Consider the following 110,666-nt stretch of genomic DNA (forward strand, 5'->3'; position numbering starts at 1 on the left):
TGTTTCCTCGACCCCGAGGCCGAGCGGCAGGCCGAGGAGGCGTTCGCGAAGCGTCACGGAACGCTCATCGTGATCGCGCACCGCATCAGTTCCGCCCTGCGCGCCCGTCGCATCCTGGTCCTGGACGGCAACCAGGCCGCGCTCGGGACCCACGCCGCCCTGATGCGCACGTCCCGCATGTACCGCGACCTGCACGGCAGCTGGACACCCGCACCCCGGACAGCCGCTCAGATCCAGCCGGCGTCCTGAGCCTTCCGGATCGCCTCGATCCGGCTCCGGGATCCGGTCTTGGCGAGGATCCGGGACAGGTAGTTCCGCACGGTGCCCGCGCTGAGGCTGAGCGTGCGGGCGACCTCCTGCGCGGTCGCGCCGGTGGTGACGTGCCGCAGCACCTCGCATTCGCGATCGGTCAGCGGGTTGTCACCGGCCTTCAACGCCGCCACAGCCAGTCGTACGTCGACCACGGGCAGCCCCTTCGCAACATCGCGCACCGCCTGCACGAGGAGGTCGGTGGTCGCGTCGGTCGCGATCAACCCGATCCGCGGCGCCTGCTTCACCAGCGCCAGGCTGGTCGCCGCGATCGCCTCGTGGTCGATCAGCACCAGCACGCCGCGCCCGGCGAGTTTGCTGCAGAGCTCCTCGATCCGGATCCGGCCGGGCAGCTGCGGGTCGAGCAGGAACACGTCCGGACGCCGCCCGGCCACCTGGAGGACGTCCTCCGAGCGGTCCAGCTCGGCCACCACGTCCAGGTCGTTCTCTCTTGCCAGCACCGCGGCCAGTGCACCACGCACCAACGTGCCGCGATGGCCGAGAGCCACTCGGATCACCGCTTCCGCCCCCATCACATCCGTCGCCTCATCCACCGGCCGCCACGCCCCGATCGCCGGACCGCGGCACCCGTGTCTCGATAACGAGCGAACCGTCCGGACGACACGGGACAACGCCGCCGAACGGCCCCGGACATCGGTTTCCAGGCGGTGGTAAACCGATCGGTTCCGCCCATCGCCGATCGGCGCGCCGGGGTCGGAAACCGTTCTGTTGTTGGGGTTTCGGAATGTCAGGCCCTGGAAAAAGTTCGGGGCAGATCGGAATCTGGGGTTGCGTTTCCGCGCAGCGTCCCACAGGATGACTCAAGTCACGCCGTTACCGGGGCGTGACCGTTCGGACGCCGTCCTGTGACCTGTCCGAGTGCCCCTCTCCCCTGCACGGGGGGCATGGTGCGTTCCACCATGCCCAACCTCACAAGGAGCGCTTTTCAGATGTCCAAGGCCCGACATGCCCGCACCCGGCGAAGTACCCGCCGGGTGGCTCGCACCCTCTCCATCGCCGGTCTGGGAGCCGGCATCACCGCAGCCGGCGCCGGTGCGGCGTTCGCGACCGACTACCAGGTCAAGTCCGGCGACACCCTGTCCGAGATCGCCCAGGCCAACGGCACCGACTGGCACGAACTGGCCCGGATCAACCACCTGAAGGACCCCAACCTCATCCTGATCGGTCAGACCCTGACGCTGGACGGCGTGAAGAAGGCCGCCGCCGCGCCGAAGACGGTCACCAAGAAGGCCGAGAAGACCTCGAAGTCCGAGAAGTCCGAGCGCAAGGCCCGGCCCAACCGTTCCGAGGACCGCCCGGCGACGAGGAGCGGCAAGGCCGACCTGAGCGGCGCCTGGGCCAAGGTCGCGAACTGCGAGTCCAGCGGCAACCCGCGCGCTGTGAACCCGGCCGGCTACTACGGGCTGTTCCAGTTCGACCTGCGGACCTGGCGCAGCGTCGGCGGTTCCGGCAACCCGGCGAAGGCCTCCGCGGCCGAGCAGCTGATGCGCGCGAAGAAGCTCTACGCGCAGCGCGGCGCCTCGCCCTGGCCCGTCTGCGGCAAGTACCTCCGCTGACCCGGCAGCCGGGCGGGCCGGTGGCAGACCGCTCCCACCACCTGCCCGGCTTGCCAATGGATCAGGTGCGAGTGATGACCAGCATCTGGTCGGCGCCTACCTGGAACTCGTAGGGCACCTTGCGGATCTCGCAGGTCACGCCCTCGAGCGAGTCCAGCAGGTCCGGCAGCCACGGGATCGACTCGCCGGCCCCTTGCAGCACCAGCGGGAAGATCCGCACCTCGGCATTACTGACCCGGATCAGCTCACGCAGCGCGGCCGCGTGCCAGTCCCGGTCGTACTTGTCGGCCCACGTGAACAGCAGGTGCGAGCACAGCACCAACTCGAACCGCCGATCGCCGAACGGCAGATCCGGCAGTCCCGCGGCGACGTACCGCTCCGGCGCGGCCGCGACATCCTGCAGGAACCGGTCGGCCGCCTCGATCCGTAACTGGTCCTTCCGCTCCGGCGATCCGTACCAGTTCCACACGAAACTCCCCTCGTGCTCGCCGATGATCCCCGACGTCGCCGGCAGGCTGCGCCGGACGCTGTCGACGAGTTCGGGATGGTCCAGCTCGTACGCCGGATCGGCGGCGATCGCGTCCACGCCACGGGCCGCGGCCTCGGCGGTGAAGCCGGCGCCACCCGCGCAGCAGTCGAGGACGGAGTCGGGGAGTTCCTTCAGGTCGAACATCGCTTCGTACTCGGCGTACGAGCGCGAGGTCACCAGCACGGGTCTACCTTTCGACGGTGGTCTTCCGGCGCAACCTGCCGTCGAGGGTGGTCGCCCCCGCCGCCAGAGCCAGGAACAGTACCGCCACCAGCAGACAGTTCAGTAGCACCTTTCCGTACCCGTGCTCGTCGACGTTCACGAACGGGTACGGGTAGAAACCGACGAACGCGCCGCGGACCAGCGTGAACACCAGCCACAGCACCGGGTACACGATCGACCAGCCGACGATCCCCCAGTCGGTGAGACCACGCGGCCCGAACAGCAGCCAGCCGAGTACGCCGAGAACTGGGGCCACGGTGTGCAAAAGGAAGTTCGTCACCCACGCCCACCCGCTCAGGTCGTCCAGCCCGGCCAAGACCGCGTGGTAGACGATCCCTGTCACCGCGATACACAGCACGCCGTTCAGGCGCAGCGTATTGAACACCGGACCGTGCGGGCGATCGGGCCACAGCGCGAGCACGAGCGCGGTACCGCCCAGCAGCAGGTTCGACTGGATCGTGAAGTACGCGAACACGTTGAAGAAGCGTTCAGGCGCGGTCGAGAAGAATCCCTCCTCGTTCTGCGCCGACAGCGGCGACTGGATCGCGATCCCCGCCAGGACCACCGCAACCGTCAGCCAGGTCCAGATACGCCCCGTCATCGTCATGAACGCAATGTACGACGCCACGTCGCCTCATACCCGGATCACACCGTCGACTTTGTGCACGACGTCCGTACGACGGGACGCCGCAGGCGCGGATCCCATGCACAAAGTCGATCAGACTGGCCTCTCGGCGCGCTCGAACGAGTAGCTGAACGAGACGACGGCGTCGATCGCCAGCACGAGCGTCCAGGTGCCGGCCGGGGCGAGCACCGCGTCGTACCCGCGACCGGAGAGCAGGCCGAGGCCGATCATGATGCCAACGCCGACGACGTACGCGAGCAGGTGCCGGAACCAGCCGGCGCGTTCGCGGCGGGCACGCTCCGGGCCCTTCTTCGGCGGCTTGACCGGACGCGGCGCGCCGCCCAGGAAGTGCGCAGCCCACTGGTCCGCCCACTTCAGCGTCTGGTGCCCGAACCCGACGCTGACGCCGATGAAGATCGCGGCCAGCGAGTGCTTGAACGCGGGCTCCGATCCCCGGTGGATGTCCAGGACGCTCGCGACCAGCAGCACGACGTCGACTAGCGGTACGCCGGCCAGCAGGACGAGGCCCGCCTTCGGCCGCCGCAGCAGGTAGCGCGTCACCAGGCCGGCGGCGAGCAGGACCCAGAATCCGATCTCGCACGCGGCGATCACAGCGATCAGCACAGCGTTCCCCTTCCGAGAAAGTTTTCAGTACGACTGTGTTGTAAAACGAGACTAACACAGTTGTGCTAAAAAGGACGCCATGCCGAAGATCGTCGACCACGCCGTCCGTCGCGAGGAGATCGCCGAGGCGCTGTGGCGGGTGGTCCGCCGGGACGGGATCCGCGCGGCGTCGGTGCGCACGATCGCCGCCGAGGCGGGCTGGTCCGCGGGCGCGGTGCGCTACTACTTCCCGGACCAGGACGGGCTGCTCAGTTTCGCGATGGACCTGGTGTCGCGCCGGGTGACGGAGCGGGTCAGCGCGATCGAGCCGAAGGGCAGCGCGATCGCGATCGCGTTGCGGTACCTCGAGGAGGCGCTGCCGCTGGACGCCGAGCGGCGTGCGGAGTTCGACGTCTGGATGGCGTTCATGGCCCAGGCCCAGGCCGAGACCGGCGCCGGCAGCCTGCACGAACACGTCGACACCGTGCACGACGGACTGCGCCGGTTGTGCGAGTCGCTGCTGAACTCGCTCGCCGACGACGGCGCTCTCGAGGACGGTCTCGATCTACGCCGCGAGGCCGAACGCCTGCATGCCCTGATCGACGGCCTCGCCCTGCACGCCGCGATCCAGCCCGAACGCAGCACGGCAACCCGGATCCGGCAGATCCTGCGGCATCATCTCGAGACGCTGATCGCCTAGGGGGTGTCTGATGGTTCCACGCCGTCGCGAGGAGGTGCTCGGTGCGGCGCAGTAGGCGTGGAACCATCAGACACCCCCTCAGTAACCCCTTACAAACCTGGGTTTTGGGAGAAGAATCGCCGAGACCGGACTAAAACGTCGCGGCACATGGCACGATCACCGCATGGAGTCCGAGGGGGTGATCGTCGTCAGTGGAATCATGGCGGCGGGGAAGTCGTCGGTGTCCCAAATGCTCGCCGAGAGATTCCAGTACGGCGTGCATCTTCGGGGGGACGTTTTCCGGCGGATGATCGTCAGCGGTCAGGCCTCGATGGCCGACGACGTGCTCGAGGCACAACGCCAATTGCAGCTGCGCTACCGGCTGGCCTGCAAGTCCGCCGACGAGTACGCGAACGCCGGCTTCACAGTGGTTCTGCAGGACGTGGTGATCGGCGAACTGCTGCGCGAATTCCTGGACGGCATCCAGACCCGGCCGCGGTACCTCGTCGTACTGACGCCGCGCCCGGAGATCATCTCGACCCGGCTCGGCGGCGGCGCGCATCATCTGGTCGACGAGCTCGACTACGAGCTGCACGCGTTCAGTCCGCGACGCGGGTTGTGGCTGGACAACTCCGACCTGTCGGTCGGCGAGACCGTCGACGCGATCCTCGGACGTCTCGACGAGGCACGCTTCGACTGACGCCGTCACCAACGTGCCGCGCGGCGACCGGGTGACCCGTCGGCTACCCGAGGGTAGTTTGAGTGGATGACCACCGTACGGCGGACGTCCTGCAATCTCTGTGAAGCGATCTGCGGTGTCCTGGTGACCGTCGAGGACGCCCACGTCGTCGACATCCGCGGCGACGAGTCCGACCCGCTGTCGCGCGGTCACATCTGCCCGAAGGCAGTCGCACTGCGCGATCTCCAGGAGGACCCCGACCGACTGACCACGCCGGTACGACGTACTCCTGACGGCTGGCAGGAGATCGGATGGGAGGCGGCGTACGAGCTCGTCGTCGACAAGCTCACCGGGATCCAGCGCGAGCACGGGCGGAACGCGGTCGGGGTGTACCTGGGAAACCCGAACGTGCACAGTCTCGGCGCGCTCACCCACCTGCCGACGATGGTCCGGCAGTTGCGGACCCGGAACCGGTTCAGCGCGACGTCGATCGATCAGTTGCCGCACATGCTGGCGTCGTACCTGCTGTACGGGCACCAGTTGATGGTCGCGGTGCCGGACATCGACCGGACGTCGTACCTGCTGATGCTCGGGGCGAATCCGTTGGCGTCGAACGGCAGCATGATGACCGCGCCCGGGTTCGGAAAACGTTTGAAGGAGTTGCGGAAACGCGGCGGAAAGCTGGTCGTCATCGATCCCCGCCGGACCGAGACTGCAGCGGTTTCCGACGAGCACCATTTCGTCCGTCCGGGGACGGATGCGGCGTTTCTGCTCGCGCTGATCCACGAGGTGGTCACGCAGGGCTCCGCGCGGCCGGCGGCGTACGTCGACGGCTTCGAGGCCGTGGAGGCAGCGGTCGAGCCGTGGACTCCGGAGCGGGCGGCGGGAATCACCGGGATTCCGGCGGACGTGATCCGGCGGATCGCGCGGGAGTTCGCGGCGGCCGACCGGGCAGCCTGTTACGGGCGGGTCGGGGTGTCGACGCAGGAGTTCGGCGCGATCTGCCAGTGGGCGATCCAGGTGCTGAACATCATCACCGGGAACCTCGACCGGGCCGGTGGAACGATGTTTCCCCGGCCGGCGGTGAACACGTTGCTCGGGCTCGGACGCGGGCACATCGGCGTCTGGAAGAGCCGGGTGCGCGGGTTGCCGGAGTTCGGTGGTGAGCTGCCGGTGTCGACGATGGCGGAGGAGATCCTCACGCCGGGCGAGGGCCAGATCCGCGCGATGGTGACCGTCGCCGGGAACCCGGTGCTGTCGACACCGGACGGGCGGCGGCTGGACGAGGCGCTCGGGTCCCTGGACTTCATGGTCGCGGTGGATCCGTACATCAACGAGACGACGCGGCACGCCGACGTGATCCTGCCGCCGGCGCCGCCCCTGGAGCGGGACCACTACGACCTCGTGTTCCACCAACTCGCCGTACGGAACACCGCGCGGTGGAACGACGCCGTACTCCCGAAGCCCGCCGAGGCGCGGCACGACTGGGAGATCTTCCGGGATCTCGGGCTTGCCTTGGTACGGCGTACTCCCTGGAGCCGGCGCCGGGTCGAGACGACGGCACGACTGCGACTGTCGCCGCGGTGGATCGTGGACGCGGGGTTGCGGATCGGGCCCTATCGGTTGTCCGTCGGGAAGTTGCGGCGCTCGCCGGGCGGGGTCGACCTGGGTCCGTTGCAGCCGTCGCTTCCCGGGGCTCTGCACAAGAAGTCGAAGCGGATCGATCTCGCGCAGCGGATGATCCTGGACGACCTGCCGCGGCTGGACGCGTTGACCACCGTTGCGGTCGACGAGCTGCTGCTGATCGGCCGCCGGCACCTGCGCAACAACAACTCCTGGATGCACAACTCCGCACGGCTGGTGAAGGGGAAGCCGCGCCACCAGCTCCTGATGCATCCGCACGACCTGGCAGACCGCGACCTCGCCGACGGCCAGGTGGTGACCGTGACCTCCGCCGCCGGGTCCATCTCGGTTGAAGTTGCCTCAAGCAACGACATCATGCCGGGCGTCGTCAGCCTGCCCCACGGCTTCGGCCACAACCGTCCCGGCACCCACCTCACGATCGCCAATCAGCTCGCGGGGCCGAGCGCCAACGACATCACCGATCGCAGCCGCGTCGACCCCACGTCCGGCACCGCGGCCGTCAACGGAGTCCCCGTGACCGTCACCGCGGGGCAGAACTCTCCCGAATGAGCAGCAGCGGCGTCGAGTACAGGTGGGACTGAGGTTGCGCCCCTGCCAGGACGTCCAGCAGCCGGTGCGTCACCTCGGCGCCGTAGCCGACCACGTTGTGGCTCAGGGCCGTGAGGGTCGGATGCGTGATCCGGCAGAGGGCCGAATCGTCCCAGGCGACCAACGTGATGTCGTCCGGGATACGGAGGCCGAGCGTCTGGATGACGGCCAGACCGGCCACCGCCATCAGGTCGTTGTCGTAGATGATCGCCGTGGGCCGTGGGACGGCGGCCAGTACGTCGCGGGTCGCATCTGCGCCCTGCGTCGCCGAGTAGTCGGTGTGATGGACCGAAGTCGTCAGCCCGAGCCGGCGGGCGGCCACGTCGTACGCCTGGTCACGGATCCAGACGTCGCCGAACTCGGGCGGACCGGCGATCCGCGCGATCACCCGGTGCCCGAGCGACTCCACATGATCGAGCGCCGCGGTCATCGCCGCGGTGCCGTCGGTCCAGACACACGGCATCCCGTCCGCGAGCGCGGGATCGCCGACCAGGACGGCCGGCAGACCGAGCTTGCGCAGTACCGGGATGCGGGGATCGGCGACCCGGAGGTCGACGACGATCACGCCGTCGACGCGGCGCTCGGCGGTCCACTTCCTGTACGTCGCGATCTCCTCGTCCAGGTCGGCCACGACCTGCAGGGCCAACGCGTACGACTTCTCCGACAGGACCGACTCGACGCCGCCGACGAAGCCCATGAAGTACGGCTCCTCGATCAGCGTCTGGGCGGACCTGGCGAGCACCAGCCCGAACGTCTCACTGCGCGCGGCGGACAGTTGCCGCGCGGCCCGGTTCGGCACCCACTCCAGCTCGGCGGCGACCTTCAGCACGCGCGCCCGGGTCGCCTCCGACACCCCGGGCTGGTTGTTGAGCGCGTACGACACCGCTCCTTGGGAGACCCCACAACGCCGGGCGATCTCCTTGATGGTCACACGAGACACGACGACACCCTCCTCACGGGCGGCCGGATCGCTGACGGTCGATCCAGCACTCTTCAGTGTGATCCCGTTTCAACCCTCTGTCATCACCTAGGCACACAAAGTGACTGTTTGATCAAACCCTCTCCGTACCTCATTCGCGGGGGAGACGGGTTGGGGGAACATCAAGGTGACCGCCCAGTCGTTGGGCGGAGGGTGGTGTGGACGGGTCGGGGTGGGATACGGTTTCCTTCGTTACTTAACCGGTTCGGCTTATCAATCGGCGTCGACCCCAGGGCAGCGGGTAGAAGCGCCGCCGACAAGGAGAAACCATGGTCGCAAAGGACCACCTGTCCCTCCAGCTCTACACGGTCCGGGGCAAGCTCGAAGAGGACTTCGACGGCACCCTGGCCCGGATCGCGGAGATCGGCTACACCAAGGTCGAGCCCTTCGGTGTGACCGCCTACGCGGATCGTCTGGCCGAGGCGCTGCCCAAGCACGGACTCTCGGCTCCCACCACGCACGCCGGCCTGCTCCGCGAGGACAGCGCCCCGATCTACGCGGCCGCGAAGCGGCTCGGCATCACCACGGTGATCGACCCGCACACCGACCCGGCGCGCTGGCAGTCGGCCGACGAGATCAAGGTCATCGCGGACGGGCTGAACAAGGCTGCCGTCGAGGCTGCCGACCACGGCATCACGGTCGGCTACCACAACCACCAGTTCGAGCTCGAGTCGAAGATCGGTGGCGCGCACGGGCTGGAGATCCTGGTGGACAACCTGTCCGACGACGTGATCCTCGAGGTGGACACGTACTGGGCCGCGGTCGGCGGCGCCGACGTACCGGCGCTGCTGAAGAAGTTCGGCGACCGGGTCACCGCGATCCACGTCAAGGACGGCGACGGCACCCTGGACAACAAGGCGCAGGTCGCGGTCGGCGACGGAGTCATCGCGGTCCGGGACATCCTGGCCGCCGCTCCGCAGGCGCTCCGGGTGGTCGAGCTGGACGACTTCTCCGGCGAGATCCTCGACGCGGTTGAGGGCAGCTACGCCTTCCTGACCGGAGAGGGTGCGCCTGAATGAGTGCAGTCGGTGTTGGTGTTGTCGGCGCTGGAGTGATCTCGGACGCCTACATCAAGAGCATGCAGAGCTTCCCGGACTTGAAGGTTGTCGCGATCGGTGATCTGCGGCCGGAGGCTGCCAAGGACAAGGCCGAGCAGTACGGTATCGAGACCCACGGGGGTCCCGAGGCGGTGCTGAGCAACCCGGATGTCGAGATCGTGGTCAACTTGACCATCCCGGTCGCGCACGTCGAGGTGGCGCTCGCCGCGGTGGCGGCCGGTAAGCATGTGTGGAGTGAGAAGCCGTTCTCGCTCGACCAGGACAGCGGCCTGAAACTGCTGGCGGCGGCACAGGACGCGGGCGTGCGGCTGGGCTGTGCTCCGGACACGATCTTGGGTCCGGGTCTGCAGGAGTCGCGGCGGATCATCGAGCGTGGTGACATCGGTACGCCGTTGACCGCGCTCACCTTGATGCAGTCTCCCGGCCCGGAGTCCTGGCATCCGAACCCGGCGTTCTTGTTCCAGGAAGGCGCGGGTCCGTTGTGGGACATCGGCCCGTACTACCTGACCACGCTGGTGCAGCTGTTCGGTCCGGTGGCTGCGGTCGCGGGGCTGGGCTCGAAGTCGCGGGACAAGCGCACGATCGGCTCCGGTCCGCTGGCGGGGACCGACTTCGACGTGACCGTGCCGACGCATGTCAGCGCGATCGCGAGGTTCGAGTCGGGTCAGTCGTCGCAGAGCATCTTCAGCTTCGACTCACCGCTGCCGCGGGCCGGGTTCGTCGAGATCACCGGGACCGAGGCGACGCTGGCCGTGCCGGACCCGAACGGGTTCGACGGGGAGATCAAGATCCGCCGGCGCGGCGCCGACGACTGGGAGACGATCGCCGAGACCAAGGCGGTCGCGCAGCGCGGTACCGGGGTCCTCGAGATGGCGCGCGCCATCCGGGCCGACCGGCCGCACCGGGCGACCGGGGCGCTGGCGTTCCACATCGTCGACGTGATGGCCTCCATCACCGACTCGATCGACACGGCTGCGTTCGTGGACGTGAACAGCACCGTCGAGGTCGCTCCGATCCTGCCCGACGACTGGGACGTCACCGCAGCAACGCTATGACGAACATCCTTCTCGATCCCCGGCGGACCGTCGTGTTCGCCGGGGACTCGGTGACCGACTGCGGCCGCCGTACCGACCCCGACGGGCTCGGCGACGGCTATGTCCGCAATCTGTACGACGACCTGTCCGGCGAACTCCGCGATCGTCGGCCGGCGATCGTCAACGCCGGCATCAGCGGCAACCGGGCGGTCGATCTGGCCGCCCGGTGGGCCGACGACGTACTGGCGCACGACCCGTCGCTGGTGTCGATCCTGATCGGGATCAACGACACCTGGCGGCGGTACGACGAGGACGACCCGACGACACCTGAGGACTTCGAGGCGTCGTACCGGTCACTGCTCGACCCGCTGTCGTGTCCCGTGGTGCTGATGGAGCCGTTCCTGCTGCCGGTGAAGGACGGGCAGGAGGAATGGCGCGAGGACCTGGACCCGAAGCTCGACGTGGTCCGGAAACTGGCCGTCGAGTACGGCGCGATCCTGGTGCCGACCGACGTCGAGCTGACCAAGCAAGCAGTATCCGTCGGGCCGGCGGCGCTCGCCGGCGACGGCGTACACCCGTCCGCCGCCGGACATCGTGCCCTCGCCGATCTGTGGCGACGGTACGTCCTGGACGCCTGACGTTCACCGCTCCCCGGGATCTCGCGAGGGAGCGGTGCTGTTCTACTAAACCGGTTCATCCCTGGAGTCCGACTGTGACATCACTCAAGACCTTCGACCTGACCACCGACGGCGGTGCTGCCTGGACCGTGCAAGCGGTCGAAGGTCCGGCCCCTGACGGCCTGATCGGCCGTGCCGTGGCCGCGACCGTGCCGGGCGAGGTGCACACCGACCTGCTCGCTGCCGGCGAGATCCCGGACCCGTTCGACGGTGACAACGAGTCCGCGCTGCACTGGATCGGCCGCACCCGCTGGAGTTTCCGGACCACCTTCAGCTGGGTTGCCGACGGCAACGAGCGGCAGGAGCTGGTGGCCGAGGGCCTGGACACGGTCGCGACAGTCACGCTGAACGGCCAGGAGATCGGGCGGACGGCGAACCAGCACCGCTCGTACCGGTTCGACGTCACCGGCGTACTGGTTGCCGGCGACAACGAGCTGGTGATCGAGTTCGAGGGTCCGGTGGCGGCGGCCGAGGCGGAGCGGGCGAAGGTCGGCAGCTGGCCGCACACCAACCTGCACCCGTACAACGAGTTGCGGAAGATGGCCTCGAACTTCGGCTGGGACTGGGGACCGGACGTCGCGACCGCGGGCATCTGGCGACCGATCCGGATCGAGTCCTGGTCCGGCGTACGCATCGACTCGGTCCGCCCGCTGGCGGGCGCCGACGGTGTTCTGAACACGTTTGTCTCGCTGGTCTGGACCGACACCGCCGCCGAGTACGCCACCGTCACCGTGGAGGTCGGCGGTACGACGCAGTCCACGAGCGTCAAGCCCGGCACCGACACCGCCGTCGTCACCAACCGGGTCCCCGCGGTGGATCTCTGGTGGCCGCGCGGGTACGGCGAACAACCGTTGTACGACGTGACGGTGACGCTGGCCGACGACACGTGGACAGGCCGCGTCGGTTTCCGGGAAATCAGCCTGAACGTTGCCCCAGACAACGACGGTACGCCGTTCGTGCTGTCCGTGAACGGCAAGCCGATCTACGTCCGCGGAGCGAACTGGATCCCCGACGACGCGTTCGTCACCCGCCTCAACGCCGCCACGTACCGGACGAGCATCGAGGACGCGGTCGACGCCGGCATGAACCTGCTGCGGGTCTGGGGCGGCGGGATCTACGAGAGCGAGGACTTCTACGACGTCTGCGACGAGCTGGGAATCCTGGTCTGGCAGGACTTCCTGTTCGCGTGTGCGGCGTACTCCGAGGAGGAGCCGCTCTGGAGCGAGGTCGAGGCCGAGGCCCGCGAGGCCGTCACCCGGCTGAGCCGGCACGCCAGCCTCGCGGTGTGGAACGGCAACAACGAGAACATCTGGGGGTACGTCGAGTGGGGCTGGCGGGTCCCGCTCGCCGGGCGGCCGTGGGGCGCCGGGTACTACCTCGACCTGCTGCCGAAGATCGTCGCGGAGCTCGACCCGCGGACGCCGTACTCGGCGGGTAGCCCGTACTCGTTCGACCAGTTCATCCACCCGAACGACGACCGGCACGGGACGATGCACATCTGGGACGTCTGGAACCAGGTGGACTACACGACGTACCGCAAGTACAAGCCGCGGTTCGTGTCGGAGTTCGGGTTCCAGGGGCCGCCGGCGTGGTCGACGCTGACCTCGGTCGTGCACGACTCGCCGCTGGACCCGTACGGCGAGCAGATGCTGGTGCACCAGAAGGCGTTCGAGGGCAACCTCAAGCTGGAGCGAGGGCTCGGCGAGCACCTGCCGATCTGGAAGAACATCGACGACTGGCACTGGACGACGCAGCTGAACCAGGCCCGGGCGATCGCCTACGGCATCGAGCACTTCCGCAGCCTGTTCCCGTTGAACACCGGCGCGGTCGTCTGGCAGCTGAACGACAACTGGCCCGTGGTCTCGTGGGCCGCCGTCGACGGGCACGGGATCCGGAAACCGTTGTGGTACGCGTTGAAGCGCGTGTACGCCGACCGCCTGCTGACCGTGCAACCGCGGGACGGCGAACTGGTCGTTGCCGCACACAACGACACCGATGCGACCTGGTCGACCGAGGTGACCGTCACGCGGCGTTCGACGACAGGCGATGAGGTGCTGGCCCGGGAGACGTTCGCGATCGAGATCGCGGCGCGCTCGGCGATCGTCAGCGAGCTTCCGGACTCGGTTGCGGTTGCGTCGAACCCACGCGCCGAGTACCTGGAGGTGCGTGGCGCCGACGGCGTCACGGCGTACTGGTACTTCGTCGAAGACACCGAGCTGCAGCTCGCGGGCGACGCCTACACCTCCAAGGTCACGCCGACCGAGGGCGGGTACGACGTGACCGTCATCGCGACCGCGCTGGCGAAGGACCTGGCGCTGTTCCCGGACCGGTTGGACGCGGCAGCACGGGTGGACTCGTGCCTCATCACCCTGTCAGCAGGCGAGAGCCACACGTTCCACGTCATCGGAGCATCCGCTCCGGAGCAGGTCGCCGTACCCGTCCTGCGGTCGGTCAACGACCTGCTGGCCTAGAGTGAGTGGGTGAGCTGGGGGAAGCGGGTTGCGGTCGGTCTGTTACTGCTGACCGTTGTTGGGTGCAGTGACACGAAGCCGACGGCCGGAGTGGTGACTGAGACGCCTCAGACACGCGCTCCGGCCACGCCGATCCCGCCGTGGCGTACGGTCCGGCCGACCCTTGCGACGGTGCAGGCCAGGCCGGGTGCGTCCAGCAACGCCAAGGTGATGCCGGTGGTCGACCACGGGCCGCGGGACAAGAAGCAGGTCGCGTTGACGTTCGACGCTGACCTGACTGAGCTCATGCGTCGCCGGCTGCTGAGCGGGAAGGTGCAGTCCTACTACAACAAGGCTCTGGTCGACGAGCTCCAAACGATGCGCGTGCCGGCGACCATGTTCCTGACGGGCATGTGGATGGAGCAGTACCCGCAGGTCGTCCGGGAGCTCGCCAACGACCCGCTGTTCGAGCTGGGGACGCACACCTACGACCACCGCGGTTTCACCAAGCACTGTTACACCCTCGGGACAGTGCCGCGCGGCGAGATGCTCGCCGACGTACGGCGGGCCATCGTGCAGCTGGACCAGCTGGATCCGCACGCCACCAGGTGGTTCCGCTTCCCCGGCGGGTGCTACGACGCCACCGCACTGCACGAGCTGGCACCGGCCGGTGTCACCGCAGTCGGGCTGGACGTGCCGGGCGCGGACGGGTTCGCCAAGTCGGCACAGCCGATCGTCAAGCAGGTCCTCGACCACGTGCAGAACGGGTCGATCGTCGTACTCCACATGCACGGCGGCGACAACGCGCCGTACACAGCACAGGCAATCGGCCCGATCGTGCGAGAGCTACGCGCCCGCGGCTACGAACTGGTCACCGTGACCCGGTTGCTCAGTCGACGTTGACCGCGACGTACTTGACTTCCAGGTACTCCTCGATGCCGACAGTGCCGCCCTCGCGGCCGAGGCCGGACTGTTTCACGCCGCCGAACGGTGCGGCGGGGTTGGAGACGATGCCCTGGTTGAGGCCGATCATCCCGGCCTCCAGCCGTTCGGACACCCGGAGCGCGCGGCTCAGATCCTTGGTGAACAGGTAGGACACGAGGCCGAACTCGGTGTCGTTGGCCATCCGCACGGCCTCGTCCTCGGTGTCGAACGCCGTCAGCGGCGCGACCGGTCCGAAGATCTCCTCCTTCTGCAGCCGGGCACTCTGCGGTACGTCGGCCAGCACGGTCGGCTGGAAGAAGTACCCATTGCCCTCAGCAACCGCCCCGCCGGTCAGCGCGCGGGCGCCCTGCGCCATCGCGTCAGCGACCAGGTCGGCGACCTTGTCCCGCTGCTTCGCGTCGATCAGCGGGCCGACGTCGACGCCGTCCTCGGTGCCGCGGCCGACCTTCAGCCCGGCCATCCGCTCGGTCAGCCGGGTCGCGAACTCGGCCATCACCGACGACTGCACGTAGATCCGGTTGGCCGCCGTACAGGCCTCGCCGCCGTTGCGCATCTTGGCCAGCATCGTGCCTTCGACGGCCTTGTCCAGGTCAGCGTCCTCGAACACCAGCAGCGGCGCGTTCCCGCCGAGCTCCATGCTGGTCCGCAGTACCTGCTCCGACGCCTGCTCGAGCAGCTTGCGGCCGACCGGGGTCGAGCCGGTGAAGGAGAGTTTGCGGGCGCGGCCGTCACGGATCAGCGGCTCCATCACGCCGCCCGAGTCGCTCGTGGTGACCACGTTGAGCACCCCGGCCGGAAGTCCGGCCTCGGTCATCAGCTCGGCCAGCTTGAGCATCGACAGCGGCGTCTGCGAGGCCGGCTTGATCACCATCGTGCAGCCGGCCGCGACTGCCGGGCCGATCTTGCGGGCGCCCATCGCCGCGGGGAAGTTCCACGGTGTGATCAGCAGGCAGGGGCCGACCGGCTGGCGCATCACCAGGAAGCGGCTCGCACCGTTCGGCGCGATCTGGTAGCCGCCCTCGATCCGGACCGCTTCCTCGGCGAACCAGCGGAAGAACTCGGCCGCGTAGGCGATCTCGCCCTTCGACTCGGCAACCGGCTTGCCCATCTCGAGCGTCATCAGCAGCGCGAGGTCGTCGGCCCGCTCGGTCATCAACTCATAGGTACGGCGGAGGATCTCGCCACGTTCCCGCGGTGCGGTAGCGGCCCACTCGGCCTGTGCGGCGACCGCGGCGTCCAGCGCGGCCAGGCCGTCCGCCGGGCCGGCATCGGCCACCTCGCAGAGCGTCGTCCCGGTGGCCGGATCCTCGACGGCGAGGGTCTTGCCGCCGCCGGCCGCAACCCACTTGCCGCCGATGAACAACTCGGTCGGACACGCCTCGACGACTTCGCGCTCTCGTGACATGAGTTCTGCCTCTCGACTAGTCGGCAGTACCCAGGTTAGGCCGTGGCTATGAGCGGGGGTGCGGACCTCGGGACTGTGCGGACGATCCGGGTCAGCGCGGCCGCGACGTTGCGCAGGATGGACGACCGGATCAGCCCGTCGAAAGCCAGTGGGACGATCATGATCTCGTCGGCGGTGGTCTCGGCGACCAGTCGGCCCAGCGCGGCCGCCACCGTCGTACGGGAGCCGACGATGTGTCCGGGATAGTCGAGCAGCCGTTCGGCCCGGCCGCGCTCGCGTCCGGTCAGCGGGGGCTCCAGCAACGCCATCAGCTCCCCAGGCGTCACGCGCGGTCCCGCAGCGGCCAGGCGTGTCTGCACCCGGACGTACTCGGCGAACCGGACCAGCGCCTCCTCGTCCGAATCCGCTGCCACCACTCCGACCGTGGCTGCGATGTACGGCCGCGTCTGGGGCCCGGTCGGCTCGAAGTGCTCGCGGTACGCCGCCATCGCAGCAGGGGTCGTTTCCGCCGCGCAGTGGTGCGTGAGAAAGACGGGCAGCCCACGTGCGGCGGCCGTCATCGCAGCAGCCGGGCGATCGGCCAGCACGAACACAGGTGGCGGCTGCCCGGCCAGCGACAGCCGTACGTCGCCGATCGGCGCCCGTCCCGGCGTTCCGTCGCGCAGGAAGCCGCACAGCTCGTCCAGCCGCTGCGGAAACGTGTCGCGCGCACCGCCGGCGAGTGCAGCCGCAGTACTGGACGCAACGCTGCTTTGCTCGGCCACACCGAGGTCGATCCGACCCGGGTACGCCGCAGCGAGCGCGGCGAACTGCTCAGCGACCACCAGCGGCTGGTGGTTGGTCAGAAGGAGCCCGCCGGCTCCCAACCGGATGCGGTCAGTTCGTGCGGCCAGGACGGCTGCCAGCACCGCCGGCGCTGCACCGCCGACGCCTCGGACACCATGCTGCTCCCCTATCCAGAACCGGCGGTACCCGAGGTCATCAGCGGCCAGTGCCACCTCCGCCGTCTCCCGGAGCGCGGCCGCAGCCGACTGACCGGGCAGCTGCGGTACGACGTCCAGCACAGAGTGAGCCGAGACAGTCAAACCGGGAACGGGTGGAGTGAGCACGAGCCCACGGTCCCAGCGCCGGGACCGATCCACATGGGGGTTCGGCCCCCAACTTCCGCACCGCCTGCCCCCATCCGCACGGCGGGTTTCCGCGGGGTGAATTTGGGTGTTCGGGGCTCTTGTTCCGGCAGGTACCGCGCAGGCATCGTTCCGGTCTACCCGCCTGCTGCCACCACAGGCCGTCGAGGTGCTGATTACAGCGAAAATATGGGGGCCGACTACCCATGCCCGGGCCCAGGGGGCGGTGGCAGCCTGAGCGCGTGCTCAACTCCGCGATCCGCACCGGCCAGCCAGAGACCTGGTGGTCCGCGGGCCTGCGGCCGCACGAGTTGACCCACGCGCGCACCCGGTCCGCACCGGCCTGGGCGGCGTACGTGGAACGCAGTACCTCTCTCCCACCGAGCGCGCCTGCCGCCGGTCGAGACCCTGCAGGGACCGGTGTTCCCGGCGGCCACACTTCAGGTGGGGCGGCCGCGACAGCGGATGGGTCCGGCACGGACTGGCGGCAGGCGCTCATGCATTGTCTGGCACCCCTGCTGGACTCGGCCCGCCAGGACCTGGCCGCGGCCGGCCACACCGGAGCCGTCGCCGAGGAGTTCCTGCACCGGCTCGGTCTCCGGCTGGTGAAGCTGGCCGCGCGGACGCTGGTCCTGGAGCTCGCCCGGGCCCGGGACCGCGGCGAGCTGGCCGGTGACACCCCGGCCGAACGCTTCCTGGACTTCACCCGCCGGCTCGTCGGAGGGAGCGAGCTGGCGGAGTTCCTGGCTGCCTACCCGGTGCTGGCCCGGGTCCTGAGCGAGTCGTGCCGACAGGGCGTCGAGGGACACCTCGAGCTGGTGGCACGACTCGCTGAGGACCGCGAATCACTGGTCACCGGGCTGCTGGGCGGCCGGGACCCCGGTGCCGTGACAGCGATCGAGCCCAGTGGCGACCCGCACCGCGGCGGACGCTGCACCGCGATCCTCACCTTCGCGGACGGTCAGCGGGTGGTCTACAAGCCGCGATCGCTCGAGCTGCACGGGCACTTCAACACGTTCGTGGACTGGCTGAACACGCACACCACGCTAGGCATCCGCACGGTCCGGCTCCTTCCGCGCGACGGCTACGGCTGGCAGGAGTACGTCGTCCACGAGCCGTGTACCGATCCGGCCGGCGTACGGCGGTTCTACCAGCGGCAGGGAGCCTTGCTCGCGTTGCTGTACGTGCTCGACGGCACGGACATGCACTTCGAGAACCTGATCGCCGCGGGCGACCAGCCGGTGCTGGTGGACATCGAAACGCTGTTCCACCCCAGCCCGGAGCCGGTGTCCGCGTTGACCCTCGATCCGGCGCACCGTTCGCTCGTCGGATCGGTGTTCCGCACGGCGCTGCTGCCGCTGCTCGTGCCGGGTGAGCACGGTGTCTCGGACCTGTCCGGGCTCGGCGGGCACGCGGGCTCCGTGACACCGGCCAGTGTGGTCGACTGGGCCGACGCCGGTCTGGACTCGATGCACCTGGTACGGCGACCTGGGCAGCGACGGAGCGCCGCCAACCGTCCGATGCTCGACGGACAGCTGATGGACCCGCGGGATCACGAAACCGCCCTGATCACCGGGTTCCAGGCCGCATATGAGGCGATCGCCTGGCACCGTGACGAGTTCCTGGGGCCGGACGGCTTGCTGGCAACCTGTGCTGCTGACCAGATGCGCTTCGTGCCCCGCAGTACCAGCCTGTACACAAGCCTGCTGGACGAGTCGACGCATCCGGACGCGCTGCGGGACGCGGCCGGCCGCAGTCAGCTGCTCGATCTGCTGTGGGACGCGGACGAGTCGCTGCAGGCGATCGTCCCCTTCGAGCTGGCCGACCTGTGGGCGGGCGACGTACCGCTGTTCACGGCTCGCCCGGACAGCCGGGACGTGTGGGCCTCCGACGGCACGCGGGTTGCCGATGTCCTCGCCGGCGAGGGCCTGGCCGCGGTCCAGGCGAAGGTCGCGAGCCTCGGCGACATCGACGAGCACCGCCAGACGTGGCTGATCTCCGCGTCGCTCGCCACCCGCCCGGAGCCGATCACGCACGCGGCCACGGGCATCCGGGCACACGTGGGTGCGACCGTACCGGACCCCGACCAGCTACTGGCCGCGGCCGTGGACATCGCCGACGAGGTCATGGCGCAGGTGATCAGCGACCCGGGCGGTGCGGCCAACTGGCTCGGCCTCGAACTGATCGACGACCATCACTGGGCCGTCCGTCAGATGGGCGCCGGCCTGCCCAACGGCTACACGGGTACGGCGCTCTTCCTCGCACAGGTCGGCGTACTGACCGGAGCGGACAAGTACTGCGAGTTGGCCCGGGACGCGATCCGTCCGCTCCCCCAACTGCTCGAGGCCCTGGCCTGCGACCCGGAGTCCGCAGCTCTCGTCGGCCCGGGCTTCCACGGCCTCGGGGGCATCAGCTACGGGCTCAGCCGACTGTCCGAGCTCCTGGGCGACCCCGACCTCGCCAACTGGCTGGCCGCGTCGCTGGAGCTCAGTGAACGGCTCGAAACCGACCCCACCGAGTTCCCGTCGTACGCCGAAGGCGCGGCGGGTGGGCTGGCCGCGATGCAAGCAGTGCAAGGCTTTCCGGCCGCCGGCCGACTGGCCGAGCGCTACGCGAATCACCTGGTGACAACCGTCGAGGACGGACTCCGTGGCCGAGTAGCAGCGGACCACGGCTTCGCTCGCGGCTTCCAGGGAATCGCGTGGTCGCTCGGCCAGTACGGCGAACCCGGCGACCGGTACCTGGACGCAGCTCGCACAGCGGCCGACCTGGATCGCCGCGGCGGTCCGGGTGGACCTGGCTGGTGCTCCGGTGACGCGGGAACCGCTCTGGCGCGGGCCGCGACCGGAGTACCCGCGGACCTCGACGCCTATCTGAGGGCCGCAACCCAACGACCGGTGCTCGCCGACCTGAGTCTGTGCCACGGCGAGCTCGGCGCGGTGGAGTCACTCGTGTGGCTCGCCGCACGTGAGTACCCAACTGCAGAGGCGGCACGGCGACGTCGTGCCGGGTTGGTGCTCGCGGCAGTACAGCAGTACGGACCGCAATGCGGGACACCCCGTGCCATACCGTCTCCAGGCCTGCTGACCGGTCTGGCAGGAGTCGGCTACGGACTGCTCCGACTTGCGTTCCCCGAAAGGGTTCCGTCCGTGCTGCTGCTCGAACCAACCGCCGGGCCGCGGTGCGGCACAGCACCAGAGCCCACAGTGTGACAAGGGGAACAGCATGACCGCCCAGCACCACGATGTCCAGCACCACCATCCGGCCGACGAGCCGTCCGCGGCGCCGGACCGCACCGACCCGCTCGGCCCGATCCAGTTGCCGATGCGGCACAAGGTCGGCGCCCGGGCGATGGCCCTGGTCGGAATCGTCGGCCTGAGCGCGGCGGCGGCGGCCGTCGTGGTCCCCGACGGCCTCCCGTTCGGGACGACCTAGGCCGGGCGACCTGCTGGACGTCACCAGCGAGCGTTCGACGCAGTGGCCGGCCGCCCCCGTCCGGGAGTGGCCGGCCACCGGTCGAACTGCCTGCGGTGACAACCATCAGTCGTTACAGTTGGCAATCATGCAGACCCGTTCGCCTACGGTGGTCGGCAGAGACCGGGAGATCGATACCCTTCACCGCCTGCTGGCCGGAGCCCGCGACGGTCACGGCGGTGCGGTCTTCCTGGTCGGCGAGCCCGGCATCGGAAAGAGCCGCCTGGCCGCGACCGCCACCACGCAGGCCCTCGACGCCGGTATGACGATGCTGCGCGGACGCGTCGGCGCGATCGGCACGATGGTTGCGTTCCGCCCGTTCACCGAGGCTCTGCTGTCGTTGATCCGGCGCGGCGAAATGCCCACGACGGAGAGCCTCGGCCCGTACCGCCAGGTTCTTGGCCGGCTGGTGCCGGACTGGGACGACGGCACCGCGCACGACACCGCTGCGTCACCGGTCGTGCTCGGAGAGGCAGTGCTGCGACTACTCACCCTGGTGGGCCGGGAGCGAGGCTGTCTGCTGGTGCTCGAGGACCTTCACGGCTCGGACCCGGAGACGCTCGCCGTGATCGAGTATCTGCTCGACAACCTGGACGAGCAACCGATCGCGCTGGTCGCGACGATGCGGTCCGAGACCTGCGCGGCGTACGAACTGGCACAGTTGTCGGCACAGCGCGGTGCCGCCGAGTTGATCGAACTCCACCCACTGGACCGCGCCGAAGTGGCGGAGCTCGCCGCGGGCTGTCTGGAGGTTGCGGTCAGCGGCGTGCCCGAACAACTGGCGGAGCAGTTGTGGAGCGACAGCGCCGGAATCCCTTTCATCGTTGAGGAACTGCTGCAGGAGGCGAACCGCAGCGGGCAGCTGGTGTCCGGGCCGGACGGCAGCGTGCAGGTGGTCGACAACCTGCAGACGAGCGTCCCGCCCGCGGTGGTGCGCAGCATCAGCAGCCGTACGGCGCAGCTCGGGTCGCAGTCACGGGACATCCTCGTGCTGGCGGCGGTGATCGGGCACCGGTTCCCGCTGAGCGTCGTCCGCGAGGCGACGGGAACGGACGAACGTTTGCTGCTGGCAACGCTGCGGGCCGGCCTCGCCGCGCAGCTGGTCGGTCCGGACGAGCCGGCCCCGGACTGGTACGCGTTCCGGCATCCGCTGACCGCCGAATCGCTGCTGGCCGGCCTGACGCCGACCGAGCGATCGGCCTTGGCCAGTCGCTGCGCGGACGCCGTCGAGGAGCTGCACCCCGGTCTGCCGGGCGAGTGGTGCCCGATGGTCGCCGAGCTCGCCGAAACCGGTGGCGACAGCATTCGCGCCGGGCGGCTGTTCGCACTGGCCGGGCGCCGGTCGTTCGACGACGGCTCGACCGGGTCGGCCGCCAACCTGCTCGAGCGCGCGAACACCCTGCTCAGCGCCGATCCCGACATCGGGCACCGGGCCGACGTGCTCGGTTCGCTGTTGCTCGCACTGAGCGCGACCGGCCGCTTCGAGCACATCGCCGCGCATGCCGCAACCGTCGACGAGCTGGCCGACCGCAACCTCGACAGCCGCAAGGTGGCAGCGCTGCACGTCCAGCTCGCGAACGCCGAGATGATGGCCGGCCGCTGGTCGGCCGCGCTGGCCCATGTCGCGACCGCCCGGTCCCTGCTCGGCACCGATGCCAGCGACGCCGACCTCGCCCCGGTCGACGCGATCGCGGCGAACCTCGAGCTGGCCCGCACGAGTCCCGGCCGGCTCAAGGCCGCGACCGAGCTGGCCACCCGCGCGGCCGCCGCGGCCGAACGCGCGGACCTGCCCGAGGTGGCCTGCGAAGCCCTGCAACTGCTGGGGATCCTGGCCCGCGAGCACGACCTCGACCTGTCGATCGACTACTTCCACCGGGCCCGGCAGCTGGCCGAGGACCACGGGATGACCTACCAGCGGGTCGGCTCGCACTTCTTCCAGGCAGGCACGATCGTGCTCGCGAACGGCAGCATCGTCGAGCTCGAGCGGGCCCGGCAGCAGGCGCTGCGGATCGGCGCCATCCCGTTGATGTACGAGGTGGACGGCATCCTCGGCCAGCAGGCGATCCTGCGGTCCGAGTACGAGCGGGCCGCCGAGATCATCGCCGAGTGTCTCGAGGTCACCCGGCGGCTGCGGATGGGCCGGGCCGCGACGTACTTCCTGGTGATCAAGGCGATCCTGGAGGCGCACCAGGGCCGCCGGGCCGCGATGGAGGCGACCCTGACCGAGGTCGCCAACTGGGGCGGCGAGCGGGCGTCGTACGAGCTGCCGTACTCCTACGGGCTGGCCAGGACGTTCTGCGCGCTCCTGGAGGAGAACCGCGAGCTGGCCGACTCCGAGCTCGCGCAGGCGCTCGCGTACGACGCTCAGAACCCGACCACGCTGCACCTGACCGGTAAGAACGGTCTGGGGCTGCTGCTCGGCGTACTGTCCGGACGGAACGGGTGGGCGCATTTCGAGGCGGTCACCGCGACGGCCGCGAGCGGCATGCGCTGGAACCACCAGTTCGTCCAGCTGGCGCACGCCGTACTGCTCGGACGGGACGGTCAGGTGGAAGCGGCCAACGCCAAGGTGGTGGAGGCGATGGATACCGCGTCGCTGTACCCGCTGGCGCGCAACCTCGGGCTACGGCTCGTCGCTGAACCCGCTCACGCGGACGGGTGGGGTGAACCGGTCGCCTGGCTGCGGCAGGCCGAGGACTACTTCCACAATGCCGACATTCCAGCAGTCGCGAGTGCGTGTCGCAGCCTGATGCGGCAACTCGGTGCGACAGTCTCACAGCGGCGGATCGGCTCGGAGCAGGTTCCGGCGTACCTGAGACAGCTCGGCATCACGACCCGTGAGTACGAGGTGTGCCAGCTGCTGGTGGACCGGATCGGAAACAAGTCGATCGCATCCCGGTTGCACATCTCGCCGCGCACCGTCGAGAAGCATGTCGCCAGCCTGATGTCCAAGACCCAACAACCGGATCGGGAGGCACTGAGCAGTTTCGCCCGGACCGTGCTTCAGGACTAGGTTGTCGACTCACGCACCGATATCCGCCAGTTCGGTCGATTGATGGACAGTATTTACGAACGCTCGCTATCTATACTGTGCGAGTGGCAGGCAAGGGGTCGGACATGAGCAAGGGAACGGTCGGCGGCGGCGGTACGACGATGCTGCGGCGGATCAACGTGGCCGCGGTCCTGGACGCGGTACGCCGCTCCGCGCCCGCACCGTTGCGCGTCGCCGAACTGGTCGAGCGCACCGGCCTCGCCAGGCCGACGGTCGCCCAGGCCGTCGACGAGCTGCTCGACGCCGGCTGGCTGCAGCAACACGGCCCCGACTCCGCGGACCGCTCGCTCGGTCGCCCGGCCATCCGCGTCTCGCTGCGTGGCCGTGCCGCACCGGTGCTCGGACTCGACGTCGGCCCGCACCGGGTCACCGTCGGCGTCTCGGACCTGGCCGGCCGCAAGCTGTCGCTGGTACGGCGCTCCGGACCCGGATGGACCGCGCAGGAGCTGCTCGGCGTCATCGGTGAGGTCATCAACGAGGCGCTGGCCGAGGCCGAGGTGCCTGCCGAGGACATCGCGGCCGTGGTCGCCGCGAGCCCGGGCATCGTCGACGAGCACACCGGCCGGGTCCAGCTGGTCCCGAGTGTGCCGGGCTGGTCGGCGATCGACCTGATCAAGCACGTCCGCGGTCTGCTCGACTGCCCGGTCATGCTGGACAACGACGCCAACCTGGCCGCGCTGGCGATCGCCGCGGCGCGCGGCGGGACCGGCACGTTGCTGGCGGTGCAGTGGGGTGAGCGGCTCGGTGCGGGCATCGTCATCGACGGCCGGTTGCACCGTGGCACCGGGGCGGCCGGTGAGATCGGCTTCATCGCCACCGACACGGACGACGTGATCAACCCGGAGGACAGCCGCGGCCCCCTGGAGCGTGCGGTCGGCTCGGAGGCGATCGCGGCACTCGGTCGTCAGGCCGCGCTGGACAACCCGCAGTCGCGGCTGGCGGAGCTGGGTGGAGAGCAGCTGGACACCGCGGACGTGTTCGCCGCTGCGGCTGAGCGTGACCCGGTCGCGCAGGCCGTCGTACAGCAGGTCGCCCGGACGTTCGCACGCGCGTTGGCGCCGTCTGTGCTGGTGCTGGACCCGACTGCGGTGGTGATCGGCGGCGGTGTCGCCCGCGCCGGCGCCGTACTGCTGGACGCCATCTCGGACCAGCTGCGCTTGCTGACGCTCAACCACCCGAGGCTGGAGCTCTCCGCCTTGGCCGAGGACGCCGTAGTCACCGGGGCCATGCGCATGGCCCTCGACGAGGTCTGGCAACGCAAGCTGCCGACCCCGGCGATGACCAGCACTACCTAGCCACCGCAGGTCCCTTCACGACCTTCGCACCGGGCGCACCACACCAGCAGGTGTAGGTGAGTTCGTAGAGCACCTGTCCCGCCAGATCGACGCGGCGGTCCAGGCCCGTCACCATGCTCATCGGCAGCAGCATGCGCCGATCGCAGGCCGAGCAGGTGATGACGATCATCGCCGGCCCCAGCTGTAGGCGCGGCTGACGTAGAGACGGTGGATCCGACGCCAGTGCGCCCAGGCGTCGTCGAGGCGCCACTGCCAGCGGAGACTTGCCGGTATGCGATCACTCATTGTGCACATCCACTACAGAAGATAACTGCCACGACTGTTTCAGTAGAATGAGCGTAAAGCACTCCGGCCGCTGAGTGGAAGGGGTCTATCGGCGGACTGCGGCGGCGATGGCGTCGGGGCGGTCGAGATGGACCAGGTGTGCGGAGTCGGGCAGGACCTCGACTGTTCCGCCCAAGGCGTCCGCCAGGCGTTGCTGGCCGGCCAGCCAGCCCCTGGCGGTGAAGCGCGACGTACCGCCGGTCGCGACCAGGAGAGACGTCGGAGCGATCGCACCGACCGGACCGGCGACCAGCTTGGCCACCTCTGCGGCCAGCTCCCAGCTGCTCGCAAGCTCGTCCCAGAACAGCAGCCACGACGTGTCCCCGCCGTACCGGGCCTTGGCCGTTGCTTTCGACAACAGGTCGTGGTTCGACCTGCTGCCGAGCCGCACGATCAACCGTCGTACTGAAGGACCCAACAGCTGCGGTACGCCGACCCGCCCGAGGAACCGCGTGATCGCGCGAACCACTCGGTCGCCACGCTTCCCGGGATAGAACGCACGCAGCCCCGTCTCGGACGTGAGGCTGGTGTCGACCAGCACCAACCGGGTCACCTCGTCCGGCCGCGTCAGCGCCCAGCGCAGTGCGGCCAGTCCACCGATCGAGTGCCCGATCAGTCCGAGCTCCGCATCGGGCCGTACGCCGACCGCCGCCCGCAACGCGTCCACGTCCGACGTGATCGGCGTACGCCACGGATCGATGACGCGAACGTCCTCGTCCGGGAGCAACTCGACAAGCCGGCCGAACTCCTCCGGAGTCTCAGCCAGCCCGGGCACCACGATCCACGTCACGGCCATCGAGATAAAGCGTGCCTCAGACCTGGTAACAAAGTCGCCAGAAATAGGCAGACCAGGATCGTCGAGACCCGCTGCAGGATGCCCGGTGCGGCCACCTCGCCACCGCCCAGAGTCTCGAATGCCAGCACCGATCCGAGCCAGACCTGTGTGATCACGACCGCGGCGGCCAGCGCGGCCACGCCCTTGCCCAACCACCCACCCCAGCCGAACCGCCGCAGTACGAGGAGCGCGAAGACACCCATCGCTATGGTTCCGGCACCGGCGATCGTCGATGTCGCCTCGTGCAAGGTGTACGCCAGTCCGGCGTGCCCACTGCTCTCCGCGGCCCGGCAGGCCGCGCTCGCGGACGGCGCGCACTCCATCGGCGAGAACGAATCGGACATCGTGCCGGCAGCGAAGACCGCCGTACTGATCAGCAACCCGGCCAGCTGCCGGTTCCTGCGCCCCGCCTGCCGGGCGAGCACGACCGCGATCAGCACCAATGCGCTGCTGGAGAAGTCCATCGCTCGCGCGTACGGACTCGTCGACTGGTCGCGGGCTCCCAGTTCGCTGAGGAACGATGCGTGAACGTCCAGCGGGAAGCCGGCGGCCACCTCGAGCAGCAGGCTGCAGTAGAGGATGCCGGCGGCGAGCATCAGGTTGCGGATCAGGCGATACGGAACAGCGGGCATGCTTACTACCGTGGCACGTCAACCTAAGTATTGACTGTGGCGTCAGCTGTACTGTCAGGGTAGTGCTAGGTCGACCGAAGTCGCAGCGAACTAGTGGGATGATCGGCTGGTGCCGTCGGAACAAGCAGCAATGATCCCGGCGTGGCAGCACCGGGCCGCGGTCTGGGTGGGCCGCGTCGTCGTGCTCGCGTCGGTGTGGTCGTTCATCGCCATCCCGTTGCACGTGGGCGCGCCGAAGCTGGTCAAGCACGTCGACTTCGCGTTCGACTTCGTCGGCATCCCGGCCGGGCACACGATCTTCTCCGCCGTCTACCTCGCGGTGGTCGGCAGCGCGTTGCTGCGCGGTAAGCGAGCGGCACTGCTCTGGGTGCTGTGGGTCTTCGAGGCGCTCTGGCTGCTCGCGCAGGTCGCCGGGATCGCGTTCACCAGCGTCCGGCTGGCGAACCCGACGGACGCGGACCTGCTCCGCGACTTCGGTCCGGCCAGCGTGCAGGACCTCGAGTGGGGCATCGTCCAGGCCGTCGTGGTCGCCGCGATCGTCGCGCTGTTGTGGACGATCCGCGGCGCCTTCCCGGCCCGGCTCGCACCCGGTAGCCGACGGCTCGCGATCGCCGCGCTGGTGTTCGGCATGCTGATCTCGATCGCGGTCAGCATCACGCTGACCCAGATCTTCCCGCGCACGCTGAGCGGCCAGCGGCAGAAGATCGGCTGGGCCGTGATCGCCGCGCTCGGCCAGTCGCGCAGCAAGCTGGGCGGTCACGAGGGCCACGGCTGGATCGGCCTGACCGTCGGCGCGATCTCGGCGGCCTCGCTGGTGCTGGCGTTCTGGATCTTTCTCCGCTCGGTGCAGCGCGTCCGTTACCTCACCCAGCCCGAGGAGCTCGAGGTACGGCGGCTGCTTCTGCTGCACGGCGAGCGGGACTCGCTGGGCTACTTCGCCACCCGCCGGGACAAGGCGGTCGTGTTCGCACCGGACAACGACGCCGCGATCGCGTACCGGGTGGTGAACGGCGTCAGCCTGGCCAGTGGCGATCCGCTCGGCGACCCGGTCGCCTGGCCCGCCGCGATCCAGCGCTGGCTCGCCGAAGCCCGCCGGTACGGCTGGTCGCCGGCGGTCCTGTCGGCGAGCGAGGAGGCGGCGCGGGCGTACGTCGACGCCGGCCTGCGTGCCCTGTCGATGGGCGACGAGGCGATCATCGACGTCGCGGACTTCACCCTCGAAGGCCGCACGATGCGACCGGTGCGCCAGGCCGTGACGCGGGTCCAGCGGGCCGGGTACCACGCCGAGGTCGTGCGGCACGGAGACCTCTCACCGGAGACGTTGGCGCAGTACGTCCACCTTGCCGAGAAGTGGCGTGGGGCGCGGACCGAGCGCGGCTTCTCGATGGCACTCGGGCGGCTCGGCGATCCGGCCGACGCGCGCTGCGTGATGGTGATCGCGCGGGACGCCGACGGCGTCGTCCGCGGGCTGCTGTCGTTCGCCCCGTGGGGTGTCCGCGGGGTGTCGCTGGACTTGATGCGGCGCGATCCCGAGTCCGTGAACGGGTTGATGGAGTTCATGGTGACCTCCCTGGTCGACGCCTCCCGCGATCTCGGCGTACACCGGATCTCGCTGAACTTCGCGATGTTCCGGGAGATCTTCAGCGACGCCGAGCGGGTCGGCGCGGGACCGGTACTGCGGCTCACGAACGCGTTGCTGACCGCGGGATCCCGGTTCTGGCAGCTGGAGAGTTTGTACCAGTCGAACGAGAAGTACTTGCCGCGCTGGTCGCCGCGGTTGATGTGCTACTCGCGGGGCGCGTCGCTCGCGCAGGTGGTGCTGGCGGCCGGTACCGCGGAAGGCTTCCTGCCGGCCCCACGGCCGTGGACCCGCGTCGACAGCGTCGAGGCGGCGGAGCGGCACGCGATCATGGCCGCGGACGGTCGCGCGTTCGCAACCGCCGTACACGAGCAGGAAGTGGAGTTGCTGCGGCCGGCGTTGCCGACGCGGAAGCTCACCGAGCAGGAGCAGATCCGGCGTACCAAGCTCGCCGAACTCGTTGCTGCAGGCATCGATCCGTACCCGGTCGAGGTGCCGCGGACGGAGACGCTGGAACGCGTCCGGGAGCTGTACCCGAACCTGCCGCCGGACCATCACACCGGGCACACGGCGTCCGTGACCGGCCGGGTGCTGCGGATGCGGAGCCACGGCGGGCTCGCGTTCGCGCAGTTGCAGGACGGACTCACGCAGCTGCAGGTGATGCTGACGGCCGAGTCCTGCGGCGACGTACCGCTGGACCAGTGGCAGCGGCTGGTCGACATCGGTGACCATGTGAGCGTCACCGGCGAGGTCGTCACCAGCCGCCGGGGTGAGCTGTCGATCGCCGCGACGTCGTGGGTGATGGCGGCGAAGTGCCTGCACCCGCTGCCCGACAAGCGGAAGGGTTTCACCGACCCCGAGGCGCGCGTCCGGCAGCGCCACCTGGACCTCGTGATGAACCCGGAGTCGCTGCGGATGATGCAGCAGCGCAGTGCCGCGGTACGGGCCCTGCGCAACGGTTTCGAGACCCGTGGGTTCATCGAGGTCGAGACGCCGATGTTGCAGGCGGTGCACGGCGGCGCGAACGCGCGGCCGTTCGTCACCCACATCAACGCCTACGACACCGAGCTGTTCCTGCGGATCGCACCGGAGCTGTTCCTGAAGCGGCTGAGCGTCGGCGGGATGGGCAAGGTCTTCGAGCTGAACCGGAACTTCCGCAACGAGGGCGCCGACGCGACCCACAACCCGGAGTTCACCTCGGTCGAGGCCTACCAGCCGTACGCCGACTACCACGTGATGCGCGAACTCACCCGGGAGCTGCTGATCGAGGCCGCGACCGCGGTGTACGGCAAGCCCGTCGTACGCCGCGACGGCGAGGAGCTCGACATCTCCGGCGACTGGCCGGTTGTCACCGTCCACGACGCGGTCGGCCAGGCTGCCGGTACGGCGATCGACTCGGAGACGCCGGCGGATCAGCTCCGGGCGTTGTGCGCGGAGCACGGCATCCACACGACGTTCGAGATGTCCGCCGGCGAACTCGTCCTCGAGCTGTACGACGAGCTCGTCGAGCCGAGGACCACGCTGCCGACGTTCTACACCGACTTCCCGCTCGAGACGTCCCCGCTGACCCGCAACCACCGCACGAATCCTCGGCTCGCCGAGCGCTGGGACCTGGTCGCGTTCGGGGCCGAGATCGGTACGGCGTACTCCGAGCTCGTCGACCCGATCGAGCAGCGCCGCCGGCTCACCGAACAGTCCCTGAAGGCCGCCGCCGGCGACCCCGAGGCGATGTCGCTGGACGAGGACTTCCTGTCGGCGCTCGAGTACGCGATGCCGCCGACCGGCGGCCTGGGCATCGGCGTCGACCGGGTCATGATGATGCTCACCGGCCAGAACATTCGCAGCACGCTGGCGTTCCCGTTCGTCCGTCCCGCGCCACGGGACTGATGCTCTACCCTTACAGCTCACGGGTTGGGGAGCCTGAGGCGTGGGGGTGGGGATGAGGCGCTGGGTTGCGCTCTGCGCTGCGGTCGATCTGGTTGCGGGTTGCCGTGGGGCGCCTGCGCCGAGTCCTGTCGCGACTTCTTCGAGTAGTGCCGTGCCGGCTCCCGCGTCATCGGTGCGGGCTGCGGGGCCGTTGAGTACGGCGGGCTATCAGGCCGAGCTGACCCGGATCGACCAGGTGCTCGCCGGGCCGGGACGGGCGCTGACCCGGGTCCGGACGGCCGAGGGGCTGAGCGAGGCGGTGAGCACGCTCGCGGAGTCGCTCAACACGATCGCGATCCGGCTGTCCGCGCTGACGGTGACGTCCCGGTTGACCGGCGTACACGCGCTGTTGCAGGAGCGCATCGGCGTGGCGGCGACGCGGCTGACGAGCTCGGCGGAGAAGACCGAGGAGGACGCGCGCTGCGGTGGTACGGCGTACACGTCGCAGAAGGTGCAGCGGCAGTTGCGTGCCGACCTCAGCACCGCGCTCGTGCAGCTGGAGCGGATCAAGCTGACGTTCGGCCGGACGCTGCCCGATCCCGGGCCTGCGCCGGAGCAGGTGCGACCCGACAACGGCGAGGTCCTGGTACGGCGTGATCCCGAGGGGATGGGGCGGCTCAGGATCACCAACGGTACGACGAAGGACGTCGCGATCTCGATCGTCAGCGACGGCAAGCCACCGGGTACTCCACAGGTGATGGTGTATCTCCGAGCGACGCAGTCCGCGACCGTGAACCGGATCGGCGGCGCCTACCGCCTCTACTTCAAGAGCGGCGCGGACTGGGACGCCGACCACCGCAAGTTCCGGTCGGACTGCTCGTTCAAGAAGTTCGACCAGACCTTCGGCAAGGACCAGGCCTGGCAGGTCAACCTCCAACCCCGCCCAGGCGGCAACGCCGCCACCACCGAAGTCGAGGCCTACTAGCCCCTCACAGATCGTCAGGGAACAATCGGAACGCCTTGTGCGGTGTCAGCGGGTGCAGAGCGCGGAAGTCCCGCTGATCGAGCGTCAGAATCGCGTCAGTCCGGTAGTCGGCGGCCAGGGCGACGCTGACAGCATCGGCAAGGTCTAGATCCAGATCCGCGTATCGGCGCATCACCGCCAGAGCAGTTGCCAGGGTTTCGGCGCCGATGTCGGGCACCTGGAAGCGCATCCGCTGCACCTGCGCGGACAACAACTCCAGGATCGTCGTGCGCGCCGCGGCACCGAGCCGGGCTCTGGCCAGATGATCGACTTCCGCCAGCACAAGTGGCGACAAGATGACTGTTCCGGCGTCCTGGAGGAGCTTCTTGCAGGACGGCCCCTCCGGTGCGTTGCGATCGAAAGCCGCGATGATGCCGGAGGTGTCGGCTACCAGGATCACCGGTCGGTACGACGCGCGACCTCGTCGCGAATCTCGTCCCCGGTCACCGGCTCACCAGTGCCCTCGAAGGTCGGCCAGTCGAGCGGCTCGTCCCAAAAGCGGTTCGCCATCGCGGCCAGGTGGATGCCCTCGCGAATGATCTCGGCCTCCGGAATCCCGCGCCGGCGAGAAGCATCCTTGATCAACGCCAGATCCTCGGGATCGGCGTAGACATTCGTGCGCTTCATCGACATGTACCAACCCTAACACACGTACATGCGATTTAGAGGCCGAGCTTGTCGAGTAGGTGGCCGAGGATGCCGCCCAGGCCTCCGTGGTGGTCCGGGTCGTTGGGGGTTGTCGGCGGGGTGCTCGGGGTGGGGGTGGGCGTTGGGGTGGTTGTGGCGGTGGGGCGGCTTGTTGGTGCGGTGGTCGGGTTGGTGGGGGGCACGGTCGGGGGTCGCCTGGTCGCGGGCGGGAGCGTGGGCTCGGTGGTCTCGACGATCTGAGGCGTCGGCGTCCCGGGAAGGAGCGTCGGGTACGGCGTACTGGTGGTACCGACCGGGAGCTGAGGCTCACCAGGCTTGCTTGCTGTCGGCAACGGTGTTGCGAACGGGCTGGTTGTGGCGCTGGGGATCTGCGGCGTCGGGGTGGCGCTGGGCGGCAGTACGGCGACGTTCTGTGTCGGCTCGCCGGGCTGCGGGCCGGCGATCGGGACGGCAGGCTTCGGCCCGCCGCCGGGCAGTGGCAGGAACCCGGCGCCGATCCGCGGGCCGCCGAGCAGTGCGACGACGACCAGCACGAGGTAGCCGAACAACAGGATGCCGGCACCGGCGGCAGCCTGGCGGCGACGCCGCGGGTTCTGCCAGGGCGGGCGGCGGGAAGCCGTGGCAGACATCGGATTCACAAGTCCCGCAGAGTATCGGTAGCTGAGTCGTTTCAAACACCCCTTGGAACAAATTCCACGCCAAACAGAAATCTTCCGGGAATTCTGTACCACTTACGCGACCGTAGGAATGCGGTGCGTTAGCTGATCAGTCAGGCCAAGGCCTGCAGGCCGATCACCGACAGCAGGCGGAGCTTCTCGGCGGCTTCGGTGTTCGGGGCGGCGGTGTAGACGACCATGCGCAGGTCGCTGCTCGGGACCGCGAGGATGTCGCAGTCGATGTCGAAGGTGCCGACCTCCGGGTGCCGGATCGTCTTCCGCTCGGACTGGTGGAAGCCGACGACCGGCTGGTCCCACAGTTGCGCGAACTCGTCGTACCCGGTGCGAAGCTCCTCGATCAGTGCCCTGAGGTCCGCGTCGTGCGGGTGCCGGGCGAGCGACGCGCGCAGGTCGGTGACCATCGCGTTCCGGAAGTTCTGTTGCTGCTCCGCCGTCATGACGACGCGGTCGCCCGGCTCGACGAAATGCCGGTAGACGATGTTCCGCTGCCGCCCCTGCAACGGCGAGGGGTCGCCGATCAGCGCGGCGAACATCGGGTTCCAGGCGATCATCGTCCAGGCGGCGTCGGTGACGCACAGCGGTGCGCCCTCCAACTGGTCGACGATCCGCTGCACGCCCGGCGGGATGTACGCCGACAGTCGCCCCGACGACGGCACGACCTCGCCGGCGAGTGCGAACAGATGATTGCGCTCGGCATCGGACAACCGGAGCGCCCGGGCCAGTGCGGTCAGTACCTGGACCGACGGCGAGTCCGACCGGCCCTGCTCCAGCCGGACGATGTAGTCGACCGACAGCCCGGCGAGGTGGGCCAGCTCCTCGCGCCGCAGCCCGGGCGCCCGCCGCTTCCCGCCGGCGGGAAGCCCCACCTCCGCAGGCGTCACCCGATCACGCCACGCGTGCAACGTCCGCCCGAGCTCACCCATGCTCCCCAGTATCCCGGGCGGCACGCATTTCAGCCTGGTACTGCTGTTACCAGACAGGACCTAGCATTCGATGACGTTGACGGCGAGGCCGCCGCGGGACGTCTCCTTGTACTTGACCTTCATGTCGGCGCCGGTTTCGCGCATGGTTTTGATGACCTTGTCGAGGGTGACCACGTGGACGCCGTCGCCGTGCATCGCCATCCGGGTCGCGTTGATCGCCTTCACCGACGCCATCGCGTTCCGTTCGATGCACGGGATCTGCACCAGGCCGCCGACCGGGTCGCAGGTCAGGCCGAGGTTGTGCTCCATCGCGATCTCGGCGGCATTCTCCACCTGTTCCGGCGTACCGCCGGAGACCTCGCACAGCCCGGCGGCGGCCATCGAGCAGGCGGACCCGACCTCGCCCTGGCAGCCGACCTCGGCGCCGGAGATCGACGCGTTCTCCTTGTAGAGCACGCCGATCGCCCCGGCGGCCAGCAGGAACCGGACCACGCCGTCCTCGGTCGCCCCGGGCACGAAGCGCCGGTAGTAGTGCAGTACGGCGGGAATGATGCCGGCGGCACCGTTCGTCGGGGCGGTGACGATCCGGCCGCCGGACGCGTTCTGCTCGTTGACCGCGAGCGCGAACAGGTTCACCCAGTCCATCACCTTGAGCGGATCGACCGACCACGGGTCCTGGCTGAGCTTCTTGTGCAGGGCGTGGGCCCGCCGCGGCACCTTCAGGCCGCCGGGCAGGATGCCCTCGGTCTCGCAGCCCTCGCGGACGCAGTCCTGCATCACCTGCCAGATGTGCAGCAGCCCGTTACGGACCTCGTCCTCGGTCCGCCAGGCGAGCTCGTTCGCGAGCATCACCTCGCTGATCGACAGCTGCGACTCGCGGCACCGGTCGAGCAGCTCCGCGCCGGTCGTGAACGGGTACTTCAGCGGGGTCGTGTCCGGCACGATCCGATCACCCGCGGCGGCTGTCTCGTCGACGACGAATCCACCGCCGACCGAGTAGTAGGTGCGCTCGCGCAGTACTGCGTTGTCCGCGTCGCGGGCGACGAAGATCATCCCGTTCGGGTGGTACGGGAGCGCCTTGCGGCGGTGCATGAGCAGGTCGGTGTTCTCGTCGAACGCGATCTCGCGGGTGCCGGCCAGCAGGATCCGGCCGCGTTCGCGGATCGTCTCGACACGGGCGTCGACCGAGTGCGTGACGACGGTCTCCGGGTCGGCGCCCTCGAGGCCGAGCAGAACGGCCTTGTTACTGCCGTGCCCGTGCCCGGTGGCGCCGAGCGAGCCGAAGAGCTGGGCCTGGACGGTCGTCGTCGCGGCCAGCAGGCCGTCGTCGGCGAGACCGCGTGCGAAAGTGCGGGCCGCGCGCATCGGTCCCACGGTGTGGGAGCTCGACGGGCCGATCCCGATACTGAACAGGTCGAAGACGCTGATCGCCATCGTGTGGAGGTTCCTTCCGGTCGCCGTTGACCGATTGGTGTCCTCCCCGCTCTGTCAGGCGGATGCCTTCCAGAGGTGCCTCGCCCGCGCGGTGAAGGTGCCTGAGAGATTCTTGGGGAGAGTTGCTCCTACGGCGCCCGGCCTGCGGAACCGAGTTCCGGGCCGGGTCTCTCCCGCACGGGTTCATGCGGCTGTTGAATTGACTTCTGCTGTGGACGGTACGGGGGTCTCGTGCGCGGCGTCAATCCGGCCCGTGCGGACTGCCCAGATCTCGAAGAACCAGGTGAACAACGGCGGAATGCTGGCCGCCAGTGCGACCGACGTCACCGGCCAGGACCACCGCAGCGGGCCGCGCACGGCCAGCACGGTGACCACGTAGGCGATGAAGATGCCGCCGTGGATCGGGCCGAAGATCTTCACCCCGATCTCGTTGTCGGACAGCACGTACTTGAACAGCATCCCGACCAGCAGTCCGGTCCACGAGATCGCCTCGGCGATCGCCACCGTCCGGAACCACGCCGCATGTTTGGTACTCATCAACGCCCGACCCTAACAAGTCCCCCAAACCGGTTCCGGGTCACGCGAGGGCGACTCCCTGATGCCGGTAGCAAGCGATTGCCGAAGGATCGGCGCATGACGTTCACCCAGCGCGCCGTGACCGGCGCGGTACTGCTCGGCGTCGCGGCCGCCGGGCTGACAACACTTCCCACAGCAGCGACTACGACCGGGGTGCAGTGGGCCGACTGCAAGCCCGAAGGCAAGGACGACCCGGCGGAGGTTCGCGGCTCGCAGTGCGCGACGCTCAGGTTGCCGGTCGACTGGCGCGATCCCGGCGGCGCCACGTTCGAGCTCGCGATCGCCCGCCGTACGGCGAAGGTGCCGAGCGAACGCGTCGGCGTCCTGGTGTTCGGCCCAGGGGGTCCCGGCGACTCGGGAGTCGACCGGATCAAGACGGGGATCGACCGGTTCAGCACGGAGCTGCAGGACCGCTTCGACATCGTGAGCTTCGACCCGCGCGGAGTGGCGCGCAGCAACCCGGTGCGCTGCTCGGCGGGGCTGCTCAACAAGCAGCCGTCGCCGATCATCAAGAGCGCGGCCGAATTCACCTCCACGATCAGCTACAACCGACAGCTCGCCACGGACTGCCGCGAGCACACCGGCCCGCTGTACGACCACATCGACACCTGGCAGACGGTGCGCGACGTCGACGCCGTACGGCGAGCGCTCGGCGAGTCCACGATCTCTTTCCACGGCAGCTCGTACGGAACGCTGCTCGGAGCGCAGTACGCCGAGACGTACCCGCACCGGGTCCGCGCGATGGTACTGGAGAGCGTGAGCGACCACAGCTCGTCCACGACACGTGGCTTCCTCGACGACCAGGCAGCCGCGGGTCAGGACTCGTTCGACGAGTTCGTGAAGTGGTGCGACGCCACAACGACCTGTGCGCTGCACGGTCGCGACATTCACGCTATCTGGGCGGATCTGCTCGCGAAGTCGCCTGACCCGTTCACACTGAGCTTCTCCGTGTTCCGGACGCTCTACGAACCGAAGTGGTCTGCACTGGCCGAGATGCTGAAGGCAGGCGCCACTCCCCCGAAGCCGGTGCAGACGGGAGTCGCGCCGTACCCGCTGGCGGTCTTCTGTCAGGACTGGAACCTGCCGGTCCGCAGCTACCGCGAGTACGCCGGACATCTCCAGCGGCTCGCACGGAACAACCAGGACCTGCGCTACCCCGGTCAGCTGATGGCTGTGTCCATCTGTCTCGGCTCACCGCCCGCGAACAACCCGCAGCACCTGCTGCAGGTCCGTGGGCTCAAGACGCCAGTACTGCTCGCCAACGCGATCCACGACCCAGCCACTGGCTACGCCTGGGCGCAGAGCGTGGAACGGCAGCTCGGACGGTACGGCGTACTGCTGACGTACGACGGCTGGGGACACGGGAGCTACTCGAAGAGCCCGTGCATGCAGAGCACGATCGACGACTACCTGATCGCGCGGGACGTACCGAAGCGCGGCAGCAGCTGCGCCGCCGTACAGCCCGCAGGCTGACGGGTCAGACCGGTACGCCGGTCACTTCGAGAACCCGGTCGAGGTGATCACCTCGAACCAGCCGGCCCGCCATCAGCCGGAGCTCGGCGCAGGCGCTCTCCAGCGCCTGCGTCTGGGTCCGGCAGTTGTCGACGAACCAGAACGGGTCGTCCGGTTGCGGATCGTCGGCGTCGTCGATGTCGGCGTACCAGTGCCGGCTGCCGTAGTTCATGACTCGCACTCGTAGATTCATGCTGACTACTCCCCCGTACCCGGGGATGCCGGGTCCCCCCTGGACCCAGTTTCTAGGCCGACTCGGCCGGGCGCGTGATCCGCGGCCCCCCACTGCCACGCGCCGGGCCGAGTCGACCCTCCCCCGCCCTGTACATCGTCGGGCAGTGACGAACGTTACTGTTCGTGACGAGTAATTTTGATTACCGGGCGCCGAGGTGGGACCGGGTCCACTGCTCGAGGCCGTCGGTCGTGATCGGGAGGTCCTCGGTGAGGATCTCCAGCCGGTCCTGGTGGACGACCACGTTGTCCTCGATCCGGATGCCGATACCGCGCAGCTCCGGCGGGACAGTCTCGTCGTTCGGGTGGAAGTAGAGCCCAGGCTCGACCGCGAGCGCCATACCGGCCTCGATGGTGCCGGCGAAGTACGCCTCCGGCCGGGACGCGTCGCAGTCGTGCACGTCGAGGCCGATGTAGTGGCCGGTCCCGCAGACGATGTACCGGCGGTGCTGCTGCCCGTCCGGGCCGAGCAGCTCGTCGAGCGAGACGTCGAGCACGCCCCAGTCCCGCAGCCCTTCGGCCAGCACCCGCAGCGCTTCGTACTGGAAGGCGCGGTACGGCGCTCCCACCTTGACCGCGTCCAGCGAGGCGAGCTGCGCCTTGTGCACCAGGTCGTGCACCTGCCGCTGCGCCGCGGTGTACTCGCCGCTGGCCGGGAAGGTGCGGGTCACGTCGGCGGTGTACAGCGTGCGGGTCTCGACGCCGGCGTCCAGCAGGATCACGTCGCCTTCGTTCACGGCGCCGTCGTTGCGGACCCAGTGCAGGACCGGCGCATGGTTGCCAGCTGCAACGATCGACGCGTACCCGACGCCGTTGCCCGCGGTCCGCGCGCGCCGGTCGAAGGTGCCCTGCAGCCAGCGCTCACCGCCGCCGCGGATCGCCTCCGGCAGCTCCCGCGCCACGTCGCCGAATGCGAGCACACTCGCCGCGACCGCCTCGCGCAGCTGGTCGAGCTCCCAGTCGTCCTTGATGCGGCGCAGCTCGGCCAGGGTCTGGCGCAGCGCGTTGCCGTCGGTGGGCGACGTCCGTACCAAGGCGTCCAGCATCGGCTCGACACCCGGCACCGACAGCATGAACGGAACCGCGCCACGGACCGCGGCCGGCAGCTCCTCGATCGGGCGGCAGGCGACCTGCAGCGCGTCCGACCAGTCCTTCAGCCCGGGCACCGGACCGATCCACAGCTCACCGTCGCGCGCGTTCGAGAAGAAGTCCGCCTCGTCCGGGCCGGCCGTCTCGCGCAGGTAGAGCGTCGCGTCGCCGTCGGCCGAGATCACCAGTACGGACCCCTCGGCCTGGCAACCGGTGAGCCAGACGAAATCGCTGTCGGCGCGGAACTGGTAGTCGGTGTCGTTCGACCGGACCGGCGCACGACCGGCCGCGAGCGCGATCCGGCGCCCCGGCAGCGCGGCGGCGAGCTTGCGCCGATGCTCCGCGGCCGCCTCCGCGAGCCCCTCCGGAACCGACACCGACCGGTCGACAGGCCCCCAGCCACGCGAGATGAAGTCCCGGAATCCCTTGGCGTCGATCGGGCGGTAGGACTTCGGCGTCTCGTCGGTCCGGTCGTCATCGGTCATGAGCTGAGCTCCCCTTTGCAGCTGTCGTTGTCAAGGGCGTGTCTGATGGTGCAGCGCCGTAGCGAGGAGGTGCTCGGTGCGGTGCATCGGCGTGCGGGGGCGAAGGTCTCGATGCGGAGCATCGTGGCCTTTGCACCCGTGCGGCGAGGTGCCGTGCCGAGTGCCCCGCAGTAGGCGGGGCACCATCAGACACGCCCTCACATCAACTCAGGTCGCGACCGGGCCGCGCAAGCCCTTATCCCGGAACGCGGCGAGGATGCCCTGTTCGGAGTCGAGCAGGTACTGGTGCAGGTCGGCCGCGGCCTGCTCGTACTTGCGGGCCTCGAGCAGTTCGAACAGTCCGCGGTTGCGCGCGATGTACGGCTCGTGCAGCTCGCGCGGGGTCGCGATCACGTGGAAAAGGAGCCGCAGCTCCGCGAGCAGGCGGCCGGTCATCGCGTCCATCCGCGCGCTGTCGGCGAGCCCGATGAGGTGCTCGTGGAAGCGCATGTTCGCCGTACCGACAGCCGGCCAGCGGTCCGCGCTCGCGGCCGCCTCGGCAGCTTCGACATCGTCGTGCAGCGGCTCGAGCCGGCTGGCTGGGAGCTCCGGATCACGGTCAGCCAGACCGCGTACGACGTCCACTTCGAGGACACGCCGGAGCCGGTACAGGTCGATCACGTCGTGCTCGTCCAGCTCCGGCACGAAGACACCACGGTGCAGCTTGTAGACGAGCAGGCCCTCGTGGGTCAGCAGCCGGAAGGCCTCGCGCAGCGTGTTCCGGCTGACCTCCAGGACCTCGGTGAGCTCGACCTCGGAGAGCTGGGCGCCGGGCGGCAACGCGCCTTCGGTGATACTGCGGCGCAGGATGTCCGCGGCGCGCTCGGCCGAACTGCTCCGGTCCAGCCGCGCGACGTCGGCGGCGACGGTCCGCAACCACGCCTGCCGACCAGTGCCCGCTGCCGTCTCTTCGGCCCCACCCGTACTCATGCCCGCATCATCCCAGGTGGCACGGAAAAGTGGAACAAGCCTCTTGCAGGATTGTTCAACAATCCCTACGCTCGGGCCAGGAGGTGGCAGATGGACCTCAACGCGGACATGGGTGAAGGATTCGGCTCCTGGTCGATGGGCGACGACTCGGCGCTGCTCGACGTCGTGACGAGTGCGAACGTGGCCTGCGGTTTCCACGCCGGCGACCCGTCGATCATGCGCCGGGTGACGGCGGAGGCGGTCGAGCGCGGCGTCGCGATCGGCGCGCATGTCGGGTACGCCGACAAGGCCGGCTTCGGGCGCCGGTTCGTGGACATCGAGCCGGCCGCGCTACGCGACGAGGTCGTGTACCAGCTCGGTGCGCTGGATGCGTTCGCCCGGATCGCGGGCGATCGGGTCAGGTACGTGAAGCCGCATGGGGCGCTGTACAACACGATCGGCCACCACACGGACCAGGCCGCCGCGGTCGTCGCGGCTGTTGCGGAGTACGACAAGACCCTTCCGGTGCTTGGCCTCCCTGGCTCAGAGTGGCTCCGGCTCGCTGCCGAGGCCGGTCTGACCGCAGTACATGAGGCCTTCGCGGACCGCGCGTACACGCCGGCCGGCACCTTGGTGTCCCGGCGCTCGGCTGGTGCGGTTCTCCACGACGCGGACGAGATCGCCTTACGGTGTACGGCGATGGCGACCGGGCAACCGATCCGTGACATCGAGGGTGGCTCGCTGGTGGTCGACGCGGCGTCGATCTGCGTGCACGGCGACACTCCGGGAGCTGTGGAGATCGCCCGCCGGGTGCGTGCCGCGGTGGAGGGAGCGGGCGTGACGCTGCGCCCGTTCACCGGCTGATGCGTCTGCTTCCGTCAGGCGATCGGGCGTTGCTGGTCGAGCTCGACGATCTCGACGAGGTGCTCGGGTACTACACCGCACTGACCGCGGATCCGCCGGCGGATGTCGTCGACGTCGTACCGGCCGCGCGCACTGTGCTGGTCACGACGTCCGGCAATCTCGACGTACTGTCACGAGCTCTGCGCGCGGTCACCCCGATCGCCGGGGCGCGGACGGCGGGCGATCTGATCGAGATCCCGGTCGTCTACGACGGCGAGGACCTGCCGGACGTGGCGGAGTTGCTCGGGTGCTCGACGGCCGAGGTTGTCGAGCGTCACACCGGGGACGAGTGGACGGTGGCATTCTGCGGGTTCGCGCCGGGGTTCGGTTACCTGACGTCGGCCGGCTCGTGGGACATCCCGCGGCGGGAGTCGCCGCGGACGAAGGTGCCGACGGGCGCCGTCGCGCTTGCGGGAGAATTCAGCGGTGTGTATCCCCGTGAGTCGCCGGGCGGGTGGCAGTTGATCGGCCGGACGTCGGTGCGGATCTTCGACTCCTCGCGCGAACCCGCCGCGCTGTTCCACCCCGGACGCCGGGTCCGGTTCGTCGACGCGGGTCGTGGATGAGCAGCCTGACCGTTCTCGAACCGGGGCCCTTGGCAACGATCCAGGACCGGGGGCGATCCGGCCAGGCGGCGCTCGGCGTACCGGCGTCGGGCGCCTGCGACCGGGCCTCTTACTCGCTGGCCAACCGGCTGGTCGGCAACCCGGGCGGTGCGGCCGCTGTCGAGGTGACGTACGGCGGTCTGGTGCTGCATGCCGACGGGGACCTTGTCGTCGCGATCACCGGTGCGCCATGCACCGGCGTACCGCTCAACGCTCCGACCACGCTGCGCGCGGGTCAGGTACTGCGTCTTGGAGCACCGACGAGCGGACTACGCACGTACGTCGCCGTCCGCGGCGGGATCGACGTACCCGCGGTGCTCGGCTCCCGCTCCACCGACTTGTTGTCCGGTCTCGGGCCGGCGCCGCTCGTCGCGAATCAGACGCTGCCGGTCGGGTCTTCCGTCGAGCCAATGCCCGGCGTCGACCTCGCTCCTGTCGCGCATCCGGCCGCGGGGACGGTCGTACTGCGGGTAACGCCGGGACCGCGCCGCGACTGGTTCACCGACGCTGGGTGGGCGTCGCTCGTGTCGCAGGTTTATGCGGTGAGCAGCAACAGCAACCGCGTCGGCGTACGGCTCGACGGGGAACCACTCGAACGCGCCCGCACCGGCGAACTCGCCAGCGAAGGCATGGCCCGCGGCGCCATCCAGATCCCTCCCTCCGGCACGCCGGTCATCTTCCTCGCGGACCATCCCGTCACCGGCGGGTACCCGGTCATCGCGTACGTCACCTCGGCGGACCTCGACGCGTGCGCCCAGGTCCGCCCCGGCCAGCCGGTGCGACTGCTCAGTTCTTGATGCGCCTGCGCATCTCCTCGGCGAAGGTGTCCTGGGCGTGGCGCATCTTGGCGGCCTCTTCGGGGTCCGCGAACAGGGCCGGGATCGTGCTCGGGTCGACGTCTTCGACGTGGGTCTGCAGCCACCAGATGTTGCCCAGCGGATCCCTCACCCGGCCGCCGCGGTCGCCGGTGATCCCGGAGTACATCAGCTCGGTCACGACGGTCGCGCCGGCGTCGATCGCCCGTTGGAAGGTCCGCTCCACGTCGTCGACGTACACGCTCAGGAAGCTCGGGGTGTCCGGCCAGTCCGGGGCTGCGTCGAACGTCATCAGGACCGATGTGCCGACGGTGATCTCGGCATGGCCGATCGTGCCGTCCTGGTTCGGGAACCGTCCACTCGTGCGGACCTCGAACGTCTGCTCCACGAAGTCCAGGAACTTGTCCGCGCCCTTCACCGCGACGTACGGCGTGATGGTCGACTTACCGCCGGGGATCTGCTGTGTTGTCATGCATCCAGTCTGGACGGGATAGCGGACAGGTTCTGTCCTATACGTTCTTGAACCGGCGGAGGTACTCCGTTGGCGTCGCGCCGAGGTGGCGGGCGAACGCGCGGCGCAGGGTCTCGTCGCTGCCGAGCCCGCTGAGACGGGCGGCCGTGGTGATGCTGTGCCCGTCGAGCAGGAGCTGCTGTGCGCGGTCCAGCCGGACACGTTCGACCCAGCGGCCGGGCGTGGTGCGGAACTCGTTCTGGAACAGGCGGGTCAGGTGACGCGGGCTGACTGCGGCCGTGGCAGCAAGCTTCGGCAGAGTGTGCTCGCCGGCCGGGTCTGCAACGACTGTGTCGGCGATCGTGCGCATCAGCTCCGTCCGCGCCGGCGGGGTCGCCATCGCGGTCGAGAACTGTGACTGGCTGCCCGGGCGTTGCATGAACACGACGAGCTCGCGCGCGACTGCCCTGGCTGTGTCGGCGCCGTGGTCCGCTTCGACGAGGGCGAGGGTGAGGTCGACACCGGCACTGATCCCGGCCGAGGTCACATACCGCCCGTCGGTGATGTGCAGAGCGTCGGGCACGACCTCCACCTTCGGGTACTGCCGAGCCATCGCCGCCGCGTGCCGCCAGTGCGTCGTCGCTCGCCGCCCGTCCAGCAGACCGAGCGCCGCCAGGACGAACGCCCCGCTACAGACCGACGCCACCCGCCCGGCCTTCGCCGCCAGCGCCGCCGTCACGTCCAGCACCTCGCTCGGCACCCCATCGACCAAGTGATCGGCCCCCGCCACGACCACCGTGTCAACCATCCCTGCTTTCTCTGGAGTGATCGTCCCCGCCAGCACCAGCCCGGACGCCGTGGTCACCTGTCCGCCTACCGCAGACACAAGCACCGTCTCGTACTGCCCGCTCCCCACCTGGTTTGCCTGGTGGAGCACCTCCACAGGCCCGGTGACGTCGAGCAGGGTCACACCGTCGTACACGACGAACGCGATTCGGCGGCGTGTCCGAATCTGTGGTTCATGTGGCGATAAGGACATGGCGTCAGCATAGCGATCCCGGCGAACCTGGAACCACTGATCCCACCGTTGCCGCTGTGAAAGGACCACCATGACCGAGGAGATCGCCGGCGTCCGGATCCCGGACAGCACACTCGCCCGCGAGGCGACCGAGCTCGTCCGCGAGGCCGCGTCACAATTGGTCTTCGACCACTCCCGGCGCGTCTTCTTGTTCGGATCCCTCCGCGGCCAAGGACTCGCGTACGACCCTGAGCTGCTGTACGTCGGCGCGATGTTCCACGACCTCGGTCTGACCGAGCGCTACCGCCGTACCGACCAGCGCTTCGAGCTCGACGGCGCCGACGAGGCCCGCCGGTTCCTGCAGCGGCACGGCATCACCGGCGACGCTGCCGACCGCGTGTGGACGGCCATCGCGCTGCACACGACCCCGGAGATCCCGCTGCACCTGCCCGCCGAGATCGCCCTCGTCACGCGCGGCGTCGAACTCGACGTACTCGGCATCGGGTACGACGCCATCACCGAAGCGCAACGCACCGCGGTGACGGCCGCCCACCCGCGTCCCGACTTCAAGAACCGCATCCTGGAGGCGTTCACCGAGGGCATTCAGGACCGCCCGGCGACGACCTTCGGCAACGTCAAGGCGGACGTGCTGGAGCATTTCGTCCCCGGCTTCCACCGCACCGATTTCGTGGACGTCATCAAGAACTCCTCCTGGCCCGAGTAGTCGGGGGGTTCCTTGTCCAAGGGCCAGGGGACGGGACAGGATGGGCGGTATGACGGAGAGTTCTGGAACGCCAGGCATCGACAGCACAGTTCCCCCGAGCGGCACCGGATGCGTTGAGTGCCTGCAGGCCGGCGGCTGGTGGTTCCACCTCCGCCGGTGCGCGCAGTGCGGTCACATCGGCTGCTGCGACTCGTCCCCCGCCCAGCACGCCTCCGCCCATGCGAGCGAGACGGGCCACCAGATCGTTCGCAGCTTCGAGCCCGGCGAGGACTGGTTCTGGCACTACGGCGAGTCTCAGTACTACGACGGCCCCACCCTCGCCGCACCACTGTCCCGCCCCGAATCCCAGCCCGTCCCCGGCGGCAACGTCCCCACCAACTGGCAATCCCAACTCCACCGCTGACCCACTGAGCCGCCGGACTGCGACCCGGCACTAGTTGGGGGCTTGAACAGGAACTGGGTGGTGGGGACAGCACATTTCCTGTTCAACGCCACGGCTAGGGGTGCACCGCCCCGCCACGCACCGGCCGGGGATTACAGGACGAAGCCGGTGGGGAAGGGGTCGTCGGGGTCGAGGAGGTAGTTGGCGGTGCCGGTGATCCAGGCTCGGCCGGTGACTGTGGGGACCACGGCCGGGTGGGGGCCGACTGTGGTTTCTTCGATCAGGCGGCCGGTGAAGCGGGTGCCGATGAAGGACTCGTTGACGAAGTCGGTGTCGAGGGCGAGCTCGCCGCGGGCGTGGAGCTGCGCCATCCGTGCCGACGTACCGGTGCCGCACGGCGACCGGTCGAACCAGCCGGGGTGGATCGCCATCGCATTCCGGGAATCGGCACCGTCGAGACCGGGTGCGGTGAACTGCACGTGCTTGCAGCCGTTGATGCCCGGATCGAGCGGATGCACCGGACGGTCGGCGGCGTTGATCGCGTCCATGATGTCCAGCCCGGCCTTCAGGATGCGATCCTTCTCGGCCCGATCGAACGGGATCCCGAGCTGCTCCAGCGGCAGGATCGCGTAGAAGTTCCCGCCGTACGCCATGTCATAGGTGACGCGACCGAGCCCGGGCACCTCGACCGAGGCGTCCAGAGCATGCGAGTACGCCGGAACGTTGCGCAACGTCACGTGCTCGGCACGACCGTTGCTCACGGCAACGTCCACGACGACGAGGCCGGCCGGCGTGTCCAGCCGGACCTCGGTCACCGGCTCCGTCACCTCGACCATGCCGGACTCGACCAGCACGGTCGCGACCCCGATCGTGCCGTGCCCGCACATCGGCAGCAGTCCGGAGACCTCGATGTACAGCACGCCCCAGTCCGCGTCGGCCCGCGTCGACGGCTGCAGGATCGCGCCGCTCATCGCGGCGTGACCGCGCGGCTCGTTCATCAGGAACAACCGCAGGTCGTCCAGGTGCTTGATGAAGTACTCGCGCCGCTCGGCCATCGTCGTACCGGGGACCACGCCGACCCCGCCGGTGACGACGCGGGTCGGCATACCCTCGGTGTGCGAATCGATGGCACTGATCGTCCGGACGGACCTCATACCAGTGACTCCACTGCTTTCTTCATGTCCTGCTCCAGCTGCGCGACGTGCTCGGGGACCAGCGGTCCGCGCGGCGGCCGGCACGGTCCACCGAACCGCCCGACGTAGTCCATGCCGTACTTGATCGCCTGGACGAACTCGGTCCGCGAGTCCCACCGGAACGCGGCGACCAACGGCTCGTACAACGCGCGGGCCTCCTCCAGCTTGCCCTGCGTGGCGAGCTCGAACAACCGAACGGATTCCTTCGGGAACACGTTCGGGAAGCCGGCGAACCAGCCGGTCGCGCCCATCAGCAACGCCTCGAGGGTCAGGTCGTCGGCGCCGGCGATCACGGCCAGATCCGGCGCCAGTTCGCGGATCTCGAGGATCCGCCGTACGTCGCCGGAGAACTCCTTCACCGCGACGATGTTCTCGATCTGCGCGATCTCAGCGAGCAGGTCCGGGGTCAGGTCGACCTTGGTGTCGAGCGGGTTGTTGTAGACCATCACAGGCAGGCCGGCCTTCGCGACCTCGGTGAAGTGTGCGATCACCTCGCCGCGGTTCGCGCGGTACATGGTCGGCGGCAGGCAGAGGACACCGTGCGCGCCGTCCTCGGCAGCCTTCTCCGCCCAGGCGCGCGCCTGGTGGGAGCCGACGCCGTGAACGCCGACCACCACAATGCCGTCGTCACCGACAGCCTCGATCGCGGTCCTCGCCACGGCGCGGCGCTCGTCGTCGGAGAGCGACGAGTACTCACCGAGCGACCCGTTCGGCCCGACGCCACGGCAGCCGTTGTCGACCAGCCAGCGGCAGTGCTCGGCGTACTTGTCCAGGTCCGGGCGCAATCCCGCCGGCGCCGACGCGTCCTCGGCGTACGGTAGCGCGGTCGCGACGATCACGCCGTCCAGCTTCTCGCTCATTGTTCCTCCATCGTGACCGGCATGGTGTCCGGCCTGGTGTCCGGCCTGGTGTCCGGCACGGTTTCTGGTGATTCCGCGACCTCGGCGTCCGCCAGATCCCGCAGCCTCACTGGTACGGCGATCGGTCGTTTCATGCTTGGTTCCGGTACGTCGCCCGGCGCGGCCAGCAGGGCTGCAACGGTGCGGGAACACACCCGCCCCTGGCACATCCCGAGTCCCGCGCGGCTGCTCAGCTTCATGGCCCGCCCGTCGTCCAGCCCCCGCTGCTGCGCGGCGGCTTCGATCTGTCCGCGGGTCACTTCCTCACAGCGGCAGACGAGCGTGTCCGCGGTGCTCCAACTCTTCCACCCGTCCCGAACGGGATAAGCCCGACCCAACGCCACCGCAAACCTCCGCCCCCGCTCAACCGCCCGCCGAACCCCCGCAACCCCACCCACTCCAGATCCAACAAGGTCGTGGTGGGACGCCGTCGCGAGGGCGGGGCCGGTTGGCGTGGTGCGGGCGTGGTGGGCTGCGGTGGTGCCGGCGAGGGTGCCTTCGGCGGTGGAGAGGGCGGCGCCGCCGATGCCGGTGAGTTCACCGGCGGCGAAGACACCGGGGGTGCTGGTCTGCTGGTTGGCGTCGACGGCTACGGCTGGGCCGCCGTCGGGGCCGGTGGTGATCGTGCAGCCGGCGGAGACTGCGAGCTCGAGGTTCGCTGTGAAGCCGAAGCCGACGCAGACGGCGTCGACGTCCACCCGGCGTTCGCTGCCACGGATCGGGCGCCAATCACTGTCCAGGCGCGCGATCGTGGCCGCCTCGACATGGTCGGTGCCGTGCGCCGCGATTACGGTCCACCCGTGGCGGAGCGGGATGCGATGACGGGCGAGCAACGCGCCGTACCCGACGGCCTCCCGGAGCTTGCTTGGGGCAACCAATGGATCGCTGGACCAGCCCTTGCGGACGGTTGTCAGCGAGTTGGCTTCGAGGAGTGCGACGACGTGTGCACCGACGCCGACCAACGACTCGGCGACCGGCAGCAGGAACGGGCCGGTGCCCGCGACCAGGACGCGACGGCCGACGGCGATCCGCTGCCCCTTGGCGAGCGCCTGCGCGGCACCGGCGGTGTAGACGCCTGGAAGATCCCAACCAGGAAAGGGAAGCACGCGATCGTAGGCACCGGCGGCCAGCACCACAGACCGTGCGTCGATGGCGAACGGTTGCCGGCCGCCGGCGTCGGCCGGACCGGTCTGAGCCCAGAGCCGGAGGCCTTCGATTGCCCACACCGAGGTGTCCGGCAGGTACGTGATCCGCGGATGGCTTGAGAGCCGGTCCCGCTGCTCGGCGAACGCCTTCCACTCATGCTGCAACCGATCCGGCCGCCGAGCAGCGAACTCCTGCGGCAGCTGCCGGTTGTACTGCCCCCCAACCGCCCGCCCGCTATCCACGACCAGCACCTGAGCCCCGGCATCCCCAGCCGCTAGAGCAGCCGCAACCCCGGCCGGCCCACCCCCAACCACAACAACCTCCACAACCCGGCGCCCCCGCCCCGCCGCGGGCCTACCGTCCGCCGCGCCCTGCACAACGTCCGCTCCGCCATCCTCCCGGCCTGCGCCCGAGGAGGTTGTGGGTGCGACGGCGGTGGACGAAGTTGCGGGTAGGACCGCGGCGGAGGAGGTAGTGGGGAGGACTGCGCCTGGTTGGGTTGTGATTGTGTCGCCGGGGGTGATGGTGCGTTGGCAGGCTCGGATGTCGGGGAGGCCGTTGACTGTGACGAGGCAGTCCTGGCAGGCGCCGATTCCGCAGAAGATGCCTCGGGGGCGGTCGTGCACGCGGGTGGTCCGCCAGGTGTCGCGACCGTTGGCCAGCAGTACGGCGGCCACCGTCTGACCCGCCTGAGCCGCGACCGGCTGCCCGTCGACCGTCACGTCCACTGCCGTCGGCGTACCGACCTCTGCCGGATCACCCGCCCGTGGGCGAAGGTATGCGCTCATGCGGCGATCACCGCCGGCCGGTCGACGCGGAACGGGGATGGGTCAACGTGCGGCGTGAGGCCCAGGAACTGTTCCGTGATGAGACGCCCGGTCGAAGGAGCCAGACCGATCCCCGCGCCCTCATGTCCCGTCGCGTGCCACAACCCCAGCACACGCGGATCCGCGCCGATCACCGGCAAGTGATCCGGTGCATAAGGGCGAAACCCGCCGTACGTCCGCATCACCGGCACGTCGCCGAGGAACGGGAACAATCCGACCGCCTTCCGCGCCAACTCCCGCAGCACCCGGACGCGAACAGCCTCGTCGAACCCGATCCGCTCCCGGCTCGATCCGATCAATATCGTCCCGGCCCGTGTCGACTCGACCACCGTGGAGGTCTGCAGGTCGGCGTCCCCGCTGCCGACCGCGCCGACGTAGTCCGCGTCGTACACCTTGTGACGCACACACTCCGGCAGCGGCGCCGTCACGAGGATCATGCCGCGCCGGGGCAGCACCTCGATCGGCGCACCGGCTGCCGCACTGAACGCGCCCGCCCACGGCCCGCACGCGTTGAGCACCGCACCGCAGGCGATGTCGCCGTCCGAGGTGTCCACACCGACAACGCGACCACGCGACTGCCGGATCCCGAGCGCGGTGACCCCCGATCTCACCTCGCCGCCGCGCTCGCGAACTGCTGCCAGCAACGCCGTTGCCGCCAGCACCGGCTGCACCTGGGCATCATCCGGGTAGTGCACCCCGACCGTGACCCGTGGCGTCAGCAACGGCTCGAGGTCGAAGACCTCGGCGGGCGTGATGACTCGCGCAGCGACCCCGGCCGCGCGCTGTTTCGCCGCGAACGCGGTCAACGGCTCCGGGTCACCGGTCGCCACGACGACGCCGCCCTTCGCTTCCCACTCCACGTCGGTGACCCAGTCGGGCAGCCGGCCGCGGACGGTCTCCCACTCGGCCCGGGACGCGACGGCGAGCTCCAGCTCCGGCCCCGGTTCCTTGTCCGACACCAGCACGTTGCCCTCGCCGGACGCCGTCGTACCCGCGGCCGGGCCGTCGCGGTCGATCACCAGCACCCGCACGCCGGCCGCCGACAGCGCCTCCGCGCACGCGGCCCCGACCATGCCCGCGCCGACCACCACCACGTCGGGTGTCGCGGACCGGTGCATGGCGGGCCTCCTCGGCAGGCGTTCGCTAAAATGAACGATACCGAGCGTACGCGTGGTCCCGGCGGCCGGTCAATGCACGCAACCGGACCTCATCCGGACCTTTCCCGGAACTATCCCTGCAGATGCGGCCCACCGGCCGCTGTCGGATACACGTCCGGCGGATACTCGAGCAGCAGCACCGACCGCACCGGCCCGTCCACAGCCTCGTACGAGTGCGGCCCGGCCGCCCGGAACGCCAGGTAATCGCCCGGCCCGAGTTCCTCGATCTGCCCGTGAGCGTTGATCCGCAGGCATCCGGACAAGACGATGTGGTGTTCGGTCCCGGGATGACCGTCGGACTGCTGGACCGCGTCCGGCCGGATCTCCTGGTTGTAGATCTCGAACAGCCCGCCCGGGTGCTCCAGCCGCCGCAGCATCCGCAGGTCGATCGCGTCACCGGACAGTACGTCGACGTCCGCAGACCGCACGAGCACCACGTCGGACGCCGGCGTATCGGCCAGCAGCGCCGATACCGGTACGCCGAGAGCGTTCGACAAACTGAACACTGTCTCGATCGTCGGGTTGCCCGCGCCGGACTCGAGCTGCGACAGCGTGCCTTTCGCGATCCCGGACCGCCGGGCGAGCTCGGACAGCGAGATGCCCTGTTCGTCCCGCCGCGCCCGCAGGTTCGTCCCGAGAAGTTTTCCCGCACCCATCGCCGTCACAGCCCGGAGCATGCCACATCAGCGCGGTAACTTCGGATCCGTTGCGCGCATCAACCCTCGGTGAGAGGAATGGTGACGATGATCTACCCGAAGCTTCTGCGAGGCCTGCCGGCGCTCGCATTGCCCTTTTCCCTGCTGATTGCCTCGAGCTCCGCGACAGCCACGCCGACAACGACCGCCTGCACGATGGACCTCGGTTCCGTGACCAGCCAAGGGGTCGTTCAGTACCGCACCGTAACCGCCACCCAGCCCGTGTCCGTCTCAGCGATCCAGCGACAGGTCAAGGTGCTCGGCCCCGGCGAGGCCCGATTGAGCACGATCTGGAACTGGAGCAGCAACCTGCCGTCGCTGGAGTCCGGCATCGTGGTCAAGAACACAGGTGTCATCGGACAGGCGTCGTACAACTCCAACACCGCCGAGCCGGCGGACCCGACGTTCACTCAGATCAGCGCCGGCTGGGGCGGGTACTCGGCCATCGGGCTCTCCGTCGACGATGACCGTCGTACGGCGCGGAACCAGTTCTACGGACTCAGCATCGGGACGGTGCGCCGCTGGGTCATCAACTCGTTCGGGTGGACCCCGACCGGGCAGACCGGTGGCTTCAGCGCCGTCAAGACGTGGGCGTTGCTCGGCCAGTCCACGACGTACGACACGTTCCTGGCCACGACCCGCGGAGGCGCGCTGTACACGATCCGGCTGCCACTGACCAGGACGATGACGCCGGTCGTCAAGCAGGTCCGGTCGGGGACCTGGCAGGCGTTCGACTACCTGATCGCCCAGCGATGCGGGCAGGTGAGCACGCTCCTGACAGCGATCGACAAGGACACGGGCGCTGCCTACCTGTACGCCATGAGCCACGCGAACGGCCCGTCGACGGTCATCAAACTGCTGGGCAAGCTCCCCGGCACCTACACGGACCCGATCTACTTCCTCCGCACCCACGGCACCTATCTGCGCGGCGAGTGATCACGGGATGATGCGACGCCTGCGGAGGTCGGCGAAGATTCCGTAGAACATCTGCTCGGTGTCGACGTACTCGTGGAAGCCGGCCCGGCGTGACTTCGAGGCGTCGGCGAAGAAGTCGTAGTCCCACCCGAACACGAAGTCGGCGAACGGCCAGGACGACACCTCGGCGAACGACGTCGAGGTCAGGCCGTGCGCCACCTGTAGCTGCTTCCAGACCGGCTCCTTGTCCGCCATCGCGTCCTGCAGTGACAGCTGCAGCGGCGGCGCGACCTCCAGCCCGAACCACGCGCCGAGCTTGGGCCACAACTCGCTCCAGCGGAACAGGTCGCCGTTCGTGATGTTGAACGCCTCATTCGCCGCTGCCGGCGCGGTCGCCGCCCAGACCGTTGCCTTCGCCAACAATCCGGCATCGGTCAGTTCGAGCAACGAGTGGTACGCACCGGGCTTGCCGGGGAAGCGCAGCGGTACGCCGAGTTCCTTCGACATCGACGCGTACACGGCGATCGCGACCGCGAGGTTCATCGGGTTGCCGAGCGCGGACCCGCCCACCACGGACGGGCGCAGCGCGGACCACGTCCATGCCTTGCCGTGCTGACGTTCCTCCAGGAAGCGCTGCTGATCGACGTTGAACTCCGGCGGCAGGTGCGGCGGATCGTCCTCCCGGGCGGGCGTCTTGAACGGGCCGAGATGCGCGCCGTACACCTTGTAGCCCTGCATCAGGCTGACGTGCCGCAGTCCGCGGGCGACCGGCTCGATCGCGTCGACGACATTGACCAGCATCGCGAGGTTCGGCGCGACCAGCTCGGCCCAGGTCGGCTGGTCCTGGTACGCGACGTAGAAGACGTGCGTCACGTCGGTCAGCCCGGACAGTTTGTCCCGGGTGTCGTCCGGATCCAGCAGATCGACGGCGACCTGCCGCACCCGCCCGGGTACGTCGGGACCGCCGCGACGTGACAGCCCGATCACCCGCCAGTCGGGCAGCGACGCCAGATGCTCGACCAGATTCGTCCCGATGACGCCTCGGGAACCAACCACCAACGCAACGTTCTCCATGCCCAACAGCCTTCCTGACCTGCAGAGATAAAACCAAGGCATAGTTTTCACCGAAGCCATAAACTGAGGACATGGCAACGCTCAGGCAGCTCGAGTACCTCGTCACCGTGGTCGACCAGGGCTCGTTCACGAAGGCCGCCGAGCTCCTGCATGTCACCCAGCCCGCGCTCTCCCACCAGATCCGTACCCTCGAGCGTTCGGCCGGCGGACCGCTGCTCGAGCGGCTCCCCCGCGCCGTCCGCCTTACGCCAACGGGCCGCGCGATGGTTCCGCACGCGCGCGCCGCCCTGGCCGACGCGGAACGGGCTCGCTGCGCCGCCCGGCAAGCCGCCGGACTCGAGGTCGGCGAGTTGCAGATCGCGACGCTCTACTCGATCACCTTGGGCGTACTGCCTGCCGCGCTCCGCGAATGGCGACGGACCCGCCCGAACGTCGGCATCCGTCTCTTCGAGCACCGGCATACCGACGAGCTCGTCGACGCGATGAACGCCGGCGAAGCAGACCTCGCGGTCGGGCCCGAGCCGCCGCACTGGCCCGGCGTCACGCGTGTGCTGGGCACCGAGGAACTCGTCGTCGTGGTCGCCGCCGACGATCCCGCCGCGACCGGAGACACCGTCAAACTGCAGGATCTGGCGGACCGCTCCTGGGTCCACTACGCACCAGGTCACGGCCTCGCCGACGTCCTCGACAACGCCTGTGCACAAGCAGGATTCGAGCCGCGCATCGCCGTACGGACCGAACAGACTGCCGCCGCGCCCGCGCTGGCCGCGGCAGGTCTCGGCCCCGCCTTGGTCCCCGACAACATCCTGCCGAAGGACTTCGACGGCCACATCCTGCACCCGGAGCCGGCAGTACGGCGGACACTCACGGCGTACACGCGCGGCGAACCGGATCCGCTGGCCGCCGCCTTCATCGACGTACTGTTTCGATCCGCCGGCATCCGGGCACGCGAGGGTGATGCCTGACGAAGAGTCGGACGCGACAGTCCTCCTGGCCGGTACGGCGAATCTCGCGATCGCGATCGCGAAGGCCGTCGCCGGTCTGCTCTCCGGCTCGACCGCGCTGCTGGCCGAGGCGGCGCACTCCGTCGCCGACACGCTGAATCAGGCGTTCCTGCTGACCGCGCTGCATCGCAGCCGCAAGCCCGCCGATACGCGGCATCCCTTCGGCTACGGGATGGAGCGGTACTTCTGGTCGCTGCTCGCCGCGGTCGGCATCCTCGTACTCGGCGCCGGTTTCTCGATCACGGAGGGGCTGCGCTCGATCCTGTCCCCCGAGCCGATCGCAGCCCTCGCCGTGATCTACTCGGTGCTCGGAGTCTCGTTCCTGTTCGAAGGCGCCTCCTGGCTGCGCGCGATGGTCCAGCTCCGGCGCGAGGCCCGGGAGGCCGGCATACCGCTCCTGGAGCAGTTCCGCGGCGCCGAGCCTGCCGTCAAGACCGTGGCGCTCGAGGACTCCGCCGCCCTGATCGGCCTGCTGATCGCCGCGATCGGGGTGACCATGGCGGTCGTCACCGGCGAGCACCTCTGGGACGGCGCCGCGTCGATCGCGATCGGCCTGCTGCTGATCGTCGTCGCAGTCGTCCTCGGCCGCGACAACAAGGCGATGCTGATCGGGCGCGCCCTACCGCCCGACGTACAGCGCGAGATCCGCGCGATCATCGCCGGCGAGCCGGGGATCGACGAGGTGCCCGACCTGCTCAGCCTGCGGCTCGCACCGGAGCAGGTCCTGGTGGTCGCGACGGTCGACCTGGATGATTCCGAGACCACCGGCGCCGCTGTCGAGCAGCTTGCCGAACGGATCGACAAGAAGGTGCGCGAGGCGTTCCCGATGGTGCGGCACCTCTATCTCGACCCGACCCCGGCGGACGTGCGTCAGCGTTTGTCGTGACCCCAGTTTGCGACGATGACCGCGATCGGAGGGAGTACGGCGGCGACCGCGCTCATCCCGACGGCGGCCGGGATCGAGAACAGGCGCACGACGAACCACGCCAGGCCGATGAGGGCCAGGCAGCTGCCCATCAGCCAGTAGTAGAGCTTGCGATTGTCGTACCTGCGGGCCACGTCACACCGTCAGCGGGAGCTTCCCCAGCGCGGTGACCAGCGGGGACAGCTCAGGTAGCTCGGCGGCACGCTCCAACGCAGACGTCAGTACGGCGTCGTGGGTCGGCTGGGCCTGGTCGAGCAAGTCGCGGCCGGCCTCGGTGACCTCTGTGTAGATGCCCCGCCGGTCCGTCGGGCACAGGTACCGCTGCAGCAGCTTGCGGTCCTCCAGCCGGTTCACCAGTCGGGTCGTGGCGGACTGGCTGAGCACCACCGCGTTCGACAGCTGGTTCATCCGCAGGTGGTAGTCGTCCTGCCGGGCCAGCACGTCAAGGACGCTGTACTCACTCACCGACAGCCCGTGCTGCTTCTGCAGCGCTCGCTCCAGTTCGTCCTCGATCCGGGCGTGCAGCGCCGCCAGGGTTCGCCACCCCTGCGCCCGTGCCTCCGCGGCGTCATCCGGTAGTCCCACGACACCTCCACTTGAACATCACGCTTGCATGCGCAATCATGGCGCTTGTGCAATAGCCCGCGTGTGCAACTATCGCGCACGCCGGTAATAGTCTTCAGCTTACATTCGAAGGAGCGTCATGCCAGCGGCTCTGCTCGCACTCGCGATCGGTGCGTTCGGGATCGGCACCACCGAGTTCGTCATCATGGGGCTGCTGCCCGAGGTCGCCACCGACTTCGGCGTCAGCATCCCGTCCGCGGGACTGCTCATCTCCGCGTACGCGCTGGGCGTCGTGGTCGGTGCCCCGCTGCTCACCGCGATCGGCTCCAAGGTCTCCCGCAAGACAGTGCTGATCGCGCTGATGGGCGTCTTCATCGCCGGCAACCTGATCTCCGCGGTCGCTCCGTCGTACGGCGTTCTGATGACCGGACGGATCGTGGCGGCGCTGTCCCACGGCGCCTTCTTCGGCGTCGGGTCCGTGGTCGCGGCATCGCTGGTCCCGAAGGCGAAGCAGGCGAGTGCGATCGCATTGATGTTCACCGGGCTGACGGTCGCCAACGTGCTCGGCGTACCGGGCGGGACCGCGCTCGGTCAGCAGTTCGGCTGGCGGTCGACGTTCTGGGCGGTGACTGCGCTTGGCGTGATCGGGCTGCTCGGCATCGTGTTCCTGGTGCCGCGGCAGGACACTACGGAAGGTCCCGGGCTGCGGAGCGAGCTGGCGGTGTTCAAGAGCCTGCAGGTGTGGCTGGCGTTGGCGATGACGGCACTGGGCTTCGCTGGAGTGTTCGCGTCGTTCACCTACATCGCACCGATGATGACCGAGGTCGCGGGCTTCTCCGCTGGTGCCGTGACGTGGCTGCTGGTGCTGTTCGGCGGTGGGCTCGTAGTGGGGAACCTGCTGGGCGGTAGAGCAGCGGACCGTTCGCTGATGCCGAGTCTGTACGTGATCCTCGCGCTACTGGCCGCCGTACTGGTCGTCTTCGTGTTCACGGCGCACGCCAAGGTCGGCTCTGCCGTGACGATCGCGCTCTTCGGTGCTGCTGGGTTCGCCACGGTCGCTCCGCTGCAGAAGCGGGTCATGGACAAGGCAAAGGGCGCTCCGGCGCTGGCGTCCGCGGCCAACATCGCCGCGTTCAACCTGGGCAACGCTGCCGGCGCGTACCTCGGTGGACTCACCGTCGAGCACGGCCTCGGCTACACCGCCCCCAACTGGGTCGGCGCTGCACTAGCTGTTGCCGGTCTCCTCGTCGCCCTAACCTCCGGCCTACTGGACCGCCGCCACCCCAACCAGGCCCCCGCCCTAGTACTCGAAGGAAGCCACTGACGTCGTCCCGCGCTACGTTGTGGGGACTGCGATCACTACGGCGTTGCTGAGGTAGCCCGTGCCGTCCCAGTCCTCGCAGGTGACGAGTACGAGTCGCCCGGGGACACCCTGGCTGAAGAGCTGCTGGGCCCGCTTGGCCAGGGTCTTCTTGCGATAGATGGCCACCGACGTTACGACGTACTTGATCGTCCCGTGCCGAGTCGTCACGGAGACCTTGTCTCCCGCGCCCAGCCGGTCCAGATCGTCGAACGCTCCGCCACCGGTGTGCACAGTGTGACCGGTGATGACCGCGGAACCTGTGGTCGCCCCCGGCCGGGCGCCGTCGGACCACCAGCCGACCAGCCGTGGGTTCGACGGCGGGATGAGCGAACCACCACGGGCGCGGATCGAGAGCACGCGCGCGGACACTCCGAGGCTGGGCACCGACAGCGAGATCGGGTCCCCAGGCCGGGCCGGGGCCGTGCTCAGGACCTCCGCCGGAGGTGTGTCCTGCGGCGTGGTCGGTTGCGTGGTCGGCTCTGTCGCCTGGTGCGAGGTGGTGCCGGACGACGTCCGGCCCGGTACGACGGATGTCGTGCCGGGCCGCTGCGTCGGGCCGGCAGTGGTTTGCTGCCGGCCCTCGTCAGAGTTGTTCATCCTGAGCTGGACGTAACCGCCGACCAGGAGGAGTACGACGCCGACCGCCAGGGCCGAGATCGTCAACCACGACGACCTGGCACGACCCTGGCGGCGGCGCTTGCCGGATACCTCAGGCAGAGTGCTGCCCGCGACGCTGGCGAGCCTTCAGAACACCGGCGAACACGAGCAGACCCCCGAGGGTCAGCAACGCGATACCCCAGATGCTCTGGCTGCTGGTGGTTGCGGACGCGTTCTTGATCCCACCGGACAGACCAGCGTCGACATCGGTCGGAACCCCGACCGGGGCGCTGCTCGTCGTGCTGGTGGTGGTGCTGGTCGGGCTGACAGTCGGCGACTCCGACGGCGTCGCCGTCACAGTCACAGTCGGACTCTCGGACGGCGTCGTCGACGGAGACTCGGAGGGAGTCTCGGACGGCGTCGTGGACGGGGTCTCCGAAGGCGTCTCAGACGGTGTCGTCGAGGGCGTCTCCGAAGGCGTCTCGGACGGCGTCGTGGACGGCGTCTCCGAAGGCGTCTCAGACGGCGTCGTCGAAGGCGTCTCAGACGGCGTCGTCGAAGGCGTCTCGGAAGGTGTCGTCGATGGCGTGGTGCCCTCACCGACGCAGAAGTTGACGTGGCTCAGCCCGTAGAAATCGTGGTGCTTGTTCTTCAGGTTCACCGGCGGGTGCAGATTGACGCCGGCGACCGCGCCGCCCGGGCGATAGTCGTAGACGTTCCCGAAGTCACCACCCTTGACGATGGCGACCAGGACCTTGGTGCCGGCAGCGGTGAAGTTGACAACCGTGTTGCCGGTCTGGTCACCCTCGTGGTCCGGGTCGTCGACCAAGAGCGGGTGGACCGTCAGGGTCACACCGTCCTTGATCGTGACGCCTGACTTCGGGTTGTCGAACTTGATCTCCGTCGAACCGGGCAGGACGTCTTCGCAGGTCTTGTTACCGTCGATGACGGTGCCGTCCGCCGAGGCCGAGGGGGCCAGGGCGAGGGTTACGCCACCCAGGGCGAGCGCTACTGCGCCGGCACCGCCGAGCAATGCGACCACGCGTGAGTTCTTGAGGCGGCCGTTGGCGCCTACCGATGTGTCTTTCACAGTCTCCCCTAGGTTGAAGCCGGTCTCTCGCGACCGGCAGCGCGCCGGTAACCCCGAGCGTCGTCCCCAGGGCCCAACCAGGCGGTCCGTTCGTCGTTCTCGCTCCGGTCGAACCGGTCCCCCGACAGAACTCGACCTTCGCGATTGTGGTGACTCGCATCACCGCACGCAAGTCTCATGGCCACGACTCGCCGTGTTCCTTACGTTTCGCGACGCACCGTGGCCGATACGGACGAGGAGTAGTTGCCGATCGCTACTAAAACACCGTTTTAGGATCTGAAACACCGTATTCGCTATGCTCCGGCGGATGGCGCGCGAAGCGGATCGGAAGACCGCCCTGGGATCGGTGTGGCTGCGCGAGGATCCACCTCCGACGCGGGCGCGGCTGAGCCGGGAGGACATCGTCCTGACCGCGATCAAGGTGCTGGACCGCGAAGGTCTGGACACGTTCTCGATGCGGGTGATGGCGACCGAGTTGGGGACCGCCGCGACGTCCGCGCTGTACTGGCGGATCGCGACCAAGAACGACCTGCTCGAGCTCGTCGTCGACACGGTGCTCGGCGATGCACTGATCCCGGCGGAGGGTGACTGGCGCGAGCAGGTGACTGCTGTCGTGCAGGCGGCGTACCGGACCCTGTGGGAACACCCGTGGGCCGCGCAGTTGCTCCCGACGCACGCCGGTCTCGGGCCGAACTACCAGGCCCTGACCGAACGCGTGCAGTCCATCCTCGACGAGGCCGGCTTCAGGGGCACCCACCTGGATTCGGCGGTGTCGGCGATCTTCCATTACCTGATCGGGTCGGCGGTGACCGATTCGGCCTGGCTGGCAGTGGTACGGCGAAGTGGGCTGAACGAACTGCGCTGGGCGGCCAAGTCGGCGGACCGGATGGGGGTCGATGCCGCACACCTCGCCGCGTACCTCAACCGCGAGAGCACCGCCGGCCCGGAGGCACGCTTCGCCTCCGGGCTACGGGTAATCCTGATCGGCCTCCGACCCCGCCAGATCTCCTAGAGGTCGGCGAAGGCGGACGTGGGGTTTTCGAAGGCGTCGGCGACGAAGCGGAGGAACGCTGCTGCCGTGCCTCCGTCGCAGACGCGGTGATCGAACACCAGCGACAGCTGGGTGAGCTTGCGAATGGCGAGCTCACCGTCGACCACCCATGGACGGTCGATGATCCGGCCGACGCCGAGGATCGCGACCTGCGGGTGGTTGATGATCGCCGCACTGCCGTCGACCCCGAAGCTGCCGTAGTTGTTCAGCGTGAACGTCCCGCAGGTCAGCTCCTGCTGAGTCAGCCGGCCGTCGCGCGCCGACGCGGTCAGGCGGCGGATCTCGGCGTCCAGACCGCGCGTCGTCAGTGCGTGAGCGCCCGCGACGGCCGGGACCATGAGGCCGCGATCCGTCTGCGCCGCGAGGCCGAGGTTCACGCCGTCGTACTGGACGAGTTCCTCGCGCTCGGTGTCGACGTACCCGTTGAGCTCCGGATACTTGAGCAGTCCGGCGACCACGAAGCGCGCCATCAGCGCGAGCAGCCCCGGGCCGGAATCCGTTGCCGATCGCAACGATTCGCGCAGCTCGACCAGGGCGGTCGCGTCGACGTCGACCCAGGTGGTCGCCTCGGGGATCTCCGCCCGGCTCCGGCTCAACGTCGCGATCACTGCCTTGCGGAACCCACTCATCGGAGTACGCCGCAACTCAGCCAACCCGGTCCGCGCATCACCCGACTGCGCTACACCAGGCTGGGAGAGGGCGGCGGGCGCCGCAACGGGCTGGGGTGGGGCGGGCTGGGGTTGGGCGGGCTCCGCTATGGGGGACGCGGCAGCAGGCGGCTGCGCCGCAACGGGCTGGGGTTGGGCGGGCTGCGCTACGGGGGACGCGGCAGCAGGCGGCTGCACTACCGCAGGCTGGGGTAGGGCGGGCTCGGTCTCCGTTTGCAGGCGGTGCGCTATCGCCAGCTCGACGTCGCGGCGGACGATCAACCCGTCGGGGCCTGAGCCCGTCAGCGTACGCAGATCCACCTCGGCGTCCCGCGCCAACCGTCGTACCAAGGGGGAAATCACCAGGGGAACCCGCCTTTCCGGAACTTTTTCCGCAGTAGGCGCAACATTTGTTCCGGAAACCCGAGGTCGACGCCGGCGCCCGGCCCCGGAAGACTCGGAAGTCCCATACCCGACCAGGACATTGCCCGACCCGGCCCGCTCCTCCGCGCGGTACGCCGCCCCGTCCGGATCCCCCACCGTGATCAGCGGCTTCCCGACCGGGACCGTCGTACCGGGCTCGCCGTGAAGCTCCTCGATCACCCCGGCATACGGACACGGCAGCTCGACGATCGACTTCGCGGTCTCGACCTCCGCGATGGGAGTGTCGACGGTCACCACATCGCCGACCTTCACCAGCCACCGGACGATCTCCGCCTCGGTCAGCCCTTCACCGAGGTCGGGGAGATGGAACGTGTTCACGAGTCCTCCCACTGCAGGTCGTCGACCGCGTCGAGGATCCGGTCGACGCTCGGGAGCTGGTACTTCTCCAGCTTCGGCGGCGGGAACGGGATGTCGAACGCGGTCACCCGCCGCACCGGAGCGGCCAGCGAGTGGAAGCACTTCTCGGTGACCCGGGCAACGATCTCCGACGACACGCTCGCGAACCCGCTCGCCTCGGCCACCACGACAGCCCGTCCGGTACGCCGTACCGCCGCGCACACCGTCTCGTCGTCGAACGGCACCACCGAACGCAGGTCCACCACGGTCAGCTGACGCCCCTCGGCGGCGGCGACCTCGGCCGCCTCCAACGCGACCGGAACAGCCGGGCCGTAAGCGATCAACGTCGCGTCCGCACCCTCCCGGCGTACGACGGCGGTGCCGATCCCCGGCTGCGACTCGGTGAGGTCGACCTCTTCCTTGGCCCAGTAGAGCTTCTTCGGCTCCATGAACACGACCGGATCCGGAAGTTCGATTGCCTTGCGCAACAATCCGTAGGCGTCCGCGACCGTTGCCGGTGTCACCACGGTCAGCCCGGGTGTGTGCGCGAAGTAGCTCTCCGAGGAGTCGCTGTGGTGCTCGACCCCGCCGATGCCGCCGCCGTACGGGATCCGGATCACCATCGGCAGCTGCACGCGGCCGCGGGTCCGGTTGCGCATCTTGGCGACGTGCGAGACGACCTGCTCGAACGCCGGGTACCCGAACGCGTCGAACTGCATCTCGACCACCGGGCGCATCCCGTTCATCGCCATCCCGACCGCCATGCCGACGATGCCCGCCTCGGCCAGCGGGGTGTCGAAGCACCGCTTCTCGCCGAACTCCGCGGTCAGCCCGTCGGTGATCCGGAAGACCCCGCCGAGCGCGCCGACGTCCTCACCGAACATCACCACCGACTCGTCGGCCGCCATCGCGTCCCGCAGGGCCTGGTTGAGCGCTTGCGCCATTGAGATCTTCGTGTGCGTCATCAGGCCTCCTCACGGGCGAGCTCGTCGCGGAGGAACGCGGCCTGCTCCCGCAGCTGCTGCGTCTCCCCGGCGTACACGTAGGCGAACAGATCGGCCGGATCCACTTCCGGCTCCGGCATCAACCCGTCACGCAACCGCGCGGCGACCTCCACCGCTCCGGCCTCGGCGGCCGCCCGAATGTCGTCGTCCAGCCAGCCCTGCTGCTCGAGGTACGTCGTGAGGCGTGCGATCGGATCGCGCTCCAGCCACGGAGTGACCTCGTCGTCCTGGCGGTACCGGGACGCGTCGTCCGCATTGGTGTGCGCCTGCACGCGGTAGGTGTGCGCCTCGATCAGCTGCGGACCTTCACCTGCACGTGCTTTCTCTACAGCTTGTCCAAGAACAGCGAGCAGGCCGGCTAGGTCGTTGCCGTCGGCACGTTCGCCCGGGACGCCGTACCCGATGCCCTTGTGTGCAAGGGACGGCGCGGCGCTCTGCCTCGCGAGCGGCACGGAGATCGCGTACTCGTTGTTCTGGATGAAGAACACGACCGGCGCCTGGAAGACCGCCGCGAAGTTGAGGGCCTCGTGGAAGTCGCCCTCACTGGTGCCGCCGTCGCCGACGAGCGCCATCACGACCGTGTCCTCACCCTTCAGCCGGGCCGCGTGCGCGACACCGACCGCGTGCGGGAGCTGGGTCGCGAGCGGGGTCGCCTGCGGCGCGACCTTGTGCTCGTACGGGTCGTAGCCCGAGTGCCAGTCGCCGCGGAGCAGCGTCAGTGTCTCGATCGGGTCGACGCCGCGGCTCATGATCGACACCGAGTCGCGGTACGTCGGGAAGAGCCAGTCGCCGTCGCGCAGCACCATCGTCGCCGCGAGCTGACAGGCCTCCTGACCGAAGGACGACGGGTAGACGGCAAGTCGGCCCTGGCGGACCAGAGCGCTCGCCTGATCGTTGAACCGGCGGCCCCGGATCAACTGTGTGTAGCCGTCGAGCAGGGCCTCCTTGGTGGGGAGCCGGTACGACGGGTGGTCGTGCGGTACGCCGTTCTGATCGATCAGACAGACGGGTTCCGCGGAGGGGAGCAATTGCTCCTCGACGGAGCTCATCGACGTCCTCGCTTCGCTCCGGGCGCCGATGAGGCGCGAAGTAGACAGTGTTTGATGGTGAACTCGCTTCGCTCGCTCACGAGACCCTCCAGGGCAGGAGACGGACGGTAGCCACATCGTCGTACCTCCTGGCCAAGTGGATCTATAGCTGGAAGAATCACGAGACGTTTGGTTCCCGGACCGCGGATTGGAGCCCAGGATGTCCGACGAGGTGATCGTCCACCGGGCCGGTCCTGGACAGATTGTCGTCGCCCCGGCGCTCGACGAGATCGATCGGCAGATCATCGAGGCGCTCGGACGGGACGGGCGGCTGTCGATCCGGGCCCTCGCCGACGACGTGCACATCTCCCGCGCGAACGCGTACGCCCGGGTCGAGCGGCTCACGAACACCGGCGTGATCACCGGTTTCACGGTCACCGTCGACCCGCTCAGACTCGGCCTGGCAACGTCGGCGTACGTCACCCTCAGTCTTCGGCAGAGCTCCTGGCGGACCCTCCGCAAACAACTGCAGGCGATCCCGGAGATCAAGCACATGGCCCTCGTCGGCGGCGACTTCGACGCGATCCTGCTGGTCCGCGCCGCCGACAACGAAGGTCTCCGCCGGCTGGTCCTGGAGAAGCTCCAGGCAATCCCCGAGGTCCTTGCGACCCGTACGGCGCTGATCTTCGAGGACGTCGGGACGCTTTAGCAGCCGCAGGACCTGCGCAGGATCAGTTCCGTCGGGACGGTCAGTGCCTCCATCGCGTCCTCACCGTCGATCAGTCGGCGAACGGCCTCACGCGCCACCAACTCGACGGGCTGGCGTACGACGGTCAGCGGCGGCCAGGTGTACTCCGTTTCAGGTGTTCCGTCGAAGGCCACGACCGCGACGTCTTCCGGCACGCGCACACCAGCCTCGTGGAGTGCCCGCAGTACGCCGATCGCCTGCAGATCCGAGCTCGCGAAGATCGCGGTCGGCTCCGCCGCCAGCAAGGTCTGCGCTGCGCGGTACCCGCCGTCACGAGAGAACGTCGTACGCGCGATCGGGCCCTCCTGCAGACCGGCGGCCGCCAGCGCGTCGCGCCAGCCGAGCTCGCGTTCGGGGTGACCCGCGCCTCCGATCACCAGCCCGATCACGCGATGACCGTGCGAGATGAGGTGGTCGACACCCGCGCGTGCACCCTCGCGGTACGCCGGCCGCACCGAGCTGACCGTCGGGAGCACGCGGTTGATCGCGATCACCGGGACCTCGACGTCGTCCAGCGACGGATCCGCGGTAGGAGCCACCAGGACGAGACCGCTGACCTGGCGCGTGAGCAGCTCGGCGATCTTCGCCCGCTCGGTGACGGGGTCGCCGTCGGCGCTCGTCTGCAGTACGACGTACCCGCGGGCCGCCGCCTCCCGGTCGATCGCCTTCGCGAGCTCCGCGAACAGCGGGTTGCCCCCGTCGGGCGTGATCAGCCCGAACGTCCGCGTCGTACCCATCCGCAACGCTCGCGCGGTCGCGTTCGGGCGGTACCCGAGCGCACGGATCGCGTCGAGCACCCGCTGGCGGGTCTCCGGCGCGACCTTCCGCGGGCCCTCGTTCACGACATAGCTGACGACGGCCGTGCTGACTCCGGCGTACTCCGCCACGTCGTTGCGGGTGACCGGATCCTTGGGCATGCAGTGATGGTACGACGGTTGACCGGTCTGGAAAGCGATTGCTAGCGTCGGTGTCTACACGAGTAGAAGGAGTCCACCGTGGCCAGACGCTATGCAGTCGCCGGGACCGGTTCGCGAGCGCAGTCGTACATCCGCGCGATCCTCCAGGAGCACCCCGAGGAGGCGGAGCTGGTCGCCCTGCTCGACCCGAACCCGGGCCGGCTGGCGTTCCACCAGCGCTTCGTCGTGGGGCTCGGCGGCACCGAGCTTCCGCAGTACGGCGCCGACGACCTGGAGCAGATGGTCAAGGAGCAGTCCGTCGACCGCGTGGTGGTGACCAGCCCCGACTACACGCACGCCGCCGTCGTGTCGCGGCTGCTGCGGGCCGGCGCGGACGTGATCGTCGAGAAGCCGCTGACCATCGACGCGGACGGTACCCGGCAGATCGTCGACGCGATGAGCGAGTCGGGCAAGTCCGTGGTCGTCACGTTCAACTACCGCTACTCGCCGCGGAACAGCGCGCTGCGGCAGCTGATCCAGGACGGCGAGATCGGGCAGGTCACCAGCGTCGAGTTCCAGTGGGTGCTCGACACCCGGCACGGCGCGGACTACTTCCGCCGCTGGCACCGCGAGAAGAAGAACTCCGGCGGTCTGCTCGTCCACAAGGCGTCCCACCACTTCGACCTGGTGAACTGGTGGATCGCCTCGACACCGACCCGCGTGTTCGCGTCCGGCGGGCTGGCGTTCTACGGCGCGGAGAACGCGGCGGCGCGCGGCCTCGGCGAACGTCCGGCGCGCGGCACGATCGACGGTGCCGCCGACGACCCGTGGCTGCTCGATCTGCGCACCGACGACACGAACCGGCAGCTGTACTACGAGAGCGAGAAGTACGACGGGTACCTGCGCGACCAGGACGTGTTCGGTCCCGGGATCACGATCGAGGACAACATGTCCGTGATCGCGGAGTACGCGAGCGGCGCGCGGCTGAGCTACTCGCTGAACGCGCACTCGCCGTGGGAGGGGTACCGGGTTTCCGTCAACGGCACGCTCGGCCGTGCCGAGCTGGAAGTGGTCGAACGGGCCACGGTCGTCGACGACCAGATCGACCCGAGCTACCCGTCCGACCGCGTGATCGCCGGCGACGTCCGCACCAACGGCGAGCGGCTCGTGCTGCAGAAGCACTGGGCGCCGGCCGTCGAGGTCGAGATCCCCCGCGGCGAAGGCGGCCACGGCGGCGGCGACAAGCTGATCTACAACGACCTCTTTGTTGGCCCCGGCAACGATCCGCTGGGTCGTGCCGCCGACGTCAACGACGGCGTCCGCGCCGTCGCCGTCGGCATCGCGGCCAACCAGTCACTCGCCACCGGCCAGCCGGTGGTCGTCGCCGACCTCAACCTCGGCGGCTGGTCGTCCTAGCCCGGTTTCCTGAAGGATCTGCTGGACGGTTGCTTCGAGCGAACTCGTCTCGTCGATGATCGTCTCGCGCGGCTGCTCCAGCAGATCCCTCGGCCGGTACCAGTCGGCCATGTCCTCGGCGGTGAAGGCGGTCGCCTTGTCGCGGGTCGCGTGCCGGCGCACAGTCTCCTCGAACGGGATGTCGAGGTAGTAGAAGTGCCCGCCGTGGTCTCGGGCGAGTTCCGCGAGCATCCCGCCGTACCGGACCGTCGGGAGGATTCCCTCAACCACAGCATGGAATCCACGAGCGAGTGCATATCGGGCCATCTGGCCGATGAGGCCGATGTTCGCGCCGTCGGGCTCGGCCAGCTCCTGGAAGACGGTACGGCGTACGTAGTCCTGCTCGATCCACGCCACGCCGCGTCCGCAGGCGGCGCGGATCTCTTCGACGATCGAGGTCTTGCCGGAGCCTGAGTTGCCTCTGATGACGATCAGCCGGGGATCCACGCGACCTTGTCTACCAGGGCCTCCGGCTCAGGCGGCTTCTCGTCGGGCTGCTCGTCTGGCTGCTTGTTGGCGGCGGAACCAGATCGCGAGGGCGATGCACGGGACCAGGAGTCCGCCGACGCCGAGGACGACGAAGTCCCATTCGGCGCCGATGTGGTCGACGAGCCAGCCGAAGTTCTGGCCGAAGAAGCCGGTGACGAAAGTCAGCGGGAGGAACACCGTGGCAAGGATGGTGAGCTGCTCGATCGTCGCGTTCTGCCGGACGCTGACCTTGGTTTGCTCGACGCCGATCACCGCCATGTTCGCCTCCAGGACCGTCGCGAGCAGGTCGCGCTGAGCGGCGACCTCCTCGTTCACCAGGACGAGGTGGTCGTGCACGTCGCGGAAGTACGGCAGCAGCGCGGTGTCGCGCGCGCCGCGCTCCAGGGTGGTTAGCACTGCTAGCAGCGGGTGTACGGCGCGGTAGAAATCGGTCACCTCGCGGCGCAGGAAATAGATGCGCTCGGTCGGGGCGACCGAACCGGCGAACACCGTCCGCTCGACCTCCTCGATGTCCCGCTCCAGTTCCGCGACGACCGGGCCGTAGCCGTCGACGACCTGGTCGAGGATCGCCCAGAGCACCGAACTCGTGCCGGCCTCCAGCAGCTCGGGCCGCTGCTCCAGCCGGATCCGCGCACCGTGCAGGTCACTGGCCACCCCCTGACGAACCGTGATCACGAACGCCGACCCGACGAAGATGCTGACCTCGCCGAAGTCCACCTCCTCGCGCTCGTCGTCGTACCGGGCGGTGCGGAGGATGACGAGACGGATGTCGCCCTCGTACGGCTCCACCTTGGGTCGGAGGTGAAACGTTTGCGCATCCTCGACGGCCAGCTCGTGCAGGCCGAAACTCTCCCGGACCTCGGTGAGTTCCTCGGCGGTGGGCTCGTACATGCCCAGCCAGACGAACCCGCCGGCCCGGCAACTCGCGGCGGCGTCCGCGACCGACATCGCCTCGACGTGCTGGCGGCGTCCGTCCCGGTAGTAAGCGCAGTCGATGATCATGGTGGCCTCCTCCCCTGATCGTCGTCCTTTCAGCCGCCGGGGCAAGGGGGTCGGGGTGAACTTCGGTTCCTGTCCAGGCCGTGAGAAATCCGGGGCGGGTGCCTGTCCGGCCGCCGACGGTCGACAAGGATGAAGGCATGGGACTACCAGTCGTACTGATGCCAGGACCGATGCACGAGGCCGTCGCCGCCGGGCTGGACGGTCATTGCGAGCTGATCCGGCTCTGGGAGGAGAGCGATCCGGACGCCGTACTCGCGGCCCGCCGGGACGAGATCGTCGCCGTCGCCACGGGCGGTACGGCGATCGACGGCCCGTACCTCGACAGCCTGCCCGCGGTCCGCCTGGTCGCGAGCTTCGGCGTCGGCTACGACCGCATCGACGCGACCGCTGCCGCCGAGCGCGGCGTCATTGTCACCAACACTCCCGGCGTCCTGGACGACGAGGTCGCCGACACCGCACTCGGTCTGCTGCTGATGACGGTTCGCGAGTTGGGGCAGGCCGAGCGCTACCTCCGCGACGGCAAGTGGGCCGACGGCACCCCGTATCCGTTGACCCGCGCAACCATGCACGGCCGTCGCATGGGCATCCTCGGACTCGGCCGCATCGGCCAGGCGATCGCCGACCGCGTCCAGCCCTTCGGCATCACCGTTGCCTACCACAACCGCCGCCCGAAGGACGTCGAATACCAGTACCACCCATCCCTGGTCGAGATGGCCGCCGACGTCGACGTACTGATGATCGTCATCCCCGGCGGCGACACCACCCGCCACCTCGTCAACGCCGAAGTACTCAAAGCTCTAGGCCCCGACGGCATCGTGATCAACGTGGCCCGCGGCACCGTGGTCGACGAACAGGCCCTCGTCGACGCCCTCCGCACCAACACCATCCACGCCGCCGGCCTCGACGTCTTCGAACACGAACCCAAGGTCCACCCCGACCTCCTCACCCTGCCCAACGCCGTCCTCCTCCCCCACGTAGGCTCCGCCACCGTCCCCACCCGAACGGCCATGGCCAACCTGGTAGTCCAAAACCTCACCACCTACCTGACCAAAGGCACCCCACTAACCCCCGTCCCCGAATCCACCCACCTACTCGAATAACTGAGCCGGAAAAGCACGGGCGTAGTGTCCCTTGGCGTTGTTAGGGTCTCGGGATGGTTGGTCTGTTGCCGCGGTCGGCGCCTGGTGCGGTGGGGGTTTCGGCGCGTTCGGTTGTCGAGTTGCTGGATCGGCTCGAGGCGGAGGACGTTGAGTGTCACTCGATCATGGTCGTACGGCGTGGACACGTCGTCGCGGAGGGCTGGTGGGCGCCGTACTCGGCGGAACGCCCGCACCTGCTCTACTCGCTGACCAAGTCGTTCACCTCGATCGCTGTCGGCCTCGCGATCGCCGACGGGCTGCTCGCGCTGGACGATCGGGTGGTCGACGTGTTGCCCGACCACGTTCCGGATGACGTCTCCGAGCAGGGCCGCCGGATCACCGTTCACCACTTGCTGTCCATGACGGCCGGACACGCCGAGGACAGCCTCGAACAGGCCTGGCGACTCGAACCGGGCGATCTGGTGAAGGGCTTCCTTCGTACGCCGTTCGCCGCGCCGGAGGGAACCCAGCACACCTACGACAACTCGACCACGTTCATCCTGGCTCGGATGGTGGAGCGGGTCACCGGCCGCGGTCTCCCGGAACTGCTCGACGAACGCATTTTCCAGCCGATGGGCATCGACCACGCCGAATGGGACCGGGTCGCGAGCGGCGCCGCGTTCGGATTCCACGGACTGCACCTCACCACTGAGGCCGTCGCCGCCTTCGGTGAACTGCTGCTCCGCGGCGGCCTCTGGCACGACCGCCAGCTCGTCCCGCGCGAATGGGTGGAGCTGGCGACCCGCTGGCACGTCGACACCCTGCCCCTCCCGAACTGGAGGCGGAACCCCGAATTTCTGCACGGATACGGCTACCAGTTCTGGATGTCGCAACACGGCTACCACGGCAACGGAGCCTTCGGTCAGTACTGCGTGGTTGCCCCGGCCCACGATCTGGTGGTCGTGGTGACCGCCTCCAACGAGCAGGAACACGCGCTGCCCGGCCTGTTGTGGGAATGTCTGTTGCCCGCCCTGGATGAGGCGGGAAGCGCCGAGGACGAGGCACTGCTCGCCGATCGGCTGCGGCAGTTGTCGTTCGCGCCGGTGCCGGGTTCGGCCGCGCCGGAATGTTCCGTCAAGGCGAGGATCGACGGTTCCGCAGCGGACTCGCCGCTGCCCGACGGCACCACCGTGACCGTCGATCCCGTGGACGGTGGATGGCGCCTGCGGCTCGGGTCGCTGCTCGACTTCGAGGTCGGGCACGGCGAGTGGCGGGAGAGCTCGCCGCTCGGCCGCCCGGTTGTCGCGACCGGCGCCTGGCAGGACGACACGTTCGTCGCCGAGCTGTTCGTCATCACCACCCCGCACCGGGTCCGCCTGGTCGTAGAAGCGGGGGCTGCGGTAGCGACCTGGAACACCCTGCCGCTGACCGGGCCCAACCTGGTGCTGCATGTGCAGTCGCCGCTGATGACCCGGCCCGACGTCTCCTAGCCTCAGCGGGTCAGGAAGGTCTCTTCCGTGAGGTAGGCCAGCTTGGCCGGGTTCCGTACGGCGTAGAAGCCGGCGATCTTGCCGTCTTCCACGTGGAGGACGGTGACCGTGTCCACCTCGTCGGTGAAGCGCAGGATCAACGCGGGTTGCCCGTTGATCTGGGTGATTTCGAGGGAACCCTCGGCCAGATGTTCCAAGCCCACCGCGAGGATGCGGGCGACCTTCTCGGCGCCGACGACCGGGCGCGGGAGAGCCTGGACCACGCCGCCGCCGTCGCCCAGGAAGACCACGTCGGGGGCGAGAATGTCGACCAGACCCTGCAGGTCGCCGGTGTTCACAGCGCGCTGGAACGCTTCGAGGGCATCGCGGGTCTCGGTGGCGGAGACGACGCCGCGCGGGCGGCGGGCGGCCACGTGGGAGCGAGCTCGGTGGGCTACCTGGCGGACGGCTTCGGGAGTCTTGTCGACGGCCTTGGCGATCTCGTCGTAGTCGAGACCGAACACCTCGCGGAGGACGAACACGGCGCGTTCGGTCGGCTTGAGGGTTTCGAGGACCAGCAGCATCGCCATCGAGACGCTGTCGGCGAGTTCGACGTCCTCGGCGACGTCCGGCGCGGTGAGCAGCGGTTCGGGAAGCCACGGGCCGACGTACGACTCCTTGCGGCGACCGAGGGTGCGGAGCCGTTGCAGGGCCTGCCGGCTGACGATCCGGACCAGGTACGCGCGCTGGTCCTGCACCGTGTCGAGGTCCACCTTGACCCAGCGCAGCCAGGTCTCCTGCAGCACGTCCTCGGCGTCCGCGGCCGAGCCGAGGAGCTCGTAGGCGACAGTGAACAGAAGGTTGCGATGAGCAACGAAGGCCTCGGTGGCCCGGTCCGTGCCGGTCATGGTCTGGTCTCCTCGTCCGCGCGTGTGTCACCCACCAGATGCCGCTCGGCCGGATTCTGTGACAGCTCCGGCGGTATGGCGCTCGTCACGTCGTCGGGTCGTCACGCGAGTCGCGCCGGCGGCATCTCGTGTTCGTCCAGTAGATCCCATAGTGAGGACGACGACGATGGAACCCCGTATCGACCTGATGCAGAACGAGCTCGGCGGCAAGCTGGCGAAGCGGATGTACGCGGTCCACACCCTCGTGCAGCAGACCGGCCTGCCGACGGCGACCCAGAACCTGGTGATGCTCCGGGCCAGCCAGATCAACGGCTGCGGAAACTGCATCGACATCCACGCGAAGGAAGCCGCGGCGGAGGGTGAGACCACGACTCGGCTGAACCTGGTCGCCGGCTGGCGTCACTCGACGGTGTTCACCGAGGAGGAGCAGGCCGCGCTGGCGATGACCGAGGAGGCGACCCGGCTCGCCGACGCGTCCGAGGGCGTCTCGGACGAGACCTGGGCCCGCGCGGCGAAGTACTACGACGAGAACCAGCTGATCGGACTGGTCACCCTGATCGCCATGATCAACGCGACCAACCGGATGGCCGTCACCCTCAACCAGCTCGGCGGCTCCTACGAACCCGGCCTGATGGCGGCCGCGATCAGCAGCTGATCTGGTCCGCCGCGGCGGCCGGGGCCGGAAGGTCCCAGATGCGCTCGGTCTCCCAGGCGTATTCCCAGGCCTGGATGTCCGGGGGCTCGATGCCCAGGCCGGTCAGGATCGCGCAGACCTGCTCGCGGTGGTGGTTGGCGTGGTTGATGGCCTGGGCGACGAAGATGCCGGCGCGGGTGCCGCGGGTGTTGTCGTCGACGACGATCACGCGTTCGACGTCGAACGGTTGGGTGAGGAAGTACTCCCAGAGGGCGCCGGCCTCGGCGTTCCAGGTGCCGAGGGTCTCCAGGTCGGTCGCCGGTTCGCTGTCGACGTACTCGAGCGGCCGGTCCGCGATCCGGCGCAGATAACTACCGTCGCAGCGGACGATGTGGTCGAGGGTGGCGAGAATGCCGCCGTACGTCCCGACGCCGGTGATCTCGAGCTGCTCGGCGGTCAGGTTCTGCGCGAGGCAGAACCTGATCAGGCTCCCGGTCGCCCAGTTGTTGTGCCGGATCGGGTCGTACAGCACGTCGTTGAGTCCCATACCGGCCCAAGGTAGCGGCGCGACGCTCCCCGGGGACACCGAATATCCCCGGGGAGGCGGGATCAGCTCGCCGCGATGTTGACCATCCAGTTGATGCCGAACTTGTCGGTGACCATGCCGAACTCGTCGCCCCACATCTGCTTCTCGAGCGGGACCGTCACCTTGCCGCCGTCGGCGGACAGCTTCTCGTAGTAGCCGCGCAGCTCGTCACCGTCGCCGCTGAGGCTGATCGCGATGTTCTCGCCCGGGTTGTACGACATGCCCTGCGGCGTGTCGGCCGCCATCAGCGTGAACCCGCTCGGCGTCTCCAGCTGGCTGTGCATCAGCTTCTCGTCGTCGTCCGGTCCGTGACCGGCGCCGAACTCCTTGAAGGTGTTCGAGGACAGATCGCCGCCGAAGACCCCCTGGTAGAACTCCATCGCCGCGCGCGCGTCGCCGTCGAACTGGATGTACGGATTGAGCCGAGATGCCATCGAACTGTCCTTCCCCCAACCGGCCGGGCCCTCTGGCCCGGCACCCATGTTCCGCACAGTAGACCCGCCCGCCGACAGTCCGCGACCCCCCGAAACCCACCGTCCGGTTAAGGTCTCGGCATGTTGCTGCGACACATCACGATCGATGCCGGAGACCCCTACAAGCTCGCGCAGTTCTGGAGTACCGTGACCGGCTGGCCGGTGGCAGATGGTGACGTGCCGGGAGACGACGAGGTCCTTCTGCAAGCGCCGGCGCCGGTCCCCGGGCTGCTGTTCATCAGGGTCCCGGAAGGAAAGACCGTCAAGAACCGGGTGCACCTCGACTGGGGCCCGACTGAGCGTACGCGCGACCAGGAGGTCGAGCGGATCCTGTCGCTCGGCGGCACGATCTACGAGGACCACCGGGTCCCGGACGGCCGTGGCTGGGTCACGATGCGCGATCCCGAAGGCAACGAGTTCTGCGTCGAGCGCAGCGAGGCGGAGCGGGCGGGCTGACCTACCCGACGGCTCCAGGTACGGCGCGGGCGCGCTATGGCCCACCGGTCGTGATCGAACGCCTCCGTCTCGTCACTGGCCCGCGTGACGGATTCCGGTCTGGCCGGAATCTATCCAGAATTTGGGTCTTCGGGGATGCTGGGGTGGGAACCGCGGGGTTCGCTCCGGGGTGTTGGGGGTAGGAGCATGCAGCGAAATCGGGGGTCACCGCGTCATGTCTGTGTAGGAAGGCGGCGACGGAGGCTGGGGGTGAGTCGAGATGTTGCAACAGGTACGGGAACGGCCGGGTCATGCGCACCATGAGAAGCCATCCGCGCCACGGGCGTTCTTGGGGTCGCTGGCCGCGATCGTCGTGACGCTGCTCGTGGTGGCGTTGCTCGGCGGCGTCCTCGTCGTACTCGATCCGCGGTCGACGAGCGCCGACACCACGGTCGGCGGGTCGTACAGCGTTCCGTCGAGCGGTCCTGGGCAGTACGGATCGGGCACGCTCGGCCCGTGGCAGAACCTGATCCACCGGATCAGTCCTGAGGACCAGATCCGCGAGGTGCTCGCGTTCGACGGGGTCCTCATGTTCGGCGACAGCATCGCCGTCCAGGACAGCGCCGCGCTCGAGCGGTTGCTGGCGGATCGCACCGGCGACTCGATCGCCTTCCACGACTGGTCCGGGCAGCCGGCGTCGGCGGCGGTCGACGCGCTCGAAGAGTGGTCGCGCAACTACGGTCTGCCGCGGCGGATCGTGATGGCGGTCGGCACGAACGACATCTTCGACCCGCGCGCGTTCGCGGCCCAGGTCGAGCGGGCGCTGCGGATCGCCGGGCCGGACCGGACCGTGTACTGGGTGAACGTGTACGCGGACCGCACCAAGCAGCCGGCCGCCGTACGCGAGGCCGATCTCGCCAACAGCGCGTGGATCAACCAGCAGCTGCAGGACGCGGCGCTGCGGCACCCGAACCTGCGGATCATCGACTGGTCCGGGTTCCTCACGTCCCGGCCGAACCGCCCGGCACAGTACCTGCGCGACGGCGTCCACACCCGTCCGCCGCTCGGCGGATCCGCCCGCAACGAACTGATCGCGGACGCCATCCGAAGTCGCTAGCCGAGCTGCCAACCTCAGTGCCAACCTCAGGGCCAACCTCGGCGTGAACAGAGGTGTGTTCATCAAGCGCTGGTCGGCCTCAGCAGCCGTCATCGTGGTCCTGACGGCGTCCTTCCTGACCCTGCTGCACGTCGAAGCCCCGTCGGCGCACGCGAAGGCGTCCGCACCGGTCGTCAACGCGGGAACCTACGGATCCGGCGCGCTCGGATCCTGGCAGGCGAACACCCGCGTGATCTCGAGCAGCGCGGAGGTCCGCCACGTCGTCGCGACCGACGGTGTAGTGCTCTTCGGGGACAGCATCGCCGTACAGGACGGCGCGGCTCTCGGCCGACTCCTCGGGCAACAACTGGGTACGTCGTTCGCACAGTACAGCTGGGCCGGCCAGCCGACATCTGCCGCGGTCGACGCGATGGCAGTCTGGGCTCGCGAGTACGGCCTCCCGCGGCGGATCGTGATGGCCGTCGGTTCCAACGACATCTTCGATCCGCCCGCGTTCGCGGCGCAGGTCGAGCGAGCACTCCGGATCGCGGGCCCGCAGCGGACCGTGTACTGGGTCGATGTACAGGTCTCCCGGACCGACGAACCGACCACGGTCCAGGTCGCCGATCAGCGCAACAGCGAGTGGATCAACCTGCAACTGGAGCAGGCCGCCCTCCAGCATCCGAACCTGCGGATCGTCCACTGGGCCGAGTTCCTCGCAGAACGTCCCGACCGGCTGCACACCGACCTGCGTGACGGCCGACACACGACAGTGCCGGAGGGTCAGAACGCGCGGAACGCCCTGATTCTGCAGGCGATCCGGCCCAACTGACGCTGCCCTTCCGGGCAACCGAAGCGAAGTCGTCGATCCGATGCAACTTTTCGGGCCGCTCGCGACATCTATGAGGTAGCGGCAACAATCCGACCTCGGGGGGAACCGATGGCGACGTACCTGACAGGAGCTGACCGGCAGATTTGATGCCGGGTGCAACCTTCGACGACTCGCTCCGCGTTTCTGAAGTACCGCGACACCACCACCTGACTCTGTCCGGGGATCGCCCCACCCGAATTCAGGTCTAGGCCAGAATAGTCATGCCTTCGGGTGTGCGGGGAGGACCAACGATGCCTGCGAGACATCTGCGCACGTCCAGCACGACGCTGCGACTCACGATCGCGTTGCTCGCGAGCGTCGCCGTACTGGGCGCCGTACTGATGATCCCGTGGGGCGGCTCCGAGCCGGAGGCCGCTCCGGACCCGACCGTGAGCCACACGCCCGAGCCGCCGACGGCCCCGCCGGCACCGGTGCGGCAGAACATCTACACGTGCCCGGCGTACAGCGGAATCGACCACGCGAACCCGGTCGCCAACCTCTACAAGGACACGTTCACGTGGGGTACGACGCCGCCCACCAAGGTCGGTGACGGCAAGGGGAACATCAACTGGCGGATGAACCCGCCCAACAACCCCAGCTGGTACATGTGGCTGCATTCGCTTCGTTGGCTGGGGCAAGGAATCGACGCCGCCGCGGGCGGCGACAAGGCCGCCCTGCAACGGGTCAGCGCGATCACCCACGACTGGGTCAAGGACAACCCGTACTCGTGGAAGTCCGACGTCGGCGCGTACGAGTCGACGATGCACCGCACCAACGTGCTGATCTGCCTGCGGCAGGCGGTGCTGTCGGGGCTGCACGTGGCGCGGCTGCCGTTGACGTACGCGTGGCTGGACAAGGCGCTGATGGAGCACGCGTGGTTCCTGCAGAAGAACTACAGCGGCGACTGGAACCACGGCACCGACGAGAGCCTGGCGTTGTTCGGGATCGGGTGCACGCTGCAGCGCGACGATCTGAAGAAGATCGCGTCCGACCGGCTGACGAGTGCGATCAAGACGTCGATCGACACGCAGGGTTCGACGAACGAGCAGTCGACGGCGTACGCGCAGTTCAACTACGTGCTCTGGGGGCGGGCGATCGACGTACTGCGCAAGTGTGGAGTCGACCCCGGTACGACGATCACGGCGCGCCGGCGGGAACTCGCGAAATGGCTCGCGCTGGCGACCAACTCGCTCGGGAACCTGCCGCAGCTCGGTGACTCCGAGGTGGTGCGCACGGTGCCCGTCACCGGGACGGTCCTCGAGTACGCCGGGACCCGCGGCGCCCGCGGGATCCGGCCGACGCAGCGGATCGGGATCTTCGACGCCGGGTACATCTTCGGGCGGACCGGATGGGGCGAGAAGCGGCCGTTCACGCAGGAATCGACGTACAGCATCCGGTTCGGGCCGTCGCAGAAGCTGCACGGTCACAACGACCACACGTCGATCACCTACACCTCACGCGGGCGCGACATCCTGATCGACGGCGGGCACGCCGGGTACAAGATGGACGACTGGCGGTTCTGGGCGAGGAGTCAGTTCGCGCACAACGAGATGGTCGTGAAGTCGGCGACCGGGCACCCGGAGACCAAACTGGTGCGGTCGTCGATCAAGGCGACGTCGGAGTTCTACGAGCTGCACGACTCGCCGGGCGCCGGGATCGACCGGACACGGGACGTGCTGGTGCTGAAGGATCCCGACCTGATGGTGGTGCTGGATCGCGGGTCGTCGGCTGTGGATCAGGAGTACTCGACGCTGTGGCATCTGCCCGCGGACCAGAAGGTGGTTGTCAGCGGCAATGACCGGGTGGTGGCGGCGCGGCCGGGTGACAAGGTGAAGACGACGCTGCTGCAGATCCCGTTCCAGCAGGAGACGACGCCGATCGAGGTGACAACCGGGCAGCAGGACCCGATCCAGGGCTGGCACTACACGACGATCGACAAGCGGCTGCCGGCGCCGGTGGTGAAGTTCAACCGGTCCGGGGAGAACGCGAGCATCCTCTCGGTGATCGCACCGACCCGCACGAACGCGACAGTGTCCTACACGACGTCTTTGCAGGGGTCGCGGATGATCGTGAACCTGACGGTCGACGGCGTGACGACGGTGATCGGCGTCGCGGCAGACGGAACGATGCAGCGGATCAAGTAGTCGTTGCGGACCGCCAGCACTACACAACTGCCGCCCGCGGCGCCCGCTGAGCGTGAGCCGACGTCGCCGGAGGAGGTTGTGTAGTGCTGGCGGTCCGCCCCAGCGCCGTACGGCAGGCGGCGGCGGGAGGCGGGCAGCGGCAGGCAGTAAGCGGCGGTCGGTAGGGCGGCGGCTTCAGGGCTTGGGGCCGACGGGGGTCCAGTCGCGGGGCGGGTCCTCGCCGACGCGGCCGTCGACGGCCTCGCGGATCAGGTCGGCGTGGCCCGTGTGGCGGCCGTACTCCTCGATCAGGTCGCACACCAGCCGACGAAGGCTCGCGTGCCGCCCGTCCGGCCAGGCGATGTCGGCCGGCTGGTCGAGCCCACCCTCGGCGATCGCCGCCGCCAACGTCTCCCGGGACCGCGCAACCGCGCCGTCCCACAACGCGTACAACTCAGCCGGTGTGTTGTCGACGGCAGAGTTGAACTCCCAGTCGTTGTCGTCGCGCCAGCCGTTCTCCAGCCACGGCCCACCCATCGGCTTGCCCTGGAACTTCACGTCGAACAGGTAGTCCTCGTTCGCGGCGAGATGCTTCATCAACCCGCCGAGTGTGATCGACGACGCCCCGATCCGCGTGTTCAACCCGTCCGCGTCCAGTTCGTCGACCTTGTACCGGAACGTCGTACGCAACCGGTCCAACGCCCCGACCAGATGCTCGACATCACTCCCCGCCACCGGCGGCTCCCACCACGGCGAAACCCACGCACTCTCACTCATGAAAGCACGCTAAATCCAATTCCGGACACTCCCCTTCCGGAACCTGGAATACTCCTCCGCATGCAGCGGTATGCGGGTGTGGTCGCGCGGTACGACGGGATGGTTGCCGTGGTGCGGGAGCAGTACGAGGCGTGGGATACGCCGTACTGGAACCTCCCGAGCGGGGCCGTCGAGGACGGGGAGACTCCGGCGGACGGCGCGGTGCGGGAGCTGCGGGAGGAGTCGGGGCTGATCGCCGCGGCCGACGAACTCGAACTGGCGTGGACGACACGGACAGTTGTCGACGGTCGGGCGACGTCGCAGTCCTGGAACTACATGGTGGACGTGAGCGAGCCGGCGTTCGCTGTCGACGATCCGGACGGATCGGTGATGGAGGTCCGGTGGTTCCCGGTAAAGGACGCCGTACGGCTGCTATGCGACCTGCCGTACCCACCGATCGCCGTACCCGCGGTCGACTACCTGACGCACGGCATACGCGGACGGAACTGGGGATTCACCTTGGCTGGTGAGGTCTGGAGCTGGGAGGCCTGACCTCAGACGGCCCGCGCCGCTCAGCCGGCGGCGTCGCCGAGCGCGCGGGCTTCGCGATCCAGGCGACGCACGGTCCGCGTCACCGGCCAGCCCGTTACCGACTGCGGCGACAAGATTGCCGGCCACGGTCACCCACAGCAGAGCCACCAGTCCCCTCATGGACTGATGATAGGGAGCCAGTTGGTGCGTTCGTAGATGTTGCGGTTGCCGAGCCAGGCGCGGTATTCGTCGTACGACGACGCGCCGCCGTCGAGGACCGCCTGGTACAGCCAGTAGCCCCGCGCGCGCTCGCCACGGCCCGCGGCTTCCTCCTTGATCGCGAGGATCGTGTCGCGGGTGTCTGGCGTCAGATGGTGTCGGAGTGCCTCGGCGAACGGTCCGCCACTGGGGGCATTGGGGCCGAACACCCACATGTCGACGGTCCAGGTATCATCGGGCGTTTCGTATTCGAGCTTCCAGTACTGGCCTTGCTCATGGCGGTCGCGCGCGTCGAGGTAGGTGATCCGCCGTACCTGCGGGAGCTCCGCCAGCACGCTCATCACGGCGAACCCGTCCGCGACGCGCGGCTCGTCCGAGCGGATCTCCAGATCGATGTCCGGGTCGACGACGAGCCCGATCGCGACGGATCCGACGACGGTCACCTCGCCGTACACGCTCCATCGTGCGATCAGGTCCAGGTCCCGCAGCAGCTCGTGCGCCGTCTGGAGACGGGCCTCGGCGCGGGCGGCGCGGGCGGCGCGGGCTTGGGCTTGGGCGTTCACAGGCTTCGGCGTACGACGACGTTGCGTTTGGCCGTCGTACGGTCCTCGGCGTACGTCGTGAAGCCGGCGGCGAGGAACGTGCTGAGTACGCCGCGACCGGGATCACCGGGCATCGCCTTCACCGGATACGCCTCCACGATGCGGGCGCCCGAGCTCCGCGCGTACTCGACGGCCGCGTCGACCATCGGTGACGTCAGTCCTCGCCCGCGGTACCCGCTCTTCACGAACAGGCAGTTGATCGCCCAAATCGTGTCGTCGTCCGGCTCGTCGATCGGCAGCGTCCGCGAGTGCAGGATCGCGTAGTACGCCGTCCGCGGGGCCACGGCGCACCAGATCGCCGGGCGGTCATCGACGTACCCGATGAGCCCGACCGGGACGCCCGCCGCGACGAAACCCTCAAGTGCTGCACGGTTCTCGGCGCTCCCGTTCGCGGCAACAGTTGCTGCCGGCAGCCGACGGGCCATGCACCAGCAACCCCGCGTCCCACCGCTCGGCCCGAACAACTCGACCAGGTCCGGCCACCGCGCCTGATCAACCGGGTGCACCTCCATCCGCGCATTCAACCACGCAGGGCCTGGTTGATTCGGCCTCCTTCGGGAGATTCTGCGGACGTCCTGTCGGATCCGGGGCGCGCCGTTCGTAGCAGGGGTGAGCGGCGGCCTGAGGATGGGCGCCGAGACAAGGAGTGATGAGATGCCGCGGTACCTGATCTCGTTCGAGAAGGGCGCGATGGACCACATCCCGGAGGAGGACTTCCCCGAGGTGGGCAAGGCCTCCCACGCAGTGTGTCAGGAGGCGAAGGACGCCGGCGTGTTCCGGTTCGGCGGCGGGTTGAGCTACGACGACGGCGACGTGGAACACGCGGTGGTCGGCACCGACGGGCTGGTCACGGACGGACCGTACCTGGAGGGCAAGGAACTCATCGGCGGCTTCATGATCGTCGACGTCCCGACCCGCGAAGAGGCCCTGATGTGGGCCGCCAAGATCGCCGCCGCCTGCCGCTGCCCCCAGGACGTCCGCAAGTTCCTGCACGACCCCGACCTGATCGAGTGACGCACGGATAAGGTGGCCGACCATGAACTGGCTGGGTCTCTGGACACCGCTGATCGAGGGTCAGCGCCAGGGATCGCCCGGGGTCCGGACGTAGCGCTGCCAGGCATAGCGCCACGGGATGACGGCCACGATGACGACGATGAAGGTGCAGTTGAACAATACGTTGCGCGCTTCTGTGCTCAGGTCGTTGGCGATCAGGTGGGGAATCGCGACCGTACCGAACCAGATGACCTTCCAGCCCACCTCGAACAGCAGAATCGGCAGCATCCGCACGGGGTATCTGAGCCCGAGGAACGCCAGCAACGACATGGCCGTCAGCAGGCAGGCGACAACTCCTTCCATCACCGGCAGCGATCGAACATCCTGAACCAGAACCGGCCACTTGACGAGCGCCAGCCCCACCCCCATGAACGCGTAGCCGAGCCGCATGACGTTCATCCGCCGTACAGTCAGCTCCTGATCGCGACCCCGGCTGGGTGTTCGTACGTCGGGACTAGCGGTGTTGCTTCGTCCGCTCACGGCGTGTCTGATGCCCTGAGCAGGCGCTCGGAGCTGGGGTCGCCGGATGGAGGCGGTACGGCGAGGACGGGATCACTGCCGCCCTGGTCGAGGCGGAACGGCGGATACACATCGGTCATCAGAGCCGCATAGCCTGCGACCCGGAGAGCCCAGCGGTTCATTCCGAGGATCACGTCGTACAGCGGTCGAGGGTATGCGCCGGTGAAGGCCAGGATGACCGCGGCGATGATCACCAGGATTCCCACCAGGCCACCGGTGCCGCCGAGGTTCCACTGCCAGTTGTCGGACCGGTTCGCAGCCCACGTTCCACCGCCGACGAAGATGCCGACGATGATGTAGTGCGGGATCGCAAGCAGCCACCACTTCACCAGGACCAGGCCTCGGGACAGGTGCTCGGGGTAGTCGACCGACAGGTGCGCGGGATAGTCCTCGACCTCGGCCAGCGTGAACGGCGGGTACTGGTCGGTGCCGAGTGCTCCGTAGGCGTAGTACGTCACCCTCCACGACCACCGCAGTACGCCGACGTTGTAGTCGAAGATGCCGCGCGGATAGCGACCGGTGAACAGGATCGCGAAGAACGCCACGACCGAGCTGACCATGAAGCCGATCCACAAGAACAGCAACACGACGTAGTGCGGGATCACGAGGATCCACTTGACCAGCCAGAGCCACCTGGACGATTTCGGATCCGATGCGGCGTTCACATGCACCGGGTACACCACAGATGTTGTCATCAGAAAGATCCCCCAAAGAGATTGCACAACGAATGAAGTCGAGGAGGGCTCAGACGGCGAAACTGACTGCGCTGCCGTCACTCAGAATCGGTTGATACGGCAGCAGCGCCGGGAGCGAGGTGACCTCGGTCGCCCCGCGACAATCGCGGTCCGTCTCATTGCGCTCATGTTCGCCACGCGTCTGAGCTCCCCTTGCAGGCAGCACAAGACCCCGGCGTCCATGCCCGTCGACGACGGACACGCCCGACACCCCCACCCGCTCACGCCCCGTGCTGCTCACCATCCTCGCAAGCCCAACCCCTGTCAACGTTGAGATCAACCACCCGGCAGACGGCGTGACCGGCAGCGCCCGCCAACTCCACGAATCGAACCGGGGAACGCGAACTGTGGTTGGGTGGCGACGTGGCCGACGACGTGCACTTCACCGCGAAGTTCCCCACCAAACGGATGGCTGCCGACTGCCTGTTCACGGATCAAGCGGACCGGTTGCTGGTGCTTCAGCCGCCGTACAAGACGACCTGGGACATTCCCGGCGGCATGGTCGAACGCGACGAATCGCCCCGCCTCGCCGCCCAGCGCGAGGTGCTGGAGGAGATCGGCCTCTTGGTCGAGCCGGGCAGCCTGCTCGCCGTGGATTGGATCCCGCAGACAGGAGACTTCACAGAGATCGTCGCGTTCCTGTTCGACGGCGGGGTGCTCACGCCGGCCGACATCGACCGGATCGTGCTCCAGCCGACGGAGGTCACCTCCTCCAGGTTCGTCACACTCGAAGAGGCCGGCCACCTCCTCGACCCAGAACAGTTCGCACGCGTCGCAGCCGGGTTCAAGAGCCGACGTACGCCGGAAGCCGTGTACCTCGAGAACGGCGTTCCACCGCACGGCACCTGACGCGCCCAGGACCCCCAGCGCCGCGGCCGGCTACCGGGTTGAGGTCACAAGCAATCGGTCGACCAGTCCGTCGACGTACTCCGGGGTGAGCGGGCCTATGCCGAGCAGGACGCGGACATACATCGGGGCCAGGATGTGGTCCACCACGCTTAACGCGTCGGGTGCGTGCTCGCCGCGTTCCACGGCGCGATCGAGCATGGACTGCAGTTGCCGGGTGCGTTCGGCGAGGAGGTCGTCACCCGCCTGCTGGCCCTGGTGGCCTTGGCTGGACAGGGCCACGGCCAGGCGCAGCAACGCCAGACCGTCGGGTCCGGTGATCTCGCGGGCGACCTGGGCCGCGTAGGTGCGCAGGTCGCCGGCCAGGCTCCCGGTGTCGGGCATCGGCGACTGCGCGTTGAGGCGGGTGAGCGCCACGTCGGTGAGCAGGGTTGCCAGGTTGCCCCACCGGCGATAGATGCTGCTGTCGGCCACCCCGGCGCGGGCCGCAACGTCGCCGACGGTGAAGTTGCCGTAGCCGCGCTCGTTGATCAGGTCGGTGACCGCCTGGTGCACCTCCGCGGCGACGCGGGCGCTCCGCCCGCCGGGGCGCCGGGCTCGCTCTCGCTCGTTCATGAGCCCACCTTAACGCAGTCACGACTTGCGTTTGCGACGCATGCCTCCCTACACTCGCCTAACGCAGCCAGTGGCTGCTTTAGAGCGCCCGAGGCGCAACTGACGATTGAGAGGATCCCCATGGCTGAATCGCCTGCGGCCGTAGGCAGTCGACCGAATCGGGCCGTGCTGCTCGCGGTGACCTGCCTCGGCCAATTCATGGTCCTGCTCGACAACACGATTGTCGGAGCAGCGCTGCCCGACATGCAGCACCGGCTGCACACTCAGCTGACCGGTCTGCAGTGGATCGTCGACGCGTACGTACTGCTGGTCGCCATGCTGCTGCTGTCCGGCGGTGTCTTCGCCGACCGGTTCGGCCGCAAGCGCGTGTACCTGACCGGCGTCGCGGTGTTCACCGCCGCGTCGGTGGTGTGCAGCCTGGCGCCTTCGATCGACTGGCTGGTCGCCGGCCGGGTGCTGCAGGGCATCGGAGCCGCGGCGCTGAGCCCTGCCTCGCTGGCCCTACTCGCCGCCGCCTATCCCGTGCCGCAAGAACGAATCAAGGCGATCGGACTGTGGGCCGGATTCAGCGGAATCGGTCTGGCCGCAGGCCCCGTGGCCGGCGGCGTACTGACAGAGGCCTTCGGCTGGCCCGCCATCTTCCTGGTCAACCTGCCTATTGGCGTGGTCCTTCTGCTGGTCGGTCTGCGCAGCCTTGCAGAAGCCCGCAATCCGAGCGCTCCCGCGATCGATGTGCCCGGGACAGTGCTGTCCGTTCTGGGAGTGGGAGCGCTGACGTACGGGCTGATCGAGGGTGGTGCCCGCGGCTGGACGTCGCCGGTGATCCTGGGCAGCTTCACCGCCGCCGTGATCCTCCTCGCCGCCTTCATCGCCGTCGAATCGCGTCGTACCGCTCCGATGCTGCCGCTGCGGCTGTTCCGGCAGCGGCTGTTCACCGTGTCCAACACCGCCATGGTCGTGGTGGGGTTCGCGCTCATGGGGTCGTCGTTCTTCTTCTCCCAGTTCTTCGTGTACGTCCAGGGCAGCTCGATCCTGCGCGCCGGCCTGCAGACCCTGCCGGCAACCCTCGCCATGGTGATCGTCAGCCCATACGCCGGCCGGCTCGCCGCTCGGTACGGCTTCCGAATCGTGGTGACCACCGGCCTGGCCCTGGCCGGCCTGGGACTACTGGCGCTCGGCATGGTGCACGCCGACACCGGCTACGGGAACGTGTGGTGGCGTCTGGGAGTCGTCGGCATCGGCTTCGCCCTGACCATGTCCCCACTGACAGGAGCCGCCATCCAAGCAGTCAGCCCGCAGGAAGGCGGCCTCGCATCAGGCATCAGCAGCACCACGCGACAGATCGGCGCGGTGCTCGGCGTAGCAGTACTCGGAGCGATCGTCCGCACCCGCCAATCCGGCGGCGCCTCCTTCGAAGCCGGCCTCAACAGCGCCTTCCTCGCAGCCGGCACCGTCACTCTGACCACCGCCGTGTTCACCGGCCTTTGGCTAGCAAGATCCAAGCCCACGACACCACAACGTCCCACCGATCCAACTACAGTCACCACCCCAACCAACGCACCCGCAAACACCCACTGAACGACGAACCCCCCAGCCTCAGAGAGATCTCTGACCTGGGGGTTTGGTGGAGCCGCCTGTCGGAATCGAACCGACGACCTTCTCATTACGAGTCCAGCGAATCCCGTCTACGGCGTCCCCTCTCCCGCTGTGCTGAGCGTGCCGGATCGGGCCGGGCATCCATCGGGGTCCACCTCGATCCACGCGCTTGTTAGCAGGCGCGTTAGCAAAGTCGTCTGGTTGAAGGGTTGGCTTCCCGTCGCTCGGTGACCGTCAGGGAGCGTGCCTGATCCCGGTTGTCCAGTTGCCCTTGGGTCGAGCTTGCGAGTCTGGACAACCGGGATCAGGCATGCTCGGCTTCGCCTCACCGAGTGGCGGGAAGGCGGCCCGGTGGCATCCCGGAGTGAGGTCGGGGGTCCGGGGGCGGAGCCCCTGGGGGTTGTTCAACAGGAAAGATCCCGAAGCGTGCGGCGCGGGCGGTGAACGGCCGGAGGGCGCATGCGCACGCCCGCGCCGCGCGCCGAAGGCGCGCCTTGATCCATAAGAGCTGAATCCGGCAGTGCGTCGCTGGCAGCAGCTAGCCCGGCTGGACGACGCGGGCGGCGATCGCCGGGGCCATCTCGCGCAACCACACCTCGGCCCGCCGCAGCAGGTCCCTGCCGCCGCCCTCCCAGTGCTTGCGGAACACGGGGTTCAGCTCGGCGGAGGCGCGGGAATCCTCGTAATAGCCGCGCGCCATGTCAACGGCCAGTGGCGTCAGCCCCGCGCGCTGCCGCGCCGTCATGCCGTAGGCATCCGCGAACACGGCGATCCGGTGCGGGATATCGGCGTCCTCCAGCGCGGGTGCCCGGTCCCGGGGATCGCCCCATTTGAGCGGCGCCCAGTACCACAGCGCGTTCGCGATGTCGTAGAGCCGGGTGGTCGGCCTGGCGAGGTCGAAGTCGATCAGCGCGGCGGGCCGACCGTCACGGAAGATCACGTTGCCCGTGGCATAGTCGCGATGGCTGACCAGCTCGGCCCGCCCGGCGATCTTTCCCTGGACGGCGGCCGACCCGCCCCACACCGCGCCGGGTGGCGGCACCCACCCAGCCGACGCCTCGTGCAGCGCACGGATAAGCCGGGCCAGGGCGATGAGGACGTCGTCACCTGCCGCCTCCGTCGGCAGCGGGTGACGATGCACCTGACCGGGGACGAACGACAGCACCTCGCGCCCCTGCTCATCGACTCCGAGCGGGAGCGGTGCGCCGGTGAACCCGGCATCGTGCAGGTGGTCCAGGTAGGCCTGCACGGTCAGACTGAACGGCCGCAGCGGCCGCCGCACAGTATCCCCGATCCGCACGATCCCCTCAGTGTCGCTCCCACCCGTCAGTGGCTCGCCTTCGCTCATACCGCAGCAACCTAGCGCGGCCCCCGCACCAGGCCAACGGGCTTTGACGGCGGGCCGCACCACCACCCAGCCTGCTCGTAGCATCAAAGGACAGCGGCCACGAACCGCTGGGCCGAACGCCAGGGGTTATCTCACGTCCAGGACGGCGGCAGCGAGTTCGGTCATGTCGCTGATGATCGCGTCGGCTCCAGCGGCAGCAAGGTCGGACGCCTTGCCGGGCTTGTTGGCGTAGCCGATGCTCGCGGCTCCGATCGCACGGGCGGCCTGTACGTCGGTGGCCTGGTCGCCGATCAGAGTGCAGGCGTCGGGCTCCACGGCTAGGGCCTGGGCAGCTCGCTCGATCAGATGAGGGCTCGGCTTCATGAGAGCTGGATCGGATGCGTCGCGAGCCTCGATGTGCTGGACGAGACCGGCCAAGCCGACTCGGTCGAGGTAGGCGCGCACCGATGCGCCGGTGTTGTTGCTGACGATCGCGAGTTGTCGGCCAGCGTCCCGGCAGGCGGTCAGGAAGGTCTCGACGCCCGGGGTTGGTGTGGCGCTCTCGACGGCCTTGATCTCGGCGGCCTGGAGGGCTTCCTCGACATGTCGAGCCAGTTCGGGAGATACCTCGGCGGCAGCGCTCAGGAACTCGTGCGGGCTGGTGATCGCAGACATAGCCGGCGGCAGCTCGCCGACCTGGTCGAGCGCGAGACCGCGCAACTCGTCGGTGATCTGCGACGCCGGATACCCGGCGAACACCGAGCACACCGGACCGTCGAAGTCGAGCAGGATGACAGGACTACGGCGCAGGGTGGCGGCCAATGCTTCGGCGGTCACGGCTCGTAGGTCCGACCGAGCGTGCCCCAGAGACTGTCAAACCAGCGTCGCGCCTGCTCGACGTACTGCGAACCGGTGGCCCGGTCGCCGTCGCTCACCGAGTGATGGAACAGGACAGTGTCCTTGCCCACGGCATCGAAGATCGACACGTCCTTGTTGCCGATCTTCACCTCACGCTCAACGACCGGGTAGAAGCCGAAGAACAGCTCTTCGTCGTTGATCAGGTACATCTTGAACATCATCGACAGCGGGATGACCCGGGTCTCGACCTCGGTCTTCTGGACCAGCCCCAGCTCGCCGAGTTCGCGGACCGACTCCGCAATGGCTCCGGCTGACCGGTGCGCGATCTCGGCAACGCGGTCTCGGACCGCAGGGTCGTCGCCGGGCTTCGACCCGGCACGCGATGGAACCGCGAGCGGCTGGGACAGGTCCGGCAGCAGCAGGCGGACGGTGACCGATTCCGGGGTGAGTCGTCCGCGCCGGATTCGTTCGATCGGCTCCTCCAGGGCACCGAGCAGGGTCTCACCGGTGAGGCCCGCAAAGTCGATGGTGACCCGTGTCCGCTCGAACGCCTTCTCGATGTGCGGGCGAAGGCCGACAGCCTGGTCCGCCCGGTCGCGAACGTAGACCCCGCTGCCGACCCTCGACACGATCAGCCCCTCGTCGCGCAGAACCTTCAGCGCCTGCTGAATCGTCATCCGGGCAACGCCGTACTGAGTCGCGAGCTCCTGCTGTGAGGGCAGCCTCTCCCCCGCCGTGAACTTCTGCGTCAAGATCCCGGCGCGCAGCGCAGTGGCCACCTGCCGGTACGGCGGACGTGTGTCGTTCGGGTCTAGCTCCATGGCCCCCAGCGTAGTACCTGGCTAGCCAGCCTAGGAATTTCTGTGTCCAAATACTTGACCTGACTAGCCAGGCTGGTTACCTTGGTCATATTCCAGCCTGGCTAGTCAGCCTAGGCGGCCTATACAGAGGAGCAGAGTCATGGGTATGCCGCGCAAGATCAAGATCGAGTTCGGTGAGGTCTTCCCGTACGGCGTGTTCGCGGTCTCGGAGGTCACGCAGGTGCGGGACTTCGAGCGGTCGACGCGTGAGCGTCCGGTGTACGCGATCGATGAGGAGACCGGCCTGTCGGTGTGGTCGGTCGACGTGATGGACGGTGACCGGGACGCCCGCAAGGCGGACCGTCAGGTGTCGATCAAGATCCTGGCCAAGCAGCAGCCGGTGCTCCCCCCGCAGCCGCAGGGGATGCCGTTTACGCCGGTCGAGTTCGAGGGCATGACGGCTACGCCTTACATCGCCGAGAACGGCAACCGTCCGCGTCTGGCGTGGTCGTTCAAGGCCATGGCGGTACGTGCGCCGAAGTCCGCTCAGGCTCCGAAGGCGGCCTGATCATGGGTGAGCCGATCAGGGTGTCGATGGACGTGCACTTCGACGGAAGCACGGGCCGGATCGAGTCGGCTCTGAAGCGGAGCGCGTACGGGCCGTACGTGACGATCACGGTCGGGGACGACGGCTACAACCGGGTCACGCTGTACTGCCACGACCTGGCGGCGTTGACGACGATGGTCGACGCGATCGATCGGGCGCGTCAGAGTCTCGCCGAGGTGCTGGGGCTCCTGCCGAGTGGTGAGCCGTGCGCGTACGCGGATGTGTTCGGCTCGATCGAGTGGAACGAGCACGATCACGACGAGTGCCTTGAGCACCTTGTCGACGAGCCGGTGCCGTACGCGCCAACTCAGATCGGGGCGGCGTGATGACGGCGCTGTTCGCGACTCGTCGTGATCTGGACGGGTGGGCTGATGCGCTCGGCGCTCGTACTGACGATGAGGCGTCGGCGGAGCTGCACAAGTTGATGGGTCGTCTGCTGGACGGTCAGGACCGGGTCCGGAAGGTGGCGCGGTCGTTGTCGAAGGCACCAAACGACGAGGTGCGCCGGTCGCTGGCGCTCGCGCTGGGCCGGATCGATCTGGCCGTGCTGGTGGTCGGTGAGGCGCTGCGTGGGTTCGCAGTGCACGAGAGGGGTTGAGCGGCATGGCGATCACTGGAGTGGCCGGTAAGCGCCGGTTCCTGGATCAGTGGGCGCGGGCGCTCGGGGTCGGCAACGACCTGGAGGCCATGGCGAAGCTGCGGGCGGTGATGAACGAGCTGGACGACGCCCGTTCGCAGTTGCAGAAGACAACTCGGGTGCTGGCCAGCGTGCCGGACCCCGACGCCAATGTCGGCGCGACCGGTGCGATGGACGCGCTGGAGTCGACCTGGCGGAACCTGCTGGCCGTCGAGCGGCGGTTCGCGAAGCACGAGAGGGGGCGGAAGTAGCCATGGGCAAGATCAAGACTGGCCGCGACGCGGCGGGTGGCGTGCCGGTGGTGCGGATGCTCGCCTCCCAGCTCCGGCACCCCGGCGTCATGCTGCCGATCCTGCTCGTCGGGTTCGTGGCCTGGTGGGGCTTCTCGCACGGCTGGGCGTGGATCATCACCGCCGGCGGTTTGCTGGTGCTGGTGCTGGGGGTGTGGCGTTGGCGCCGCCCGGACTCGTTCCGGCGTCTGGTGTGGTGGCGGGTCAAGGCATGGTGGCGTCGCTGGTTCACCTACGCGCCGTCCTGGTGGTGGTGGATGGGCCGGTTCGGGCTCTCGATCAAGACCGAGGTTCGCGAATGGATCGTGCGGCCCCGGATCGTGAAAGTGAGGTCCAACGCGTCCACCGACTCACTACTGCTGGAGCTGCCGGACGGCATCACTCCCGGCGACGTGGCCGACTGCCTGGACAAGCTCCAGCACGCGACCCACGCCCGCCGGGCGACCACCCGGCAGGCGAATCCGGGTCAGGTGTGGCTGGACCTGTACATGCGGGATCCGCTGGTGAAGACCATCCCGGCGGTTCCGGTCCCGGAGAACCTGCGGGTCGAGGATCTGGATGGACTGGTGATCGGGTACGCCGAGGACGGGTCCCCGTGGCGGCTGCGGGTGCAGGGCACTCACATTCTCGTTGCCGGGGGCACCGGTTCGGGCAAGTCCGCGATCATCTGGTCAACCCTGCGGGCGCTCGCGCCGTACATCCGGGCGGGCCTGGTGCAGGTGCACGCGATCGATCCCAAGGGCGGCATGGAACTCGACTTCGGACGGGACCTGTTCCACCGGTACGAGGCCGACGACTACGAAGCAATGGTGTCGCTGCTGGAGCAGGACGCCGACGAGCTGGACGAGCGCGCCCGGTACCTGCGTGGCCGTGCCCGGAGGTTCACCGTGTCGACACAGACACCGCTGGTGCTGATCATCGTGGACGAGCTGATGCAGCTCACGACCCTGCTGCCGGGTCCGGACGGCCGTCGTCAGATGGGCCGGGTGGAGACCGCGCTCGGACGGCTGCTGTCCAAGGGACGCGGTCCGGGCTACGCCGTCCTGGCCACCGTGGTCGAACCCACCAAGGACATCGTGACCTGGCGCGACATCTTCCCCGACCGGATCGCGCTCCGGCTGGGCTCGTCCTCACAGGTCGACATGGTGCTCGGCGAAGGACAACGGGACCTCGGGGCCGAAGCCGACAACATCGCGCTGTCGCTGCCGGGTGTCGGGTTCATCAAGGTCGAGAACTCGCCCGTCCCGATCCGGGTCCGCGCCGCCTACGTCACCGACGACGAGATCAAGGCCATGGCCCGCGACTACCGACCCGCCCACCACCTCCGCCCGGTCGACACAACCGCCGACGTGGTCGACGTGGACGAGCTGGACGGCACCGAGGAGACGGGAGAGGCGGCGTGAACCGGCGCGAGGTGCCCGGGCAACTGGAACTCGTCTTCGACGCCGCTCCGGAGCTGACCGACGACCTGCGCGCCGAGCTGACGGCGCACGTCGTACCCGGCTGGCAGGCCATGGGCGCATGCCGCTCGACCGGCGATGACACCTGGTTCCCCAACGAGACCGACACGACCGGCAAGACGGCCGCTGTGGACCGGTGCGGGTTCTGCCCAGTCCGCCGCTCCTGCCTCGCCTACGCCCTGTCCACGCGCCAGGAATACGGCGTCTGGGGCGGCACGACCGAGCTGCAACGCAACGTCCTGGTCCGCGATCTGGTCGACGGTGCCCCGGTCGTGGACGCCCTGGACGGGGCAACGCTGCTGCCCGAATACCTGTGGAGGCAGGCGGCATGACGGTCCGGCTCCGCGTCTCGGGCGACCCCGACGAGATCGAGGTCATGGTCAAGGTCCTTGGCGTGGTGTTCGACCTCACCGGCTCTGGCCGCCTCTACCCCAACCATGGCTCACGCGGGGTCCGCGTCTACCTCATGGCGCGGATCCCCTGGGCCGGTGAACGAGAACAACCGCGCCGAGGAGATGGTCACGAATGATCTCGACCCTGGGCCAAGTCGCCCCCGACGTACTGCACGACCTGGCCGTCCGCAACGGCGTCTGCGTCCGCCCCGTACTGTCCCGGCTGACCGACACCGCGACCGGTGAACAGCTCGTGGTGCCAATCCCGTGCGGCTCGACGCAGGAACGCCAATGCCCACCGTGTGCCGACCGCGCCCGCAAGCTCCGGATGCAGCAATGCCGCGAGGGCTGGCACCGAGACGACGAGATCCCCGCGGCTTCCGACGACGACGCTGACGAGGACACCGGAAGCGAGGACGAAACCCCTTCAGACGTTGAAGAATCGGCCCGCCGGGTCCGGTCGACGCGCCGACGTCAGGACGCCCCGGACCTGCCTCGGGTGCCGATGGACAACCGCACGGTGGGACGGGCGTTCACCGCTCCGAACGGACGCACCTACCGCCCGTCGATGTTCCTCACACTCACCCTTCCGTCGTACGGCAAGGTCGGCCCGGACGGGACACCTCTCGACCCCGGTAGCTACGACTACCACCGGGCCGCGATGGACGCGCTGCACTTCCCCAAGCTCGTTGACCGGTTCTGGCAGAACCTGCGCCGCTGCGCCGGGTACAAGGTCCAGTACTTCGCCACCGTCGAAGCACAGCGCCGACTCGCCCCGCACCTGCACGCCGCCGTCCGGGGCGTCATCCCCCGCCAGGTCGTCAAGGACGTTGCCGCCGCGACCTACCACCAACTGTGGTGGCCCCAGTGCACCGAACCCGTGTACACCGGGGACGACCTGCCCCGATGGGACGACTACGCCGGCGCTTTTCTGGACCCTCACACCGGGGCACCGCTGCCCACCTGGGAGCAAGCGCTCGACGCGATCGGAGACGACCCCGCCGCGACCCCGGCCCACGTGGTCAAGCTCGGCACCCAGGTCGACTATCAGGGCATCATCGCGGACGCGGACGACAAGGTGAGCAAGGCGGTCGGCTACCTGACCAAGTACCTGTCCAAGTCCATCGCGGACACCTACGGCGACGACGACACGATCACCACCGCGCAAGCGATCCACCTCGACCGGCTGCACCGTGAGGTCCGCTGGCTGCCCTGCTCCCCGACCTGCTCCAACTGGCTCCGCTTCGGCGTCCAGCCCAAAGACGCTGAAGCAGGCATGCGGCCCGGCTGGTGCCCCTCCAAAGCTCACGACAGGCATCACCTGGGCTTGGGTGGCCGCCGCGTGCTCGTGTCACGCCAGTGGACCGGCAAGACCCTCACAGACCACCGCGCCGATCGCGCCGAAGTCGTACGGCAGACCCTCGCCGCTGCCGGTCTCGACATGCCCGACACCGACCGCTACGCCGCGACAACCCAGCTCGAGGACGGCACACCCCGGTTCATCTGGACGCCCGTCGACCGCAACAACGACGACGACCTGCCGACCTGGCACGGCGTACTCACACGCGGCATCAACGAACGCATCCGCTGGCGAACCCAGTACGAGCAAGCCAAACAACGTGCCCGCGACGGCACCACACCACCCACCGACACCCGTTCGGCAACTGACACCAACGAGACCGCCGCTCCTGCGGCCTGAACACGAGGGATCAATCATGCAAGACATCAAGCTCCTGTACCGCGTCCCCGAGGTCGCGGAAGCACTCGGCATCAGTCGCGCAAAGGTGTACCAGCTCATCCAGTCCGGCACGCTCCGGTCGGTCAAGATCGACAGCTCACGCCTGATCCGCTCCGTCGACCTCATGGAGTTCGTCGCCGACCTGGGAGCGGCTGCCTGATGGGCGCGGTCAAGGACGGCATCACGAAGCGTGGCCGTACGTGGTCGTACGTCATCCGGGTCACCGATCCGGCCACCGGCGCGAGCAAACCCAAGTGGGTCGGCGGCTTCGCAACCGAGGACGACGCCAAGGAAGCACGAGACGAGGCACGCCGCGCTGCCCGACGCGGTGAGTACATCGATCGGAGTGGCATGACTGTGACGGAGTACCTCGGCGACTGGCTGGACGCACACGCGATGGAGACCAAACCGCGCACCCTTGCGGGCTACCGCTGGCTCGTTCGGCAATACGTCAATCCGCACATCGGACGGCTGCGCATCCAGGCGGTACGCCCAACGTCGATCACCAACCTGTACCGAACCCTGCTCAAGTCCGGTGGCCGGGACGGTAGAGGGTTGTCGGAGGCAACGGTCTGGAAGGTACACGCCGTACTGCGCAAGGCGTTCAAAGATGCCGTGTTGTACGAGGGCATCCTCCCGAGCAACCCGGTGGAGCGGGCGAAGCGTCCTCGTCGGGACTCACACGTGCTGGACGTGTGGACGCCTGCACAGCTCCGGGCGTTCCTCCAGGCCGCGACGTCGCACCGGCTGTACGCCTTCTATCGGCTCGCGGCCTACACGGGCGCTCGGCGCGGCGAGCTGCTGAATCTGCGGTGGGCTGATGTGGATCTGAAGGCCCCGACGATCCGGATTCGGGGATCGGTCGGCATGGTCGAGGGCGAGCGGGTAGAGGGAACCACCAAGGGCGGCCGCGAACGCGTGGTGAGCCTCGATGCCGGAACGGTGGCGATCTTGCAAGCCCACGAGCGCCAGCAGGCCGCCGACCGGGCTGTCGTCGGTGACGCCTGGGCCAACACCGGGCACGTCTTCACGAACGGTCTCGGTGTGCCGATCTATCCGGACACGGTGACGCAGCTCATGCCCAAGATCATCCGCGCCCACAACCAGCCGGACCCCGACGACCCCAGCAAGCGTCCGGCCGATCTGCTGCCGTCAGCCCGCCTGCATGACCTACGGCACGTGCACGCCACCATGCTCCTGACGGCGGGGGTTCCGGTCCATGTCGTCGCTGAGCGTCTCGGCCACGCCGATCCGTCGATCACCCTCCGGGTCTACGCGCACGTCATCCGCCAGCACGCGGCCGGGGTCGCCGACACCTTCGCGGCTGCCGTCGACCAGCCGGACGAGGACGACCCGCCCGCCGCCGCGCTGGCACCCCGTTAGCAAAGCTGTTAGCAAACCGGCCCGCTCGTGGCCCTAGCAAGACTGAACCCCAGGTCGGATGTTGCCGCTGACCTGGGGTTTCTTGTTGAGCCGCCTGTCGGAATCGAACCGACGACCTTCTCATTACGAGTGAGACGCTCTGCCGACTGAGCTAAGGCGGCGGGTGCCGAGGCAAGAGTGTAGCGGGATGAGGGGGAGGATTCCGAATCGGATCCTTTGGGGAGGGGTACGACGAGGTGCGGGGTGTGGTCGGGGTCACGAGGTGGACGGGTGTCTGCGTCGGGGGTGAGCGGCGTCGTACGGCGGAACGGGTGGGTGGCGGCGTACCGGGATCGGGTGGGGCGCGGCATGCAGGAACTCGGGTGGGGTGGTGTGCGTCGGAGGGGTGGTGGAATTGTGGGGGAATGATTGTTTTGGGAAATGCGTTGACTTAGCAGCAAGTGTGGGTGACACTAATTCCCGGCAAGACCGAGACCTCGAGGAGAAGATCGTGTACGGAACGCGCATCGCGAATGGAGCCTGGCGGCCTGGCCGTTCGGCTTTGGCGGCGTGCCTGCGATCCGTGGGCGACGAGGCCTGCTACCACCAGCTCAGCCTGTGCATGGGCGGCCCGCCTGGGTGATCTCCGAGTGGAGAGATCTCCAGGAGCCGTCTGAGCCGGGTACCGGCAGCAGGCGGCTCTTTTGTTTTGCTCGGCGACGGGATTACTTCACCGCGACTATTTCCGGTATTCACGGATATCGGCACGAACAATGACAACTGGACATTCATCGCATTTCTCCCGGCCTGTCGAAGGGCCGGGAGAGGACCAGTTGTAGGCCAGCGGCCAGGCCACCTCATTTGGGATGAGGGGATCGGGGGTTCGAGTCCCTCCAACTGGACCAGGCGCCCGCAGGATGCTCAGCTACCGGCCGAGCGGGCGCCACAAGCGTGCCCTGCGACGGAAATCCGAAGTACATCCGGCGCAGGGCACCGAACGCCCGTGGCTCAACCGGACAGAGCGCCTGCCTACGAAGCAGGAGGGTGCAGGTTCGAATCCTGCCGGGCGTGCTGTGTCCGAGGCCGAAGCGGGCGAGGCACCGGGATGTGGCCCCGGAGGAAGCGGGTTCGAGCCCCGCCGGACACCCTGCAGTACGACGTGCTCACGCAGCGTACGCCGTATGGAATCGACCGACACCGAATTCGCCGACCTGCTGACCGTGGGTCGGGCACACTGGAAGGGAGGAGGAACCACATGAGCGGTGTGATCGTGCTGAACGCGTCGTACGAGCAACTGCACGTCGTGTCGATCCCGCACGCCATCCGGATGCTCGTCCGGGAGGTCGCCGTCGTCGAGGAAGCGCACGACGGCGCCAGCATCGGACCGTTCCCCCTCCCCCGCGTCCTGCGTCTCGTCCGGTACGTCGTGATGAAGTGGCGCTACGCCTCCGGCCGGCTGCAGTACACGCGGGCCGGCGTACTGAAGCGCGACAAGTACACCTGCGCGTACTGCGGCACGCTCGGCGCCACCACGATGGACCACGTGATCCCACGATCACGCGGCGGACGGGGTGAGTGGCTGAACGCCGTCGCCGCGCACGCGGAGTGCAACGAGAAGAAGGGCTCGCGTACACCGGAAGAGGCCGGCATGCCGCTGCTGTGGCAGCCGTGGGTCCCTTCCCGTGCCGAGATAGCGCTCTGACGCGACACCCCACCGGTGCCGCCGACGAGCGCGATGCCAGGTGGGCGCCGGTGACCCACCCTCGGTTCTGACCCGAGGCCCCGCAGGTTCGAGCCCTGCCCTGGCAGCTGCACAACCCTGGTGAGATAAGCCGAGTGTCAGGCCTAGCGGCAGCCGTCTCGAAAACGGCAGGTCCTTCAACGGACGTCTGGGTTCGAGTCCCAGTCTCACCGCATGTACACGATCGAGGAGAGTGGGGAGATGAACGTGGAGCTTCCGGTTGAGCTGAGTGGGGCCAAGAGCTCCACGCTCATGTGGGCGCAGGAGTACGACGTCGACGCGAAGGCGCTGCAGCAGCTGCGGAACATTGCGGCGCTGCCGTGGGTGCACGGCGTCCGGGTGATGCCGGACGTGCACCTCGGTAAGGGCGCGACCGTCGGGTCTGTGATCGCGATGAACCAGGCGGTGTCGCCGGCCGCGGTCGGGGTCGACATCGGGTGTGGGATGGAAGGTGTCCTGACCTCGCTGACGGCTTCGGATCTTCCGGACGACCTGTCGGCGATCCGTTCGCGGATCGAGGCCGCCGTACCTGTGGGCTTCCGGGCTCACGAGGACCAGGTCGGCGTACGACGGCTCGGCCTGGACCCGCGTCCGTGGGACAAGCTGTGGGGCGAGTTCACGAGTCTGCACGACGGAGTGCAGGACCGCGAGCGCAAGGCCAAGCAGCAGATGGGGTCGCTGGGCGGGGGCAACCACTTCATCGAGGTGTGCCTCGATGACGAGGACCGCGTGTGGCTGATGCTGCACTCCGGTAGCCGGAACATCGGCAAGGAGCTCGCGGAACGGCACATGCGGATCGCCCGGGACCTTCCGCACAACGCGGATCTCCCGGACCGTGACCTGGCGGTGTTCCTGTCCGGTACGCCGGAGATGGACGCGTACCGTCGCGACCTCACCTGGGCCCAGGAGTACGCCGCCCGGAACCGGGCCGTCATGCTCGCGCTGGTGATGCAGGCGGTGCGGGAGTCGTTCGAGGTCGACGTACGGTTCGAGCAGCCGATCTCGTGCCACCACAACTACGTGGCCGAGGAGCACATCGACGGGCTCGATCTGCTCGTCACCCGCAAGGGTGCGATCCGGGCCGGGCGCGGAGACCTCGGGCTGATCCCGGGGTCGATGGGCACCGGTTCGTACGTCGTCCGCGGGCTCGGCTCGGAGCGCTCGTTCTACTCGGCCTCACACGGGGCAGGCCGGCGGATGAGCCGCAACGAGGCGAAGCGCCGGTTCACCATCGACGACCTGGTCGCTCAGACGGCCGGTGTCGAGTCCCGCAAGGACGCCGGCGTGATCGACGAGATTCCGGCGGCGTACAAGGACATCGACTCGGTCATCGCCGCCCAGTCCGACCTGGTCGAGGTCGTGGCTCATCTGAAGCAGGTCATCTGCGTCAAGGGCTGAACAGGTTCCTGCCGTGGTCAGGGGACACGGCAGGGCCTGTTGGTGAGGTCCGCCTGTCGGCAGGGGCAGCGGTTTGCTGAACCGTCGGTCGGCTTCGGTCGGCTCGCGAGTTCGAATCTCGCTCTCACCGCTGGGCGGCCGGGAAAGACCGGCCGCCCTGCCAGGCAGAAGCGCCGCCGTTGGAGAGGCGGGGCGGGCTGTAAACCCGTTGCCACGCGCTGAGCAGGTTCGAATCCTGCCTTCTGCACGCAGGACGAACAGATAGGACAAGAGAGGAGGACCGGCCATGGCCGACCTCAGGAACAGGAAGCGAGTGCCTGGCGGCAGGACCGGTGCTCCGGTCCAGCAGGGTCACTCGATGCGACGCGTGCTGCTTGCCTGCGGGCATGTGCAGCGCGACCGGATCGCACACCGCGGGGATCACGTGTGGTGCGAGGCCGAATGCTCCGACTGGACCCGCGTGGTCTCGGTCCAGGAGTAGTGCACACAAGGACAGGTAGTGTCCGGCAACGACCTAGTGCACCTGAGCGTGAAGACGTTCGTGTGTACGGCGTCTCACCGGTGCACTACCTGTCCTTACGCACACATCCCCCTGGTGACGGAATCTCGCCGGGCCCTCCGAAGGCTCGGTTCCTGGTTCGACTCCGGGCAGGGGGACTCAGGACAGCAGCGGGTCGAAGTGGACAGCCAGCGAGACAGCCGCCTCGGCTCGGGTGGCGAGGATGCGTACGCGTACGTCGTCAACGTGGATCCGCGTGCTCAACGGCAGCAGTCGGCGATGGCCGATCGTCGTACCGCGGGCGATCTCGGTCCACGCGCCGTCGACGAAACCGTCCACGGCAAACGATTCGACCTGTTGGCCGGCCGTGATGTCCTCGCGCAGGTCGAGGACGTTGACCTCCCCCGGCCGCGCGACCGCGGTGTCGTAGTACTCCCGCACCGCCGCACCAAATGCGGCCAGCGCCTCCACATCCGGATCCGCGAACAACCCTCGGCGATCCGGCGGGATGTTCAGCAGCAGTACGGCGTTCCGCCCGACCGACTTGCGATAGATGTCCAGGAGCTCCGGCAACGACTTCACCGACGCGTCCTCGGAAGCGTGGTAGAACCACCCGGGCCGGATCGACACGTCGACTTCGGCCGGATACCACCGCAACTCGTCAGCCTGAGCCAGCTCATCAGGCCCAGCCACGGAAGCCGCCGTCTGTGCGGCCACCATCCGCCCGTCGACGAACGGTACGACGCTCCACTCCGTCTCCCGCGCGAACCCGTCCTCGTTGCCGACCCACCGCACATCGGGCCCGCCGATCGCGATCGTCGCGTCCGGAGCGAGCCGCCGGATCAGGTCGAACCACGCGTCGTACGCATAGCTCTGCGCACTGCTGGTCGGATTGGCCCCGTCGAGCCAGACCTCGGCGATCGGCCCGTACGACGTGAGCAGTTCATGCAACTGCTGAAGGTAGAACCGGTTGTAGTCGTCCACGACGTACGAGAACTCACCGATCTGCGAAGCCACCGCGGGACTGCCGTTCCCGTAGTACCCTCCCGGCGCCTTCTCCTGATAGAGATCCGCCGGCGAGAGATACACCCCGAACCCGAGCCCACCAGCCTGACAGGCAGCCGACAACTCGGCGACGACATCGCCCCGATACGGCGACGCGGCAACGGTATGCGGCAGGTACTTGCTCGGCCACAAGCAGAACCCGTCATGATGCTTGGCCGTCAGGATCACGCTCTTGAACCCGGCGGAGACCAACGCCGCAACCCATTGCGTGCAGTCCAGCGCCGAAGGATCGAACACCGCCGGATCGTCGACACCGGTCCCCCACTCCAGGTCGGTGAACGTGTTCGGCCCGAAGTGCACGAACGCGGTCAGCTCCTGCCGCTGCCAAGCGAGCTGCCGCGGCGACGGGCGCACGGCCGAAGGGTCGATCACAGCAGGACCTTTCCAGGATTGAACAAGTTCCCAGGGTCGAACGCGGCCTTGATCCGCCGATGCAGTTCGAGCCCGACCGGCCCGAGCTCGGTCTCCAGCCAGCGCGCCTTCAACGTCCCGATCCCGTGCTCGCCGGTGATCGTCCCGCCGAGCCGCAGTCCTAGCTGCATCACCGCGCCGAACGCCTCCAGCGCCCGCGCCTCGGCCGCCGCGTCGGCGGGGTCGAAGACCACGGTCGGGTGCATGTTCCCGTCACCTACATGCCCAGGGCAACAAATCAGTACGTCGTACTTCGCGCCGATCTCCGCGATCCCGCGCAGCAACGCGACCAACTGCGACCGCGGTACGGCGACGTCGTCGATCAGCGTCGTACCCAACGGCTCCAACGCGGAGTTCACCAGCCGGCGTGCCTCGAGCAGCATGCGGGACTCTTCCGAGTCGGACGCCTCGGCGACGTCGACCGCGCCGTGCGCCGTGCAGATCTCCGCGATCCGCGCGACGTCGTCCGCAGCGCGCAACCCCCGGTCGGACTGCGCGAGCAGCATCGAGCCGACATCTTCCGGGAGACCCATGTCCCGGTAGTTCTGGATCGCCCGCAGGGTCGGCTGATCCAGGAACTCGAGCAACGACGGACGCAGACCCGACGCCATCACGGCGGCAGCGGCCGCGATCCCGTCCTCGACGGACAGGAAGGTCGCGGCCGCGGTCAACGCCGCCTCGGGCGCCGGACGCAACGCCAGCGTCGCCTCGGTCACCACCCCGAGCGTGCCCTCGGACCCGACGATCAGCCGCGTGAGGTCGTACCCGGCGACGCCCTTCGCCGACCGCCGCCCGGTGCGCACCACCTCGCCGGAGGCCAGCACCACTTCGAGTCCACGCACGAAGTCCGCCGTCACGCCGTACTTCACGCAGCACAAGCCGCCCGCGTTCGTCGCGATGTTCCCACCGATCGTGGACTGCTCCCAGGAGGAAGGATCCGGCGGATAGAACAGCCCCTGCTCCAGGACAGCGCGCGACAACTGGGCGTTGACCACGCCCGGCTGGACCACGGCTACCTGGTCCTCGGCCGAGATCTCCAGGATCTGCGTCATCCGAGACGTCGACAGCAGCAAGCACCCGTCGATCGCGTTCGCTGCACCCGAAAGCCCCGTCCGCGCGCCCTGCGTCACGATCGGGACCCCGAGCTCACCGGCGACCCGGACCACCTCGACGACCTCGGCCGTCGACGACGGACGCACGAGCACCCGCGGCACCCCGGCAACACAGAACTTCGCGTGATCGTTGCGATGACTGTCCAGTACGTCGGGATCGTCGACGACAGCGTCATCTCCGAGGACCGACCGCAGCCGGTCCATGAGCTCATCCCTCATCTTGCTCGGCGAGCAACCGCAGGATCAGCTCCGCCCGCCGGACACGCTCCCGTCCGAGGGCCTCCGCCGTCCCGGCCAAATGCGCCCCGACCGGGTAGATGTTCGGGGCGTTCCGCAGGCCCATCTTCAGATAGACGGGCGCCGCGGTCCGGACGATCTCCGGTACGTCGTAGAAGCGGACGTGGCCGCCCTGGTCGTCGGGAACCTCGATGTACATGTCGATCGGCACAGTCGTCACCGATCGGATCTCCGCGAGCACCGGCACCGGCAGGTCCGTCGACACGTTCAGGCTGGTCGCGCCGAGCCGTTCGTACAACCGGGCGGTCGGTGCGTTCGGCAACGGCATCAACACCGACGTCTTCAGCACCAGATCCGCCGGCAGTTCGCCCTCGATCTTCAACTGACCAAGGATCTCCAGTACGCCGATGTCGCCGACCAGCAGGCTCCGTACGCCGAGCTCGACCGCGCGGAACGCGTCACACAACGACGCCGCGACCTGTTCGTTGCCCCGCGCAACGCCGCGGACCGCGGCCGACACCTTCGCCTGACCACCGATGTCCCACGCTCCCCGCGGCCCGAGGAAAAGGCACACCTCGACGCCCGCACCAGCACCCAGCGAGAGCATCTCCTCGATCTCGCCGTCGGTCAGCATCATCACGCCGCTGCCCTGCGACACTCGGTCGATCGTGACGCCGCGCTCCTTGGCCTCCTCCAGGACAGCCGTCATCACCCGCGGCCCTTCGCACGAAGGGATCTCGACCTTGTACGGCGATCCGTCGGGGAAGGTGCGGGTCGACGTCTCGCCCGGCCGGAAACCGCGGTCGGCCAGCAGGGCACGTGCTTCGCGAAGGTTCACGTCTCGCTCCAAGGTCCGAGTCGACCGGCCTGCGTCAGGTCCCGCGCCGTACCGGTGATCTCCAGGTCGAATCGTTCGGCCGCCTCGGTCAGCAGGGCCGGTGTCACCATCAACTCGTTCGGCGACAGGGTGTCCTTGATCCGGGCCAGCCGAAGCTCGGACCAGTGCCGTCGTCCGCACATCGTCACGGCGGCGAGTACGGCGGCCTCGTCGTCCTCCATCACCATCGGCAACCGCGAACGACGGGCACCGCCGGCGCCCGAGGTCAGCGCGTTCACGTAGCTCGCCCGAAGGTCGATCTGGTCCAGGAGCCGCGCCGGTATCACGTCCGCGAGGCCGAGTCCGGAGGCGTTGCCGTGCGAGGCCGGCGACAGCGAGTGCACGCTGATCGCCGCGATCGACGGCGACTCGAACTCCGGGATCCCGTGGACCCAGCACCGGCCGATGACGTTGGTGTCCATGCCGGCGCCGGACTTGTCCTTGCCCAGTTCGTCGACGACCAGGACGTCGAGCTCGTCGAACGGCAGTCGTCCGAGCAGGCTGGAAGCCCTTTGCAGCAAGGCGTTCTCGGCTGCCTCGGCGATCCCGTCGGACGCGAGCAGCTCGACCGAGGCGGTCTGCTCGTGCGCGTTCTCGAGGATCGCCAAGCCTCCGAGGATCTTGCCTTGGGCAACCACCATCCGGGCGGCGGCCTCGATGTTGGCGCCGAGCGACGGGATGCCGCCGGCGTGCAGGGAGGCCGCGCCGAGGTGGTTGCCGAGTCCGATCGCGAGGATCTTCGCGATCCCGCTCTCGATCGGGCCGCGGAAGTCGGTGTGCGGTTTGACCCGGTTCACGAGCAGTACGCCGTCGGCCTTGGCGGCGATCGCGTCGTGGTGGACCTCGGTGCCGTCCGGGAGCGTGCCGACGACCACGGTCTCCATCGTGGCTTCGATGGGGCAGCCAACGGTTTCCGGGGTGATGCCGAGGCCTTCGAGCATCTCCCGCTGGCCGTCGGCGGTCGCGCCCCCGTGCGATCCCATCGCGGGGATCACGAACGGCGCGGCGCCGGCATCCCGGAGCCAGTCCACGGCTGCCTTCACCACCGGCACCAGATCGTGAATGCCCCGGCTGCCCGCGGTCACCGCGATGCGGGCATCCGGCACGATCCGCCCGCGGAGCGGTTCGAGTGCCGCACGCGCGTCGGCGTACGGGTCGGCCGACACCGGCAGATCCGAGAGGATCCGCCGGACCGGCGTCACCTGCGGAAGCGTCCCCGACGGCCGCAATCCCCGCACCGCTTCGAACGGCCCCCAACCACGCTCTGAAACGGACATCAGTGGCTCTGGCGGGCGACTGCGGAGCCGGTGCGGCCTACGAGGAAGTCGAGGTCGCAGCCTTGGTTGGCCTGGGTTACGTGGTCGACGTACAGCCGGGCCCAGCCGCGGTCCGTCGGCGGTGCCGGCGGCTGCCAGTCCGCGCGTCGCTTCTCCAGCTCCTCGTCCGGTACGTCGAGATGCAACCGCCGCGCCGGTACGTCGAGCTCGATCCAGTCCCCCGTCCGCACGAGCGCCAACGGCCCACCGACGGCAGCCTCCGGCGTGACATGCAGTACGACGGTGCCGTACGCCGTACCGCTCATCCGCGCGTCAGAGATCCGCACCATGTCGTCGACGCCGATCTCGGCGAGCTTGCGCGGGATCGTCATGTTGCCGACCTCGGGCATCCCCGGGTACCCGCGCGGCCCCGCGTTCTGCAGCACCAGCACGGTGTCCTCGTCGACGTCGAGATCCGGGTCCTCGACCGCCTCGTCGTACTCCTCGATGCTGCTGAACACGAGCGCCTTGCCGCGATGTCGCGACAGCCGCTCGGACGCCGCCGACTGCTTGATGACCGCACCGTCCGGGGCCAGATTCCCCTTCAGTACGGCGGTTCCCGCGCCACTACCGAGCGGATCGCCGACCGGGCGAATCACGGCGTACGTCTCGCTGCCGGGAGCGCCACCGGGGTACGTCGCCTCGATCCGCTCCGCGTTCGCGACGTTCTCGCCGATCGTCTTGCCGGTGACCGTGATCGCGTCGGTCTTGAGCAGCGGCAGGATCTCCTTCAGCACCGCGGGCAGGCCGCCGGCGTAGTAGAAGTCCTCCATCAGGTACTTGCCCGACGGCTGCAGGTCGACCAGCCACGGGACGCCGCGCGCCCACTCGTCGATGTCGTCGAGTGTCACGTCGACGCCGACCCGGCCGGCGATCGCGAGCAGGTGGATGACGAAGTTCGTCGAGCCGCCGATCGCCGCGTTCGCCCGGACCGCGTTCGCGAAGGCGTCGCGGGTGAGGATGTCGCTGATCTTCAGGTCTTCCTTGACCATCTCGACGATCCGCTGCCCGGTCTTCTGCGCGATCACGTACCGGCGCGAGTCGACGGCCGGGATCGCCGCGCCGCCGGTCAGCTGCAGACCGAGCGACTCGGCCATACAGGCCATCGTCGACGCCGTGCCCATCGTCATGCAGTGCCCGTTGCTGCGGGACTGACCGGCCTCGGCCGCCGCGAAGTCCTCGGCCGACATCCGGCCCGCGTTGAGGTCCTGCGTGAAGCGCCAGACCGCCGTACCGGAGCCGATGTCGCAGCCGCGAAACTTGCCGTTCAACATCGGACCGCCGGTGACGACCATGGTCGGCAGGTCGACGCTGGCGGCGCCCATGATGGAACCGGGCGTCGTCTTGTCGCAGCCGGTGAGCAGGACGACGCCGTCGATCGGATTGCCGCGCAGCGACTCCTCGACGTCCATGCTGAGCAGGTTGCGGAACAGCATCGCGGTCGGCCGGAGCAGCGTCTCGCCGAGCGACATCACCGGGAACTCCAGCGGGAACCCGCCGGCCTGCCAGACGCCGCGCTTCACCGAGTCGGCGAGCCGGCGCAGGTGCGCGTTGCACGGGGTGAGCTCGGACCAGGTGTTGCAGATCCCGATCACGGGGCGCCCGTCGAACGCCTCCTCGGAGAAGCCCTGCGACTTCATCCAGGACCGGTGGATGAAGCCGTTACGGCCGTGCTCACCGAACCAGTGGTCGAAACTCCGCCGTCCGGTCGACGCGGGAGCCGATTCACCGGCGAGGACGTCGCCCTCGGCCGGGTCGTTGGTCGGAGGTACATCAGTCATCGCGACACCTCGTCCGTGGTCACGGTTCCGTTCACCCGACGGGTGATCCCGGCCGGGTTCGAGTCCTTCAGTACGTCGGGCAGCACCGCATCGGGAGCGTCCTGGTACACCACCGGACGCTGGAACCGCCGCGCCGCCGTCACTCCGACGCTGGTGTGGATCGAGCCGACCGTCGACGGGAACGGCCCGCCGTGATGCTGGGCCCACGACACCGCGACCCCGGTCGGCCAGCCGTTCCACAGCACGCGACCCGCACGGGCGGTCAGCATCGGCAGCAGGTCGCGCGCGAGCTCGGCGTCCTCGTCCTCCGCGTGCAGCGTCGCGGTCAGGTTGCCGTCGAACGCCTCGACGGCTGCGCGCAGCTCGTCGAGGGAGGAGTACTCGACGACGATCGAGACCGGACCGAAGCACTCCTCGAGGATCTCGTCACGGCGGGCGAGCAGCTCGGTCACCGTGGTCTGCAGGAGGGTCGCGCCGCCGGAGGCCCAGACGCGCACGCCGTCGACCTTCTCCAGCCGGTCGAGACCGGAGCTGAAGCCGTCCTTGATCCGATCGTTCAGCATCGGCGCCTCGGCGACGGCACCGGTCGCCTCGGCCAGTTGCTCCTGCAGTCCGTGGCCGGACGGGAGGAAGAGCAGGCCGGGCTTGGTGCAGAACTGCCCGACGCCGAGGGTGAACGAACCGACGTACCCGCTCGCGATGTCCTTGCCGCGGGCATCGATCGCGGCCTGCGTGACGAAGACCGGGTTCAGGCTGCCGAGCTCGCCGTAGAACGGGATCGGCTCCGGGCGCGTCACCGCGATCTCGTGCAGTGCCTTGCCGGCCGGGACCGAACCGGTGAAGCCGGCGGCGGTGATCCGCGGGTCCTTGAGGGCCGTGACGCCGACGTCGAAGCCCGCGATCAGGCCGAACGTCCCGTCCGGCGCACCGGCTGCCTTCAGAGCCTCGATCATCACCTCGGCGGTCCGGGCGGACAGCTCCGGGTGACCCGGGTGCGCCTTGACGATCACCGGGCAACCGGCCGCGAGCGCGGACGCGGTGTCACCGCCGCAGACACTGAACGCGAACGGGAAGTTGCTGGCGGCAAACACCAGCACCGGTCCGAGCGGGACGAGGACGCGGCGGAGGTCGGGGCGCGGGACCGGCTTGGCCTGCGGGTCCAAGGTGTCGATGATGACCTCGAGCAGCGAACCCTCTTCGAGCGCGTCCGCGAACATCCGCAGCTGGCCGGTGCTGCGGGCGACCTCGCCGGTCAGTCGCGCCTGCGGCAGAGAGCTCTCACGCATCGCGATCGGCACCAGCTCGTCCGAGGCCGCGTCGAGCGCATCCGCGACGGCGCGGATCCACCCGGCCCGGACCGATGGCTCGGAGGCCCCGAAGGCGGGCGCGGCCGCAGCGGCGGCGGCGAGCGCCTGCTCCAGCTGAGCGGGGGTGGTGTCGGAGCCGGTCATCGGATTCCCTCCAGGTTGTCGGTTGCCAGGAACGCGAACGGTTCCCGGCCTGCGGCCACGGTATTCGTGAGGGTGCCGACCTCGTCGATGGTGATCGTGATGACGTCGCCCTCGGCGAGTGCGAAGTCCAGTTCGGGGACGATCCCCGTGCCGGTCGCGAGGATCACGCCGTCCGGGAAGTCGTTCGGCAGGAACAGTACGTCGATGAGGTCCTGGAGCTCGCGCACCAGCTTCTCGGTGGACGTCGTACCGCTGAACACCTCGTCGCCCGCACGGCGGATCACCAGGTTGATCCCCAGCTTCTTGGGGTCCGGGACCTCCCAGACCGGCCGGATCCCCGACGCCAGCGCACAACCGCCGGCGAACAGCTTGGCCTGCGGCACGTACAGCGGGTTGACGCCCTCGATCGACCGCGAGCTCATGTCGTTGCAGACCGTGAACCCGACGATCTCACCGTGACTGTTCGCCACGACCGCAAGCTCCGGTTCGGGTACGTCGTGACCGGAGTCGGACCGGATCCCGACCGGCTCGCCGTCGACGACCACGCGCCAGGCCGGCGCCTTCTGGAACAGCTCGGGCCGGTCGGCGGTGTAGACCTTGTCGTAGACCGACTGCTCGCTGCTTTCCTCCATCCGGGCGCCGCGCGAGCGTTCGTACGTCACGCCCGCGCACCACACCTCGCCGCGACCGTCGATCGGCGGGAGGAACGTCAGCCCTTGGACGGGCAGCGCCTCACCGGCCTTGTCGACCTCCGCCTGCAACTCCTCGCGGGTGAGCCGGAGCAGTTCGGCGAAACTGTTCACTCCCGGCAGCGGAGCCACCGTCTCCCCGGTGCGGACACCGGGGACAGGACGACCGTCGACGGGAGACAGATAACGGACCAAGTGCATTGACAGGCCTTTCACATCGAAGTACCGAGCAGACCACGGGTGATCTGGAAACCGACGTTGCCGGAGGCAACCGCCTTGGGAACGAGCCGGCGACTCGCGACCGCGGCGACGACGTCCAGCCCGATCCGCGCCTGTTCGCCCGCGTCACCGGTGGCCACCGCGTCCAGGTCGTCGCCGTACGTCGCAACCGTCTCCGGGTCGTTGCTGAACTCGACGACCGGGACGAACCGCTGCGCCGACAAGGTGCCGCCCGCGACATGCGCGAGGATCTGCTGAACGCCCGTCGCGCCGAAGCCGGTCGCGGTCTCCATCCAGTCCGTCCCCGGCATCCGCATCACGTGCCACCCCGGCTCCGCGAACCGCTGCCCGTGCGCGATCGTCGGGCCCACCGGGTCCGCCGATCCGAACGCCGCGGTCCGGAATCCGTCGTGCGCCAGCAACGCGCCACGTGACGACAGTACGACGGAACCGCCGGAGCCGACGATCTCGCGGCCGATCAGCGCGAGCGCCTCGGCGGTCTCGTCCGAGAACGGACCGCGGGCCTCCAACCCGATCGTCAGCGCGCCGAGATCACCGGACTGCGCGACCGGGGCGGACAGGTCGAAGCTGCGGAACCACTCCTTGACCTTGTCGCCCACGGCGTCGAGACCGCCGTCGGCCTGGATGCTCGCCCAGCCGAAGCGGGACGGATCCTTGCCCGCCTCGACCAGCCGGGACCGGAAGTAGTCGTTGTGCGTCTTCTCGCAGCCGTGCTCGAGCAGCAGGGCCATCCGCGTGTTCGGGTGCAGAAGATAGCCGAGCATGATCCGCGCGAATGTCTCCTCGGACGCGCCGCCGCTGCTGCCACAACCCTCGGTGTGCGGGAGGGCGACCATCCGGGTGACGGCGTCACCTGCCCACTTCTCCAGGTCTGCCTGTGCTGCGATCCGCAGCGCGATCATGCCCGAGCAGAGGCTGGTCGGCAGGATCAGACCGACTGCCTCAGGCACCAACCGGTCGTCGACACGCAACAGGTCCGTGGAGGTCCGGCTCTCGGAGGTCAGCCCGCGGTGCGGGAGCCCGTCGAGCGGGGCGTCGCGGTCCTCGGTCGGGAGGTCGGCGAGCTTGCGGCTCATCCGGCCGTCGGTGGTGATCGAGATGCCCTCGCGCGGGCCGGTCTGCTTCCAGTTCCGCCAGATCGACACCTGGCTGTGGCCGGCCCGCTCGCCCGCACTCTTCTCACCGGATGCGACGCGGACCACGAGATCGAAGGTCTCCGCGGTCAGGTCCGCCATCGACGTACCGGTCAGGTATTTGCCGGCGTCGACGTCCATCTCGGCCCGCAACCGCTCGTACCGCGCGCTCGTCGTGACGAACTTCAGCGTCGGGACGAACGGGAAGTTGGTGATCGATCCGTTGCCGGTGGTGAAGAAGATCAGGTTGCAGCCGCTGCCGATCTGGCCGGCCACGGACTCGAGGTCGTTGCCGGGGCTGTCCATGAAGATGTAGCCGTTGCCGGGCAGCGGCTCGCCGTAGTCGATGACGTGGTCCAGGCGGACCTCGCGCGGCAGTTTGCGGGCGGCGCCGATCGACTTCAGCACGATGTTGTAGAGCCCGCGATACACGTTGCCGCCGGACGGGTTGCCCTCGGCCGTGTGCCCGTGCCAGCCGACACGTTCCTTGAACGCCTTGATGGTGGCCAGGAAGCGCTTGGCGGTGGCGAGGTCGCGGACGTTCTTCAGCACGTACGGCTCGGCCCCGATCAGTTCGTCGGTCTCCGCGAGCACCGCCGTACCACCATGCCGGATGACCTCCGCGCTGACCTGGCCGGCGAGCGGGTTGGCCGAGATCCCCGAGAAGGCGTCGGATCCGCCGCATTGCAGCGCGATCCTGAGGTCCGCGAGCGGGACCTCCTCGCGCTGCTGCGCGTCGACGATCGGCAGCCACGGCTCGATCAGCGCGCCGGCGACCGTCAGGTCGTGCTCGAAGCCGCCTTTCCGGGTGAAGTACGCGTGCGGCACCTTGATCGACGGGTAGCCGTTCTCGGCCAGGAAGTTCTTGATCGCCTCGCCGGAGACCACATCACCCTCGGTGTCGACGATCAGGACGGCGCCGACGTTCGGGTTGAGCGTGAAGCCGCCGAGGGTGGCGAGCAGGAAGTGCACGTTGTTCGGGACCTCGTCCTCGCCGCCTTCGGTGTGCGCCACCGGTACGACGCCGTCGCCCGCGGCCGCGCCGTCGAAACGTCGGGCCAACTCGGTGACGAATCCGCTGCTCCGCGAACTGGTGGCCAGCAGTACGACGTGATTTCGCGTCCCGGCCGGGCCTTGCTCACGGGGATAGCCGAGGAACGTGCCGGGTTGCTCGACACTCGTCACCTGGGCGCCGAAGTGCAGCGCCGACTCGTCCAACTCGTACGGGTCGAGCGGCTCGTTGGTCGCACTCGGCACCTCGGGCAGGCCGTCCACACCGCGGGCGGTGACCGCGGCGAGGCTGGTCGGCGTACAGACGTAGTCGCCGGGAACCAGGTCACGCGAGGCGCGCGCGAACGCGGTGTTCCACGAGGTCAGCGCGTCGCCGGTCGCGACCGGCACGACCACGAAGCGGTGCCCTTCGAGCACGGTGTGCGGCAGCGTGATCGTCGTACCGTCGAACTCGACCTCGGTGCCGGCGTCCAGCCGCCGGGAGGCGATCGCGACGTTGTCGCCGGGCTCGGGCAGGACGCCGATCTGTTCGAACCTCACCATCGTTCGCGACCTTCCCGTAGCTTGCTCTCACCCGAATCGTGCATGATGCATGATTACCAGTGTTACCCTGCCGAAACCGAACGGTGGGGTCAACCCCGCGACCAGATTCCGGAGACACCCTCATGAGCGAGCCAGTGGCACCGGTGGACCGGCGGCTGCTCCGGCGGCAGATGCTCGCCGACGACGTGTACGAGGCCATCAAGACGATGCTGATGGACCACGTCATCCGGCCCGGGGCGCGGATCTCCATCGACGGGCTCGCGCGGGAGTTCCAGGTGTCGTCGACGCCGGTGCGGGAGGCGCTGGCCCGGCTGGAGTCGGAAGGGCTGGCGGTCAAGGAGCCGCTGAAGGGTTATCGCGCGACTCCGCTCCTCTCGCTTGAGGAGTTCGACGATCTGTACCGGTTCCGGCTCCTGCTCGAGCCTTGGGCGGCCCGGCGGGCGGCCGAGCTGATCTCCCCCGAGGGTGTGAAGTTGTTGCGCGCCGAGCTGGCGAACGCGGTCGAGCCGACCTCGATCGACTACGCCGGCTACAAGTCGCTGACGGTGCACGACAACCGGTTCCATTCGCTGATCGCGTCGCTGTCCGGGAGCGAACAGGTCCGATCGGCCTTCGAGCGGACCCACTGCCACCTGCACATCTTCCGGTTGCACTACGACCGCGACATCGGCCCCGAGGTCCTCACCGAACACCGCATGCTCGTCGAGGCGATCACCTCCGGCGATCCGGCCGCCGCCGAGTCCGCGATGACCCAGCACATCGAGAACTCGATGACGCTGCGGTTGCGCCGCATCTACGAATGACCCGCCGTCCTTTCCCGCTGACGGTGCCACCGGAACTCACGGCGTACATCCTCGACTTCCACTGGGACACCGAACGGCTGCACGCCCTCGACCTGCCGACGGTTGAACTGCCGGTCGCCGACCTGGCTCACCATCTCGACCTGCCGTTCTGGGCGTACGACGACCGGCCCTTCCAGGTCACGCCCCGCCAGGTCGCCGCGTATCCGGTCACGTACCACGCGCAGTACGAACGCACCTTCGCCGCCGATCTCCGCCACCCCATCGACGTCGTCCACCGCCCCGACGACCGCATCACCATCCTGGACGGCGTCCACCGGCTGCTGCGGGCAGAACTCGAACACCACCCGACGATCACGGCGCGAGTCCTGCAGTGGTCCGAGCTGGACCACATCGCCGCACCGTGACGTCACGCCACCGGTGCGCCGCCGTACGAGACCTCGTTGCCGTCCGGATCGTAGAAGGTCGCATGCCGTACGCCGTTCTCGTACGTCTCCCGTTCGGCGGGCTCGAGGCCGCGCTCGGCGATCGCACCGAGCGCGGCGTCGAAGTCCTCGACGAACAA

The 110,666-nt window shown here is 68.6% G+C and carries 113 protein-coding genes, 8 tRNA genes and 1 riboswitch (2 of these 122 running past the window's edge); of the genes, 62 read left to right on the plus strand and 59 right to left on the minus strand.

What is annotated here, in order from left to right; translation table 11 throughout:
- On the plus strand, positions 1-249 hold the end of the coding sequence (locus EV651_RS15145; protein ID WP_133785823.1) for an ABC transporter ATP-binding protein. 1,449 nt of this gene lie to the left of the window's left edge; 249 of the gene's 1,698 nt are visible here — the last part of the coding sequence; its start codon lies beyond the left edge, outside the window; its stop codon occupies positions 247-249.
- Here the strand turns inward: EV651_RS15145 and EV651_RS15150 are convergent.
- Positions 228-863 carry a DNA-binding response regulator gene (locus EV651_RS15150; RefSeq protein WP_238156900.1) on the minus strand — a complete coding sequence of 212 codons (636 nt, stop codon included), beginning with the start codon at positions 861-863 and terminating at the stop codon, positions 228-230. The two genes, EV651_RS15145 and EV651_RS15150, sit on opposite strands and share 22 nt — an antisense overlap.
- A gap of 396 nt (positions 864-1,259) precedes the next feature.
- Between EV651_RS15150 and EV651_RS15155 the strand changes: the two genes are divergently transcribed.
- Complete coding sequence (locus EV651_RS15155) at positions 1,260-1,886, plus strand: transglycosylase family protein (protein WP_133785824.1); 627 nt, start codon at positions 1,260-1,262, stop codon at positions 1,884-1,886.
- Positions 1,887-1,947: 61 nt separating this feature from the next.
- Here the strand turns inward: EV651_RS15155 and EV651_RS15160 are convergent, their stop codons facing one another.
- From EV651_RS15160 to EV651_RS15170, 3 genes are all read right to left on the minus strand, one after another.
- Positions 1,948-2,598, minus strand: coding sequence for a class I SAM-dependent methyltransferase (locus EV651_RS15160; protein ID WP_133785825.1), 651 nt, complete (start codon positions 2,596-2,598; stop codon positions 1,948-1,950).
- Positions 2,599-2,602: 4 nt separating this feature from the next.
- Positions 2,603-3,244 (minus strand): Pr6Pr family membrane protein, encoded by a 642-nt coding sequence (locus tag EV651_RS15165; protein ID WP_133785826.1) that lies wholly within the window; start codon positions 3,242-3,244, stop codon positions 2,603-2,605.
- A gap of 111 nt (positions 3,245-3,355) precedes the next feature.
- Positions 3,356-3,886 carry a 2TM domain-containing protein gene (locus tag EV651_RS15170; protein WP_133785827.1) on the minus strand — a complete coding sequence of 177 codons (531 nt, stop codon included), beginning with the start codon at positions 3,884-3,886 and terminating at the stop codon, positions 3,356-3,358.
- A gap of 79 nt (positions 3,887-3,965) precedes the next feature.
- Between EV651_RS15170 and EV651_RS15175 the strand changes: the two genes are divergently transcribed.
- The 3 genes from EV651_RS15175 (at position 3,966) to EV651_RS15185 (ending at position 7,416) form a co-directional block, all read left to right on the plus strand.
- Positions 3,966-4,565, plus strand: coding sequence for a TetR/AcrR family transcriptional regulator (locus EV651_RS15175; RefSeq protein WP_133785828.1), 600 nt, complete (start codon positions 3,966-3,968; stop codon positions 4,563-4,565).
- A 163-nt stretch (positions 4,566-4,728) separates the two neighbouring features.
- Positions 4,729-5,244, plus strand: a complete 516-nt coding sequence (locus EV651_RS15180; protein WP_133785829.1) for an AAA family ATPase — start codon at positions 4,729-4,731, stop codon at positions 5,242-5,244.
- A 66-nt stretch (positions 5,245-5,310) separates the two neighbouring features.
- Positions 5,311-7,416: a molybdopterin-dependent oxidoreductase gene (locus EV651_RS15185; protein WP_133785830.1), complete on the plus strand. Its 2,106-nt coding sequence runs from the start codon at positions 5,311-5,313 to the stop codon at positions 7,414-7,416.
- Here the strand turns inward: EV651_RS15185 and EV651_RS15190 are convergent.
- The gene (locus tag EV651_RS15190) at positions 7,388-8,395 is read right to left on the minus strand and encodes a LacI family DNA-binding transcriptional regulator (RefSeq protein WP_133785831.1); all 1,008 of its coding nucleotides are present in this window, start codon (positions 8,393-8,395) and stop codon (positions 7,388-7,390) included. The two genes, EV651_RS15185 and EV651_RS15190, sit on opposite strands and share 29 nt — an antisense overlap.
- A 308-nt stretch (positions 8,396-8,703) precedes the next feature.
- On the opposite strand from EV651_RS15190, the gene EV651_RS15195 reads away from it, so the two are divergent.
- The 5 genes from EV651_RS15195 to EV651_RS15215 all read left to right on the plus strand — a co-directional run bounded on the left by EV651_RS15195 (position 8,704) and on the right by EV651_RS15215 (position 14,556).
- Positions 8,704-9,453 carry a sugar phosphate isomerase/epimerase gene (locus EV651_RS15195; protein ID WP_133785832.1) on the plus strand — a complete coding sequence of 250 codons (750 nt, stop codon included), beginning with the start codon at positions 8,704-8,706 and terminating at the stop codon, positions 9,451-9,453.
- Entirely contained in the window at positions 9,450-10,547 is a 1,098-nt protein-coding gene (locus EV651_RS15200) for a Gfo/Idh/MocA family protein (RefSeq protein ID WP_133785833.1), read from the plus strand. Before EV651_RS15195 ends, EV651_RS15200 begins: the two co-directional genes overlap by 4 nt.
- Positions 10,544-11,164: an SGNH/GDSL hydrolase family protein gene (locus tag EV651_RS15205; RefSeq protein WP_133785834.1), complete on the plus strand. Its 621-nt coding sequence runs from the start codon at positions 10,544-10,546 to the stop codon at positions 11,162-11,164. The genes EV651_RS15200 and EV651_RS15205 overlap by 4 nt, the downstream gene beginning before the upstream one ends.
- A gap of 74 nt (positions 11,165-11,238) precedes the next feature.
- Positions 11,239-13,674: a glycoside hydrolase family 2 protein gene (locus EV651_RS15210; protein WP_133785835.1), complete on the plus strand. Its 2,436-nt coding sequence runs from the start codon at positions 11,239-11,241 to the stop codon at positions 13,672-13,674.
- 9 nt (positions 13,675-13,683) lie between these two features.
- Positions 13,684-14,556: a polysaccharide deacetylase family protein gene (locus tag EV651_RS15215; protein WP_238156901.1), complete on the plus strand. Its 873-nt coding sequence runs from the start codon at positions 13,684-13,686 to the stop codon at positions 14,554-14,556.
- On the opposite strand, the gene EV651_RS15220 is transcribed toward EV651_RS15215, so the two are convergent.
- Positions 14,543-16,003: an NAD-dependent succinate-semialdehyde dehydrogenase gene (locus tag EV651_RS15220; RefSeq protein WP_133785836.1), complete on the minus strand. Its 1,461-nt coding sequence runs from the start codon at positions 16,001-16,003 to the stop codon at positions 14,543-14,545. The genes EV651_RS15215 and EV651_RS15220 overlap by 14 nt on opposite strands.
- Positions 16,004-16,038: 35 nt before the next feature.
- On the minus strand, positions 16,039-17,067 hold the full coding sequence (locus EV651_RS15225; protein WP_238156902.1) for an MsnO8 family LLM class oxidoreductase: 1,029 nt from the start codon (positions 17,065-17,067) through the stop codon (positions 16,039-16,041).
- A gap of 305 nt (positions 17,068-17,372) precedes the next feature.
- Here EV651_RS15225 and EV651_RS15230 point away from each other — a divergent pair, with 305 nt between their 5' ends.
- From EV651_RS15230 to EV651_RS15245, 4 genes are all read left to right on the plus strand, one after another.
- Positions 17,373-20,342: a type 2 lanthipeptide synthetase LanM family protein gene (locus EV651_RS15230; protein WP_133785838.1), complete on the plus strand. Its 2,970-nt coding sequence runs from the start codon at positions 17,373-17,375 to the stop codon at positions 20,340-20,342.
- A 13-nt stretch (positions 20,343-20,355) separates the two neighbouring features.
- Entirely contained in the window at positions 20,356-20,565 is a 210-nt protein-coding gene (locus EV651_RS15235) for a hypothetical protein (protein WP_133785839.1), read from the plus strand.
- Between the two features lie 127 nt (positions 20,566-20,692).
- Positions 20,693-23,617: an AAA family ATPase gene (locus tag EV651_RS15240; RefSeq protein WP_133785840.1), complete on the plus strand. Its 2,925-nt coding sequence runs from the start codon at positions 20,693-20,695 to the stop codon at positions 23,615-23,617.
- Between the two features lie 104 nt (positions 23,618-23,721).
- Positions 23,722-24,951, plus strand: a complete 1,230-nt coding sequence (locus tag EV651_RS15245; RefSeq protein ID WP_238156903.1) for an ROK family transcriptional regulator — start codon at positions 23,722-23,724, stop codon at positions 24,949-24,951.
- Here the strand turns inward: EV651_RS15245 and EV651_RS42965 are convergent.
- The 3 genes from EV651_RS42965 to EV651_RS15255 form a co-directional block, all read right to left on the minus strand.
- Positions 24,944-25,072: a hypothetical protein gene (locus EV651_RS42965; RefSeq protein WP_255512185.1), complete on the minus strand. Its 129-nt coding sequence runs from the start codon at positions 25,070-25,072 to the stop codon at positions 24,944-24,946. The two genes, EV651_RS15245 and EV651_RS42965, sit on opposite strands and share 8 nt — an antisense overlap.
- 249 nt (positions 25,073-25,321) lie before the next feature.
- Positions 25,322-26,071, minus strand: coding sequence for an alpha/beta fold hydrolase (locus EV651_RS15250; RefSeq protein WP_133785842.1), 750 nt, complete (start codon positions 26,069-26,071; stop codon positions 25,322-25,324).
- Positions 26,062-26,742 carry a DUF998 domain-containing protein gene (locus tag EV651_RS15255; protein WP_133785843.1) on the minus strand — a complete coding sequence of 227 codons (681 nt, stop codon included), beginning with the start codon at positions 26,740-26,742 and terminating at the stop codon, positions 26,062-26,064. Before EV651_RS15255 ends, EV651_RS15250 begins: the two co-directional genes overlap by 10 nt.
- A gap of 109 nt (positions 26,743-26,851) precedes the next feature.
- Here EV651_RS15255 and lysX point away from each other — a divergent pair, with 109 nt between their 5' ends.
- Together lysX and EV651_RS15265 are read left to right on the plus strand one after the other, a co-directional pair.
- Complete coding sequence (gene lysX / locus EV651_RS15260; protein WP_133785844.1) at positions 26,852-30,208, plus strand: bifunctional lysylphosphatidylglycerol synthetase/lysine--tRNA ligase LysX; 3,357 nt, start codon at positions 26,852-26,854, stop codon at positions 30,206-30,208.
- Between the two features lie 151 nt (positions 30,209-30,359).
- Positions 30,360-31,172, plus strand: a complete 813-nt coding sequence (locus tag EV651_RS15265) for a hypothetical protein (protein ID WP_133785845.1) — start codon at positions 30,360-30,362, stop codon at positions 31,170-31,172.
- Positions 31,173-31,176: 4 nt separating this feature from the next.
- Here EV651_RS15265 and EV651_RS15270 read toward each other — a convergent pair whose 3' ends face one another.
- The 6 genes from EV651_RS15270 to EV651_RS15295 all read right to left on the minus strand — a co-directional run bounded on the left by EV651_RS15270 (position 31,177) and on the right by EV651_RS15295 (position 35,430).
- Positions 31,177-31,611, minus strand: coding sequence for a PIN domain-containing protein (locus tag EV651_RS15270; RefSeq protein WP_133785846.1), 435 nt, complete (start codon positions 31,609-31,611; stop codon positions 31,177-31,179).
- Entirely contained in the window at positions 31,608-31,844 is a 237-nt protein-coding gene (locus EV651_RS15275; protein WP_133785847.1) for a ribbon-helix-helix domain-containing protein, read from the minus strand. Before EV651_RS15275 ends, EV651_RS15270 begins: the two co-directional genes overlap by 4 nt.
- Positions 31,845-31,873: 29 nt before the next feature.
- On the minus strand, positions 31,874-32,488 hold the full coding sequence (locus tag EV651_RS41375; RefSeq protein WP_166658616.1) for a hypothetical protein: 615 nt from the start codon (positions 32,486-32,488) through the stop codon (positions 31,874-31,876).
- A 140-nt stretch (positions 32,489-32,628) separates the two neighbouring features.
- The gene (locus tag EV651_RS15285) at positions 32,629-33,459 is read right to left on the minus strand and encodes a helix-turn-helix transcriptional regulator (RefSeq protein WP_133785849.1); all 831 of its coding nucleotides are present in this window, start codon (positions 33,457-33,459) and stop codon (positions 32,629-32,631) included.
- 60 nt (positions 33,460-33,519) lie between these two features.
- Positions 33,520-34,893: an L-serine ammonia-lyase gene (locus tag EV651_RS15290; protein WP_133785850.1), complete on the minus strand. Its 1,374-nt coding sequence runs from the start codon at positions 34,891-34,893 to the stop codon at positions 33,520-33,522.
- Positions 34,894-34,972: 79 nt separating this feature from the next.
- Positions 34,973-35,079, minus strand: a riboswitch (glycine riboswitch).
- Positions 35,077-35,430 carry a DUF3817 domain-containing protein gene (locus EV651_RS15295; RefSeq protein WP_133785851.1) on the minus strand — a complete coding sequence of 118 codons (354 nt, stop codon included), beginning with the start codon at positions 35,428-35,430 and terminating at the stop codon, positions 35,077-35,079. Its footprint overlaps the riboswitch before it by 3 nt.
- A gap of 96 nt (positions 35,431-35,526) precedes the next feature.
- On the opposite strand from EV651_RS15295, the gene EV651_RS15300 reads away from it, so the two are divergent.
- On the plus strand, positions 35,527-36,942 hold the full coding sequence (locus EV651_RS15300) for an alpha/beta fold hydrolase (RefSeq protein WP_133785852.1): 1,416 nt from the start codon (positions 35,527-35,529) through the stop codon (positions 36,940-36,942).
- Positions 36,943-36,946: 4 nt separating this feature from the next.
- Here the strand turns inward: EV651_RS15300 and EV651_RS15305 are convergent, their stop codons facing one another.
- From EV651_RS15305 to EV651_RS15315, 3 genes are all read right to left on the minus strand, one after another.
- On the minus strand, positions 36,947-37,174 hold the full coding sequence (locus tag EV651_RS15305; protein WP_133785853.1) for a hypothetical protein: 228 nt from the start codon (positions 37,172-37,174) through the stop codon (positions 36,947-36,949).
- 181 nt (positions 37,175-37,355) lie between these two features.
- Positions 37,356-38,786, minus strand: a complete 1,431-nt coding sequence (locus tag EV651_RS15310) for an aminopeptidase P family protein (protein WP_133785854.1) — start codon at positions 38,784-38,786, stop codon at positions 37,356-37,358.
- A gap of 207 nt (positions 38,787-38,993) precedes the next feature.
- Positions 38,994-39,755: a GntR family transcriptional regulator gene (locus tag EV651_RS15315; RefSeq protein WP_133785855.1), complete on the minus strand. Its 762-nt coding sequence runs from the start codon at positions 39,753-39,755 to the stop codon at positions 38,994-38,996.
- Positions 39,756-39,845: 90 nt separating this feature from the next.
- Between EV651_RS15315 and EV651_RS15320 the strand changes: the two genes are divergently transcribed.
- Genes EV651_RS15320 through EV651_RS15330 form a run of 3 tightly spaced genes read left to right on the plus strand, consistent with a single transcriptional unit; the run spans position 39,846 to position 42,039 of the window.
- Positions 39,846-40,598 carry a LamB/YcsF family protein gene (locus EV651_RS15320; protein ID WP_133785856.1) on the plus strand — a complete coding sequence of 251 codons (753 nt, stop codon included), beginning with the start codon at positions 39,846-39,848 and terminating at the stop codon, positions 40,596-40,598.
- The gene (locus tag EV651_RS15325; protein ID WP_133785857.1) at positions 40,598-41,203 is read left to right on the plus strand and encodes an allophanate hydrolase subunit 1; all 606 of its coding nucleotides are present in this window, start codon (positions 40,598-40,600) and stop codon (positions 41,201-41,203) included. The genes EV651_RS15320 and EV651_RS15325 overlap by 1 nt, the downstream gene beginning before the upstream one ends.
- Positions 41,200-42,039 (plus strand): biotin-dependent carboxyltransferase family protein, encoded by an 840-nt coding sequence (locus EV651_RS15330; protein WP_133785858.1) that lies wholly within the window; start codon positions 41,200-41,202, stop codon positions 42,037-42,039. Before EV651_RS15325 ends, EV651_RS15330 begins: the two co-directional genes overlap by 4 nt.
- On the opposite strand, the gene EV651_RS15335 is transcribed toward EV651_RS15330, so the two are convergent.
- Complete coding sequence (locus tag EV651_RS15335; protein ID WP_133785859.1) at positions 42,029-42,529, minus strand: VOC family protein; 501 nt, start codon at positions 42,527-42,529, stop codon at positions 42,029-42,031. The genes EV651_RS15330 and EV651_RS15335 overlap by 11 nt on opposite strands.
- Before the next feature lie 37 nt (positions 42,530-42,566).
- Complete coding sequence (locus tag EV651_RS15340) at positions 42,567-43,547, minus strand: GlxA family transcriptional regulator (protein ID WP_133785860.1); 981 nt, start codon at positions 43,545-43,547, stop codon at positions 42,567-42,569.
- A gap of 70 nt (positions 43,548-43,617) precedes the next feature.
- Between EV651_RS15340 and EV651_RS15345 the strand changes: the two genes are divergently transcribed.
- Together EV651_RS15345 and EV651_RS15350 are read left to right on the plus strand one after the other, a co-directional pair.
- Complete coding sequence (locus tag EV651_RS15345; protein ID WP_133785861.1) at positions 43,618-44,250, plus strand: HD domain-containing protein; 633 nt, start codon at positions 43,618-43,620, stop codon at positions 44,248-44,250.
- 49 nt (positions 44,251-44,299) lie between these two features.
- Positions 44,300-44,653 carry a UBP-type zinc finger domain-containing protein gene (locus EV651_RS15350; RefSeq protein ID WP_133785862.1) on the plus strand — a complete coding sequence of 118 codons (354 nt, stop codon included), beginning with the start codon at positions 44,300-44,302 and terminating at the stop codon, positions 44,651-44,653.
- Between the two features lie 131 nt (positions 44,654-44,784).
- Here EV651_RS15350 and EV651_RS15355 read toward each other — a convergent pair whose 3' ends face one another.
- The 5 genes from EV651_RS15355 to EV651_RS15375 form a co-directional block, all read right to left on the minus strand.
- Entirely contained in the window at positions 44,785-45,786 is a 1,002-nt protein-coding gene (locus tag EV651_RS15355; RefSeq protein ID WP_133785863.1) for a proline racemase family protein, read from the minus strand.
- Positions 45,783-46,685, minus strand: a complete 903-nt coding sequence (locus tag EV651_RS15360) for a dihydrodipicolinate synthase family protein (RefSeq protein ID WP_133785864.1) — start codon at positions 46,683-46,685, stop codon at positions 45,783-45,785. The genes EV651_RS15355 and EV651_RS15360 overlap by 4 nt, the downstream gene beginning before the upstream one ends.
- Entirely contained in the window at positions 46,682-48,658 is a 1,977-nt protein-coding gene (locus tag EV651_RS15365) for a 2Fe-2S iron-sulfur cluster-binding protein (RefSeq protein ID WP_133785865.1), read from the minus strand. Before EV651_RS15365 ends, EV651_RS15360 begins: the two co-directional genes overlap by 4 nt.
- Positions 48,655-49,815 (minus strand): FAD-binding oxidoreductase, encoded by a 1,161-nt coding sequence (locus EV651_RS15370; RefSeq protein ID WP_133785866.1) that lies wholly within the window; start codon positions 49,813-49,815, stop codon positions 48,655-48,657. Before EV651_RS15370 ends, EV651_RS15365 begins: the two co-directional genes overlap by 4 nt.
- Before the next feature lie 110 nt (positions 49,816-49,925).
- Positions 49,926-50,510: a helix-turn-helix domain-containing protein gene (locus EV651_RS15375; RefSeq protein WP_238156926.1), complete on the minus strand. Its 585-nt coding sequence runs from the start codon at positions 50,508-50,510 to the stop codon at positions 49,926-49,928.
- A gap of 78 nt (positions 50,511-50,588) precedes the next feature.
- On the opposite strand from EV651_RS15375, the gene EV651_RS15380 reads away from it, so the two are divergent.
- Entirely contained in the window at positions 50,589-51,485 is an 897-nt protein-coding gene (locus EV651_RS15380; protein ID WP_133785868.1) for a hypothetical protein, read from the plus strand.
- On the opposite strand, the gene EV651_RS15385 is transcribed toward EV651_RS15380, so the two are convergent.
- Positions 51,486-52,538, minus strand: a complete 1,053-nt coding sequence (locus tag EV651_RS15385; RefSeq protein ID WP_133785869.1) for an SDR family oxidoreductase — start codon at positions 52,536-52,538, stop codon at positions 51,486-51,488.
- Positions 52,539-52,609: 71 nt separating this feature from the next.
- Here EV651_RS15385 and EV651_RS15390 point away from each other — a divergent pair, with 71 nt between their 5' ends.
- Positions 52,610-53,503: a LysR family transcriptional regulator gene (locus EV651_RS15390; RefSeq protein ID WP_133785870.1), complete on the plus strand. Its 894-nt coding sequence runs from the start codon at positions 52,610-52,612 to the stop codon at positions 53,501-53,503.
- A complete protein-coding gene (locus EV651_RS15395) occupies positions 53,496-54,428 on the plus strand; it encodes a cation diffusion facilitator family transporter (protein WP_133785871.1) in 933 nt (310 codons plus the stop codon). Before EV651_RS15390 ends, EV651_RS15395 begins: the two co-directional genes overlap by 8 nt.
- Here the strand turns inward: EV651_RS15395 and EV651_RS15400 are convergent.
- Together EV651_RS15400 and EV651_RS15405 are read right to left on the minus strand one after the other, a co-directional pair.
- Complete coding sequence (locus EV651_RS15400) at positions 54,413-54,601, minus strand: DUF3099 domain-containing protein (protein WP_238156904.1); 189 nt, start codon at positions 54,599-54,601, stop codon at positions 54,413-54,415. The genes EV651_RS15395 and EV651_RS15400 overlap by 16 nt on opposite strands.
- Before the next feature lies 1 nt (position 54,602).
- On the minus strand, positions 54,603-55,052 hold the full coding sequence (locus tag EV651_RS15405; protein ID WP_133785872.1) for a MarR family winged helix-turn-helix transcriptional regulator: 450 nt from the start codon (positions 55,050-55,052) through the stop codon (positions 54,603-54,605).
- Between the two features lie 118 nt (positions 55,053-55,170).
- Between EV651_RS15405 and EV651_RS15410 the strand changes: the two genes are divergently transcribed.
- Complete coding sequence (locus tag EV651_RS15410; RefSeq protein WP_133785873.1) at positions 55,171-56,355, plus strand: MFS transporter; 1,185 nt, start codon at positions 55,171-55,173, stop codon at positions 56,353-56,355.
- Between the two features lie 12 nt (positions 56,356-56,367).
- Here EV651_RS15410 and EV651_RS15415 read toward each other — a convergent pair whose 3' ends face one another.
- Entirely contained in the window at positions 56,368-57,057 is a 690-nt protein-coding gene (locus EV651_RS15415; RefSeq protein ID WP_238156905.1) for a class F sortase, read from the minus strand.
- Between the two features lie 46 nt (positions 57,058-57,103).
- On the minus strand, positions 57,104-58,081 hold the full coding sequence (locus tag EV651_RS15420) for a hypothetical protein (protein ID WP_133785874.1): 978 nt from the start codon (positions 58,079-58,081) through the stop codon (positions 57,104-57,106).
- Positions 58,082-58,388: 307 nt separating this feature from the next.
- On the opposite strand from EV651_RS15420, the gene EV651_RS15425 reads away from it, so the two are divergent.
- Positions 58,389-59,093, plus strand: a complete 705-nt coding sequence (locus EV651_RS15425) for a TetR/AcrR family transcriptional regulator C-terminal domain-containing protein (protein ID WP_133785875.1) — start codon at positions 58,389-58,391, stop codon at positions 59,091-59,093.
- On the opposite strand, the gene EV651_RS15430 is transcribed toward EV651_RS15425, so the two are convergent.
- From EV651_RS15430 to EV651_RS15440, 3 genes are read right to left on the minus strand one after another with little or no spacing between them, the layout of a single operon-like run.
- Complete coding sequence (locus tag EV651_RS15430; protein ID WP_133785876.1) at positions 59,090-60,541, minus strand: dihydrolipoamide acetyltransferase family protein; 1,452 nt, start codon at positions 60,539-60,541, stop codon at positions 59,090-59,092. The two genes, EV651_RS15425 and EV651_RS15430, sit on opposite strands and share 4 nt — an antisense overlap.
- Positions 60,538-61,524, minus strand: a complete 987-nt coding sequence (locus EV651_RS15435) for an alpha-ketoacid dehydrogenase subunit beta (RefSeq protein WP_133785877.1) — start codon at positions 61,522-61,524, stop codon at positions 60,538-60,540. Before EV651_RS15435 ends, EV651_RS15430 begins: the two co-directional genes overlap by 4 nt.
- On the minus strand, positions 61,524-62,612 hold the full coding sequence (locus EV651_RS15440) for a thiamine pyrophosphate-dependent enzyme (RefSeq protein ID WP_133785878.1): 1,089 nt from the start codon (positions 62,610-62,612) through the stop codon (positions 61,524-61,526). Before EV651_RS15440 ends, EV651_RS15435 begins: the two co-directional genes overlap by 1 nt.
- 199 nt (positions 62,613-62,811) lie before the next feature.
- On the opposite strand from EV651_RS15440, the gene EV651_RS15445 reads away from it, so the two are divergent.
- Entirely contained in the window at positions 62,812-63,300 is a 489-nt protein-coding gene (locus tag EV651_RS15445; protein ID WP_133785879.1) for an Lrp/AsnC family transcriptional regulator, read from the plus strand.
- On the opposite strand, the gene EV651_RS15450 is transcribed toward EV651_RS15445, so the two are convergent.
- The gene (locus tag EV651_RS15450; protein ID WP_133785880.1) at positions 63,297-64,256 is read right to left on the minus strand and encodes a LacI family DNA-binding transcriptional regulator; all 960 of its coding nucleotides are present in this window, start codon (positions 64,254-64,256) and stop codon (positions 63,297-63,299) included. The two genes, EV651_RS15445 and EV651_RS15450, sit on opposite strands and share 4 nt — an antisense overlap.
- 78 nt (positions 64,257-64,334) lie before the next feature.
- Between EV651_RS15450 and EV651_RS15455 the strand changes: the two genes are divergently transcribed.
- A complete protein-coding gene (locus EV651_RS15455; RefSeq protein WP_133785881.1) occupies positions 64,335-65,651 on the plus strand; it encodes a Gfo/Idh/MocA family protein in 1,317 nt (438 codons plus the stop codon).
- On the opposite strand, the gene EV651_RS15460 is transcribed toward EV651_RS15455, so the two are convergent.
- Entirely contained in the window at positions 65,589-66,137 is a 549-nt protein-coding gene (locus EV651_RS15460; protein WP_133785882.1) for an AAA family ATPase, read from the minus strand. The two genes, EV651_RS15455 and EV651_RS15460, sit on opposite strands and share 63 nt — an antisense overlap.
- A gap of 27 nt (positions 66,138-66,164) precedes the next feature.
- Positions 66,165-67,181, minus strand: coding sequence for a magnesium and cobalt transport protein CorA (locus EV651_RS15465; RefSeq protein ID WP_133785883.1), 1,017 nt, complete (start codon positions 67,179-67,181; stop codon positions 66,165-66,167).
- A 137-nt stretch (positions 67,182-67,318) separates the two neighbouring features.
- Between EV651_RS15465 and EV651_RS15470 the strand changes: the two genes are divergently transcribed.
- Entirely contained in the window at positions 67,319-68,281 is a 963-nt protein-coding gene (locus tag EV651_RS15470; protein WP_133785884.1) for a 2-hydroxyacid dehydrogenase, read from the plus strand.
- Between the two features lie 53 nt (positions 68,282-68,334).
- Complete coding sequence (locus EV651_RS15475; protein WP_133785885.1) at positions 68,335-69,750, plus strand: serine hydrolase; 1,416 nt, start codon at positions 68,335-68,337, stop codon at positions 69,748-69,750.
- A 2-nt stretch (positions 69,751-69,752) separates the two neighbouring features.
- On the opposite strand, the gene EV651_RS15480 is transcribed toward EV651_RS15475, so the two are convergent.
- Positions 69,753-70,637, minus strand: coding sequence for an RNA polymerase sigma-70 factor (locus EV651_RS15480; RefSeq protein ID WP_133785886.1), 885 nt, complete (start codon positions 70,635-70,637; stop codon positions 69,753-69,755).
- Between the two features lie 166 nt (positions 70,638-70,803).
- Between EV651_RS15480 and EV651_RS15485 the strand changes: the two genes are divergently transcribed.
- A complete protein-coding gene (locus EV651_RS15485; protein ID WP_133785887.1) occupies positions 70,804-71,292 on the plus strand; it encodes a carboxymuconolactone decarboxylase family protein in 489 nt (162 codons plus the stop codon).
- Here EV651_RS15485 and EV651_RS15490 read toward each other — a convergent pair.
- Positions 71,282-71,818, minus strand: a complete 537-nt coding sequence (locus EV651_RS15490) for a DinB family protein (RefSeq protein WP_133785888.1) — start codon at positions 71,816-71,818, stop codon at positions 71,282-71,284. The two genes, EV651_RS15485 and EV651_RS15490, sit on opposite strands and share 11 nt — an antisense overlap.
- A gap of 62 nt (positions 71,819-71,880) precedes the next feature.
- Positions 71,881-72,291, minus strand: a complete 411-nt coding sequence (locus tag EV651_RS15495) for a VOC family protein (RefSeq protein WP_133785889.1) — start codon at positions 72,289-72,291, stop codon at positions 71,881-71,883.
- A gap of 120 nt (positions 72,292-72,411) precedes the next feature.
- Here EV651_RS15495 and EV651_RS15500 point away from each other — a divergent pair, with 120 nt between their 5' ends.
- From EV651_RS15500 to EV651_RS15515, 4 genes are all read left to right on the plus strand, one after another.
- Complete coding sequence (locus EV651_RS15500; protein ID WP_133785890.1) at positions 72,412-72,786, plus strand: VOC family protein; 375 nt, start codon at positions 72,412-72,414, stop codon at positions 72,784-72,786.
- A 259-nt stretch (positions 72,787-73,045) separates the two neighbouring features.
- The gene (locus EV651_RS15505; RefSeq protein WP_202870339.1) at positions 73,046-73,882 is read left to right on the plus strand and encodes a GDSL-type esterase/lipase family protein; all 837 of its coding nucleotides are present in this window, start codon (positions 73,046-73,048) and stop codon (positions 73,880-73,882) included.
- Positions 73,883-73,925: 43 nt separating this feature from the next.
- Positions 73,926-74,693 (plus strand): hypothetical protein, encoded by a 768-nt coding sequence (locus EV651_RS15510; protein WP_238156906.1) that lies wholly within the window; start codon positions 73,926-73,928, stop codon positions 74,691-74,693.
- A 290-nt stretch (positions 74,694-74,983) separates the two neighbouring features.
- On the plus strand, positions 74,984-76,876 hold the full coding sequence (locus tag EV651_RS15515; protein WP_238156907.1) for a heparinase II/III family protein: 1,893 nt from the start codon (positions 74,984-74,986) through the stop codon (positions 76,874-76,876).
- A 174-nt stretch (positions 76,877-77,050) separates the two neighbouring features.
- On the opposite strand, the gene EV651_RS15520 is transcribed toward EV651_RS15515, so the two are convergent.
- The gene (locus tag EV651_RS15520; RefSeq protein WP_133785892.1) at positions 77,051-77,632 is read right to left on the minus strand and encodes a DUF664 domain-containing protein; all 582 of its coding nucleotides are present in this window, start codon (positions 77,630-77,632) and stop codon (positions 77,051-77,053) included.
- Positions 77,633-77,692: 60 nt separating this feature from the next.
- Here EV651_RS15520 and EV651_RS15525 point away from each other — a divergent pair, with 60 nt between their 5' ends.
- Positions 77,693-78,163 carry an NUDIX hydrolase gene (locus tag EV651_RS15525; protein WP_166658617.1) on the plus strand — a complete coding sequence of 157 codons (471 nt, stop codon included), beginning with the start codon at positions 77,693-77,695 and terminating at the stop codon, positions 78,161-78,163.
- A 155-nt stretch (positions 78,164-78,318) separates the two neighbouring features.
- On the opposite strand, the gene EV651_RS15530 is transcribed toward EV651_RS15525, so the two are convergent.
- Positions 78,319-78,924 (minus strand): hypothetical protein, encoded by a 606-nt coding sequence (locus EV651_RS15530; RefSeq protein WP_133785894.1) that lies wholly within the window; start codon positions 78,922-78,924, stop codon positions 78,319-78,321.
- Positions 78,921-79,475: a GNAT family N-acetyltransferase gene (locus EV651_RS15535; RefSeq protein ID WP_166658618.1), complete on the minus strand. Its 555-nt coding sequence runs from the start codon at positions 79,473-79,475 to the stop codon at positions 78,921-78,923. The genes EV651_RS15530 and EV651_RS15535 overlap by 4 nt, the downstream gene beginning before the upstream one ends.
- A gap of 142 nt (positions 79,476-79,617) precedes the next feature.
- Between EV651_RS15535 and EV651_RS15540 the strand changes: the two genes are divergently transcribed.
- The gene (locus EV651_RS15540) at positions 79,618-79,977 is read left to right on the plus strand and encodes a YciI family protein (RefSeq protein ID WP_133785896.1); all 360 of its coding nucleotides are present in this window, start codon (positions 79,618-79,620) and stop codon (positions 79,975-79,977) included.
- A 60-nt stretch (positions 79,978-80,037) separates the two neighbouring features.
- Here the strand turns inward: EV651_RS15540 and EV651_RS15545 are convergent, their stop codons facing one another.
- Both EV651_RS15545 and EV651_RS15550 read right to left on the minus strand, forming a co-directional pair.
- Positions 80,038-80,415 (minus strand): hypothetical protein, encoded by a 378-nt coding sequence (locus EV651_RS15545; protein ID WP_133785897.1) that lies wholly within the window; start codon positions 80,413-80,415, stop codon positions 80,038-80,040.
- A 77-nt stretch (positions 80,416-80,492) separates the two neighbouring features.
- Positions 80,493-81,230 carry a DUF4389 domain-containing protein gene (locus EV651_RS15550; protein ID WP_133785898.1) on the minus strand — a complete coding sequence of 246 codons (738 nt, stop codon included), beginning with the start codon at positions 81,228-81,230 and terminating at the stop codon, positions 80,493-80,495.
- A 402-nt stretch (positions 81,231-81,632) separates the two neighbouring features.
- Here EV651_RS15550 and EV651_RS15555 point away from each other — a divergent pair, with 402 nt between their 5' ends.
- Positions 81,633-82,118: an NUDIX hydrolase gene (locus tag EV651_RS15555; RefSeq protein ID WP_133785899.1), complete on the plus strand. Its 486-nt coding sequence runs from the start codon at positions 81,633-81,635 to the stop codon at positions 82,116-82,118.
- A gap of 30 nt (positions 82,119-82,148) precedes the next feature.
- Here EV651_RS15555 and EV651_RS15560 read toward each other — a convergent pair whose 3' ends face one another.
- Entirely contained in the window at positions 82,149-82,730 is a 582-nt protein-coding gene (locus tag EV651_RS15560; protein ID WP_133785900.1) for a TetR/AcrR family transcriptional regulator, read from the minus strand.
- Positions 82,731-82,850: 120 nt separating this feature from the next.
- Between EV651_RS15560 and EV651_RS15565 the strand changes: the two genes are divergently transcribed.
- Positions 82,851-84,308 (plus strand): MFS transporter, encoded by a 1,458-nt coding sequence (locus EV651_RS15565; protein WP_133785901.1) that lies wholly within the window; start codon positions 82,851-82,853, stop codon positions 84,306-84,308.
- Between the two features lie 556 nt (positions 84,309-84,864).
- Here EV651_RS15565 and EV651_RS15570 read toward each other — a convergent pair.
- From EV651_RS15570 to EV651_RS15580, 3 genes are all read right to left on the minus strand, one after another.
- A complete protein-coding gene (locus tag EV651_RS15570; RefSeq protein ID WP_202870340.1) occupies positions 84,865-85,626 on the minus strand; it encodes a phosphotransferase enzyme family protein in 762 nt (253 codons plus the stop codon).
- Between the two features lie 174 nt (positions 85,627-85,800).
- Positions 85,801-86,490, minus strand: coding sequence for an HAD family hydrolase (locus tag EV651_RS15575; protein WP_133785903.1), 690 nt, complete (start codon positions 86,488-86,490; stop codon positions 85,801-85,803).
- Positions 86,487-87,332, minus strand: coding sequence for a GntR family transcriptional regulator (locus EV651_RS15580; protein WP_133785904.1), 846 nt, complete (start codon positions 87,330-87,332; stop codon positions 86,487-86,489). Before EV651_RS15580 ends, EV651_RS15575 begins: the two co-directional genes overlap by 4 nt.
- Positions 87,333-87,471: 139 nt before the next feature.
- Here EV651_RS15580 and EV651_RS15585 point away from each other — a divergent pair, with 139 nt between their 5' ends.
- From EV651_RS15585 to EV651_RS15630, 10 genes are read left to right on the plus strand one after another with little or no spacing between them, the layout of a single operon-like run.
- Complete coding sequence (locus tag EV651_RS15585) at positions 87,472-87,879, plus strand: plasmid replication, integration and excision activator (protein WP_133785905.1); 408 nt, start codon at positions 87,472-87,474, stop codon at positions 87,877-87,879.
- Positions 87,880-87,881: 2 nt separating this feature from the next.
- Entirely contained in the window at positions 87,882-88,244 is a 363-nt protein-coding gene (locus EV651_RS15590; RefSeq protein WP_133785906.1) for a hypothetical protein, read from the plus strand.
- Positions 88,244-88,516: a hypothetical protein gene (locus EV651_RS15595; RefSeq protein WP_133785907.1), complete on the plus strand. Its 273-nt coding sequence runs from the start codon at positions 88,244-88,246 to the stop codon at positions 88,514-88,516. The genes EV651_RS15590 and EV651_RS15595 overlap by 1 nt, the downstream gene beginning before the upstream one ends.
- Positions 88,517-88,521: 5 nt before the next feature.
- Positions 88,522-88,806: a hypothetical protein gene (locus EV651_RS15600; RefSeq protein WP_133785908.1), complete on the plus strand. Its 285-nt coding sequence runs from the start codon at positions 88,522-88,524 to the stop codon at positions 88,804-88,806.
- A 2-nt stretch (positions 88,807-88,808) separates the two neighbouring features.
- Positions 88,809-90,248, plus strand: coding sequence for an FtsK/SpoIIIE domain-containing protein (locus EV651_RS15605; protein ID WP_133785909.1), 1,440 nt, complete (start codon positions 88,809-88,811; stop codon positions 90,246-90,248).
- The gene (locus EV651_RS15610; protein WP_202870341.1) at positions 90,245-90,637 is read left to right on the plus strand and encodes a WhiB family transcriptional regulator; all 393 of its coding nucleotides are present in this window, start codon (positions 90,245-90,247) and stop codon (positions 90,635-90,637) included. Before EV651_RS15605 ends, EV651_RS15610 begins: the two co-directional genes overlap by 4 nt.
- On the plus strand, positions 90,634-90,834 hold the full coding sequence (locus EV651_RS15615; RefSeq protein ID WP_133785910.1) for a hypothetical protein: 201 nt from the start codon (positions 90,634-90,636) through the stop codon (positions 90,832-90,834). Before EV651_RS15610 ends, EV651_RS15615 begins: the two co-directional genes overlap by 4 nt.
- Positions 90,831-92,396 carry a replication initiator gene (locus EV651_RS15620; RefSeq protein ID WP_133785911.1) on the plus strand — a complete coding sequence of 522 codons (1,566 nt, stop codon included), beginning with the start codon at positions 90,831-90,833 and terminating at the stop codon, positions 92,394-92,396. The genes EV651_RS15615 and EV651_RS15620 overlap by 4 nt, the downstream gene beginning before the upstream one ends.
- 16 nt (positions 92,397-92,412) lie before the next feature.
- A complete protein-coding gene (locus tag EV651_RS15625; RefSeq protein WP_133785912.1) occupies positions 92,413-92,595 on the plus strand; it encodes a helix-turn-helix domain-containing protein in 183 nt (60 codons plus the stop codon).
- Positions 92,595-93,818, plus strand: a complete 1,224-nt coding sequence (locus EV651_RS15630) for a tyrosine-type recombinase/integrase (RefSeq protein WP_133785913.1) — start codon at positions 92,595-92,597, stop codon at positions 93,816-93,818. The genes EV651_RS15625 and EV651_RS15630 overlap by 1 nt, the downstream gene beginning before the upstream one ends.
- Positions 93,819-93,906: 88 nt before the next feature.
- Here the strand turns inward: EV651_RS15630 and EV651_RS15635 are convergent.
- Positions 93,907-93,979: transfer RNA gene (locus EV651_RS15635), tRNA-Thr, on the minus strand.
- Positions 93,980-94,626: 647 nt separating this feature from the next.
- Here EV651_RS15635 and EV651_RS15640 point away from each other — a divergent pair.
- The 10 genes from EV651_RS15640 (at position 94,627) to EV651_RS42970 (ending at position 97,417) form a co-directional block, all read left to right on the plus strand.
- Positions 94,627-94,702: transfer RNA gene (locus tag EV651_RS15640), tRNA-Pro, on the plus strand.
- A gap of 92 nt (positions 94,703-94,794) precedes the next feature.
- Positions 94,795-94,868, plus strand: a tRNA-Arg gene (locus EV651_RS15645).
- 2 nt (positions 94,869-94,870) lie between these two features.
- Positions 94,871-94,944: transfer RNA gene (locus EV651_RS41380), tRNA-His, on the plus strand.
- A gap of 108 nt (positions 94,945-95,052) precedes the next feature.
- Complete coding sequence (locus EV651_RS15650) at positions 95,053-95,499, plus strand: HNH endonuclease (RefSeq protein ID WP_166658619.1); 447 nt, start codon at positions 95,053-95,055, stop codon at positions 95,497-95,499.
- Between the two features lie 34 nt (positions 95,500-95,533).
- A tRNA-Gln gene (locus EV651_RS41385) sits at positions 95,534-95,606 on the plus strand.
- Positions 95,607-95,618: 12 nt separating this feature from the next.
- Positions 95,619-95,711, plus strand: a tRNA-Ser gene (locus EV651_RS41390).
- Between the two features lie 79 nt (positions 95,712-95,790).
- Positions 95,791-96,936, plus strand: a complete 1,146-nt coding sequence (locus tag EV651_RS15655) for an RtcB family protein (protein WP_202870354.1) — start codon at positions 95,791-95,793, stop codon at positions 96,934-96,936.
- Between the two features lie 41 nt (positions 96,937-96,977).
- Positions 96,978-97,066 (plus strand) — tRNA-Ser (locus EV651_RS15660).
- Positions 97,067-97,100: 34 nt separating this feature from the next.
- Positions 97,101-97,183, plus strand: a tRNA-Tyr gene (locus EV651_RS15665).
- A 111-nt stretch (positions 97,184-97,294) separates the two neighbouring features.
- Positions 97,295-97,417 (plus strand): hypothetical protein, encoded by a 123-nt coding sequence (locus EV651_RS42970; RefSeq protein ID WP_255512188.1) that lies wholly within the window; start codon positions 97,295-97,297, stop codon positions 97,415-97,417.
- 177 nt (positions 97,418-97,594) lie between these two features.
- On the opposite strand, the gene EV651_RS15675 is transcribed toward EV651_RS42970, so the two are convergent.
- The 8 genes from EV651_RS15675 to EV651_RS15710 form a co-directional block, all read right to left on the minus strand.
- On the minus strand, positions 97,595-98,872 hold the full coding sequence (locus EV651_RS15675; protein WP_166658620.1) for an alpha-L-fucosidase: 1,278 nt from the start codon (positions 98,870-98,872) through the stop codon (positions 97,595-97,597).
- Positions 98,869-100,227 (minus strand): FAD-binding oxidoreductase, encoded by a 1,359-nt coding sequence (locus EV651_RS15680; RefSeq protein ID WP_238156909.1) that lies wholly within the window; start codon positions 100,225-100,227, stop codon positions 98,869-98,871. The genes EV651_RS15675 and EV651_RS15680 overlap by 4 nt, the downstream gene beginning before the upstream one ends.
- Positions 100,228-100,231: 4 nt before the next feature.
- Positions 100,232-101,098, minus strand: a complete 867-nt coding sequence (locus EV651_RS15685) for a U32 family peptidase (protein ID WP_133785918.1) — start codon at positions 101,096-101,098, stop codon at positions 100,232-100,234.
- Positions 101,095-102,414: a DUF2088 domain-containing protein gene (locus EV651_RS15690; RefSeq protein ID WP_133785919.1), complete on the minus strand. Its 1,320-nt coding sequence runs from the start codon at positions 102,412-102,414 to the stop codon at positions 101,095-101,097. Before EV651_RS15690 ends, EV651_RS15685 begins: the two co-directional genes overlap by 4 nt.
- Positions 102,414-104,234, minus strand: coding sequence for an IlvD/Edd family dehydratase (locus tag EV651_RS15695; RefSeq protein WP_133785920.1), 1,821 nt, complete (start codon positions 104,232-104,234; stop codon positions 102,414-102,416). Before EV651_RS15695 ends, EV651_RS15690 begins: the two co-directional genes overlap by 1 nt.
- A complete protein-coding gene (locus EV651_RS15700; RefSeq protein WP_133785921.1) occupies positions 104,231-105,685 on the minus strand; it encodes an aldehyde dehydrogenase (NADP(+)) in 1,455 nt (484 codons plus the stop codon). Before EV651_RS15700 ends, EV651_RS15695 begins: the two co-directional genes overlap by 4 nt.
- Positions 105,682-106,488: a fumarylacetoacetate hydrolase family protein gene (locus EV651_RS15705; protein ID WP_238156910.1), complete on the minus strand. Its 807-nt coding sequence runs from the start codon at positions 106,486-106,488 to the stop codon at positions 105,682-105,684. Before EV651_RS15705 ends, EV651_RS15700 begins: the two co-directional genes overlap by 4 nt.
- Positions 106,489-106,586: 98 nt before the next feature.
- Positions 106,587-109,301 (minus strand): UxaA family hydrolase, encoded by a 2,715-nt coding sequence (locus EV651_RS15710; protein ID WP_133785923.1) that lies wholly within the window; start codon positions 109,299-109,301, stop codon positions 106,587-106,589.
- A gap of 122 nt (positions 109,302-109,423) precedes the next feature.
- Here EV651_RS15710 and EV651_RS15715 point away from each other — a divergent pair, with 122 nt between their 5' ends.
- Positions 109,424-110,104: a GntR family transcriptional regulator gene (locus tag EV651_RS15715; RefSeq protein WP_133785924.1), complete on the plus strand. Its 681-nt coding sequence runs from the start codon at positions 109,424-109,426 to the stop codon at positions 110,102-110,104.
- Positions 110,101-110,508 carry a hypothetical protein gene (locus EV651_RS15720; protein WP_133785925.1) on the plus strand — a complete coding sequence of 136 codons (408 nt, stop codon included), beginning with the start codon at positions 110,101-110,103 and terminating at the stop codon, positions 110,506-110,508. Before EV651_RS15715 ends, EV651_RS15720 begins: the two co-directional genes overlap by 4 nt.
- 2 nt (positions 110,509-110,510) lie before the next feature.
- Here the strand turns inward: EV651_RS15720 and EV651_RS15725 are convergent, their stop codons facing one another.
- Positions 110,511-110,666 carry the 3' portion of a VOC family protein gene (locus tag EV651_RS15725; protein WP_238156911.1) on the minus strand. Its footprint extends 159 nt past the window's final position, so the window shows 156 of its 315 coding nt (coding positions 160-315); the start codon falls outside the window, past its right edge; its stop codon occupies positions 110,511-110,513.

The sequence above is a fragment of the Kribbella sp. VKM Ac-2571 genome (assembly GCF_004362255.1).
Classification (GTDB): domain Bacteria; phylum Actinomycetota; class Actinomycetes; order Propionibacteriales; family Kribbellaceae; genus Kribbella; species Kribbella pratensis.

What these genes read in the sequence shown, in the direction of transcription:
- EV651_RS15365 (WP_133785865.1), bottom strand. Translation starts at nt 48,658, where the DNA reads ATGAGCGCATACCTTCGCCCACGGGCGGGTGATCCGGCAGAGGTCGGT.
- EV651_RS15360 (WP_133785864.1), bottom strand. Translation starts at nt 46,685, where the DNA reads ATGAGCGAGAAGCTGGACGGCGTGATCGTCGCGACCGCGCTACCGTAC.
- EV651_RS15300 (WP_133785852.1), top strand. Translation starts at nt 35,527, where the DNA reads ATGACGTTCACCCAGCGCGCCGTGACCGGCGCGGTACTGCTCGGCGTC.
- EV651_RS15520 (WP_133785892.1), bottom strand. Translation starts at nt 77,632, where the DNA reads ATGAGTGAGAGTGCGTGGGTTTCGCCGTGGTGGGAGCCGCCGGTGGCG.
- EV651_RS15410 (WP_133785873.1), top strand. Translation starts at nt 55,171, where the DNA reads ATGCCAGCGGCTCTGCTCGCACTCGCGATCGGTGCGTTCGGGATCGGC.
- EV651_RS15620 (WP_133785911.1), top strand. Translation starts at nt 90,831, where the DNA reads ATGATCTCGACCCTGGGCCAAGTCGCCCCCGACGTACTGCACGACCTG.
- EV651_RS15340 (WP_133785860.1), bottom strand. Translation starts at nt 43,547, where the DNA reads ATGTCCTTATCGCCACATGAACCACAGATTCGGACACGCCGCCGAATC.
- EV651_RS15440 (WP_133785878.1), bottom strand. Translation starts at nt 62,612, where the DNA reads ATGAGCTCCGTCGAGGAGCAATTGCTCCCCTCCGCGGAACCCGTCTGT.
- EV651_RS15715 (WP_133785924.1), top strand. Translation starts at nt 109,424, where the DNA reads ATGAGCGAGCCAGTGGCACCGGTGGACCGGCGGCTGCTCCGGCGGCAG.
- EV651_RS15700 (WP_133785921.1), bottom strand. Translation starts at nt 105,685, where the DNA reads ATGACCGGCTCCGACACCACCCCCGCTCAGCTGGAGCAGGCGCTCGCC.
- EV651_RS15330 (WP_133785858.1), top strand. Translation starts at nt 41,200, where the DNA reads ATGAGCAGCCTGACCGTTCTCGAACCGGGGCCCTTGGCAACGATCCAG.
- EV651_RS15380 (WP_133785868.1), top strand. Translation starts at nt 50,589, where the DNA reads ATGGTGACGATGATCTACCCGAAGCTTCTGCGAGGCCTGCCGGCGCTC.
- EV651_RS42970 (WP_255512188.1), top strand. Translation starts at nt 97,295, where the DNA reads ATGCGACGCGTGCTGCTTGCCTGCGGGCATGTGCAGCGCGACCGGATC.
- EV651_RS15295 (WP_133785851.1), bottom strand. Translation starts at nt 35,430, where the DNA reads ATGAGTACCAAACATGCGGCGTGGTTCCGGACGGTGGCGATCGCCGAG.
- EV651_RS15485 (WP_133785887.1), top strand. Translation starts at nt 70,804, where the DNA reads ATGGAACCCCGTATCGACCTGATGCAGAACGAGCTCGGCGGCAAGCTG.
- EV651_RS15565 (WP_133785901.1), top strand. Translation starts at nt 82,851, where the DNA reads ATGGCTGAATCGCCTGCGGCCGTAGGCAGTCGACCGAATCGGGCCGTG.
- EV651_RS15540 (WP_133785896.1), top strand. Translation starts at nt 79,618, where the DNA reads ATGCCGCGGTACCTGATCTCGTTCGAGAAGGGCGCGATGGACCACATC.
- EV651_RS15595 (WP_133785907.1), top strand. Translation starts at nt 88,244, where the DNA reads ATGACGGCGCTGTTCGCGACTCGTCGTGATCTGGACGGGTGGGCTGAT.
- EV651_RS15450 (WP_133785880.1), bottom strand. Translation starts at nt 64,256, where the DNA reads ATGCCCAAGGATCCGGTCACCCGCAACGACGTGGCGGAGTACGCCGGA.
- EV651_RS15305 (WP_133785853.1), bottom strand. Translation starts at nt 37,174, where the DNA reads ATGAATCTACGAGTGCGAGTCATGAACTACGGCAGCCGGCACTGGTAC.
- EV651_RS15605 (WP_133785909.1), top strand. Translation starts at nt 88,809, where the DNA reads ATGGGCAAGATCAAGACTGGCCGCGACGCGGCGGGTGGCGTGCCGGTG.
- EV651_RS15590 (WP_133785906.1), top strand. Translation starts at nt 87,882, where the DNA reads ATGGGTGAGCCGATCAGGGTGTCGATGGACGTGCACTTCGACGGAAGC.
- EV651_RS15490 (WP_133785888.1), bottom strand. Translation starts at nt 71,818, where the DNA reads ATGGGACTCAACGACGTGCTGTACGACCCGATCCGGCACAACAACTGG.
- EV651_RS15200 (WP_133785833.1), top strand. Translation starts at nt 9,450, where the DNA reads ATGAGTGCAGTCGGTGTTGGTGTTGTCGGCGCTGGAGTGATCTCGGAC.
- EV651_RS15690 (WP_133785919.1), bottom strand. Translation starts at nt 102,414, where the DNA reads ATGTCCGTTTCAGAGCGTGGTTGGGGGCCGTTCGAAGCGGTGCGGGGA.
- EV651_RS15275 (WP_133785847.1), bottom strand. Translation starts at nt 31,844, where the DNA reads ATGTCGATGAAGCGCACGAATGTCTACGCCGATCCCGAGGATCTGGCG.
- EV651_RS15720 (WP_133785925.1), top strand. Translation starts at nt 110,101, where the DNA reads ATGACCCGCCGTCCTTTCCCGCTGACGGTGCCACCGGAACTCACGGCG.
- EV651_RS15445 (WP_133785879.1), top strand. Translation starts at nt 62,812, where the DNA reads ATGTCCGACGAGGTGATCGTCCACCGGGCCGGTCCTGGACAGATTGTC.
- EV651_RS15195 (WP_133785832.1), top strand. Translation starts at nt 8,704, where the DNA reads ATGGTCGCAAAGGACCACCTGTCCCTCCAGCTCTACACGGTCCGGGGC.
- EV651_RS15250 (WP_133785842.1), bottom strand. Translation starts at nt 26,071, where the DNA reads ATGGCCGTGACGTGGATCGTGGTGCCCGGGCTGGCTGAGACTCCGGAG.
- EV651_RS15480 (WP_133785886.1), bottom strand. Translation starts at nt 70,637, where the DNA reads ATGACCGGCACGGACCGGGCCACCGAGGCCTTCGTTGCTCATCGCAAC.
- EV651_RS15495 (WP_133785889.1), bottom strand. Translation starts at nt 72,291, where the DNA reads ATGGCATCTCGGCTCAATCCGTACATCCAGTTCGACGGCGACGCGCGC.
- EV651_RS15425 (WP_133785875.1), top strand. Translation starts at nt 58,389, where the DNA reads ATGGCGCGCGAAGCGGATCGGAAGACCGCCCTGGGATCGGTGTGGCTG.
- EV651_RS15390 (WP_133785870.1), top strand. Translation starts at nt 52,610, where the DNA reads ATGGCAACGCTCAGGCAGCTCGAGTACCTCGTCACCGTGGTCGACCAG.
- EV651_RS15500 (WP_133785890.1), top strand. Translation starts at nt 72,412, where the DNA reads ATGTTGCTGCGACACATCACGATCGATGCCGGAGACCCCTACAAGCTC.
- EV651_RS15580 (WP_133785904.1), bottom strand. Translation starts at nt 87,332, where the DNA reads ATGGAGCTAGACCCGAACGACACACGTCCGCCGTACCGGCAGGTGGCC.
- EV651_RS15435 (WP_133785877.1), bottom strand. Translation starts at nt 61,524, where the DNA reads ATGACGCACACGAAGATCTCAATGGCGCAAGCGCTCAACCAGGCCCTG.
- EV651_RS15165 (WP_133785826.1), bottom strand. Translation starts at nt 3,244, where the DNA reads ATGACGATGACGGGGCGTATCTGGACCTGGCTGACGGTTGCGGTGGTC.
- EV651_RS15350 (WP_133785862.1), top strand. Translation starts at nt 44,300, where the DNA reads ATGACGGAGAGTTCTGGAACGCCAGGCATCGACAGCACAGTTCCCCCG.
- EV651_RS15320 (WP_133785856.1), top strand. Translation starts at nt 39,846, where the DNA reads ATGGACCTCAACGCGGACATGGGTGAAGGATTCGGCTCCTGGTCGATG.
- EV651_RS41375 (WP_166658616.1), bottom strand. Translation starts at nt 32,488, where the DNA reads ATGTCTGCCACGGCTTCCCGCCGCCCGCCCTGGCAGAACCCGCGGCGT.
- EV651_RS15255 (WP_133785843.1), bottom strand. Translation starts at nt 26,742, where the DNA reads ATGCCCGCTGTTCCGTATCGCCTGATCCGCAACCTGATGCTCGCCGCC.
- EV651_RS15545 (WP_133785897.1), bottom strand. Translation starts at nt 80,415, where the DNA reads ATGAACGTCATGCGGCTCGGCTACGCGTTCATGGGGGTGGGGCTGGCG.
- EV651_RS15325 (WP_133785857.1), top strand. Translation starts at nt 40,598, where the DNA reads ATGCGTCTGCTTCCGTCAGGCGATCGGGCGTTGCTGGTCGAGCTCGAC.
- EV651_RS15310 (WP_133785854.1), bottom strand. Translation starts at nt 38,786, where the DNA reads ATGACCGATGACGACCGGACCGACGAGACGCCGAAGTCCTACCGCCCG.
- EV651_RS15470 (WP_133785884.1), top strand. Translation starts at nt 67,319, where the DNA reads ATGGGACTACCAGTCGTACTGATGCCAGGACCGATGCACGAGGCCGTC.
- EV651_RS15285 (WP_133785849.1), bottom strand. Translation starts at nt 33,459, where the DNA reads ATGGGTGAGCTCGGGCGGACGTTGCACGCGTGGCGTGATCGGGTGACG.
- EV651_RS15180 (WP_133785829.1), top strand. Translation starts at nt 4,729, where the DNA reads ATGGAGTCCGAGGGGGTGATCGTCGTCAGTGGAATCATGGCGGCGGGG.
- EV651_RS15155 (WP_133785824.1), top strand. Translation starts at nt 1,260, where the DNA reads ATGTCCAAGGCCCGACATGCCCGCACCCGGCGAAGTACCCGCCGGGTG.
- EV651_RS15650 (WP_166658619.1), top strand. Translation starts at nt 95,053, where the DNA reads ATGAGCGGTGTGATCGTGCTGAACGCGTCGTACGAGCAACTGCACGTC.
- EV651_RS15515 (WP_238156907.1), top strand. Translation starts at nt 74,984, where the DNA reads ATGCCTGCGAGACATCTGCGCACGTCCAGCACGACGCTGCGACTCACG.
- EV651_RS15205 (WP_133785834.1), top strand. Translation starts at nt 10,544, where the DNA reads ATGACGAACATCCTTCTCGATCCCCGGCGGACCGTCGTGTTCGCCGGG.
- EV651_RS15600 (WP_133785908.1), top strand. Translation starts at nt 88,522, where the DNA reads ATGGCGATCACTGGAGTGGCCGGTAAGCGCCGGTTCCTGGATCAGTGG.
- EV651_RS15235 (WP_133785839.1), top strand. Translation starts at nt 20,356, where the DNA reads ATGACCGCCCAGCACCACGATGTCCAGCACCACCATCCGGCCGACGAG.
- EV651_RS15680 (WP_238156909.1), bottom strand. Translation starts at nt 100,227, where the DNA reads ATGGACCGGCTGCGGTCGGTCCTCGGAGATGACGCTGTCGTCGACGAT.
- EV651_RS15465 (WP_133785883.1), bottom strand. Translation starts at nt 67,181, where the DNA reads ATGATCATCGACTGCGCTTACTACCGGGACGGACGCCGCCAGCACGTC.
- EV651_RS15315 (WP_133785855.1), bottom strand. Translation starts at nt 39,755, where the DNA reads ATGAGTACGGGTGGGGCCGAAGAGACGGCAGCGGGCACTGGTCGGCAG.
- EV651_RS15375 (WP_238156926.1), bottom strand. Translation starts at nt 50,510, where the DNA reads ATGGGTGCGGGAAAACTTCTCGGGACGAACCTGCGGGCGCGGCGGGAC.
- EV651_RS15710 (WP_133785923.1), bottom strand. Translation starts at nt 109,301, where the DNA reads ATGGTGAGGTTCGAACAGATCGGCGTCCTGCCCGAGCCCGGCGACAAC.
- EV651_RS15615 (WP_133785910.1), top strand. Translation starts at nt 90,634, where the DNA reads ATGACGGTCCGGCTCCGCGTCTCGGGCGACCCCGACGAGATCGAGGTC.
- EV651_RS42965 (WP_255512185.1), bottom strand. Translation starts at nt 25,072, where the DNA reads ATGAGCATGGTGACGGGCCTGGACCGCCGCGTCGATCTGGCGGGACAG.
- EV651_RS15535 (WP_166658618.1), bottom strand. Translation starts at nt 79,475, where the DNA reads ATGGAGGTGCACCCGGTTGATCAGGCGCGGTGGCCGGACCTGGTCGAG.
- EV651_RS15560 (WP_133785900.1), bottom strand. Translation starts at nt 82,730, where the DNA reads ATGAACGAGCGAGAGCGAGCCCGGCGCCCCGGCGGGCGGAGCGCCCGC.
- EV651_RS15585 (WP_133785905.1), top strand. Translation starts at nt 87,472, where the DNA reads ATGGGTATGCCGCGCAAGATCAAGATCGAGTTCGGTGAGGTCTTCCCG.
- EV651_RS15630 (WP_133785913.1), top strand. Translation starts at nt 92,595, where the DNA reads ATGGGCGCGGTCAAGGACGGCATCACGAAGCGTGGCCGTACGTGGTCG.
- EV651_RS15335 (WP_133785859.1), bottom strand. Translation starts at nt 42,529, where the DNA reads ATGACAACACAGCAGATCCCCGGCGGTAAGTCGACCATCACGCCGTAC.
- EV651_RS15475 (WP_133785885.1), top strand. Translation starts at nt 68,335, where the DNA reads ATGGTTGGTCTGTTGCCGCGGTCGGCGCCTGGTGCGGTGGGGGTTTCG.
- EV651_RS15395 (WP_133785871.1), top strand. Translation starts at nt 53,496, where the DNA reads ATGCCTGACGAAGAGTCGGACGCGACAGTCCTCCTGGCCGGTACGGCG.
- EV651_RS15505 (WP_202870339.1), top strand. Translation starts at nt 73,046, where the DNA reads ATGTTGCAACAGGTACGGGAACGGCCGGGTCATGCGCACCATGAGAAG.
- EV651_RS15695 (WP_133785920.1), bottom strand. Translation starts at nt 104,234, where the DNA reads ATGACTGATGTACCTCCGACCAACGACCCGGCCGAGGGCGACGTCCTC.
- EV651_RS15290 (WP_133785850.1), bottom strand. Translation starts at nt 34,893, where the DNA reads ATGGCGATCAGCGTCTTCGACCTGTTCAGTATCGGGATCGGCCCGTCG.
- EV651_RS15655 (WP_202870354.1), top strand. Translation starts at nt 95,791, where the DNA reads ATGTGGGCGCAGGAGTACGACGTCGACGCGAAGGCGCTGCAGCAGCTG.
- EV651_RS15345 (WP_133785861.1), top strand. Translation starts at nt 43,618, where the DNA reads ATGACCGAGGAGATCGCCGGCGTCCGGATCCCGGACAGCACACTCGCC.
- EV651_RS15525 (WP_166658617.1), top strand. Translation starts at nt 77,693, where the DNA reads ATGCAGCGGTATGCGGGTGTGGTCGCGCGGTACGACGGGATGGTTGCC.
- EV651_RS15220 (WP_133785836.1), bottom strand. Translation starts at nt 16,003, where the DNA reads ATGTCACGAGAGCGCGAAGTCGTCGAGGCGTGTCCGACCGAGTTGTTC.
- EV651_RS15625 (WP_133785912.1), top strand. Translation starts at nt 92,413, where the DNA reads ATGCAAGACATCAAGCTCCTGTACCGCGTCCCCGAGGTCGCGGAAGCA.
- EV651_RS15355 (WP_133785863.1), bottom strand. Translation starts at nt 45,786, where the DNA reads ATGAGGTCCGTCCGGACGATCAGTGCCATCGATTCGCACACCGAGGGT.
- EV651_RS15550 (WP_133785898.1), bottom strand. Translation starts at nt 81,230, where the DNA reads ATGACAACATCTGTGGTGTACCCGGTGCATGTGAACGCCGCATCGGAT.
- EV651_RS15185 (WP_133785830.1), top strand. Translation starts at nt 5,311, where the DNA reads ATGACCACCGTACGGCGGACGTCCTGCAATCTCTGTGAAGCGATCTGC.
- EV651_RS15175 (WP_133785828.1), top strand. Translation starts at nt 3,966, where the DNA reads ATGCCGAAGATCGTCGACCACGCCGTCCGTCGCGAGGAGATCGCCGAG.
- EV651_RS15240 (WP_133785840.1), top strand. Translation starts at nt 20,693, where the DNA reads ATGCAGACCCGTTCGCCTACGGTGGTCGGCAGAGACCGGGAGATCGAT.
- EV651_RS15245 (WP_238156903.1), top strand. Translation starts at nt 23,722, where the DNA reads ATGAGCAAGGGAACGGTCGGCGGCGGCGGTACGACGATGCTGCGGCGG.
- EV651_RS15385 (WP_133785869.1), bottom strand. Translation starts at nt 52,538, where the DNA reads ATGGAGAACGTTGCGTTGGTGGTTGGTTCCCGAGGCGTCATCGGGACG.
- EV651_RS15370 (WP_133785866.1), bottom strand. Translation starts at nt 49,815, where the DNA reads ATGCACCGGTCCGCGACACCCGACGTGGTGGTGGTCGGCGCGGGCATG.